Here is a 95,491-nt window from a genome sequence, read left to right on the forward strand (position 1 = left end):
CGCCGCTTTCGAGTCACCCTGGTAAGTGCCGAACGGCAGGTCCACCACGACGAGCGCGCGCTGCGCTCCCTTAACGACGCCGCTGGCGTGGTAAATCATCTGGTCGAGCGTGATGGGGACGGTGGTCTCGTTGCCCGCCATCACGTTGGAGGCGGAATCGCCGACGAGGATGACGTCCACCCCGGCGCCATCGACCAGCCGCGCCAGCGAATAATCGTAGGCGGTCAGCATCGCGATTTTCTCGCCATCCTGCTTCATCGCCTGCAGCGTGTTGGTGGTAATACGGCGGGCGTCGCTGGCGGGTGCCATGTCTGCCCCCCACCCCGGGGATTTATTACGGTTCGCTGCCGCCGCTCCCGAACGTTTTTTATACTGTTGCTGCACGGGGGCGCCGTGCTCGGTCACGACTATATCCCAATCGGGATTTTCGCGGTCATTGCGCTCACGTTCCCGCTGCTGAATTTCTTCATCGGACGGTTCTTCCGGCCCGATTACGGGAACCCGTTGAAGCGCTCGACTTACGAGTGTGGTGAAACGCCGGTCGGCGAGGCGCACATCCAGTTCCACTTCCAGTACTACATGTTCGCCATCCTCTTCGTGGTCTTCGACCTCGTCGTGGTTTTCCTGATGCTGTGGGTGCTGGTCTACACCAGCCTCGATACCAGCGCCAAGCTGGTTATGTTCCTCTTCGTCGGGATGACTCTGCTTGCGCTCTACTACGCGCTGAAGAAGGAGGAGGTTATCTGGATATGAGCCGGCAACAGGCGCGTGGCAACCCCCGCATGCGCAAGGGCCTCGGCTCACGCACCAGCGACCCCGCCACGATGATGGAGGACCCCCCGTCAGGCGACTGGCTGACGCTGCGCTCCGACCAGTTCCTGAACTGGGTCGACGACGCGGTCTACAACATCGCCGAACAGACCGGCATCCGCGACGTCGTCAACCGTGTCACGCGCCCGATTTTCAACTGGGGGCTGCGCTACTCTCCCTGGCCGCTCCATTTCGGTATCATGTGCTGCGCGCTCGAGATGGGCGCTGCGGGCGGGCCGGACCACGATTCCGAGCGCATGGGAGTGGTCTACCGCTCCTCGCCGCGGCAGTGCGATATCCTGATTGTAAACGGCCCGGTCTGCGAGAAATTGCGCCCCAAACTGAAGACGCTCTACGAGCAAATGGCCGACCCGAAGTGGGTCATCGCGATGGGCGAGTGTGCCATTGGCGGCGGCCCCTACTGGGACTCCTATTCGGTCGTCGCGGGCGCTGATACCTTCATTCCCGTGGATGTCTACATTCCCGGCTGCCCCGTCCGGCCCGAGGCGCTGATGCACGGCTTCCTGACGCTGCAGAAGAAGATTCGCGAGCAGGAGCCGGGATATTTCCTGAGGCGCTGAAATGGAAACCGGGCAACTCGTTCAGACTCTGGGAAAGCGTGAAGGTGCCAGTGACGGTTCTGTACTGCGCTCCCGCGTCGGCCGCATCTCAATAACGCGCGAGGCGAGCCAGACATTTTTCAGCGCGCTGAAAAATGACTTCGGCTTTGACCACTGCTCGCTGATTTCGGCGGTCGATAACCAGACCAGCTTCGAACTGGTCTACCACTTCTCGAAAGTTGACGCGACCGGGCAGATGCTTGAAGTCCACGTTGATTTGCCGCGCGACACGCCGACTATCGGCTCCATCACCCATCTCTGGGGCGGGGCGGACTGGCACGAGCGCGAGGCGTACGACCTGATGGGCATCTACTTCATCGGGCATCCCGACCTGAAGCGGGTGCTGCTGCCCGATGGCTTTGCAGGGCATCCACTGCGCAAGGACTACGTCTACGAAATCCACGAGGAGGAGTGGTAATGGCGGAGATGTGGATTCACATGGGCCCGCAACACCCGATGACCCACGGGTTGTGGAATTTGCGCATCAAGGTCAACGGCGAGACCATCACTGATGCCGAGCCCGAACTGGGTTACCTGCACCGCTCTGTCGAGAAAATTGGCGAGCGCCGCAAGTACTTCATGAACACGACGCTCACCGACCGGCTCTGCTACGCCAGCGCGATGACCTGGACCCATTGCTACTGCCTCACGGCCGAGGAGCTTATGGGGATCGAGGCACCGCCCCGCGCGCAATACATCCGCACGGTCGTGCTCGAGCTACAGCGCATCGCCAGCCACCTGATGTGGCTCGGTGCCTACCTGCCCGACCTGGGGCTGATTACCGGTTTCCTCTACGGCATGCGCGACCGCGAGATGTTCCTGAACCTGCTCGAAATCCCGAGCGGTGGGCGGCTGCTCTACAACTACGTCAGGATTGGCGGCGTCAAGCGTGACCTGCCGCCCGGCTTCGAAGCCAAGGCGGAGCGCGTTATGCAGACGCTCGAGCGGCGGCTGAAGGAATACGAAAACCTGTACGACAACTCGAAAATCTTCCGCATGCGCAACGACGGCGTCGGCGTCTACAGCGCCAGCGACGCCATCAACTGGGGCATTACCGGCCCCAACCTGCGCAGTGCCGGGGTCCCATTTGACCTGCGGCAGGCCGACTCCTATGATGCCTATCCTGAGCTGGACTTCGAGCCAGTCACCAACACGGCCGCTGGCGGTGGTAGTGACTGCTTCAGTCGCTACCGGCAGCGCGTCGACGAGATGCACCAGTCGATGGACCTCGTGCGCCAGACACTGGCGAAGATGCCGGAAGGCAAGGTGATGGCCGACAGCGTCCCCCTGCGCGCCAGCGGCGAGGCGTTCCGGCGCACCGAGGATTCGCGGGGTGAGGCGCTGATGTACCTCGTTGGGGACGGCAGCGACCGCCCCTATCGCTGGAAGATTCGCAGCCCCATGTTCACCACCGTTTCGGCGGCGCCACATTTCCTGAAAGGCTACAAGGTAGCTGACGTGCCAGCCATCATGGGCAGCATTGACATGTGCATCGGGGAGACTGACAAATGACCTCGCTCTACGACTGGAGCTACTGGTTCTGCGAGGCGTGGCTGGTGCCGCTGATAACGCCGCTGCTCTACTTCCAGGAACACATTATGCCGCCCTTCAGCAACCCTGCTGGTGACATGGCGCGCTGGATGGAATCCGACCCCGGCCTGAACGTCCTGGCGTGGAGCATCGTGGTTAACGTGGCGCTGATGATTGGTTTCACCAACGTCATTATCGTGGTCTACCTCGAGCGCAAGATTGCGGGACGCATCATGGACCGGCGGGGGCCGATGCTAGCCTTCAATTCACTGAAGGAGATTGCGAGTGACCTGGCCGGCTACGCTCCTGAATACAACTGGAAGACCACGACCTACGCCGGCATCGGAATCCTGCAGAATGTTGCCGACGGCATCAAGTTCTTCTGCAAGGAAATTATCGTCCCCGACAAGGCCGACCGCCTGCTCTATACTATCGGGCCGGTGATTTTCATCTCCTCGAGCATCCTGTTGCTGGTGATGGTTCCCTTCTCGCCTCGCATTGCTGCCTCATCGGCGCCACTGGGGCTGCTGGTGGTGATGGCCGCCTTCTCGATTGCCCCCATCGGAGTGCTGACGACCGGCTGGGCCTGCAACAACAAGTACACGCTCATCGGCGGGATGCGCTCGGCGGCGCAGCTGATGGCGTACGAAATCCCGCTGCTGTTATCGATGGCGGGCGTCTTCCTCATCGCCGGCTCGTATAATCCGATGGATATCGTGGCGCAGCAGGAGGGGTTGTGGAACGTCGTTCCTCAGTTCCTCGGCTTTATCGTATTCATCGTCTGCATGCTGGCCGAAGTCGAGCGTGTGCCGTTCGACCTGCCCGAGGCGGAAGCGGAGCTGGTCGAGGGGTGGACCACCGAAATCGGCGGCCTGCGGCTGGGCCTTGTTTTCGCGGCGGAATACATTCGCGGTTTCGTGGGAGCCATGATTGCAACCATCCTGTTCCTGGGCGGCTGGGCCGGGCCGTTTCTGCCCGGCGAAATCTGGTTCCTGCTCAAGGTGTACGGTATCCTGATGTTCTTCATTATCCTGCGCTGGACCGTGCCACGCATCCGCACCGACCAGATTCTGCTGCTGGGCTGGAAGCGCTTGCTGCCACTCTCGCTGATTAACCTCGCCCTTGCCATTCTCTACGTGGAGGTCTTCTAATGCCCGAAGCAACGAAGACACCTGGCCTGATTCAGTTAATTTTCAGCCCCTTCATCGTCACCCTCAAGCAAATGTTGAAGGCCACTTTCGGACGGCCGCAGACGACCATGTACCCGCTCGAGCGACGCGAGCTGCCGCCCACTTACCGCGGGATGAACGCCGTCATCTGGGACCTCTGCATCGGCTGCGGTATTTGCGCCGAAGTCTGTCCGAATCGCTGCCTCAAGATGAAGCCCGAGACGCTCGATGACGAAGAGCAGGCACGCGCCTGGTACGGCTCGCACCTCGCCAAGCGCAAGTCCAAGCCGGAACGGCCGGCCATCAACTTCGGTCACTGCATGTTCTGCGGCTTCTGCGAGGCTTACTGCCCTACGGGGGCGATGACTATGACCGACTTCTACGAGATGGCCGATACGACGCGCGAGGGGCTCATCTACCCCGCGCGGTCACTCAAGGTAGATATGGAGTCGCTGCCGCAACTCCCACTCACTAACTACATGATGGAGTCGCCCGTGCTCTTCGCCGATACCTGCATCGGCTGCCGCAAGTGCGTCGACAACTGCCCCACAAACTGCATCATCATGGATACCGGTCCCAAGGAGCGGGAGAAGCGCGACGGTTCCAAGCACAACATCCCGGTTCCCTACTTCGACTACACCATCTGCATCGGCTGCTCGACCTGCGTCAAGGTCTGCCCGGTCGACTGCCTGCACATGGAACCGATTGCCGACTCCACCTCGAGTGGACTCCAGCCGGCGGAGGCAGCCTGAATGGACCTGGCGCTGATTGTCTTCTGGCTTCTCGCAGCAAGTATTCTTGCGGCAGCCTGGGCGGTCGTGACTGGCAGCGACATCGTCCATTCGGTGGTCTGGCTGGCGACAGTCTTCCTGCTTACCGCCGGCATTTTCATTCTCGCTGGCGCCGAGTTTCTGGCGGTCATCCAGGTACTGGTCTACGTCGGTGCCGTTTCGGTTGTAATCCTGTTCGGTATCATGCTCACGCGGCGTACGCTGCCGGGAGGCGAAAATGGCTGATTCCTGGCTGCGCGACGGGCTGCTCTGGGCGCTGGTGCTCTACGTCGTTGCGACGGTGATGCTGGCACCGTGGGGCGACCTTAACTCCCCACATAGCACTGGCAACGACCCCCAACCGCTGGAGCCAGCCGATGGCTATCAGCACCACAATACAACGGTCCGCTTCACCTGGTCCAGTCTGGCGGTCAATTATGAACTGCAAGTTATCAACTCAACTGGTGCCGTAGTTGCCAGCCAGAACCTGACCGGCGAGTCGAGTTACCAGACTCGGCGGCTGATGCCTGACGATTACACATGGGTTGCCTGGTACCTGCCAATTGACGGCGCACCAGCCGAAATAGTGGCGACCGGAATATTCAGCCTTGATTCATCCGCAAAGCAGCTGCTCGAGTGGGATGCTGTTGGTGTCAGCTACGATTTCCGGCTGCTGCCGGCGCCGGGGGCTGAGCCGGTTCGTGAACTGGCCGGCACGCCCGTACTCAAGGCGGACGTGGAGGGGCTCGATGAAGGGACGGAATACTGGTGGCAGGTGCGGGCACAGGACTCGAACGGCCACGCGACAGACTGGAGCTTGCCGCGCTCCATCGAGGTCGGCACGACACAGTTCCTCGCCTTCGAAGTCTTCAGCGAGTGGGCTCTGGCGCTGTTGCTGGTGGGTATGATTCTGGTGGTCGCTTTGCAGGCGGGCGTCTTCCTGGCGCGGGAGGAGCGCAAATGATTCCGTTAATACACTACGTCCTCTTCAGTTCTGCGCTGCTACTGATTGGCGGCTACGGTGTCGTGCGCAACCGCAACGCGATTGTGGTGCTGATGTCGATTGAGATTATGCTGACGGCGGCCAACATCAATTTCGTCGCCTTCGCCGAATTCTGGAACGACCTTACGGGACAGGTCTTCGCGCTGTTCGTGATTGCGATAGCTGCCGCCGAAGTGGCGATTGGCCTCGCCATCCTTCTAAGTCTGTACAAGCAGCGCAACACCATCGAGCTGGATATGCTTGACCTGTTGAGGTGGTAAATTGCTCGAACAGGCGTGGCTGATTCCAGTCTTCCCGATTGCTGCGTTTTTACTAATCATAATTGGCGGACGTTTCGAGACGTTTCGCTACAGCTTTGTTGCCTCCGGCAGTTGGCTGGCCCTCATCGGGGTCGGCGGCTCGAGCGCGCTTTCGCTGCTGGTGGCGTGGGAAGTCTTCACGGGCGGTCACGGCCCCTACGAAGAGACGTGGACCTGGTTCAAAGGAGCGACGTTCGCCTTCGAAGGCGGCATTTATCTCGACGGGCTGGCGGCGCTGCTGCTGGTCGTGGTCGGGATTGTATCGTTCCTGGTCGTCATGTTTTCCGTGGGTTACATGGCTGACGAAGGCGAGCGACGCATTCGCTACTACGCCGAAATCTGCCTCTTTGTGGGGGTGATGCAGGGGCTCGTGATTGCCAACAGCTTCCTGCTGCTATTCATCTTCTGGGAGCTTGTTGGCCTCTGCTCCTATTTGCTGATTGGTTTCTGGTACGAAAAACCGTCGGCCGCCTCGGCCGCCAAGAAGGCGTTCCTCGTCACGCGTGTCGGCGACGTCTTCCTGCTTTTCGGGCTGGTAATCCTGTTCAACACCTTCGGGACGCTGCGCTACAGCGAGCTCTTTGCAGACCCGGCGCTGCTGGCGGAGCACGCGACCGAACTGAAGTGGGCTACGCTCTGCCTTTTCGGTGGCGCGGTCGGCAAGAGCGCGCAGTTCCCGCTGCACTTCTGGCTGCCCGACGCGATGGAAGGCCCGTCGACGGTCAGCGCGCTGATTCACGCCGCGACGATGGTCAAGGCGGGCGTATTCCTCGTCGCGCGAGCATATCCTCTGATTGTCCACTCGCCCGACACGGCGCTCTACATCGCGATTACGGGCGGCTTCACGGCCTTCATCGCCGCCAGTATGGCGCTGGTGATGTATGACATCAAGCGCGTGCTCGCCTATTCGACCATCTCGCAGCTGGGCTACATGTTCCTCGCGCTGGGTGCTGGGGCGTGGGCGTTCGCGCACGCCGGGGGTGACGCGTACGCCGAAGCACACGGCTACACGGCAGGGATGTTCCACCTCCTGAATCACGCTTTCTTCAAAGCGCTACTTTTCCTCGGCGCCGGTGCGGTCATTCACGCAGTGCACACGCAGGACATGCGCGAGATGGGCGGTTTGCGCAAGGCGATGCCACTCACCTCGACCGCGATGGGACTCGCCGTCCTGTCGATAGCGGGCGTGCCGTTCTTCTCCGGGTTCTGGTCCAAGGACGAAATCCTCGCTGCGGTGCGCCATAACGGCGAAGCGGAGCCGATTTTCGCGCTGCTCTGGATGATGGCGCTCGCGACGGCGGCGATGACTGCCTTCTACATGACCCGTTTATGGATGATGACTTTTACCGGCCCCCCGAATGAAAAGGCGCACGAAGCGCCGGCGGTGATGACGATACCGCTCTGCATCCTCGGGGCGTTCGCCGTACTTTCGGGCTTCGCTATATTCCTCGGCGATGGTTTCGCCAGCTATGTCCACTACGGCCACCACGCACTCCAGGATGACTGGGCGCTGCTCGACCACGTGTTGTCCGCCAGCGGAACGCACCTGTCGGTCGCGGCTGCGCTGGGCGGCATCGCGTTGGCTACCTTGCTCTACTACCGCTCGCCCACGCAGGTTGAGCGGCCCGAGCGCGCGCGCTTCATCCTCGATAACCAGCCAACGGCATGGCTGCACCACTTCCTGACCGAGCGGCTCTACATTTCGCGCTTCTTCGACTGGTTCGGCCTTCGCTGCTGGGATGTCTGCGCAGCGGCGTGTAATCGCTTCGACCTTTCCGTGATTGATGGTGTGGTGAACGGCATCGCCGCCGGGGCAATCCGCAGTGGCGAGCGATTGCGGCGGCTGCACACCGGCTTCACGGGCCATTACGCTTCCTACTCGCTTGGCGGCCTCGGCGCGCTGGCGATACTGCTACGGGTGGTACTGCCACTGGTGGGTTGGTCACCGTGAAGCGCATTCTCAGCCTACTGCTTTTGCTGGTGCTGCTGCCGGCTGCAGCGGCCGAGACGCAGACTATCCTGGTGACGCAATCGGCCGACGGCAGTTCATACTACTTCGAGCCAGCGGTACTACAAGTCGCAGTCAACGACACCGTGGTATTTGTCTGGGACAACGGCTCGCACAATGTTGCGCAAGTTTCCGATGCCGAAGCCACGCTTTACGAGTCGGGCTTCCGCTCAGGAGATCCTGTAGTAGGAGGCGACTGGACGCTACCGGCTGAATACACCGCGACTGACGGCACACTGGAATACGTGTGTGAGCCGCACGTGTCTATGGACATGCGCGGCACTATAATCGTCGGCAGCGGCGCCGCGCCGGTGCCGGAGATGGCCCTGAGCTTCGGAGAGTTCCCGTGGCTCAGCTACCTGTTGTTACTGCCGCTGATTGGCACGCTCTGGTGCTGGGGCTTCCGTAACAATCCGGGAGCGCCGCGCTTCATCGCACTCGGCACGACCTTGGCAACCTTTCTGCTCTCGCTCATTATTTTTACAAAGACGGGCTCTGGCAGCGGCTACCGGCTGATGGAAGAGTATGTCTGGTCTTCCCGATTCGGCGTTTCGCTGTTACTGGGAGTAGACGGCCTTAGCGCACCGATGGTGCTGCTGACCGGCATCCTGGGGCCGCTCACAGTGCTCTTTGCGTGGGAAGAACGGAAGCAGCCGGCGCTGTTCTTCGGGCTGCTGCTGCTGTTGCAGACCGCGATGCTAGGCGTTTTCGTGACGCTGGACTACTTTGTCTTCTACCTCTTCTGGGAAGTCGTACTGATACCGATGTTCTTCCTAATTGCCATTTGGGGCGGCCCTGAGCGGCGCTACGCTGCCTACAAGTTCTTCATCTACACCTTCACCGCTTCGCTGGTGATGCTGGTGGGTTTCATGGCGCTCTACTTCGAGAGCGGCGCGCAAAGCTTTTCGATGATTGAAATCGCGAAGCATTCCGGCAGCTTCGCCCCCGCTTTCCAGAAGTGGGTCTTTGCAGCTCTTTTCGTGGGTTTCGCGGTCAAGATGCCGATGGTCCCGTTCCACACTTGGCTCCCCGATGCGCATGTCGAAGCGCCGACGGCCGGCTCAATCGTGCTGGCTGGTATCATGCTGAAGCTCGGCCTTTACGGACTGATGCGCGCTGCGCTGGCGCCACTTCCGCTCGGTGCGGAATATTTCGTGCCGGTGATGGTCGTGCTGGCGATTGTTTCCATAATCTACGGGGCAGTCCTCTCCCTCGCGCAGACCGACTTGAAAAAGCTGGTTGCCTATTCCAGCATCTCGCACATGGGCGTCGCGCTGCTGGGCGTCGCGACGCTTACCGAACTGGGGATGGCGGGCGCGGTCTTCATGATGTTCGCGCACGGCCTGCTCAGTCCCGCGATGTTCATGGTTGCCGGAATGCTGCTGCACCAAGTCGGAACGCGCGACATTCCGAAACTGGGTGGGCTGGCACAGAAACAGCCCTTTACTGCGACGCTGGTCGTCATAATTTTCCTCGGGAGCCTTGGATTGCCAGGAATGGCTACCTTCGTGGCGGAACTTGCAGTATTTATAGCGTTTTTCGAGAGCCACGGCTATCTGTTGCTGCTCCCGATTTTTGGAATGGTTCTCACTGCAGGTTACCATCTCTGGGCGTTGCAGCGCTCGATTTTCGGTCCACTCACCGAGCAGGTAGATGTCACGAAGGTGCACGAAGCGCCATGGTATGAGCAGTGGCCGATGTTCACCATTGTTGCACTGGCGGTGCTCTTCGGCGTGCTGCCGCAGCTGCTGATGGAGCCGGTGACGGTAGCGTGCTACGACATCCTGCGACTGATGGGGGTAGCGTGATGGCGGGCGTCGAGCTGCTCTTTCCCGAATTCCTGCTCGCCGCTACAGCGCTGCTCCTGCCGGGAACGTACCTGCTCCACCGTAACGCGCAGCTTTGCGGCCGGCTTGCTGTCACGACGCTGGCGGTTGCGCTGGGCGCCACATGGTTGCAATGGTTCGGCTCCGGTGCAGTTGCGTCTGAGACTTATTTCGGCCACCTTGAGATAGACCTCTTTTCGCAACTGTTCAAGTTCGCCTTTCTGGCAATCGCCCTCGGCTCGGGAATTGTCAGCCTCGCCTACCTCGGAGATTTGCCGCACCGGCCCGAGTTTTTCACGCTGCTACTGACTGCCACGCTTGGAATGCTCATCGTCGCCTCGGCGACTGACCTGCTGACGCTCTTTATCGGCCTCGAGCTGGCGGCGTTCAGCAGTTACGCACTGGTCGCATTCCAGAAGCACGACGATGGCTCGAGCGAAGCGGGCGCCAAGTATCTGCTCATCGGTTCGTTCTCATCGGCGCTGACGCTCTACGGCATCTCGCTGCTCTATGGCCTGACGGGGACGCTGGAGCTAGCTGCCATCGCCGCCCACGACTGGGGCGCCAGCTTCTCCGGGGTGCTCTTTGTCGCCATCCTGTTCATTACTGGCGGCCTTGGCTTCAAGGTCGCGGCGGTACCGTTCCATGCCTGGGCGCCTGACGTTTACCAAGGCGCGCCGACGCCGGTGACGGCATTCCTCGCTGCCGGGAGCAAGGCGATGGGTTTTGTGGCTTTGCTACGCATTTTCGTCACCGCCCTCGGCCCCGCGCTGGCTGAGTGGCAACTGCTGCTCGCCGTAATCGCGGTGGTGACGATGACCGTCGGTAACCTGGCGGCGCTGCGCCAACAGGACATCGGCCGTATGCTAGCCTATTCCTCGGTTGCACAGGCAGGTTACATCCTGGCGGCGTTTCCGGCGATGACCGAACTAGCGCTGGGCGGTGCGATTTTCCACACGCTGGTGCACGCCGTGATGAAGGGCGGCGCGTTCGTAATTGTGGCAGCGGTCGGGATGGCGGGGCTGGGCTACTCAATCGAGAGTTACCGCGGGCTGGCACGGCGGTCGCAACTGCTGGCGCTGGCGATGACGGTCTGCCTGCTGGCGCTGGTCGGCATCCCGCCTTTCGGCGGATTCTTCAGTAAGTTCTGGCTCTTCTACGGGATATTCCAGGCGTCGATGGCAGGGCCGCAATGGCTGCTCTGGCTAGTCGTTGCGGGCGTCCTGAACTCGGCACTGTCGCTGTTTTACTATCTGCGCGTCATTCGCAACGTCTATGCCGAAGACCCGCAAGACTACGCGCGGCCGTTTAGGGCACACACGCAGTATATCGCGCTGGCGGTACTGCTGATGCTCACACTGCTGATTCCGCTGCAGTATGGCTCTATCCTAACACTTTGCCGTGATGCGGCGGCATCACTGTTATGAGTAGTGCTGAGAAGAAACGTCAGTTCGAACGGCTCTGGAAAGGCGAAACACCCAAAGGCACAAACCCGCAGAAGCGCAACGCGTTTCGCTCGCGGATGAAGGCTGATTGCCAGCAACTCGGCCTGCGCTTCAGTAAGATTAACTCGCGCCGCATCTACCTCGGCGAGCTGGCGGAAGATGACGCTGACGTCACCCGCGTAGGCGAAGTTCGCGTGCGCCATCCCGAGCGCCGGCACCTGCGCGGTGTCTAGCCGCCGTCGGCCCTGAGCAGTTCGTCGGCGAATGCTCCGGGCACCGTTTCCAGCAGTTCGCGATAGGGTGTATCCGGGAGTTCCTGCAGGTATCCCAGTGCACGCTCCTGCCACGGCGCGAGCAGCTCCTCGCAGACTCGCTGTGCGTCCTCTGGCCGACCGTTGGCAATCAGCGGCCCCGCGTCCTTCTCCAGCAGGAACGCCTGCACCCAGGGCTGGTAGCCGGGCAGCCGCTCGAGCCGCGTCAGCGGTAGCGTCGGGATACCGAGCGACAGGTCACCGACCGGCGTGCTGGTGAGCAATGAATTGAGCAGGTCCACGAAATCATCCGCCAGCTGGTAGATGATGCCGACGCATTCGCCATAGTGGTAGAATAGCGGAGCCAGGTCGGTGCGCGGCGAAACCAGCGCCCCCAGTTCGGCGGCGGTACCATAGAGTGACGCGGTCTTGCGCTTGATACGCTTCAGGTAGACTGCTTCGGTAAAGCTGGCGTGGTCGGTAAAATCTGCGATTGCGCCTTTGGACAGGCTGCGGATGCAGCGCGCCAGCGAACGTGATGTCGCTTCCGAAATGGCGCCGTGCAGAGAACCGGTCGCAATCATCAGGTCCGCCACCAGCACGGCGGTGCGCGGCCCCAGTTCCTGCCATAAAGCAGGAGCGTCGCGGCGGAATTCGTCGCCGTCAATCCAGTCGTCGTGAATCAGCGCTCCGCTGTGAATCAACTCCAGCGCGACACCGCACTCGAATGCTAGGTGCGCGTCGCCTTCAAGCGCGTCGGAAGCCAACCGGCACAGGACAGGGCGCAGCCGTTTGCCGCCGCTGGTGCCGCGCTCGAGCATCGGCACGATGTCCTGCGCTTCGGCTGCGAGAGCGGAAGCCAGATGTTCCTCGAATTCCTGCCGCACCTGTTCGCTGTAATTAGAGAGAGGTTCGCTGGTCGTGAGCGAAAGGCTGAGACTGCCTGAGTTGCGCATTTCAGTAATGGATTCCACCGATGAGCAGCACCCCCGTCATGAACTGGATGCCAATGGTCAACCAGCAGCTCAGCGCCAGCTCGCGCTGGTCGAAATGGGTGATGACGCGCCAGCTGGTGTAGAGCGCCAATGGCAGTACCAGCAGCGCAGCCAGGCTGTTGTAGACCATGATTCCACTTTCAACCAGCCACCAGATGGCCCCGAAAGCAGCGACGGCCAGCAGCAAGTAGCCATAGCTCGCCCGCTCCAGGCCAAGCGTCGCCACCAGGTGCAGCTTGCCGGCGGCGATATCGCTCGGCATATCGGGGAACTGGTTGACCCACAGGATGTTGGTCGTCAGCAATCCCAGCGGCAGGCCTAGCAGTAGTGCCTCGGTCGAGTGGACGCTAGTCAGGGCGTGAACCGTCCCCGCCGTCATCAGCGGGCCGAAGCAAAGCCCGATTGCCAGCTCGCCCAGCCCGCGGCGGGCGGCGAGCCGTACTGGGCCGGCGGTGTAGAACAGCGCACAGCACGCGCCGGCGACGCCGTACCAGAGCAGCCCGAAGTCGCTGCTGGTGAACATCAGCGCGACCCCGCAGGCGGTTGAGAGCAGCAGGAAGCTGGTCGCGAGCTGTAGCAGCCCTCGCTCGCTGATGAGTCCCAGCTCAATCGCGCGGCTGCCGCCTGAGAGCTGCAGGAAGTAGTCATTGTTCAACTGGTCAGTACCGCTGGTCCAGTCGAAGTAGTCGTTGAACGTATTGGCCGCCAGATGCATCAGCGATGCACCCAGGAAAATCAGTCCGAAACTCGAAGTCTCAAACTCGAGCAACCCTGCCTGAATAGCCCAAGCCGTCGCCAGGACTACCGGCAGCCAGGTCGCGGTCAGGAATGGTAGGCGCGTGATAGCGACGACCCGGATAATGCGGGTCGCGAGCGCGATAGAGGGCAACGTTTCAGCTGGGTCTACATCGGGCAGCTCGACGCTCCGGCCGCAGTAGCCAATCTGGGAGCCATCGTGGAAAGTGGGCGTAATCCGGATTTCGGCCGCCAGCTGCGAACCATCCTTGCGGACGAAGGTGGTGCGGGTACGGTGCTCGCCATTTTCGGTAGCCGATTTGAGCCAGTCGGCAACATGCCCCAGCACTACCATCCCGGGCGAGAATAATGATACCCTTTTCTTACCGACAACTTCGTCGGCACGATAGCCGAAAATCTGTTCGGCGCCTTCGTTGAAGGTCTCGATGCGCCCCTCCATATCGCAGGTAATGATGCTGACTGGTTGCTCATCCATATCCCGCATTGGAAAGCGGCAGTTAAAATGGCTCCGCGGCTTCCCGACGGGAAAAAGCGGGTCAGGCGGGACTCTGGCCTAACGGCTGCACATCGCCCTCATTTGGCTCCGCCATCGCCTCTACTGCGGCGCGGGCGCCGGTGATGGTGGTGATAAACGGGATGCCCAGCTCGACCGCCAGCCGCCGCATCTGCGCGCCGTCTGTCTGCGCCCGCCGGCCGGTGGGGAGATTGACAATAAGGTCCACGTCACCGCTGCGCATAAAGCCCAGGATATCGGGCTGCCGCCCTTCGGAAATGCGCCAGACGGTTTTGACCTCGAGTCCCGCCTGCCGCAGGTGGACTGCGGTACCGCGAGTCGCGACCAGCCGGAAGCCGAGCCCCGCAAGGCCCTGCGCCACGTCCTGAAAATCGACCTTGAGCCGATTGGAGATTGACAGGAACACAGTCCCGCTGCGCGGTAGCGAACGGCTGCCGCCCGCCAGCGCCCGCCGGTAGGCGGTGCCGAAGTTCGTACCGTGCCCCATTGCCTCGCCGGTCGATTTCATCTCCGGCCCCAGCACCGTGTCAAGCCCGGGTAGCTTGAGCCAGGAGAAGGTCGGCACTTTGACTGCGACATCGTCTGTCGGCAGCGGACTTGGCAGCTTCGGTAGCGGCTGCCCCAGCATCGCCTGCACGGCGAGCCGCGCCAGCGGTACGCCGGTAGCCTTGGAGACGAACGGCAGCGTGCGGCTGGCGCGGGGGTTGGCCTCGAGCAGGAACAGCTCGCCGCGGTGCACCGCAACCTGCAGATTGGCGGCGCCGACGACGCCTAGCGCACGGGTGACCTGCGTCGAGAGTTTGACGACTTCCCGCAGCAGCTTCGCGGAGAGCGATTGTGGCGGGATGACGCAGGCGCTGTCGCCCGAGTGGACGCCGGCCATCTCGATTTGTTCCATGATAGCGCCTACCAGCACCCGCTTGCCGTCGGAAACCAGGTCGACGTCCAGCTCGAGCGCCCCTTCCAGGAAGCGGTCGACCAGCACCGGCCGTGCGGGTGACGCGTGCGTCTCAAGCCTCAGGTAGGTTTCGAGCTGTTGGCGGTTGTGGATAATTTCCATTCCCCGGCCGCCAAGCACGAACGACGGTCGCACCAGCACCGGGTAGCCGATGCGCTCGGCGCACTCGACTACCTCGTCAGCCGAAGTCGCGGCGGCCCATTCGGGCATGCGCACGTCGATGCGTTCCATCAGCGCACCGCATTTCTGGCGGTCCTCGGCGTCAGCCATGCTGGCGACCGGAGTGCCGAGAATCTGCGTTTCCAGCCCGCTGCTGGCGATATGTTCGGCGACCGCGTCGGCCAGGTTGACGGCGGTCTGCCCGCCCAGTTGCAGGATTACACCTTCCGGTTTTTCGGCGTCCAGAATATCGCAGACCGCCTCAACATCAAGCGGCTCGAAGTAGAGTCGGTCCGACGCGTCAAAATCGGTCGAGACGGTTTCGGGGTTATTGTTGACGACCACCGCCTCAAGGCCGGCATCGCGCACCGCCTGCACGCCGTGGACCGTTGAATAGTCAAACTCGATTCCCTGCCCGATGCGAATCGGGCCCGACCCCAGGATTACCACCGAACGGCCACGCTCGATTTTCTCGCCCGCGTCGCCGCAGGTCGAGTAGAAGTAGGGCGTCCGCGCGGCAAACTCCCCAGCGCAGGTGTCGACCATCAGGTAGCTGCTGCGCAGCCCCGCTGCGCGGCGCGCCTCGCGCACTTCCGCCTCCGGCAGGCCGCAGGCGTGCGCGATGTGCGCGTCGCCGAAGCCCGCTTCCTTGGCGCGCGCCAGTAGCTCCGGCGTCAGCCCGCTTTTGGCCAGCTCTGCCTCGAGTGCGACCAGCGTCGCGATACGGCTGGTAAAGAAGGCGTGGAAGCCGCTCTGCTCTGCCACCGCTTCCGCGCTAAGGCCCTGCCGCAGCGTTTCCCAAATCGCTTCCAGCCGGCGGTCTGTGGGCTGGCGCAGTAATTCCTCCAGCGCTGGGCCGCGTTCGGCGACGCCCTCGGGAAAGCCGCGCCCCTGCCCGAGCGAGCGCCAGCCCTTCAGCAGCGATTCCTCGAACGAGCGGCCGATGGCCATGGTTTCGCCGGTCGATTTCATCTGCGTCCCGATGTCGCGCTCGGCGAGTTTGAACTTGTCGAAGGGCCAGCGCGGAATCTTCAGCACGACGTAGTCCAGCGCCGGCTCGAAAGCGGCGCTGGTGTTGCCGGTGACGCGATTCGACAGCTCGTGCAGCCGCCGCCCCAGCGCCAGTAGCGTCGCGATGCGTGCTATCGGGACGCCGGTCGCCTTGGAAGCGAGCGCCGACGAGCGCGAGACGCGCGGGTTGACCTCGATGACCACGTAGTCGGTGCTGACGGGGTCGAACGCGAACTGGACGTTGCAGCCGCCGACGATGCCGAGCCCGCGCACGACCTTCAGCGCCGACGAGCGCAGCCGCTGGTAATGTACATCTGGTAGTGTCAGCGCTGGCGCAACGACAATAGACTCTCCGGTATGGACTCCCATAGCGTCCAAGTTCTCCATCGAGCAAATGATGACGGCGTCATCACCACAGTCGCGCAACACCTCGAACTCGAACTCCTGCCAGCCCAGTACCGACTCTTCGATGAGCACTTGTGTTGTTGGCGAGAGCGCTAGCCCACGCCCGGCGATAACCTCCAGCTCCTTGCGTGAGTGGGCAATGCCACCACCGGTCCCCCCAAGCGTGTAGGCTGGGCGAACAACGGCTGGATATCCGAGTTGTTTTCCAAGTGAAATTGCCTCTTCAAGTGTCTCCGCCACGTCGCTCTGCGGCACGGGTTCACCAAGTTCGACCATGTGCTGGCGAAACTTCTCGCGGTCTTCCGCCATTGCAATGCTATCAAGCGAAGTACCGAGTGGCTGCACTCCATATTTTTCCAGCACGCCTGCTTCTGCTAGCTCAGTAGTCAGGTTCAGCCCGGTCTGCCCTCCCATTCCCGGCATGATAGCATCTGGTCGCTCTTTTTCAATAATGCGTTCCAACGTCGCGACGTTTAATGGCTCAATGTAGACAGTGTCGGCTGTCTCCGGGTCAGTCTGGATGGTAGCGGGGTTGCTATTGACCAGCACTACAGAGTGCCCTTCCTCGCGTAGTGCGGCGCAGCATTGCGAGCCGGAGTAGTCGAATTCGGCCGCTTGCCCGATGATAATCGGTCCTGAGCCGGCGACCAGCACCTTCAGTGCCGGCCCGTGGGCAGTTTCACCCATTGACCATCTCCCGCACTCGCTCGAAGAGCACGTTGGCGTCGAGCGGCCCCGGCGACGCCTCGGGGTGGAACTGGACCGACCAGCAGCCGGGCCCGCGAATCCCTTCGCAGGTGCTGTCGTTCAAGTTGGTAAATACCTCTGCTATGCCATCAGGCATTTCACCAAGAGCAAAGCCATGGTTCTGCGACGTAATGAACACCCGGTCGGCGTCGGTGTCATGCACCGGCTGGTTGGAACCGCGGTGGCCGAAACGCAGTTTGTAAGTGCTGCCCCCTAGCGCCAGCCCAAGAATCTGGTGACCGAGGCAGATGCCTACGACCGGCCAGCGCTCGAGCGCCTGCTGCACCGTCGTGACCACCGGCGCCATCTCCGGATGGGCGGGGTCGCCCGGGCCGTTGGACATGAAAATCAGGTCGGGCTTCGTTTTCTCAAGCCCCGCAACATCGGTGTCCCACGGCACGACCGTGACGCGGCAGTCCTGCGCCAGATTGGTGACGATGGACTGCTTGACGCCCCAGTCGAAGAGTGTCACCCGCGGGCCGCTTCGTCCGCGCCGGTATTTCTTTGGCGTCGAGACTCCGGCGACCTGGTTCGAGTCCGAAGGCCACGCCATCGCCGCGGCGCGGGCGACGCCCTCTTCTGGCGAGAGCGAGCCGTCAGTACAGACGACGGCGCGTAGCGTTCCCGCTTCGCGCGTCTGGACCGTCAGCGTGCGCGTATCAATGCCTTCCAGCCCCGGGATGCCTTCACTGCGCAGCCACTCATCGAGCGTTTGTTGCCCCTGATGCGGCTCCCGGCAGCATTCGCGCACGATGCAACCGCGTACCTGTGCACCAGAAGACTCCATCCAGTCCGGCTGGCAGCCATAATTCCCAATTTGCGGGAAAGTGAACATCAGCAACTGGCCGGCGTAACTAGGGTCCGTAAGAGCTTCCTGATAACCCGTCATCGACGTGTTGAAAACCAGCTCACCCTCGACAATTCCGGTAGCGCCAAACGGGCGCCCCCGGGCAATCGTGCCGTCCTCTAGCGCAAGCCACCCCTGCATCTAGGGCGCGGCAGTCGGCTGGGGGATAAAACGCTGCCTATTCCTGAAGCGCGGCCAGGGCCTCTTCCTCGACGAAGTGCAGTTCGCCCGGAATCACAATGGAGTGCGGCACCTCTCCTATCTTTGCCTGCGCCATTTCCCCCAGCGTGCCGCACCAGAGCTGCTGGTCGCTGCGGCCGACGCGAGCCGCCGCGCACGCCTGCGCTCCGGTCCCGACGCCGCCCTCGAGCAGCAGCAGCGCCCCTTCGGCAGCAGTCATCAGCCGCGGCTCGGCGGCGGGGTCATCGGCACGGATGTCGAGCAGTACCAGCGAGTGGAATTCCGCCTCGATATTCTGCAGTACACGCTCCACCGGCGAGAGCGGCCGGTAGTCGCCCTCCGGCAGCACCAGCGTCGCGACCGGGCCGAAGCGGTAGTGCTGTAGCCCCAGCTCGCCCGCAATCGCCGTCAGCACCGACGCGTTGTGCACGACGTGGCACGCGATGCCCACCTCGCGGCACTGCAACCGCAGGCTGACGTGCGTTGTGGCAGCGAGGGGGTCGCCGCCGACCAGCAGCACCGTCGCGTCATCGCGCGCTGCCGCCAGCAGCGTTTCGGGCTGCTCAACCTCTTCGCGCGATAGCAGCCTCACCTTGCCGGCTTCCTGCTCGACCCACGCCAGCGTTTCCGGCAGCAGCGGCGAAGTGTAGCCTTCGGCGAAGACTGCGTTGGCCTCGCGGATGGCGGCGATTCCCGCCTGCGTCAGCGATTCCGGACCGCCGAGCCCAAGGCCGACCAGCGTGAGCATGCGCTCTTAATGCGTGGAGCGGATAAGGCATCCGATGCGACGACGGACGCTGGCCGTGCAGACCGAGCCCTACGCGTTCCACGACATCACCCGCGAAGTGCAGGGCGCCGTCGCCGACGCGGGTGTCAGCGACGGCGTCTGCCATTTGTTTATCCGCCATACCAGCGCCAGCCTGCTACTCCAGGAGAACTACGATCCTTCGGTAAGGCAGGACCTCGCGCAATTCATGTCACGTATTGTGCCCGAGGATGGCAGCTATGTACATGGCATGGAGGGCAGCGACGACATGCCTGCGCATATTCGGAGCGCACTCACCTCAGTTTCAGAGAGTATCCCAGTTTCCGAAAGCAAGTTGCTCCTAGGACGCTGGCAAGGAATCTACCTCTGGGAACATCGTGCGCATGGACATCGGCGCGAGGTTATCATCACAGTCACAGGTGACTAATGCAGGATGCAGCCGGGCTGCAGCCCTAAAAACAGCACCACTATTGCCTCCTGATGCAAGCGCTCCACTTCGAAGCTCACGGCGAGCTGGACGTGCTGCAGTTCGGCGATGTCCCCGACCCCGAAGTTCCCGTGGGCTGGGCGCTGCTGAAGGTCGAAGCGTGCGCGCTGAACCACCTCGACATCTGGGTGCGGCGTGGGTGGCCCGGGCTGCGCCTCGAGATGCCGCACATCGGCGGCAGTGACGTCGCCGGCACGCTCGTGGCGGACGCTGGCGACTGGAAGGCGGGCGACGCCGTCGTGGTCGATCCGGGCATCTCGACGCGGCAGGATGAATGGACCGCGCGCGGCGATGATTCCATGTCGCCCGGCTACTGCATCCTCGGCGAGCACCTGCGCGGCGGCTGCGCCGAGTTCGTGGCGGTGCCGCTCGAGAACCTGCACCCGCGGCCGGCCGACCTCTCGGCAGCGCAGGCGGCCGCGCCGCTGCTGGCGGGGCTGACTACCTGGCGCATGCTGGTCAACCGCGCGCAACTGCAAGCTGACGAGCGGCTGCTGGTCGTCGGCGCGGGTGGCGGCGTCAACTCGACCACCATCCAGCTCGGCTGCCACCTCGGCGCTGAAGTGCATGTCGTCGCTGGCGGCGCCGCGAAGGCGCAGCGCGCTGAAGAGCTGGGCGCGGCGCTGGTCGTCGACTACAAGACTGACGCGGCGTGGCACAGGCAACTGCTCGCCGCCACCGACCGCCGCGGCTACGACGTCATCGTTGATAATGTCGGTCGCGCGACATGGAAGCAGTCGCTGCGGCTGGCGGGCATCGGCGGCCGCATCGTCACCGTCGGCAACACCAGCGGCCCGCTGGCGGAGACCGATATCCGTTTCATCTTCTCGCGACAGCTCTCAATCCTCGGCTCGACTATGGGCTCGCACTCCGATTTCGCCGCGGTGCTGGAGCTGCTTGTGCAGGGCGCGCTGAAGCCGCTCATCCATTGCGAGCTGCCGCTCTCCGAAGGACGGCGCGGGCACGAAATCCTCGAGCGCGGCGAGATGTTCGGCAAAGTCGTGCTGCGGCCTTAGGCCGCTTCGAGCCGGATGGCGAGATGCGCCGTCGCGGGGCCGTAGTTCTTCACTCGCGCCACCCGCGCAACGCGCAGCCCCGGCGCCGCTCGCTCCAGCTCGCGGCGCAATTGTCCGGGCACGGCGTCCCATTCACCGCTGCGCTGTACGCCGTAGTCGGCGCGCCGGAAGGCGTCGTGCAGGATGATTGTGCCATCTCTGCCGGCACGCATTTGCAAGGCCGCGTGCGGCAGGAAGTGGGCGGTATCGCCGATGTAGCCCAGATGCACGATGTCGGCTTCGCGCTCCACGTCGCGGCAGTCGGCCTCGATGATTTCGACGTTGTCGAGCCCGTTGAGTGCCACGTTCTGCCGCAGGTATTCCGCCGCGACCGGGTTCTTCTCGACCGCGATGACTTGCGTCGCGGGCCAGTGGCGCGCGAACTGCAACGCGAAATAGCCGACGCCGGCAAAGCAGTCCAGCACGACTCGCGGGCCGGGATGTGCGTAGAGCGCCGCGACCGCTGCCGGCCCGCGCGGGCCGGCGCGCCAGCCGACGTTGCCGGGCGCCCACATCACGCACTGCAGGTCGAGCCGGTAGCGCAGCCCGTGCTCGCGCACTTCGGTCTCCGCCGAGCTTCCGAACAGGAGCTGCGGCAGCCGTGGCTGCCGCAGCTCGCCTGCGATGCGTGGCCGGCGCATGACTGCCTCGACACCCGGCAGCGTCGCGTAAGCAGCCGCGACCGCTTGCGCTTCCGCCTCCAGCTCGGGCGGCAGCCGCAGCAGCAATACGCACCCCAGCTGGACCCATTTGCGTGGCAGGTGCTGTTGCATCCATTCAGGCAGCCGGGCGGCAACCTGTTCGAAGGGCGTTTCGCGCTGGAGCAGGGATACCGCGGCGGGGCTCATCGCCCAGCCAGCTCGCGCAGCCGGGCGATTTCCGGCTTCCAGCGTTCAGGGCCGCCGGGCGTCTCGAGATAGCCGGCAACTGCCTCGAGCCGCGAATCCTGCATGATGCTGGCGAAAACGGCTTCGCCCAGCTTCCCTTCGCCGTGGTTGGCGTGGCGGTCAACGCGTGAGCCGCGGTCGCTGAGCGAGTCGTTCAGGTGCATCCCGACCAGCCGTTCGCGGTCAATCTGCGAGTCGAACTCGTCCCACACGCCGTCGTAGTCGCCCGCCCAGTCGTAGCCCGCAGCCCAGGCGTGTTGCGTGTCGATGCAGACGCCCATGCGTGACGGGTCATCGACCCGCTCCAGGATATGCGCCAGTTCGCCGAAGGTGATACCGACATTGGTCCCCTGTCCCGCGGCGTTCTCGAGCACCAGCAGGGATTCGAATCCTTCGGTCTTGGCGAGCGTGGTGTTGATGTGGCTCGCAATTCGCTCGAGCGCCGCGTCGCGCGTCGCGCGGTCGTCGCGCATCGCCTTGCGGGGATGCGTGTGCGAGCCGGGATGGAAATTCAGGTAAGGCACGCCGAGCGCTTCGCAGCGGCGATATTCTTCGAGAAAGGCGTGCTGCGCCCGTTTTCCTTTCGCTTCGTCAGGCGAACCCATGTTAATCAGGTATGAGTCGTGAATCATCACCGGCCCCAGCCCGCTCTGCGCCAGCGCAGTGCGGAACTGGTCGAGTTGCTCGTCGGTGAGCGGCTTCGCAATCCACTGCCGCTGGTTCTTGCTGAACATCTGGAATGTGTCTGCGCCGATGCTAAGTGCTTCACTGACGCCGTTATGCAGACCGCCGGCGACCGAGACGTGCGCGCCTAGCTTCATGGGGCGCCAGCAGGTGCCATTACAAATCGCCTGCGGGCTTATTAGCACCCCATTTCTGCGGCGATGTGAAGCTCGCGCTGGTCGCCAATCCGTACCATCCGCAGGCAGCGGAGAAGCTGGAAGCGCTGCTCGAACTAGTCGGCGACGCCGAGCTGGAAGAAGCGACGGCGCAGCTGCTCGGCCGTGAGGGGACGCCGCTGGCGGAGCTCTCGGGCGATTTGCTACTGGCGCTTGGCGGCGACGGAACGCTGCTCTACGCGCTATCGCACCTTGACCTGCCGGTCTTTGGCATCAACATCGGGCAGGTCGGATTCCTGACCGAGGCGGAGTTCGGCGACACACTCGAGGCCAATCTGGCGCGGCTCGAAGCGGGCGATTACGAAGTCGAGGAATTGCAACGTATCGAGGTACGGCTCAATGGCCAGATGGTGGGTCGGGCGCTGAACGAGGCGGTCATCCATACCGCGCGCGTCGCCAAAATCCAGAAATTCCGCATCACGCTCGACGGCCAGGTGGCGGACGAGTTCCGCGGTGACGGGCTGATAATCGCCACTCCCACCGGTTCGACCAGCTACGCCATGTCGGCCGGCTCGCCCATCCTGCACCCTGCCGTTGGCGCACATGTGCTGGTGCCGATTGCACCTTACCGCATCGGCTCACGGCCGCTGGTGATTCCCGACTCCGTTGAGCTGAGGATCCAGCTCCTTAATCCGCGCCCGTCGGTCGTCGTACTGGACGGGGGCGATGAACTGGCCCTTGGGCCAGATGACGAAATCACCATCACGAAATCGGCTGTCCCGGCTCGTTTTGCGCGATTCGGCGATACCTTCTTCGAGCGAGTGCAGCGGAAGCTGAGGATGCAGTAATCGTGGCGAAACGACGCAGGGCGCGGCTCAGGGGCACCCGCACGGCAACGCGCAGTGAGCAGCGCAAGCTGCTTGAGCGAGTGGCACAGCTCAAGGAAAAGCCACAGTTTCTGCTCCCCAAGTGCCGCCACCCTGCTGGCGAATGCCCCTATCCCAGCGTGCGCGAGCAACTCGAGCGCGCGGTGGAGCCCGAAGAGCGCGGCTTTCTCGGCAGGTTGTTCGGCCGCCGGCTGAAGGACCCGCTGGCGCTCGCCCTGCGTGCCAGTCTGAGCCTGCTCGACGCCGGCAAGGCGCCGGTGATGGCGGTCGCGCGCTACCCGGCGGGAGATGTGGGCTACGTCCTGCGCGGGCAGTCGATTCCCAAGGAGCGGCTGATTGGCGTGCAGAATTTCCACCATCGCACCTGGCGCGCGCTGGCGCATCTGGCCTATGTGCGCAAGAACGATATCTGGCTTTATTCGCTGCCGAAGCGGCTGGTCTGCACCGGTCGCTCAGCTTCTTTGCCGTCTGAACTGTGGGATGAGCTGCGCGCTGCACTGCCGCGCGGCTGGCGTGATTCCGACGGCGAAGGGTTGCTTCTGCGCTGCCTGTCGCTCGACCGCGCAGTGCGGTTGCCGGCCGCGGGCTGGCGTCGCTCGAGCCGCAATTCGCTCATAAATGTGCTCGAGCATCAGCATGCTGGCGATGCGGCGGCTGACTGGGAAGTTGAGGTTGTGACGCCGCTCGACGCGCTGGCGCCGGCCACGGAGTGCCCGGCGCTCGACGAATACCGCGAAGGAAAGTTGACCGACGCCGAGCTCTGGACCCGGCTCGGTGACTGGCAGCGCGAGCGCGCCGCTGAGGGCGGCGCGCATGGAGTCATCCACGGCAGCGAAATGCTCGCGCCCGATGATTTCGTCGCACGGCTTTCGCTCTCCGGCCACGACGCCCGGATTGCGCGCGAGCTTCTGGAGCGGCACGATGGCGCCGTCGCGTTAGAGGCGCTCACGCTGGGCGCGGTCGCTGGCGCCACCTGGAAACCGCACGGCCAGCGGCTACTAGCCGAGTGGGATGGCACAGCTGACGAGCGCGAGCCGCTGGAACAACTGCGTGACGCGCTGTCGCGCGCCGGGATGCAGGAAGCGTTAGCAGCGCTCCCCGAGCTCGAAGGCCTGCCGCCGCTCCCGGCACTGGCCGACCGCGCGGTGCGTTTGCTGCGCACCGGCCGCAACGTGGACCTACAGCGCGAGCTGGCGGCCGCAGCCGAGGCGAGCCATGGCGAACAGGCGCTGGCGTGGGCCATCCTGCAACATACCGGCAGCGCGGGCGGCCGCGAATGGCAGTTCGCTCGCGAGGTGCGCGAATTCGCCGAGGAGCTACAGCCCGCCTTCGAAACGCTGACTACGGCCGAGGGCGACAGCTATGCTGAGGCTCTGCAACGGCTCGCGCAGCTGGCCGGCGCAGAATTTTAACCACCCTCCTTCGTCCGCACGCGGGGGCCCGTGGTCTAGGGGTTATGACGTCGCCTTGACATGGCGAAGATCGGCGGTTCAAATCCGCCCGGGCCCACCACACCCGCAACAGGAAAACGGATGAAACCGAAACACACTCTGCCGACCGCCTGCATCGCCCTGTTATTCCTGCTGCCGGCACTGGCCGGTTGCCTGGCGCCAGAGGACAAGCGCACCTACGAGCCGGAACCGGGGCCGTTTGACTTCGACGCGCCGATTCCGGTAACGACATGGTACCACTACCCCGGGAGTGTAAGCAGCCCGCAGGCAATTGATGCGACAAATCCGGCAGCGGTCGCGGCGGCGAATATTACCGCCAACCTGACGGGCGACAGCACGCCCTTTTTCACGAACGCAACCTACTACGGCACTGGCTTCGACACCTTCGAGCCGACCATCGGGATTACATCCTCAGGAGCCATTTTCTTCACCAGCTGGAACGGAGCGGGCGACGGCACGCACATCATCCGCTCGCTCGACCAAGGACAAACCTGGGAGGACGTTGGACCTTTCCTGGGTGGAGGTGATGATGGTCCGGGACAAACGGCAAACTCCAATGACCCCTATATCTATGTTGATAAGTTCACTGACAAACTTGTCAAATTCGACATGCATGCGCTTACCGTAATCAACGTTGAATATTCAACTAATGACGGTCAGACATGGAGTACGCCTTTCCCAACTCATGGATATGCTGTCCCTCAAGACCATCAGAGTATTGCCTCGATGCCACACTCCAATGCAATTTCAGGAGAGGTAGTCTACGTTTACTGCATTAATACTGGATCACCTGCAGCTGGGCCTCAATGTTCCCGTTCTATAGATGGTGGACACACATGGGATGCGCAGAGAATAGGTTATCCGTTAGGGACCTCTCAGTGTTCTGGCCTCCATGGTCATGTTGCAGGCGGGGCTGATGGAGCAGTTTACCGGGGCAACCCTTCCTGCGCAGGCCCTGCAGTCTACCGCTCGCTGGATGGCGGGTCCATATGGAGCGAGCACACCATCACAGAGGATGTTGGGATGCAGGATGGATGGCACGCTCACGAAGTTGCCACAGCTGTAGACGACGAGGGGAATGTTCACGCTACATGGATTGGTAATGACTTGTTTCCATGGTACGCTTATTCCCGGGATCAGGGAGGTACATGGAGCGACCCGATGATGGTTGCAGCCCCGGGTGTCAAAGAAACTGGTTTTCCGACAATATTCGCAGGTTCTGAAGGGCGTGTAGTCGTCGGTTATATTGGTGAAATTAACGACATTGAGACCAATGCCTCGAACAGCGGTTGGTCTGGTTATATGGCAATTATGACTGACGCCTTCGCCGAGCACCCTCTAATCACGAGTGTAGCTGTGAACCACCCTGATGATCCTCTGGACATAACCTCTGACTGCGGCAACGTTCGCTGTGGTGGTTTCGGAGATTTCATTGATGTCGAGATTGATGACGAAGGGCGACCATGGATTGCCCTTGCGCATAATGCCGCGGGTTTCGAGGAAGCTGTTATTGGGACTCTAATGGAAGGCCCAACCCTTTACGGCGATGAAATCACCGACCTGCCTGTCTTGCCGGTAGGCGGCAGTTCAACCCTCAAAATGGGATAGGGGTCACCTGATATCAATTAGCATAAAAACATCCATGCAAAGCACGTTGTGAAACCTTAAAGCCCCGGAACTCTCATACACCAGCATGCAGCAGAAGGCCGTCGCCGTAGTGTTCCTGTTCGTCTTCTCTAGCTTGGCGGGCTGCCTTGGTCCAGAGGACAACAGGACCAAAATAGATGAACAACTACCTTTTGGTTTTGCTTCACCTGTTCCAGGTACAACTTTCTATCATTTTGATGGCGCACGCAATGCTACTGATTTCTATGAGATAAATGGTACGTTAGTTCTTTACGGAAACAACATTCCCATTTTCAGTGAAGGAACTTATTATGCAATCGGAACAACTACTTTCGAGCCTACAATAGGTGTTACACAGGCTGGGAATGTATATATGACCAGTTGGGGAACAGGAGATGGTGGTTCTACGGCCATAATCAAGTGCGAAGGGATGCTTGAAATGAATTCCATCACTGAATATTCCTGCGCAGACAGTGGTCCCGGTGTTGTACCGAACAGCAATGACCCGTACCTGTACGTTGATTTGTGGAATGACAGATTGATGAAGTTCGATATGCATGCTCTTGCTGTTATGACAGTTCAGTATTCGGATAATGAGGCTGCAACTTGGTCTCCCCCCACAGAAGCAACTTCTCCTTATGCCATTCAGGATCACCAGACGATAGCATCTTCTCCTTACCAGGATTCTCTTTTGTCAATCCATGATACAACCTTTGTCTACTGCGTTAACACTCAATTTCCTCACCCACTCTGCTCAACGAGTTTTGATGGTGGTAATCTGTGGACGCCAGAAGTCTCAGGTGCTCCAACAGATTGTGATAGTGGTGGACTAACAGGTCATATAATTGGATCCAACAACGGTAATTTTTATAGAGGGAATAGAGGCTGTAATGGTGGTGAAGGATATTCAATATACAGGAGCACAGATGGAGGTATGTCCTGGACGGAACATCCACTTCCAACAGAAACTACTGGAACTGCAGAAACTTGGAATTTTGAGGAAGCTCAAGTAGCAGCCGATTCTGAAGACAACGTCCATGCTATGTGGATGGGGTTTGACAATATGCCATATTATTCATATTCTCACGATGAAGGAGGAACGTGGAGCAACCCAATTATGGTTGCACCCCCTGGTGTCAATGGGACTGGATTTCCTGCAATCGCGGCCGGTTCCGAAGGAAGGGTGGCAATGGGTTACATCGGCACAACTAACGGTGGATTGACTTGGAATGGATATATGACTGTAATAACAGATTCATTCAATGAAAATCCGTTGCTGACCACAGTAGTTGTAAACCTACCCGACGACCCGCTCGAGAACGCCAAGGAAGACTGCGGATACGACCGCTGCGGCGGCTTTGGAGATTTTATAGACATCGTCGTGGGTTCGGATGGCCGTCCGTGGCTCGGACTAGCACATAATCCTGCCGGTGAAATAGGTATTTTCGGGACGTTCGCGGAAGGGCCGTCGCTGCGCGGCGATACGGCAGCGGCGCTGACAACGCTGCCGCTGGGCGGGCCGGGAACGTTGTAATGATTGTTAATAATTTATTCCAATATTTCCCAACCATAAACCGTAGCTTGTTGATGGACGGGATGAATTAAATCAGTAACAGTTTTTGAAAATTTCTCACTTAGTCTAATCTCAAGTTCTTCCGAAGCTATTAGCTCAAATGAATCAAAGAGGATTGACAAGTCAAATCTGGGTTCGGAATGTTCATATGTAAACACAACCACTCCCTTTCTTTCCGAAAAATCTGAATTTAGTAGGCTTATGCAATCCCCCAGCACACTAACATTTCCCGCATAGGGATGCATCATATTTTCCGACCAGTGTTCAGCAGGTTTGCCGTTATCGCCAAATGGCCTGACAATCTTGAATTCTAGTGCCCATTTTTCAGGGATTAACAAGTCCGGATGTCTCTTCGTCTTTGCTCCGGCAAAATAATCAATATAATGCTCTTTCAGGTATTGAAGGGATTTAATCACCAGCTGAGTTTCTGCGTAAGGCCCCACTCCCGGTTTGTAATTCTTAAATGGAATTCCAGAACGGTCAATATGTCTCAGTGCTTCAGCAAAATAATTAACTAATTTATCCATATATTCTAGGGCGTCAGCCGGTTCCGGTCCCGCGGGAAGAGCACGCACTCGCGCACGTTCTGCGCGCCGCTGAAGACCATCGCCAGACGGTCGAGGCCCAGCCCCCAGCCGCCGTGCGGCGGCATCCCGTAGCGGAACGGCTCGAGGTAATGCCCAAACTCGGCGGGGTCGAGCCCCTGCTCGCGCAGGCGCTGCTCGAGCTGCGCGACGTCGTGGACGCGTTGGCCGCCGGAGGTCATCTCGACCTCGCGGAACATGAAATCGAACCCCTTGCTGTGCTTCTCGCCTTCAGACTGGATGTAGAACGGCTTTAGCGCGAGCGGCCACTTGGTGATGAAGTAGAAACCGCCATATTGCTCGGCGATGACGCGCGTCGCTTCCATCGAAAGGTCATCACCCCAGGCGATATCGGCCTTCACGCTCGCGATATCTATCGCCTCGTCGTAAGTGATGCGCGGGAGCGGAAGTTCGACCGCGAGCGGAGCCATTTCCAGCGCGGCGAGCGCCTCTGCTTCCTGCGCCACCGCTTCAGCACAGCTGGCGACCAGCCGTTCCATAACTCCCATCACGTCATCGTCGTCGGCCCACGACATTTCGATATCAATCGAGATAAACTCGTTCAGGTGGCGCGGAGTGTTGTGCTCCTCGGCGCGGAACGCGGGACCGATCTCGTAAACCCGGTCGAGCCCGCCCGACATCAACACTTGCTTGTAGAGCTGCGGCGATTGCGCCAAGTACGCTTTGCGGTCGAAATACTGCACCGGGAAGAGCGCGGTGCCGCCCTCAGTGGCCGAGGCGATAATCTTTGGCGTCTGCACCTCCAGGAAGCCTTCGCGCCGCAGGTGGTCGTGCACAGCGCCCAAGATGGCGGCGCGGATGCGGAAGAATGCCGCGACTTCAGGCCGCCGCAGATCCAGGTAGCGTGCGTTGAGCCGCGTCTCAATTTCACTCTCGATGCGGTCCACTACGCCGAGAGGTAGTGGGGTCGCGGCAGCGTTGAGCACCTCCAGTTCTGTGGGCACCAGTTCGAGGCCGTTCGGGGCTTCCTGATTAGCCTTTACTGTGCCAGTAACGCGCAGTGTTGATTCACGCGCGATGGCAGTCCACACCTTGAAATTGTCCTCGCCCACTTTCTTCTTCGGTAATGTCAACTGTGTTATACCTGTGGAGTCACGCAACTGCAGGAAGGCGATGCCGCCCAGGTTGCGCGTCTCCTGTAGCCAGCCGCAGAGCGTCTGCTCGCTGCCGTCGTCCGCTTCGGACAATTCACCACAACGTCGTGTCTGTAACATCAGTTAAGAGGATACCTCAGGATTGCAGCCAGCCCACCAAAGGCGTTGCGCAGGCCTGCCCCCTCCTCGGTGTCGGTGGATATGAGGTTCACGGTGCTGCGCGAATTCTCGGCAAGCTCTACCATTTCCCTCACTAGCCCCTTTTCGCGGTCGGTCTCAAGTTCTTCGGAAATTAACAGCTGGTCGACTGCTCCGCGCTTGAGCGCATCGCGCACTTGTGTTTCTCCGTAGGTCGCCAGTCCACCCCGGGAAGTCATGACTTCCTTCATGAATCGCTCCATCAACACCTTTTCCTGAACCAGTTGTACTTCCTGCAATCGTCCGGAAGCATTGGTAACCAGTTCGCGCAGCCCTGCCTCTTCTGTATAGCCCGTGTCAAAGCTGTCCAGGATTTTATCTCGCAATTCATAGTGGAGATATTCTTTTGTAATGAAAAAATCCTTGGTCGCGCCCGGCCCACCAATCAGCAATGCCTCAATTCCGTGGGGGTCAAAACAATCTTCGGCGCTGCCAGCCACACGCTTATACCACTCATGAGCCGCCTCTTCGATAAGCCGCTCAAAACGACGGCGTGACTGCCCTCCCTTGCCATGCTTGGAAGGCACCTGGGAAAACATGTGCTTCAGCACCTTGATACGCGAGCCGCGCAGCATTCCCAGCGTCGCCTCGGAACGGTCAATCACCAGCAATGCATACTGTTCCTTGATTTCCTGTAGCTGCTCCAGCGGCTCCAGAAAGAAGCGGTTATCGCAGCGGTAGAGGAACGCTCCCACAGGTTCGGGAGGTATGACAACCTCCTGAGTCATTTCGGTCTGGTTAGCGCCCTTGGAAATATGTCCCACGAAGAATATCATGCCGTTTTCGGGTGGTGTCTTGAACGCTTTCAGCCGCGACATGATCGATTCAATCGCAGCACTGACGTTCTTGCGCGTTGATTTGGACTTGATGTTGGCCGATTGCGAAGCTTCATTGCGCAGGTAAGCCATGACTTCGTGAATCTTGCGTTCGGGAGGAATGTAGAGCGATATTAGTTCTGTAGCGCGTCCGCTGAACTGCCCGAGTCGCTCAAGCTGCTGGCTGAATTCATAACGCGCGAGGCTGTCACCTGCCATCGGCCGCGCAAAGAAGGCTCGTTAAAAGCGAAGTCCCGCAATCAGAGAATCTGTTCGAGGAACAGCTTGGTGCGTTTGTGCTGCGGATTGTTGAAAAACTTCTCCGGAGTCGCAGCCTCGACCAGTTCTCCCTCGTCGAACAGGATGGCCCGGTCGGCCACTTCCTTGGCGAAGCCCATTTCATGGGTCACGACAATCATGGTTATGTCGCGCTTCGCGAGGTCAATCATCACGTCCAGCACTTCCTTGATCATTTCGGGGTCGAGCGCAGATGTGGGCTCGTCGAACAGCATGATCTTCGGGTCCATCGCCAGCGCGCGCGCAATCGCGACACGCTGCTGTTGACCGCCCGAAAGCGCCGAAGGATACTTGTGCGCCTGCTCAGGGATACCGACCCGTTCGAGCAGCTTCAGGGCGCCTGCTTCGGCTTCCTGCTTTGATTCTGCCTTGACTTTCATCGGGGCCATGGTGATGTTTTCCATGATAGTCAGGTGCGGGAACAGATTGAACTGCTGGAAGACGAACCCTATTTCTGAACGGATATATTTCAGGTCAGCCACGCTGGTCTCGTCATCGATTGTGATGCCATCGACCGTAACTGTTCCGGCGCTGTGCGGCTGCAGCCGGTTCAGTGTGCGGATAAATGTGGATTTTCCGGAGCCGGAAGGCCCCATGATAACCACGATTTCACCCCTTCCTATTTCCATCGTAATTCCTTTGAGGGCCCAGAAATCTCCGAAGTTGACTTTCACGCCCTCAGTCCTGATGATTTTTTCCTTGTTTTGTTCACTCATGTAGCCTCACCTCCGCCTTCCTTGACAAGTCCGAGTTTCGCCTCGATACGACGCGAAATCCGGGACATGTAGAATGCAAAGACCCAGAAAATAAAGCCAGCAAAGAACAGCGGCTCCCTGTAATCGCCCAGGAATTCCTTGTCGGTACTGGCAAGGACCTTGGCCACATTGAAAAAGTCGAGGACGCCCACGAGGTATACTAGTGTAGTATCCTTCCAGAGGCCGATAAAAATACTGACGATGGCAGGTAGGGTTGTCCGTATTGCGCTGGGTAGTTCGACATACAGTTTTGTTTGCATCGGGCTCAAGCCCAGTGCAATGGCTGCCTCTATCTGGCCGTGTGGGACTGCCTGAAGCCCACCACGCAGTACTTCGGCCATATAGCATCCACCAAACAGCGAGATAATTATGATAGTTCGCATAACCGAATCGGCCTCATAAATTGGGCGAATTATATCTGGAACCAGGAAGAAAGCGATGAACAGCCACGCCACTAGTGGACCAGACCTTACGATCTCGATAATTCCCACGGAAGGCCATTTGAAGAATGGGAGCTCACTTCGCCTCCCAAAGGCGAGCAAGACCGCAATCCCGGAACCGATTACGCAAGCTGCGACAGAGAATATCAGGTTGATAAACAGCCCACCCCATTCGAGGGGGGCAACTCCTTCTTCCGCCACAAAATGGTGGCCAAAAAGGTTGAAATCAATCAATCCTGCCTCGACTAGCCGGTCCGGTGGGTCAAGCAGGACCATAGTGAGGACAAACGTCAGCACGGAGGCAATAGCCACCCAGGAATTAATCCGGTTGACAAGGTATTCCTCAGCAGTTAGGCTGTAATAGTAAACCGCTCCGAACGATATGTAGGCACAGGCAAGTGCTCCGCCGAATAGCAACAGCGTGGCTCCGGGGTTGTAATTGATGTGGTTCGGGTTCCAGATAGCAAACAGGCAAATCAGGGAAAACAGGCTGAATGGTATCAGGAACTTGCCGGCTCTTTCCTTGATTGTTCCGTAAGTGGCCCCAATCAGGATTGCAACCAGATAGATAGTGGGCCACAACCTCCAGGTCTCGTTGGCTATGTGTGGTTGCGTAACGCCACTGGTGAAGAAGGGGCCGATGGCAAGGTTGACACGGTTGGCCCATACGACGTCCCAGTTAGCCTCAATAAGTATGAAACCTCCGAATTTTTTTACGATACTTAGAATCAATAGTGATGAAATAATGCTCAGGATTGCGGTCGTAGGATTTTTCTTGAAGGTCGCCTGCAGGAGTACGGTCGAAATGACCCAGGTTGCGAATAGGGCAGCTAGTGCTACGAGGACAGTATAGAGTATAATTCGTGCAAAACCTGCACCTGAGCTTCCAGTTTCACCGAGTACATCCACAAAAGTAAAAACTCCAAGGATAATTGCAAGTGCTAGTGAACTGCGGGATGCTCCTGACTTCCATTCGGGTGTCACCCAGTCTGCTGGTTTTCCAGTGATATTCTCATTAAAATTACGAAGGTCTGCAAACATTTTGCTTGTCCATGCCCAGTTCATATCTTCACCTGCGTTACGCGGCTATTGTAGAAGTTCATGATACTTGAGATTAACAGGCTCCCGACCTGATAGGTAACCAGCAGAAGCAGGAAGCTCGGAACGGCCTTACCGACCTTGTTCACGATCACCAGATTTACATAGAAAAAATCGTTGTAGGCCACGATGAGTGCCAAACTCGAATTTTTCCAAACATTCATGTACTGGTTGTTCAGCGAAGGAATCATGCTCCGGAGAGCTTGGGGGATTATCACCAATCGCAGTCGCTGGACAGGATTCAGCCCGAGGGCAATTGCAGCTTCAACCTGCCCATACGGAAGTGACTGGATGCTCCCCCGCACTATCTCGGCTACGTGTGAGCTAGTGTATAGAGTAAGCCCGGCCACTATAGCAATGAATGCGGGCGATATCTCGAAGCCCCCCTCCATCCGCCAGCTTCCCGGCTGATCGGATGGTTTCAGGTAGCTGGGATAGTCAATACCGCTCGAAACCGCGACAGCAACAGCCACGACGATAGCCAGGAACCAGAGGATAATTCGTCGCCTGACACCTTTCTCGGAATCGTCAACTCCATTCCAGTCTTCATAACGAGTATAGAGCCATGTACCAATCAGCACTGCAATCGCCCACGTGAAGTTTGAAAGCTGGACTACGGGAACCCAGATACCCTGATTACTGACAAAAATAATATCCATAATATCCATCTCTTCCCTGAATTGCGGTAATGATTGTCCCATCACGCTGCTGATGACGAAGAGCAGGACTGCGAATGGAAAGTTGCGGAATATCTCGACATATACCGTTGCAAGGCCTGAAGCCAGCTTGTTGCTGGAGAGTCGCGTAACGCCTACTATGAATCCCAGGATGGTACAGAGCAACACGCTTGCCAGCACAGCCCTTACAGCATTCACGATGCCTGCGCGATAGAATTCCCATCGGCTTGCATTAGCGATATCAATCTGGTCAGGCCAGTTACTGATGTTGAAGCCCGCCTTGGCCTGCATGAATTCTAGGGTAATATCCCAGGACTGGTCTGTCTTGAGCAGTACCATCAATCTCAGGACTAGGTAGAGGATTAGTGGAATTGCCAGGAGGAAGGCCATAGCGGCCGCCCTCTTGGCGGCGACAGCCGGCTTTGCCATCTCCAACGCCATCAGTTTCCACCAGACCAGAACTATCACCAGCATGGTTGCAGATAGCACAGTGGGGAAATTCTGGGTTAGGTCCGGAAGGAATACGGCGTTGAGGAATATGAAAAGGAATATGCCAATTGCAACCATGGTTGCGATTACCGATTTCCAGGCTTTCTTCCAGATATCTACTGCATCTCCGGGATTGCGTGCTGTCTTTACGATGGTTATAATCAAGGTCTTGAGCTCATTCTGTAACAGCAGGAATCCTGTAAGTATCGAACCACCAATCATCAGGAAAGGAATCTGGGACCGGGGTGACAAGTCTGCAGAAGCAGACCATAATAGGATGATATAAAACACCACGATTCCAACGAGGGTAGTGATATAATTCTCCCAGTTGCACCATGCACGATACCATGACTGGCATGCGTCCCACCAAGCGTTTGCCACGTTCACTAAGTACCCGGATTGTGCGGTTAAAGCCATTCCGAACGCAGATAGTGCCGTTCCATAGCCAAGATATTCGACCAGTACGCTCTGTGCCAGTAGTGCGTCGTATAGCGCTAGCACCGCGCAAATCCCGTAGCTGGCTTGTGGCAGGTTAATAGCTTTTAACGTATCGGCCAGCAGACTGAAGAATTTCTCCAGATTCAGGATATGCTTTATTTCGTTCTGGATCAGGATGAAAGCTATCAGTATTGTACCGCCGATATATTTTACGGTGGTTTCCAGAGGATAATAGGCTTCATTGGATTCCAGCCCGCTCGGAAGCTTGATAGAGCGAGCTATCTGGATTACCATTTCGGTAGTAGGTTCGAGGAAAAACAGGATGTAATTCCAGAGAAGCACTGCCGCCAGAGCCGTTAATGCAAGACCTTTCAGGTCATTCAGGGTCGGTAGCCGCAACTGCCGCAGTAACCACCCAGTGCCGCGGCTGCCAAACGCCTTCAGCTCCATACTAAGGCTTGCACGTCAAACCCTGCTTTAAACTCGGGGGGCCCCCTGAGGATAGTACCCCAGAGGGCGTATTCCATCGTGCCTGTTCCCGAGCTAACGCATCGGGGGCGCGAACTGCAGGCCACCGTTGGCGGCGAGGTCGTTTGCAGTTCCAGCGCGGTCAATCAGACAGTTGTTCATTCCACCGTCGCCGTCACAGAATGACCGGTCGTACGCTTCGCCGTAGTTACCTACAGCGCCGAGTACAGCTTGCATCCAGGTGTCAGCTAGTGGGTTGGTGGAGGTTCCAAGGCCGAGGTTCTGGTTCAGCAGCCTGTTGATACCGGGGTCGCCACCGTCGGCGGCGGCCGTGGTAGCCTCAGCTGCGTAGTTGGCGTTGGTAATGCCGAATTCCTCGGCAGTGATCATGCCGTACCATACCCATGCGACTACGTCATTCCAGTCGTCGTCGTTGTCACGGGTTGCGGCGCCGAGGGGCTCCTTGGAGAGCAGTTCCTTGGCTATCCAAGTTCCAGCGTAAAGAGCATCCCCTTCAACATACGTGTCCTGGTCGAGAATCCACTTGCGTGCAACCATGGCTGACATGTCGCCGGTGAAGGCGTCACATTCGCCAGCGACGAATTTCTCCGTTGCTTGTTCAGCGTTCTCGACATTTATGGCCTCGAATGTAATGCCGTTGAATGTGAAGTAGTCTGCCAGGTTCCCCTCAGTCGTAGTACCAGTTCCGACACAGATTTTTGCTCCGCCAAGGCCAGAAACTGAGTTGCTGGCGTTTGCTGCAGCGAATGAGTTCTCGCTAATCAGGATACCCTGACCGTCGTAGAAGTTCATTCCGGCGAAGTCCGCGTTCAGGCCCGCATCACGGCTGGTGGTCCAGGTCGTGGTACGAATCAGGACATCGATTTCCTCTGATGCTAGTTTCTCGAAGCGGTCCGAGGAACTGGCGGGGACATACGTGATGTCGGTGTCCGGATTGAGTCCGATTGCGGCTGCTACAGCCCGGCAGTACTCGACATCGAGACCGGACCTCACACCGTCTTCAGACAGGTAACCCATTCCGAACTGGGATTCCTTCACTCCACATTTCATGGATCCGCGTGCGAGGATTGTGTCAAGCGTGCTGACTGGTGCTGTGTCAGCGACGCCCTTCGCATATCCTTCGTCGTAAGCGGCGTCGACGTCTTCCTGCGTAAGGCCGGAATCGTCGTCACCGCCCAGGCAACCCGAGAGGGCCACAGTCGTCAACACCATCATGAGTGTTGCTGCGTAGGCTTGGCGCATATTTACCCGCACGAGGCGGGTTGTATATAACTGTAACTTATAAGGAAAAGGATGACATTCGAAGATATATTAGTGCCAGTACAGCAAACCCGTGTTCTTAGGAGGTGATCCATCCGCAGGTTCCCCTACGGATACCTTGTTACGACTTAACCCTCCTCGCTGAACCCAGATTCGAGCGCGCCAGAAGGCGAGCCCTCGTCCAGACCCAACTAAGGTGGTTTGACGGGCGGTGTGTGCAAGGAGCAGGGGCATATTCACCGCGGGATGTTGACCCGCGATTACTACGGATTCCAGCTTCATGAGGGCGAATTGCAGCCCTCAATCCGAAGTACGAGCAGGTTTCGGGATTGCCTCCGCCTTTCGGCGTCGAAGCCCATTGTCCTGCCCTTTGTAGCGCGCGTGTAGCCCGGGAGATTCGGGGCATACTGACCTACCGTTGCCCCCTCCTTCCTCCACTTCAGCAGTGGCGGTATCGCCATAGTGCAACCCTTCCTGAGAAGAGCCTAGCAAATGGCAATGAGGGTCTCGTTCGTTATCTGACTTAACAGAACGCCTTACGGTACGAACTGACGGCGGCCATGCACCACCTCTCGAAAAATCAGGCAAGGTCATCAGCCTGGCCTTCATGTAATCGTCGCCCCCGGTGAGTTTTCCGGCGTTGAATCCAATTAAACCGCACGCTCCACCCGTTGCAGTGCTCCCCCGCCAATTCCTTTAAGTTTCAGTCTTGCGACCGTACTCCCCAGGCGGCTGACTCAATACCTTCGTGCCGGCACTGGACGCCCTCGCAGGGCCCCCAACACCAAGTCAGCAGCGTTTACGCCCTGGACTACCGGGGTATCTAATCCCGTTTGCGCCCCAGGGTTTCGTCCCTCACCGTCAGAGCCGTTTTGATCAGATGCCTTCGCCATTGGTGGTCCCTGCGGGATTACAACATTTCACCGCTCCCCCGCAAGTACCTCTGATCTCCCCCGGTCTCAAGCCTGGCAGTGTCCCCGGAATCCGCACCGTTGAGCGGTACGATTTACCCAGGAATTAACCAAGCCGGCTACGAACGCTTTAGGCCCAATAATAGTGGCTACCACTTGAGGTGCCGGTGTTACCGCGGCGGCTGGCACCGGTCTTTCCCACCCCTTACTCTACCAGCTTTTTAGGCTGGCAAACAGTCCATGCAATGCATGGACACTTGGAGTTCCCTCGTCACAGTTTCCTGCATTGCGAAGTTTTCGCGCCTGCTGCGCCCCGTAGGGCCTGGACTCGTGTCTCAGAGTCCATCTCCGGGCGACCTCTCTCAAGGCCCGTACCCGTCGCTGGCTAGTCAGGTCTTGACCCTGACTACTACCTGATAGGCCGCAGACTCATCCTCGGGCGCCGGAGCTTTGGGCACAGATGCATTCCAGCCTCCTGTGCCTATGGGGTATTAGCCTCACTTTCGCGAGTTTATTCCCCACCCGAGGGCAGATTGTCCACGTGTTACTGAGCATTCCGCCGGTGACCGAAGTCCCCTTGACTCGCATGGCTTAATCGAACTCCAATAGCAGTAGCCTTCGGCAGGATCAACCGAAGTTTTACACACTTTTCTAGAAATTTTTGGGTTTACTGCACTGGTTTCACCATATCTTCGAATGTCAGACGACAGCTCCCGCAGGAGTTATTGCCATCTCCACAGATTTATGCAACAGCGGAAGACATCCATCATTGGAGAATCAGGATTCAGCCGAAACTGCTGCCACCGCAAAAAGCGGCTGCCCGGTGACGGCAGGGCCGGTCGGGCTCGCGTCCACCCAAGGTGGTGTATTTAAGCCGAATGGCTCACTCGTCGAGCTGCAATCTGGTCGCACAACCGGTGCAATTTACTATCAACGGACGTTGTGAGCTGGTCACTTTCAGCATAGTACTGCACTTGGGGCACTGCAGAGTTATGGCCGCCATGGCTGCGGCGGGACTGGCTGCTGGTGGAAGAATTGCATCCTGCGAACGCTGGTAGACGAACCAGGTTACACCCAGGCCGCCAACGAGCACCAGCCCCACCAACACCAGTATCAGCAGCGGGCTGCCCGTATCGCTGCTGCCGCCCGGAGCGACCGCGGCGCTGCTGGCCGCAACGTCAAAGCGCAGGCTGCCACCATTATCGAGTAGCGCTGCCGGACCACCCGCCTCCGCCGGCTGGATGTTGGCCAGCTGCACCTCGATAGTCACGTCGCCCGACATACTTCCCGGCACGTTCCACACCAGTTCAGGATACGCCTCACCGTTGGCCACGATATCGAATGTTCCGATGATATCAGAGTGGCCACCATAGACCACACGCACCTGTCCAGTGGCATCAGTGCCACCGTCATTGTAGATTGCCATCGAGATTGTGGCAACTTCGCCCGCCGTTGGCTTGGCAGGAGATATTGTGAGGCTGCTCTCATCAAGCAGCAATTCAGGTGGCTCAGCCACCGTCACGGTCGTGGATTCGTCGATGAACTCCAGCGCTTCGGGGTCCCATAGCCCTTGCTCTTCCTCGTTTACGGAATTGATGTTGAAGACGCGCGCCTGCAGGGTCCAGTCGCCGTAGAGCAGCTGCCCCATTCCTCCTTGCGATTCTGTGAAACGGACCTGAAATTCGAACAGCCGCTGGCCGTTTCCGAGGAATTCCTGGCCAGCCCAGTATGTCGGGTCGGCGGTGATGACCCGGGTGCCCTTGACCAGTTTGACTTCGACGCTCGTCAGGACATCGAACGAACCGACATTCTGTAGAGTCATGCTGAAATCAACCAGCGAACCGTCCGAAATCTGGTCCGGAGTCCAGCTCACCTCGAGCATGGCGAAGCGTGCCAGTATCTGCACGTCAAGGTCCAGAAAACGCTCGTCGAGCGTCTTGCCAGTTTCGTTGTCGAGCAGCAGCAGATATAGCCTGTCAATTTCTTTCACAACCCAGTCAGCACTCCACTTTTTGGGAGTATCTACATCAATCTCGAAGCCCAGGTGTTGCATAATGAGCGGGCCATTGGAATCTGACTCGCGCACCCACAGGTCTACCAGTCCGCTCCGCTCGCCGCGATTGTCTATTTCGACCGAAACCACATTCGAAATCAGTTCAATAGGCGTAGTCACAAGATAGAAACCATCATTGACAATGTAGATGTCGGGATTGGTTGCCGGGATGTCGACATTCACCTCACGATACCAGACACTGGCGCTGGCGGTCGAATCACCGGGGAAGGTTTCGATGACCTGCACTATGATGGTGTGCTGTCCCTTCGGGATATCGTACCAGGTTGCCTTAGCTGTCCAGTCATCTCCGTCGGCGTAGACGTTGGTCGAGAAGTTGGCGATGCGATGCTCGAGGTCCTTGACGTCGTACCAGAACGCGACTTGTACGCGGGCGTTCGCGGCGCCGGTATTGCGCAATTTGGCTGTGATTTCGAGGTCTTCGCCCTGGCGCGGATTGGAGGGTACCAAATGCAGGCTGCGCAGTTCGACATCGCACTCCTCAGTCTCGATGGCGAGGTTATTCACCAACACGCGTCCCTGCGTCTGCGAACTGACGTAGAGCGTCGCGATTGCCACCTCATCTCCCCGGTTCTGCGCGTTGGTAACGCGTTTGTTGAGCTGGTCGATCAGGTTTTGATTCGTGATGGTGAGCGTGACCTCATATTCCACTTCCATGTTTGAAAGCCAGATAACACCCTTACTGTCACTGCTCACGGTAATTGGTATCCGGGCCATCTCAACTCCGTATTCATCAACAAACGTGTCCGCATTGGCTAAAGCATCAACAAGGGATGCACGGAATGATTTTCCAGCAGCCCCAGGAGATGAGTCGGAATCCCATCGGACGGGTGAATTATTATTGTTAAATTCACCTGCCCACTGCCATTCGTACTGCCCACTGGAGCCTATATCGATTTTGGGGTTAAGAGGATAGTCACTGCCTTTGGTAGTTCTGACGAAAATATCGCTGTCATCCTTACCTGCACCATCAATATCTCCATTATCGCGGAAGGCAAGGTACGTTCGTTCACCTATTGCCAGTGCTGGAGCCTCGTTACCGAATGTGAGTTCGCCCTCTTCATTATCCGAGACGTGCACGAAATCTGACCAGTTCTGCCCCTGATCCATCGAAAATCGCATGTACATATCGAATGTAGTGGCTATGTATCCGCCAAATAGAACCATCTTTTCGGCTGTGACATCATATGTCATGTCATGATAGTAACGGGCAATAGGGGTGGTATTAGTCTCAAGAAGAGCCCAAGAACCAGTTGTTCCATCAAGCACCCAAGTATCATCAGAATAGTATGGGGCACTAAGTTTGTATCCTCCAAAAACAACAATCAAATCATTTTCACGATCATGTTTCATTGCGTGGTATCGCAGGGATTCTGGATGGGTAGTAGATTCCACCATGGTCCAGTTGCCCTCCCGGTACCGCCAAGTGCTTTCATCGTAACCAACTACGTCGATATATCCACCAAACATCATAATATTACCACTGTGATCACCAGCCATTTTGTGATAACTTCGCTTGCCTGGGTTTATTGTAGTGTTAATTTCGTTCCATTTCTGAGTTTGAATGTTGAAGGCCCAAGTATCATTGAAACGCTGATAATAGCCTGTTTCGTTCATGCCGTAGCCACCATACAGTATGACATCACCCGTAATATTGTCAAAAGCCATGGCGTGCTGGTAACGAGGTGCAGGGCCTCCCGCATCTGGAATCTCTAACCAGAGGTCCCTATCAGCATAGTAAATCCAGGTGTCATTGCGATAAGCGTAAAATCCTGTGTCATTAAGGCCGTACCCACCAAACATTACAATCTGATCGCTATTCCAGTCGTTGGCCATTGCATGGAAATAACGTGCACTGGGGGTATCCTCACTAAAACTTTCCATCCAATTATTGTTGTTGTAGTAGTAAATCCAGGTCTTGTTGGTATAACCTGTGTTAGTTGACCCCCCAAACATCACTGAACTGGTAAAACCAGAAAGTGACACGCCAGTGGCCATTGTGTGATAATAAGTTGGTTCGGGATGGTTGCTTGGTGTGCGCTCAGTCCAGTTTTGTTCATCAAAATCAAAACCCCACGTATCATCGATACGTCCTGATGCCGGTCTTTCCATCCAGAGCGCATAGAGCAATCCGTTTCCAGCCTTGAGACTGGCATAGGTCTGGGCGTTAGACATGTATGGGTCATCATCATCACTTATAACTACGGTAGATTCCCAGGTCGTACCATGGTCCAGAGAGGCAATCATTACCAGGTCGTAGTCAGCAGTGCCGTCCTTGTCAAAATCACCATAATCTCGCCATGCTACAAAGACACCGGAAGCATCGGCAGCGAGACAGGGATACATGGAGGATTCTGCAGTTGAATTGGTGATTCTGATGGGCTCGTCCCAATCGTTACCTTGGTTACTGGAACGTGTATAGTGGATTTCATAATCAAAACGTTCCCCATCATTATAATATGATTCCCAGGCAATATGAACTTTACCTCCACCTATATCGATTGATGGGCGATAATTACTATCACCATCAGTTATCCTTTCACCGTAGCCCCAATTTACCCCATAATCGCGTGAAGTACGGACCATTATCTCTGTCCCTTCCCGGTATGCAACGTGAACTCGTGCTCCTTCAGCAGCGATTACCGGATCATAAGAAAAAGTATCCTCGCGAGTTACTGCTATGGGCTCGCTCCATGACCCCCCCTGGTCGCTGGAATGTGCGAAAGCGATGTACCAACCGCCGCCCGTGTCGATCGTACTTGGCACGCTCGCAATCCATATTACATACAGGTGATTACCGGTAGCGACCATTCTTGGCTGATACTGAAAATTTCCGTGAGGGTTATAGATTATCTGGTCTCCTTCTTCTGAAATAACACTCGGGTCGCTCCAGGAAGCACCGTTATCATCCGAACGGCGATAAAATATATCTCCATCGTCATTGTGAGCATTGTTGCCGTTATCACCTATTTCTCCACCATCCCAATAGATAAGATGCAGATAGTTTTCCGTAGCAGCCAGAGCAGGCATGCTTGATTCAATTGATTCATAGTATTGTTCTGAAAGATAGACTGGTTGCGACCAACTTTGTCCCCTATCGCTGCTCTGCGATACAGAAATATCCATATCTCCACCGGTTCCAGAGGCCGGTTCCCGGTCCCCCCAGGCCATTACCACATCATCACCATCAATGTCTATGCTGGGCCAGTCCCTGGCGACAGAAGCTGCACCAGAGTTTGCCTCAACAGGCTCCCCAAAAGAACCTCCACTATTTGTTGATCTTACAACCATAATTCCTGGATCGCCGTCATTCTGTGTCCTTGCCCAAACGAGAATCACCTCGCCCTCCGAATCTGCTCTAATCTCGAGTGGATTGTAAGGAAAGGCGTAGAATCCATCATCATTTTCATCCGAAATCAGGTTTATTGCTCCAAAAGTAAGGCCCCCATTGGATGAACTGCGCATCTGGACTTCATAAGTTCCCCTATTATTAGTGAAATATTCGTACCATCCTACATGAACATAATTACTGGCACCCACAGTTGCAACGGCAACCATGGGTCGATAGCCACTATTCTCAGTCCCTGCTTCGTGCATCTGGTAAGGGATGGACCATAATTGGCCATTGTTAGTAGAACGGCTGTAGGATGTAATGTAACGAGCCAATCCGTCGCTTGTGAAATTATATTCAGTCCATACTGCATGAAGGTTTTCCCCATTTGCTGCGAAACGGCATTGGTATGATGTACTGGAACTCGAGGGGGAATTGACTTGCACTGGGTCACTCCAGCTGACACCGCCATCACTGGTGTATCGGTGATAAATATCATAGTCAAAACCTGAACCAGACATATTGCCACTATCACTCCACAATAGGTGTAGATTATCACCTTCTTTTACAAGATCATAATCGTATATGTAATTTCCTCCATTGGCACGAATAGACTTGAAACTGGACCATGATTCCCCACCATTTACTGAGGTGATCCAGGTCAACTTGTTGGGATATGCGTTGTCTATCCAGCTGAGGTAGAGCGTACCATCGTCCTCGAATATCCAGGGCATCAGATAGGCTGTTGTAGTACGGCTGAGAAGCTTTGCATTATTCCAGCTTCCATCCGTATAGCTCCTGAAGATAATGCTGTCATACGTTGTGCTTCGGGTTTCAAGGTCTCCATCATCAAGCCATGCAACAAATATGTCACCGTCTGAATTCCGGGCTACAGCCGGTGTCTGCGATATGGAGCCGCCATTAGTTTCTGTAGAGGCGAGTTTGTAAGGGTTGAGCTCCCCGGTGCCGTAAGCGTAACCTGTAATGTTCAGGGTGGCTTCGTGTATAGTTGCGTTGGCAGGAATCAGTATCCCGGCATTGACCTCGTCAGCAGTATGGAACACCGTCGCCTTGCCGGGGCCGCCACTGTCAAAGGTCTGCTGCATCCCGAGCGCGCCGTATCCCTGCCCGGAATAGCGCCACCTCTCATTACGGACCTGCACCTCGATGTCGGAGGGATACGCCCCGTCAAGCGCTTCACCGGTCACTTGCAGCGAGGCAGAGGTGACGGTCGAAGCAGGGAATTCCAGCGTCACCGAGCCGTTGCGGTCCGCTTCGCTGAAGTCGTAAACGACCGAGTCCAGCTTCTGTTCATACTGAGTGAATTCGCTGGTGGTTTCAGCTCCAGCCAGCAGGGCGAGGTCGGCCCCCAGCAGGCAGAGCACGACGAAGACGGGCAGCAGGCGCATGGGCTGCCGAAAGTAGGCTGCTATAAATGAGTACGGATAATCACTCCAGCTTCAGATGGGTCTGGCAGCCCGGACACGCCACGGTCAGCGGCCGACGCGTGTCTGCAATTTTCAGCTGCGTCTGGCAGCCGGGGCACTGGATGGTTACTGCGGCGGCCGCGGCTGGCGCTACCGGGGCGGCTTGAGGCGCAGGTTGGGGAGCCGCCGGTGCGGCCGGAGGTGGTGGGGGCGCGGAGGCGACGGGCGGCGCTGCCGGAGCGGGCTCGCCGAGCGCATCTTCCTCGTCAGCAGGCTGGTCGCCCCCCGTGCGCTGGAAGTAGAAGAAAATTCCGCCCAGCCCAACCAGTAGCATGGCGAAAACCAGCAGGAAAAACGTCAGATTGCCGAGGTCACCCTCGCCTTCGCTGCCACCACCGGGCTGGGTCACCTTGCCTTTGATGTCGAGCGTGGTGGAAGCGCTGTTATCCTCGGTGCTGGCGCCCTCCATTTCAGCCGGTGTGATTGATACCAGTTCGGCCTCGAACGGTGTTTCGCCGTCGATATTCGGGCCGACAATCCATTCAATCGTAACATCAGTATCGGCAAAGTCGCCCGCAACGCTGAACGGAGCGGACTCGATGATGGTGCCGGAGCGAACGAGGTTCACGACGCCGCTTGCGGGCGAATCTCCGCTATTGAGCACCGTGATGGTGAAGGTGACGGTATCGCCAAAGCTGGGTGTGGAAGGCGAAGCGGTGAATGAGTTAATCGAGAGGTCAGGCGGCTCCGCGACGTTCAGCGTGTAGCTGGTGTCGATGAAGTGCATTTCTTCCGGGTCCCAGAGGCCTTCGTCAGTGCTATGCTCGGGGCGAACTTCCTTAACGTTCACCTCCAGCGTCCACTGGCCGGTAAAACCAGAATATTTCGAGGCGTCAAACTCGAAGAGCGGCAGGTTGCCATCCTGCGTCAGGAGCTGGCTCTGCCCGGCGGGGAAAAGCACGTTGGGGAAATAATTCGGTGCAACATCCTCCAGCCGGTTGTTGCCGCGCGTCAACGAAATCTCGATGTCGGCCCTGGCATCAAAAGAGCCGCTGTTCTGGATCATAATCTGCGCATATGCCTCCACACCGTCGGTAAAGATGGTGATCAGGTTCTCGTCGGCGTCCTGCCACTCCACAGAGATGACGTTGAAGTCTACCAGTGTCTGCACCGAGGGAATCATAAACTCCCGCACATACACGGTGCCGTCGTCGTGGTCAACAACCAGTAACAGTAACTCCTCAACGTCCTTGTCAGCGACCCAGTCAGCACTGCGCTGCTTGGTCTCGTCCTCATTAATCTGCACGCCCAGCTCGGAAAGAACGGCAAAGCCGTCCTCATCATCCTCGTATACGTAGATGTCGACTGTCCCGTACCGGTCGCCGCTATTGTAGAGCTCGACAAGCAGTTCGGTCTCCTCGCCATCAATGGCAGTATCATCAAGCCGGAACGTTTCGACATCGAATGCCGGAGAAGTTGCCTGGAATTCGTAGTACTGCCGCCAGGTGTTGCCGGCCGTGTCGCTGTCGTCTGGCACCGAGTCGACGATGCTGACAATCAGCTCGTGGCTGCCGGCGGGCGGGTCCTGCCAGATGGCTGAGACCTGAACATTGCCGCCGGACGGCACGGTTACCGACGACACGTTTCCGAGCTGATTAGACAGAGAAACCTCATCATACCAGAAAGCAATCTGGGCAGATACATCTCCGTCCCCATCATTCGAAATAGTCGCGGTAATCGTCAAATCATGGCCTTGGCGCGGAGGGTCGTCACTAAGTTGGACCGAATCGATTTCAAGTTCAGCATTGGTCGTTCGGAGATTGAGCTCCTTCAGGACTACGCGCCCCTGCGTGCCGGCGGTTACCGAGATAGCGGTCTCAACAGTCTCGTCATCCTCGTCAGCATTATTGACCAGTGAGTTGAGCCGGCTCAACAGGGTGGCGCTGCCGAAGACGAGGTCGACGTCGTATTCCACCGAGAGCGAGTTGAGCCGTACTACTCCTTCGCCATCACTGTGCAACTGTAGCTCAAGCCGTGCCATTTCGACTCCGTACTGGTCCACTTCCGTCTCAGCTTCTGCCAGAGCGTCGTTAAGTGCGTCCACGAGCGATTTCTGGGCGCCAGGTGAACCACTGTCGCTCCATGTCACTGGCGAATTGTCATCATTCAGCTCACCACCCCATTGCCAGTCATTACTTCCGTCGCCATCCATATCAATTGAGGGATTGTCGGGATACTCCTCACCCAGAGTTGTGCGCAGGAAAATGTCTGAATCATCTGCCCCGGCGCTCGCAATATTTCTTCCATCGGCCCACGCGAAATAGGCACGATTTCCTATCGCTGTGGCAGGCGCCATGTAGTTGTAGCTGGACTGGCTGTCACCATTGTATTCTGAAATGGGGAGTATATCCGACCAACTCTCTCCGTCATCCTGAGTAAAACGGAAAAAGTGCTGCCACTCGGTAGTACTGCCATCGGTCAGGTCCTGCCACGCGACATAAGTGATTCCGTTGCCTGTGACAAGGGCGGGAAAGGTGTAGTAGAAATAGGCGGTGGAATCATCACTGACAACAAATGCTTTGTCCCAGGTTACGCCACCATCCTTGGAATGCTTGACAATCACATCGTAATCAGCTACGGCATCACCATCGTAGTCACCATACTCGCGCCAAGCCACGAACAAACTGTCGTCCTGGCCGCTAACAGAAGGTGAAAGTGATGTAGTGGACGACTCCTCTGTGTCGATTGTCTGGGGCTCGCTCCAGGTCGCACCATTATCGTCACTGTTACTGTAAAGAATAGTGTACTGGTTAGTGTTAGTCCAAACCAGCTGGATTTTTCCTCCAGCAAGCGCCATCCAAGGCTGGTCATCCCAGTCCCCATTATCCGCAGGAACGACTATGTCATCCCAGTTTTGGCCGTAATCGGCAGAATGCCGGAAGGCGATATCATAATCATTCCCACTGCTGTCAACATTCCCGTCTTCAACCCAAGCTATGTAGACGTGCGCGCCCTCCGAAAGAACAAACGGAGCAAACGACCAGTCGTCAGAGCCATGATCGGATATGATGAATGGCGTACCCCAGTTTGATCCCCTGTCACTGGATACGGACATCAGGATGTCATAGTCAAGGAGGCTATCCTCGTCGTATAATCCATAATCTACCCAGGCGACATAGACATAGTCCCCACTAGCGGATATCGAAGGGCGATAATCTGTCTGCTCAACGCTGTTACCATTAGTATCTGCATCTCCATCAAAATGTGAGATTACAATGGGGCTGCTCCAACTCTCACCATCATCGCTGGAATGGCGAAAAAATATATCGCCATCATCACCATGGGCATCATTACCGTTGCTATCGGATTGCTGATTAAGGTCACCTCCATCCCAGTATGCGAGGTACAACGAATCTCCTGAAGTAGCGAGCGCGGGCATCCACGAATCCGCTTCATAGTAATGTTCGGAAATCTGATTTACGACTGACCATGAACTGCCTCCATCGCCAGAAGTGGCATAGTGGATGTCCTGCTCACTCGAGGCTCCACCGCTGCTGTCACGGTCCGACCAGACCACAGCAATGTCCGAGCCCTCGGCAGTGACCCAAGGTGAGGCGCGGAAGTCAACCTCTACATCGTTATCAATTGTCTCGGGGTCGCTCCAGGTCGTGCCGCCATTGGAGGAGTCGCTGATAACAATCCGGTAGGGCTGGTCTGCATCCACCGTTGTACGACGCCATGTACTGTAGAACCCCCCGTCGCCATCAGCCGCGACGGAGACGAACGCAACATTGTTGTCATCGGAAGTTGAGAGGGTACTCTCAGTACCGAAACTGGTTCCCCCGTTCGAGGAAGCTCTTGCCTTGACGGAAGGCTGGGCGCCAGTCTCGGCGTTGGAATCTATCCATATCACGACCACGCGATTTCCGTCATCGACATCGATGTTGCAATCATTGACGGTACGGTCGACCGAACTCAGCTGCTGTTGCGTGCCGAAGGTAGTGCCGCGGTTACTGGATTGACGGTACTGGACTGTGTAGTATGCGTTGTCACTGTCATACTCCATCCACACCACGTAAACATTACTGCCGCTTACAGCCACTGCAGGGTAGAGGCTGCTCTGATCGCTCGACGAAGACACGAGGGTCGGTGTGCTCCAGCTATCGCCACCATCATCGGAGGAAACGACATAGATGTCGGGGTCTGTGCCCTGATTACTCATATTATTGTCATCGGCATAAACCACGTAGACATACCCGTCGGTAGCAGCCATGGCAAGACCATAGGTTAGGTTACTCTCATCAAGATCAACTTTCTTGGTCTCGGACCAGCTGCTGCCGCTATTGGTAGATACACGCAAATGAATCTCATCGCCTTTCACGGTCAATAAGCCATATGATTCCCAAGCCGCGTAGAGGGTTGAGCCATCGCGTGCCAGAGTCTGGTAGTCCAGTATGGGTGAGCTACTGGTGCCGCTACTGGCGAGTACGACAGCATCATTCCAATTACTGCTGGTGTAGCTACGGAAGAGGATATTCTCGTAGTTCACATCGCTCAGGTTCCCATAATCCTGCCAGATTACGAATAGGTCATCGCCATTATTGACAACTTTCGGGGCATAACTGACAGAACCACCATTAGTATCGATTGAGGATAATCTGAAATCATCTAACTCACCCGAACCATAGGGCAATCCGCTAATGTCGACCGTGGCGTCCGTCACGGTTGCATTGGCCGGAATAAGCATCTCAATCGTATCATCACCGGCGGAGGGGAAGCTGGCGCTGGCACTGTTGCCGCCGCTGACGAAGAGCTGCTGCCGTCCCAGTTCGCCATAGCCCTTGCCACTGTACCTCCAGGTGCTGCTGCTCACCGCGACTTCGATGTCGCTGGCGTAATCGCCGTCGTCATCGGCGCCGCCGCTGATGGTGATTGCTGCCTCGAGCACCTCCGCCCGCGGGAAGAGCAGGCTGGTCAGCGCATCCTCCTCGCCGCTGGTGAGGTCGAGGCTGACGCTGTCGGTGTACGCGTCGTCACGGTAATACTGCGTGACGGTCTCGCCCATGGCCGGGATGTTCAGCACCAGCAGTGCGGCGAGCAAAAGCGAAAACAGGCGTTGGGAGTACATGCGTGGCCTCGACCCCTCCTGCTCCAACGCCATTTTAAACTTCACGCGCTGGCACGACCGTGACTGAGCAACTGCACATGGCCTCGTTCGAGGGCACCTACACACGCCAGTTCTCGGCGACGGTCGAGGCGGTCCACCCGGGAATCGTCGAGCTGGACCGCACGGCGTTCTACCCGTTCGGCGGCGGGCAGCCGGCCGATACAGGCCGGCTCGAATGGGAGGGCGGCACAGCGAGCGTCGAGGACGTACGCAAGCGCAACCGCCTGCGGCACATGGTTGCGGGCGACCTGCCGGAGGTCGGCACGACGGTCGAGGGCGCCCTCAACTGGGAGCGGCGCTACGCGCACATGAAGATGCACTCCTCACAGCACCTCGTCTCGGCGGTCGTCGACCAGCTCCACGGTGCGCGCACCGTCGGCAACCAGCTTTACGCCGACAAAGCGCGCATCGATTTCCAGCCGCTGCGGCTCTCCCCCGCGCAGCTATCCGAGGTCGAGGCCGAAGCGAACCGCTACCTTGCGAGGGACTTGCCGGTCACCATCACCGAGGGCGAGCGCAGCGAGCTGGAGCAGGACCCGCTGGTGCGCTCGAACCTCGCGCTGCTCCCGCCATCAATCAAACGCCTGCGCGTCATAAGCATCGGCAACCTGGATACCTGTCCCTGCGCCGGCACGCATGTCCGCTCCCTCGGGGAAATCGGCGAAATCGAGTTCACGAAGCGCGATAACAAAGGCAGCGGCAAGCAGCGGCTGACGTATGCGCTGCGCGACCCCACCCCTTAAAACCGGCTCGAGGTCGCGCCGCCACCAATGGTTCTCGACAGCCTCGGCTCCGCCCTTCGCGCTACGATGCGCAAGATAGCGGGCGCGAGCCATATCTCGCCGGAGCTGGTGAAAGAGCTGGTCCGCGACATCCAGCGGGCGCTGCTGCAGGCGGACGTCAACGTCAAGCTGGCGCTGGAACTGAGCAAGCGCATCGAAAGCCGCGCGCTGGAGGAGAAAGCGCCGGCGGGGATGACCGCGCGCGAGCACGTCGTGCGCATTGTGCACAGCGAGATGGTCGGCGCGCTGGGGGTACCGCGCGAGCTGAAGCCGGGAGCGCAGAAAATCATGCTCGTCGGGCTTTACGGGCAGGGCAAGACGACCACCGCCGGGAAGCTGGCGAAATGGTTCCAGCGCAAAGGACTCTCCGTCGGCCTTACGGGGGCGGATGTGCACCGGCCGGCGGCGTTCGAGCAGCTTTCGCAGCTGGCGGCGCAGCTGAACGTGCCGGTGGCTGGCGGCAGCAGCGACGCGGTCGCGGCCGCCAGTGCCGGGCTCGAGGCGCATTCCGAGCTGGAAGTGCAGATTTACGATACCGCCGGACGGCACGCGCTCGATGGCGACCTGATTGCCGAGATGAAGGCGGTTGCCAAGGTTATCAAGCCGGACGAAATCCTGCTGGTGCTCGACGCCACCGTCGGCCAGCAGGCGGGGCCGCAGGCGGCGGCGTTCCACGAAGCGGTCGGCGTTACCGGCGTGGTGCTGACCAAGCTGGACAGCTCCGCGAAGGGCGGCGGCGCGCTCTCGGCCGTGGCCGCGACCGACGCGCCGGTGATGTTCGTCGGGACTGGCGAGATGCTCGATGCGCTGGAGCGGCTCGAGCCGGACAGGTTCATCTCGCGGCTGCTCGGGATGGGCGACCTGCAATCACTGCTCGAGCGCGCCGAGGAAGTCATGGACGCCGACAAGGCCGAAGAGACGGCAAAGCGGCTGCTCTCGGGCAAGTTCAGCCTGGTCGAGATGCGAGAGCAGATGGAGGCGCTGGCGCAGATGGGGCCATTGGGCAAGGTGATGGAGATGATTCCCGGCATGTCGGCGATGATGAAGGGTAACCAGGCCGACGTAACGCAAAAAAAGCTGGAGCGATTCAAGGTGTTGATGAACTCGATGACGCAGCAGGAAATGGAAAATCCGAAGCTCATCAAACGTTCCCGGCTCCAGCGTATCGCCGCCGGTGCGGGCGCCGATGTGCAGGAAGTGCGCGAGCTGCTCGCCTACTACAACAAGAGCCGAAAGATGATGTCGTCGCTCGGCGGCAACCGTCGCATGCAGAAGCAGCTGATGCGGCAGATGGAGCGCGGCGAGCTGAATCTCTGAAGGCAAACAGCCTTTTACCGCGCCGAACCTCGCCTGCTGATGGTCCTTGGACTGCAGCACCTCGGCGAGCTGACCGAACTGCTCGAGCGCATGAACGAAACAATGCGTTCGCTCGACGGCCGGCTCGAGTCGTTTGACGCGACTGCGGGCAGCCTCGACGAGCATCTCGTCGGGCTTTCGGCCTCGATGGAATCCATCGTCGGCTCGTTCGAGTCGGTGGCGCGCTCGCTCGAGAAGCTGGCTGCAACGCTCAGTTACCTCGACACCCCGCTGAAGCTGGCGACTACTCCGCTGCGGCCGGTGCAGTCAGTGCTGGATGTCGTCGTCAACGAGATCACCTCCGTCCGCGACCTCTACCAGCAGGTTGTCGAAGAGGCGCGCAAGACGCTGGCAGAGGATTAAAGCACAAATACCCCCTCCCGGTCGCGGGAAGATGCGTAGCTACGAGGTGAAACGCGGGCACGGCAAGACGCTCGAAAAAGGCGGCCTGCGGAAGAGGCTGGCTGAGGTTTTCGACGGCGTCAGCGACAAGGGCGACTGGCATGTCGCCTCATACGGCGCGCTGCAGCAGGTAACGGTAAGGATGGTCAGCAAGTCCGAGATTGAGCTGGATTCGCAGCTCGACACTACCGCCTCGCTCGAAGTGGCGACCGACACCCACCAGCGCTTCAACAAGTTTCTCGAGACTGTGACCGGTTTCAGCGCCAAACAGCGCAAGGACCGCGCCAAGGCCAAGGCGAAAGCCGAGGCGAAGGCGGCCGCCGCGCAGGAAAGCGGCGATTGAGCCCGCTGGCTCTTACAGGAACCCCGGGAACCGGTAAGACCACGCTGGCGCGACTGCTCAACCACCCGCGGCTGGAGCTCTCCGACTACTACGAAACGTCCAGCGACGGCCGCGACGACGGTGGTGAATGGCTGGTTGACCTTGAGCAAATGGCGACCGCGGTCGCGCGCGACACAAAACCGGAGGCGGTCATCGAGGGGCACCTGTCGCACCGGTTGGGGCTGTGCGAGACCGCTGTCGTCCTGCGCTGCCACCCCGACGAGCTGCGGCAGCGGCTCGCCGCCCGCGGCTACGCGGAGGCGAAGCTGCGCGAGAACCTCGAGGCGGAGGCGCTGGGCATCATCACCGCCGAGGCGCTGGAAACGGGAGCGGAGGTGCATGAGCTCGACACCACTGGGCAACCACTGGCCGCCAGCGCGGCGGCGCTGGCGGCCATCATGGCGGGCGCGAAGAGTTATCAGCCGGGGCGAATTGACTTCAGCGAAGCCATACTGGGATGGTACTGAATGGTCGCCGACAACTTCCGCGAAATTGGCACGCGCCTGCTGACACCGCTGGCGCGCAGCTTCCCGCTCGACCCGATGGGCATCAGCCTGCTCTCACTCGCGACCGCTATCGGCGCCGGCTACTGCTTCTCGCAGGCGAACGCCGGTGAGGTATGGCTGCTCTACGCGGCGGGACTGGTGTTCCTCACCGCCCTCCTGGACGCGCTCGATGGTATCGTCGCCCGCATCCGCAACCTCGCCTCGAAGCGGGGCGACCTCGTCGACCACACGCTTGACCGCGTCGCCGACGTAATCATCCTCGGCGGCATCGCGCTGGGGCCGCTGGTCAATGAACGCGCCGGATTTGCAGCCCTTCTCGGCGTGCTGCTGCTCTCCTACATGGGGACGCAGGCGCAGGCCGTGGGAGCCGGCCGCGTCTACAGCGGGCTGCTGGGCCGCGCCGACCGGCTGGTGCTGCTGATGACGGTACCGGTCATCCAGTTCTTTTTCGACGTGCCGATTGAGGGCGAATATCTGATTACATGGATGGCGTACACCTTCGCGGTCGTCTGCTCCGGGTCGGCGCTGCTACGCTTCTGGTTGGTCTGGAAATTTCTGGAAAAATAGGAACTATATGGGTTTTATTAACAGACGTATGAGTCTGGCAATGGTGGCCTTGAAGGACATCACTAGTGACGAGAAGGAAATTGAAAGGATTCAGTCCTACTTTGTAGATGATGACGAAGAAGAAAATATCGCAGGAGACAAATAAATGATAAAAGAAAAGACAGTGGGTGAGATGGTTGTTAATGATGGACGTGTAGCAACAGTTTTCAATAAATTTGGATTGGATTTTTGTTGCAATGGTCACCAGACTCTTGAAGCAGCTTGTGCGTCAAAAGGCATCAATCTCCAAGAGATTGTAGATGATATCGAGCTGTTAATGAAAAACGATAGCAATCCTGATAGATCATTTAACGATATGTCTTTGGACAAGCTAATTGAACATATTTATGACAAACATCACCAATATATTTACAAAAATTGTCCAGCAATCTCTAAATTCATCAACAAGGTAGCAAATGTTCATGGCAAAAATCATCCAGAGACTGTTGAAATTGCAAAAATGTTTGATGAATTACAATTAGAACTTGAACAACATTTGTTCAAAGAAGAACATATTCTGTTTCCATATGTAAAAGGTATGGTTTTGGAAGATAAATGCCCGGGTTCTTTTGTAAATGGCCCTATATCTGTAATGATGGAAGAACATGATAATGCTGGAAGAATTCTTGAGGTATTAAGAAGGATAAGTAATAACTACAAGCCACCAAAAGACGCTTGTAATACATTCAGGGCAGCATATGTCAATTTACAAGCCCTAGAAGAAGATCTTCACATGCATATTCACTTGGAAAATAACATTCTTTTTCCTAAAGCAATAGAACTAGAAAATAGCTTATTGGAAAACGTCTGAAAGCGAAATCCTGTGGAAGAATCACTATATGTGGGAGTCTGAGGGGCTTGGATCTGCCCTGCATATCTTGGTTGGAGACTCCAGAAAGCGATTGATGGCAATCTCGGCTATATTGGAACCATATTCACCTATCCAGGCGATATTCCAGCCAATCGACCGGATACTGGAGGCAAGGGTAGGATGAAAATCGGCTGTCAGCTTGAATAATATAGAAGTAAAGGCCGCTTCCTCTTCCTTCAGGATACCGCGGCGGATGATCGCTTCATTGGCAAGTCCTATGTCACGGTTGATAAGTGAGGAGAGTGCCATCTCCAGAGACTCCATGACTGTGTGCCCCATTTCGATTCCCATTGAAGAAGAATATACCGTTGATTTTTTTGCAGATAAAGCGGGTGAATTCACATACCGTAGTACTGGGCTGTGCAAAGTCGAGATTGCTGGAGGCAATGAAGTAATCGTAGACTGCTCCATATTTTGTGGTGAGATAGGTAATGCACGTACGGGAACAATTGTGATTGAGTCAAATCCTTCTGGTTAGTCCTATTCAGTCAAAGATTCAGGAGCCGGATGAGGAAGCCTGAGCCATAAGGTGCTGTTATAGGATCTATAGTAGACCCCTCCCCTCATTTCTTTCGCAGTATAGTTTTTATAGATGTATAGTATAGAAAGTCATGAGCAAAGCCGAAGTTAATGCTGCAAATTTAGAATTCTACGCCGCCTTAAATAAAATATTATCTGGCCAACTTGCCCCGATGGAGGCCGTTTGGTCTCATGCTGACGATATCACTTATATGGGGCCTGCAGCCGGGGACTACAAGGTGGGCTGGGAGGCGGTACGAAAAGACTGGGAAGGACAGCTGGGTTTGCGGGGCACCGTGGAACCGGTGGAGGTGCAGATCACGTCTGGCCCCCTCATTGCGACGGTCAGCAATATCGAGAGTATAAGAATGGAAATCCAAGGAGAGCTTAAAGACATAAGTATCCGCGCTACAAATATTTTCCGCAAGGAGGATGGACATTGGAAAATGATTGGCCATCATGTGGATCCTCTCCCATCTTTTCCTTCGCAGTAAAAGCAATACCTCTGGCAGGATTTATTGTGGGGCAATATATCTCTCCAAAGAAGAGGAACATTACAAACACGTAGATAAGAATTGTCTAATCTTTTCTGCACTGAATATTGTTCTCGGTTTCATAATGATAGCTGCAATATTAGGAAGTCTGTGAAGCCGGATGAGGAAGCCTTAGAATTAATCGTCTTCCGGCTTAGTTAACGCCATTATTATGCAGGCAACTACGAACACAATGCCTCCCCAACAACTCAGTGCCCATAAACGCCCAGATGCGATGATACTGAACAGGAGGAAAACAAGTAGTAAGATTAACCCAACAGAGAAGTATAATGCGTTGTTTTCCATAGGATACTATTCTATCACAAATTTATAAGCTTTTCAATATGAACAACCACAGTATTTTAATCTCAGGAGGCGTCAGGGGGGTGTGAAGGATAAACTCGCAAACATTGTGATTTGGATTGTGTTACTTGGTGCGGAAGTCCTAAATACTAACTGATTCGGTCGCAGTCAAGCTAGGATGAGTACACACGCTGACGCACTTGGAAGAAGGGCATTGATTATTGCCTTCATTATAAATTTGATAATGATGTCAGTAGATTTATGGTACGGTTTAATGATGAAATCAGCTTCATTGTTAGGTGATGCTGCTAACAATTCAGGAGACGTGTTTATCCTTGGATCGAGCATCCTCGTGCTATCGTCAACCACAGCCGTCAAGAACAGACTGGCATTGTTCAAAGGAATAATAATGACCGTATTTGGTCTGTGGGCATTCTATCATGTATATCTGGGTCTGATAGAGGAATCGGATTTGTTGACTGGAGGTACTATTTCTATTATTGGAGTAATGTCACTGGCTGGCAACGCGAGCGTTGCATTCATGATGTACAAGCACCAGCACAAAGACATAAACTTCATGAGTGCATTTATCTGCTGCAGGAATGACGCCTTTGCTTCAGCTGGAATTATCCTTGCCGGTCTATTGGTATGGTATTTTGATGCTTCCTGGCCCGACATCATAATCGGGGCCGCCATAGCAGCCATCGTTTGCCATGGGGGAATCCAGGTTATCAGAATGAGTCTCGACCCTGCTTCTCAGGAAGAGGATTGCGAGTGCTGCTAGGGTCTTAATTTAAAAAGGGATAGAAATGGGAGACTCTCCTGTAGTATCGCTTAATCGGTAAGTTACCCATGCACCAACTAGCCAACCAAGAGCTAGTATCATTACTCCCAACATCATAAACGCATCCCCACCATTTGGACCAATACCGGAATTACCAATAAATATCACAACAAAACCGAAAAGCCACACCCAAATAGGCAGAAGATTTTTGTCCATATCGGTGCGATACGCATCTAGATATGACTTTAACTGGAAAAATAGTTTCTGGAAAGATTAGAAGCCTGCGCGCTGGTGGGAGCGCTGGGATTTGAACCCAGATCGGCGGGTCTCACCTATGGTGGCGTGCAGGTCAGCGCTCCAGTCATTCATCACTGTTCAGCAGACCTATTGCCATCATTCCTGCATAACTGGAGCCCGCAATGATGCCGAGTTACACCACACTCCCTGTTACGCGCAGGCGAGGGCGCATTGTGTGCCGCTCTTAAAGTTCACGGCCACGGAGCGTTTATTTACGGGCAGCCGTCGCGGGCCGCGTGGCGAGCGCCAAACCGCAGCCTGCAGCCAGTCCCGATGAGCGGGAGCCGGTTCAGGTTGTGCCTGAACCGGCTCCTGAAGAGGCGGACGCCGGCACCGACGCAGAGGGCGCGGCCGAAGTGGTGGACGGCGAGGAAGAGGAACGGCCGGAGCACGAGCCGTGCCATCCGCTCGACAAAATCTGGCTGCCGACTTACGCTGATGAGAACACGCAGAATGCGAAGCATGACTGGTGCCTGAATACAGGCATCATCCGCAACCAGAGCGGCGAAGAGGCGCGGCCGCGCGGGTTCTGGGTGGCGGCGCTGCGCAAGCTCCAGCGGAGGCTGGCGAAGGAAGCGGACAAGACCCACATGACTGGGCAGCTGACCGACGCACAGGAGCGCATCATCCTCCACGAGCTTGACGCGCTCGAGGGTTTCTACGACCGCTGGTGGCGCACTGAGTCGTCGCAGGTCCACAAGTTTGTGCAGGTGGTCCAGAAATGGCGGCCGGATATTTCGGAGCGCGTCATCGTCGACACCATAACCCGGATGTGGTAGCGTGGCGGTCGTCGCCCCCTCGATGCTGGGCGCCGACTTCGGGCGACTGCGCGAGCTGGCAGAGCTTATCGCGCCGCACAGCGGCTACCTGCACATGGACGTCATGGACGGCCATTTCGTGCCGAACCTGACCATGGGCCCCGATACGGTCGCGGCGCTACGCGGCATCGCACCGCTCGACGTGCACCTGATGGTCACAGACCCGCTGGACTTCATTGAGGCGTTTGCCGACGCGGGGGCTGATATCATCACAGTCCACGCCAAGGCGAACGGGACGGCAGCCGCCATCGACGCCATCCATGCGCGCGGGCTGAAGGCGGGCGTCGCGATTCGGCCTTCGACACCGCTCGAAGCGCTTGACCCGTGGCTCGGAGTGGTGGAACTGCTGCTGCCGATGTCAGTCGAGCCCGGATTCTGCGGACAGGAATTTGACGAAGGCACTTACGACCGCATCCGCGCGCTGCGCGAGGCGGCACCCGAGGCGCTCATCGAGGTTGACGGCGGCGTCACCTGCGAGAATGCCGCAGCACTGCGCGAAGCGGGTGCGGACATCCTGGTTTCGGGCAGCGCCATCTTCGGGACCGAAGACCCGGTCGCCGCCGCACGCACGATTGCGGGTCTCGAATAACTTTTATATGGTTCACGGTACCCGAGTCAGCGTGCGCGCTGTCCTACTCGCCTGCCTTCTCGCTTGTTTCACGATGCTGCTGCTGCCGGGAAGCGAGGCGGAGCTGCCAGTAGAGGACTTTACCCACGCAGTTATCGGCGAGGAGTTCACCGCCACCTGGTGTGTCTATTGTCCAAGCGCTGCAGATAATCTGAACAAAGTCTGGCAACCCAAGTCAGAATACCCGGATGACCCTTACTACCACGACCAGTTCTTTTTCGTGGCGCTGATTACCGACAAAAACGATAAGGCGGATGACCGCACCGGTGACTATCCCGACTTCGCCGGCTACCCCACCGTCTATTTTGACGGTGGCGACGAGAAGGTCGAAGGAGGCCAGTCAGACACTTCCAACTATGAAGAAGCCATTGACAGCAGCGGCGGCCGCAGTGACACCGACATCTCGCTGCGCATCGCAATGCAGCACCTGGGTGATGACCGGATAGGGGTACAGGCGTATATCACCTGGAACGAGGACGCCGGCTTCGGCAATCCTACTTTCAATGGCTACATCAGGGCGTACATTGTCGAACCAGTCTCGCGCTACGACAACTACGACGGCAACCCGTACCATTTTGGCTTCCTCGACTACGCCTTTGACCAACAGGTGGAGCTGGACCCTCACGAGGAAGTTGTACTCGAAACTATCTGGATCGGGGGGAATCACAGCGATTCCGACGGGAACGACTTCTCTGATATCAGCTATAATAATTTGAACATTTTCGTTTCCTTCTTTAACGATGAGTCCGCCTCTACTGATGACTATGCGTTACAGAGCGCTTTCGCCATCCCGCCACAAACCAGCTTCGAGTTCCCGACAGGAAACCTGAGCGACACCGTCAGTCTGCCGGGCAGCGCCAGCCAGCCCCGAAGTGCAATTGCCGCGGTAGAGTACAGCGTCGACGGCGGCGAGTGGCAGCTCGCCGACGGCACGGACGAATTCGACCTGATGCTTGATACGACCGCTTACGGAAACGGGCAGCACGAACTGGTGCTGCGCATCACTGACACAGCCGGCACCACGCTCGAGCTGGCGGGAAACCTTGAAATCCTGAACGACAGCGAGCCCCCGGTCGTGACGTGGCTGGAACCAGCTGCGGACAGTGAGGTCACGGAACTTGTGGCCCTTGCCGCCAGCGCATCGGACAATAGTGTAATCGCGAAAGTCGAATACCGCGTTGATGAAGGCAGCTGGCGCCAAATGGCCTCAGTCGGCGATAACCGCTGGGAGGCGGAGTGGAACAGCGAGGAGACCGGAATTGACAACGGCCTCCACACGCTGGAAGTGAGCGCCACCGACACCTACGGCAACGAAGCGATGGCGAGCCTCGAGCTGGATGTCCAGAACGAGGGCGACATTACCTACCCGGTGCTAGAAGTCAACGGCGTGCCCGGGGCGCTCTTCGCGGGACCGCTCGACGTTACGATAACTGCCTCCGACCCGGACGGGGTTGCCAGTGTTGAATACCAGATTAATGGCGGCGTGTGGCACAGCGTGGACGAAAACGGTTTCCGGATCATCACCGCAGCCCTGCCCGACGGGGTGCATACCCTGCTGGTGCGTGCTGTTGACGGGCTGGACTATGCCACCGAAGTTTCCACGCAGTTCGAGTGCGACAACACCGCTCCCGTCATCCTGCTGGATGCGTTTCCCGACCCGGTGACAGCCGAGGTGACCATCAGCTTCGCGATCGACGATTACGCCGGTGTGGGCAGCATCGTCCTGCAATACCGGGTTGGCGGCAGCGACTGGACCAGCCTGCCGGCACCGCACGCCGGCGCGACCGAATTCACTTGGGATTCGACCCTCGCCAGCGACGGGGGCTGGCTGCTTGAAATCGAAGCCAGCGACCGGCTTGGCAACCACGATACCACCTACCGCACGCTGAACGTCAAGAACGCCGGACGCGTCGCGCTCCTGCCGGTGGCGGACGCGCAGGCGGGCAGCCCGGTCGAGATTCGCGCTTTCGTGGACTACCCTGACCCGCAGGCGGTCTACCTGCTGGTCGCTGGCCAGCGGCTCCCGATGCTGGAAAGCCCGTCCGGATGGAGTGCCGAGGTAACGCTGGCCGAAGCTGGCAGCTACGGCTACCGCGTCGAAGTTGATACAGGCCACGGTAGCTTCCAGAGCGATGAACAGACGCTTACGGTCGGCGCAGCGGCGCCGCTCCCTGACGGAAATCTGGAGCCGTTGCCGGCGCCTTCACTGCTGGCCAGCGCGGCCCTGTTCGCCGGCATTGCGCTGCGCCGACGCCGTTAGCCGAGCATGTCTCGCATTACCAGTGGCACCTGCGCCGCAACTTCGGTCGCCATGAAACCGGCACCGTGCGCTTCAGCGGCGCGTTCGCCAGCGGTGCCGAGCAGCCACGCCGCAACGCGTGCAGCCTGGAATCCCGTCAGGCCACGCGCCATAGCGGCGGCACACATCCCTGCCAGTATGTCGCCGGTGCCGCCTACTGCCAGCCGCGGATGGCCGGTGCGGTTGCGCCGGATGCGGGTGCCGTCGGTGATGATATCTTCCGGCCCCTTGGCGAGCACCGTAGCGCCGTAAGCGCACGCGACCGCTGTAACCATGGCTTTGCGTCCGTTAGCGTCGATGCCAGCCGCCTGCGCCAGCCGTGCCAGTTCACCCGCGTGCGGGGTCAGCAGCGCATTTTGCGCTGCTGAAGGCTGAAGGCTGAACAGGCCGTCGGCGTCAATCACGCGCGGCTTGCGCCACGCACGGAGCAACTTATCGACCGCCGCGACCGTTTCAGGGTCGCGACCCAGCCCGGGGCCGACCAGCAGCACGTCCGCCTTCGCCTCCGCCTCGAGCACGGTCGCAACGTGCTCTGGCGCGAAGTGGTCGCCCGGGAGCGGATGGACTATCAATTCAGGGGCGTGCTTCGCGACGATGCTGGCAGCGCTCTCGGGCACGAACATCGGCACCAGATCGGCACCCATGCGGTACGCCCCGATGGCGGCCAGCGACGGCGCGCCGGTGTAGGGGCCGCCGCCGACGAAGGCGACGATGCCGTTCTGCCCCTTGCGCGCGCTGGCGTCGGCGGGCGGCAGCAGCTGTAGCTCCCCCGGTCCCGTATAGCGCTCCGCCTCCGGGGGGAAGCCGATATCGGCGACAATGATTTCGCCGCAACTGGCTGCATCCATGCCCTCCTTCAGCGCGTGGAACGTCACGGTCAGCTTTGGCACGACCGCCTCCGGCAGCCCCAGCCCGGACGGCACGTCCATCGCCACGACCGGCGGGCCTGCGTTGAGCACGGCGACCATTTCAGCATACGGCTTGCGCAGTTCGCCGCGCAGCCCCGAGCCGAGCAGCGCGTCGACCACCACGTCCGCTTCCGCGAGCAGCTTCGCCAATGCCCGGGGTGCATGCACTTCGCCCTCCCAGCGGTCGCGCGCCCGTTGCGAGATGGCGGAGCGCGGCTCGCCCGCCAGCACGACCGTGACCTCGAGCCCCGCATCCGCCAGCAGCCGCGCCGTGACGAAACCGTCGCCACCGTTGTTGCCGCTGCCACACGCCACGACGACGCGCTGCGCTCGCGGGAACCGCTCGCGCAGCGCGTCGGCGACCACCTTTCCGGCAGTTTCCATCAGCTCACCCAGGTCGGTGCCGAGCGCGACGGCGTTGTGGTCCAGCACGCGAAACTCGGCCAGCGGGAGCATGGCCTGGCAGGCTCGCCCGGCTAAAGAGCCTCTGCCGGGAATTGGATTACAGCAGCTCGAACAGGAACAGCAGGAAGAAGCCAGCCAGGATTGCGCCCGCAGCGCGCCCCAACGGCAGTCGCACCAGCCCCATCGCGGCGAGCGTCGCCAGCAGCAGCAGCGGTAGGGTGACCGAGACGACAAAGTCGCCAACCGGGACCGGCGACACCAGCGCCAGCAGTCCCAGCACCAGCCCGATGTTGGCAATGTTCGAGCCGATGACGTTAGCGACCGCGATGTCATGGAACCCCTTGCGCGCCGCCGTAAGGGAACCGGCCAGCTCCGGCAGCGAAGTGCCGACCGCGACTACCGTCAGGCCAATTACCAGCTCGGAAATGCCGGCCCACTCCGCAATCGCGACCGCCCCCTCGATAGTCAGGTGCGCCCCGAGCAGCAGCCCGGCCACGCCGAGCGCCAGCTGCGGCAGGCTTCCGTCGCCCTCCGGGCTTCCGCCAGCAGGTGCTGGGCGGCGGAGCAACCAGCCCACGTACGCCAGATAGAGCAGCAGCAGGAACACGCCTTCGACGCGTGAGACGCTGCCGTCGAGCGCAACGCCGTAGAGCAGGAATGCGAACGCCAGCATCACCTGCCCGTCAGTGACGGCACCGGCCGCCGGCAGGATGCAATGGCCGTAGCGATACCAGCAGAGCAGGCAGGCACAGGCGAGCACTAGCCCCAGGTTGGACATATTGGAGCCGATAATATTGCCGAGCGCCAGCGCATCATGTCCCCGCGTCCCGGCCAGCAGCGAAACCAGCACTTCCGGCAGGCTGGTGGCAAAGGCGACCAGCGTTACGCCGATGACGTGCGTCGAGACCCCCCACTCACGCGCCAACCCAACCGCATTCTCGATGAACGCGTCGGCACCGCGCATCAACAGCAATAGCCCCACCGCCAGGAACACCAGCGCTTCGAGCATCAGGTCGCCCCTGCCACGGGCGCTACGCGTTTACCACGTAGCTGCCGCATGTGCGCCACCCTCTGCGCGAGCAGTGGCGGCGTGGCGATGTCGTGCCGTACGTGCAGCCCGCGGCCGCTGACGGCAGCCAGTCCAGCCTCGCACTGCGCTTCCGCCGCAGCGAGCGTGGCGCCGCTGCCGACGACCGCGACTGCGCGCGAGCTGGTCGTCTCGAGCGCGCCACCGGGCGGCTGGTTGACCGCCGCGTAGAATAGCGAAACGCCGCTGGCGGCGAGCCGTTCGTCGTCGATGACGAGCGTGCAGTCGCGCCGCGGCTGCGCGCCGTAACCCTCGGGGACGACGTACTTGCAGACGGTCGCCTCGGGACGGAAAGTGACTTCGCATTCGGCGAGCGTGCCGGTCGCCATGCCCTCGCAGATTGGCAGAAAATCGCTTTGCAGGATTTCCAGCACGTTGAGCGCCTCCGGGTCGCCCAGCCGGGCGTTGTATTCGATAAGTTTCGAGCCGCCAGCGGTAGCGATGAATCCGCCGTACAGGAAACCGCGATAAGGCTCGTCGCATTCTGCCTTGAGCGCGGCCGCGGTAGCCTCGTTAATCGCCTGCGCAGCACTTATATCTTCGTCGTCGAGAAAAGCCAGACTGTGATTGGCGTCGCAGTAGGAGCCCATCCCGCCAGTATTGGGGCCGCGGTCGCCCTCCAGCGCGCGCTTGTGGTCCTGCACCGCCGGCATGTGCCGCAGCGTCTCACCGTCGCAAAAGCTCATCAGTGAAAACTCCTCGCCGACCAGCTTTTCCTCGACCACGAAACGGCCGCCGCACGCGACAAGTTCGCGGCAGTAAGCGAGCGCCTCGGCGTGGGAGTGGAGATGGTCGCCCGCGACCTTGACGCCCTTGCCACCGGCAAGGCCATCATACTTGACGACGTAGCTGTCGCCCAGTTCCGCCAGCCAGCCGGCGACCCCCGCGAGCGCATCGAAGGTGCGGTAGCGCGGGCAGCCGGGAATCCCGTGCCGCATCAGCAGGTCGCGCGCGAACGCCTTGGAAGTCTCGATTTGCGCCAGCTCGCGGCTGGGGCCGACGGTAGGGATGCCAGCAGCGCGCAGCGCGTCGGCCACACCTGCGGCGAGCGGCGCCTCGGGGCCGATGACCGCTAGCTCCGCTAACTGCTGCGCGGCGAAAGCGACTACCGCTTCCGGCGCATCCAGCTCGCCCAGCTCGAATCCAGCGGCGAGTGCCATGATGCCGGGGTTCAGGTTGGATGCGAAGCAGCTGACACTGCCGCCGGAGTTGCAGAGTGCACGGGTAATGGCGTGCTCGCGTGCGCCGGAGCCGACGAGCAGGACGCGAGTCATCACTCTTCCCGCAACAGGCTCCCGATACGCACCAGCGGCAACAGCTCGATGCCGACCGCACGCAGCGCCTCATTGGCACCCTCTTCGCGGTCGACCACCACGATAGCGCACTCGACAGTGCTACCAGCACGGCGAAGCACCTCGACAGCGTCAACCAGCGAGCCGCCGCTGGTAGCGACATCCTCAACCACGGTTACGTTCCCCAGCAGTTCGCCCTCGATGCGGCTGCCAGTGCCGTGGACCCGCTCGCCCTTGCGTATCATGACGTAGGGCAGCCCCGTCTTCAGCGAAAGCGCGACCGCCAGCGGCACCGCACCTAGCTCCATCCCGGCGATGACTTCCGCCCCATCAGGAAGCAGCTGCTCCATCTCGCTCGCAATCTGCTCCAGCATTTGCGGCCGGGTTGCGGCCAGCTTCAGGTTGACGTAGTATTTCGACCTGCGGCCCGAAGTAAGGCGAAAGTCGCCGAACTGCACCGCGCCGCACTCCTGCAGCATTCCTGCGAGGTCCATCGGGCCGCCACTGCAGGGGCTGACAAATATGGCTACCCCTGCCCCCGCATGCACATGGCGCGAGACGAGCCGGAGCTGGAGCGGGACGTGCAGCGCCACTCGACGCGTCTGTTGCCGCCCTACCGCTACCTCCCGGGGCTGCACCCACACCCGCAGGCAAACCCGCACGGCCACAGTTACGGCGCCGACGACGAGCCGCACCCGCCGTGGCGCCCGGGAGAGTGGCGCACACTCGACGGCTGGCGCCACGGTGTGGACCTCTGCAACGCGCATTATTACTGGGAATCGCACGAAGCGTGGGAAGCACTCTGGCTGGCCGCGCCGCGCCGCGCCGCAGCACACCACACCGATTCCTGCAGGGGCTCATCAAAGTCTCGGCAGCGCTGCTGAAGGTGCGGCTGGCGATGGTTACCGGGAAGGACATCGCCGACGCGCAGTCGCTCGCGCCGGCCGGGCTGGAGCTGCTCGCGTCGGTCGGTCGCGAGCGCTACATGGGACTCGCACTAGCCGAGCACATCGCGGCGTTGCGCGCATACTTCGCGCCGCTCGAGCGCGACGAGCTGCCCAACATCCACGCCAGCCCGCTAATCCTGCTCGACGACTAATTTCAGCGCTCCCGGCACCACCTGCACATCCAGCCGCCGCACCCCGTCGCCGGGGAGGCAATAGAATTCGCCGTCGGCCTGGATGCAGAGGTCGCTCTCGCTCGCCAGCGCCAGCCGCGTGGTCGAGACGAGCCGTACCGCCGGGCTGGCGAGATGCGTGCCGGTGAGCACCTGCGGCAGCAGCCCCAGCATCTGCAACCGGTCGACCTGACCAGCAATCAGGAAATCGAGGATACCATCATCCATCTGCGAGTCGGGCGTCGTCAGGAAGCCGCCCCCTTCGCGCGGGCCGTTGCCGACCACCAGCATCATCACACGATAAGCCGCGCGACCACCTTCCCAGCGCAGCGCCATGCGGGGCGCCGCGAAGTAGTAGAGAATCGTCCACAGCGTCGCAATCAGGTATTTCGGGAAGTCGCGCAGCAGCACGTAGCGGCTCTGCATATTGACGGTCGCGTCAAAGCCGATTCCCGCTGTGTTGCAGATATACTCATCGCGCCCCGCGCCGCGCAAGTGCGCCAGGTCGAAACGCTTGCGCGCGCTGCCGCGTAGCGCCGTCAGTGCGCGCTCGGCGCTCGGGGGTGCGCGTGAGCCGAAAACGAAATCGTTGCCGGTGCCGCTCGGAATGACCGCCAGCGCCGGCCGGCTGGCGGCGGGGTGCCGCATCAGGCCATTGACGACTTCGTGCACCGTGCCGTCGCCACCGACCGCTACTACGATTTCGCAGCCGGTAGCGGCCGCCGCCAGCTCGGTGGCGTGGCCCGGCGCGTTGGTAACGAGCCACTCGCCGTCAAGGTCGGCCGCCTGCTGCCGCAAGTCTTCCAGCCGGCGACCAGTCTGGCCCATGCCGGAAGCGGGATTGACTATGAAGCAAATCGCAGCCATCGGGCAGGCACCAGCCTGAAGCTTTATAATCAGGGGGCGGTCGGCGCGATGCGGGAATGTGGCTCCGGCTGAACCCGTGAAGCGAGGATATCGCGATGTCGAAATCAGTATACTCCTACATTGGGGACGCGTGGAACCGCCCGGGGGATTCCATCAAGGCCATGCAGCGTGAGCGGCTGCTCACGTTCCGCCGCGAGCGAGCCGTCGAGCGCATCGAGCGACCGACCCGGCTCGACCGGGCGCGCAAGCTGGGCTTCCGCGCCAAGCAGGGCTTCGTGATGGCACGCGCACGCATCCGCCGCGGGAGCATGCGTAAGCCCGCCATCAAGGGCGGCCGCCGTGCCAAGCGCACCGGCATCACCAAGATTACCGTTTCCAAGTCGCTACAGTCGATTGCTGAGGAGCGGACTGCGCGCAAGTTCCCCAACCTTGAAGTGCTCAACTCCTACTGGGTGGTCGAGGACGGCCGCTACAAGTGGTTCGAGATTATCATGGTCGACCCGCACCATCCGGTCATCATGGCCGACCCCAAGATTAACTGGATTTGCGGTCGAGCGCACAAGGGCCGCGTCCATCGCAGCCTGACGTCCGCCGGCAAGAAGAGCCGCGGGCTGCGCCGCAAGGGCAAGGGTGCCGAGAAAGTGCGCCCCAGCCGCAAGAAGGCGCACGCACGCCGCAAGGCAAGCAGCACGCCGCACCCGCCACACAAGAGCTGAAGATGGAATACGGTCGCAAGAACCCGTTCCCCGCGACGATCAAGGAAGCCTGCACGCTAGCGCGCGACGACGTCAAGGAAACCAACCACTACGTCATCGACATTGCTGGCAGTGGGCTCGAATACAAGGCGGGCGATTCGCTCGGACTATTCCCACGCAACGACCCGGCACTAGTCGATGCACTGCTCGCGAAACTGGGCGCCAGCGGCGACGAGGTGGTCGAGCTGAAACGTAAAGGTGAATTTGCGTTTCGCGAAGCCCTGGAAAGCCATTTGACGATCCACCGCGCCAACCGCAAGTTCCTGAAGCCGCTGATGGCCAAGCTCCCGGCAGGCGACCAGCAGGGGCTCGAGCAGCTACTGGCGGACCGCACCGCGCTGGACCAGTACCTGAACGTCCGCGACTACATCGATATTCTCAACGAATATCCGGGCGTGAGCTTCAGCGCACAGGAATTCGCCCACTCTGTGGGCGGCATCACTCCGCGACTCTACTCTATCGCTTCCGCTCCCGGCGCCCACCCGGGCGAGGTGCACCTGACCGTGGCTGTCGTGCGCTACCACAATTTCGAGCGCGACCGCGCCGGCCTTGCTACCGGCTACATCGCTGACCGCATCACCGTCGGCGAAACCGAAGTGCCGGTCTTCATCCAGCCGACGCGCGAGTTCGTCATCCCCGAGGACGCAAGCCGCGACGTCATCATGGTCGGCCCCGGCACCGGCATCGCGCCCTTCCGCGCCTTCCTTGAGCAGCGCGAACTCGACGGCGCGACCGGCCGCAACTGGCTCATCTTCGGCGAGTGGTTCGAGAAAACGACCTTCTTCTACGAAGAGGAGTTCCGTGCCTGGCAGGAATCGGGCTTGTTAGCGCGGCTCGATACTGCCTTCTCGCGCGACCAGTCCGAGAAGATTTATGTCCAGCACCGTCTCCAGCAGGCGGGCGGCGAAATCTGGAAATGGCTCGAGGGCGGCGCGTACTTCTACGTCTGCGGCGACAAGGACTACATGGCCAAGGACGTCCATCAGGCGCTCATCGATATCGCACAGGAACATGGTGGCCTCTCCGAAGAAGAGGCGGAGCACTACGTCAACCGCACGCTAATGAAGGACGAGAAGCGCTACCTGCGCGACGTTTACTAATCCTTCTTTTTCTCGCCGATGACCTCGCCAGTCGTGGCGTCATAGGTTATGCCCGACTCCGCGTCGTAGCGGAACGTGGTTGCGCCCGGCTCCTGTCCCGGCGCGCTGCCCCCGGACTGGCGTCCGCGAGTGCCGGGGAGGAAATCGTCATCGCCGCGCAAACGGTAGTAGGCGAACATGCCTGCGCCAATAATAGCCAGCGTCGCCAGCGGCACCCATACAATGGGTTGCGTAATGAATGAGTCATCCTGGATTACCGGCGGAGTCGTCGGCGTGAATTCCTCGTTGGTGACGTTGATGACGCCCGTCGCGAAGTTGTCGTCCTCATCGGGCTCGTCATGGATGTTATCAGGGTCAATCCGCGCCTCGATAACATAGGGCCCGGTGCCGTTAGGAGTGCAGAAGAACTCGAGGTTATCCTCACCAGTAGCGCGCTCCAGTTCGCGCGTGCGCTGGAGGCCCGGCTCGCACTGCGTGCCGCTGCCGGTTACCACCACTTCAGCCCCCTCGAAGAGAATTTCCGGGCCAAAATTGAAGGCGTTAACGATGACGCGTACGGTCTCGTTCAGCTTGATTTTTTCGGGTAGCGGCTCTATCTCGAGCGAAAGCTGGTAGAAGATCTGCTTGAGGTAGAAACTGGTCGTATTGCGATTGTCGCTCAGGTTCAGGTCGGGGTAGGTACTGTCCACAACCTCGACCTCGACGCTCAGATTGTGCCAGCCGAAACCGACGGTACTGTACCACCAGATTGAGACGACACGCGATTCATTGTAGGCCAGGTTAAATCCTTCGACGTAATAGAGTTCCTGCACCTGATTCGGGTCCTGGTATTCGGGTGCGGTGGCATTGTCGACAAAGAGCGAAAGGCGATAGTGCGGCACTTCCCCCAGCAGATTCTGTAGCTCAACCGTCAGCTCGACCCACTGTCCTTCGAAAGCTTCGCCAGAGTGGCTGATTGCACCCACTTGCACGTCATGCTGCGGGGCGGCAATCTCGACCCAGATGGAGTGGTAGTTGTTCGACTCATCAAGTTCCTCAACTGCTTTCTCTGGGTCGGCGTAGCCCATCACGGTTGGGTTGTGTTCGGACCATACGTAATCGTACTCCAAATCTCGCAATTCTCCCTCCGTCAAAGTAATGTTCCAGCCGTTGACCAGCTCCCCGTCAACGCGCAATTCCACATAGGCACCGGAGACCGTCTCCGCTCCTACGTTGATGACAGAAACAGTGATTATTGAAGGAATCCCGCGCACAGGCTCACCGGCGACCGCGACCGCCGTGACCTCTAGGTCGGGCTGTGGCTCATGAACAATCACGTTGAAGAAGCGGCGATTGTCATCCTCATTCCATTCCCCGATGGCGTTCAGCGGGTCAACCTCGACGATAATGGTGTGGTTGCCCAAGATTGAAGTGCCGCTGTCAAGGTCCCAGGTAATCCACGCCAGTGCCTCACCAGGGACGTAGACGACACCTTGCCTAGTGCCATTCTCGAGATTCCCGATTATGAAATCAGCAATTTCGCTGGCACTGCCGCCCTCGGGTTGATCCCAGAAACGGACCCTTACGTCCGAGGCGGGCTCGACACTGTCATTGTTGTAGACCAGAACCGAGAGATTAATTGCGTGGTTCTGGAACGGCAGCTCCAGCCATTCATCCAGTGGGTCGGCTACCAGTCCCCGATTGACGCTGACCGTAAGCTCGGGTGTATGGGGATGAACAAAAATAAATTCGTCAAAGACGTTGTTATCCTCGTTGGTCTCCTCAATATCATCATCTGAATCCAGAGTAATGCGAAGTGTGTGGTCGCCCTCTGCACCGGGTTGCCAAGTAATATTGACCTGCGCCGCACTACCATCCCGAACATTGCGTACTTCCAGTGTTTCTATTTCGGTTATATTACCATCAAGAATATCTTGGAAGAGGACATAGAACAAAGGTGCTGAAGCACGCCCTGAATTCTGGAACAGGACGACCACATCGGCAATGTCTCCAACGGCAGGATCTGGAGGTGAAAGAATTACGGTTGTACCCTCAATAAATTCCAAATCCGCTGTAGGCTCACCAAATACATGGAACTCGTAGTAAAGCACGTTGTTATTCTCGTCAGTCTCATCAATATCATCCATGTAGTCAATAAGCACAGAGAAAATCCGGTCCCCCTCAGCGTGGTCTGTCCAATCAAATTCAATCAACACGGCCTTGTCTGCACCAATTGCACCTATCGTCACATCGTGGACTACATCACACTGCATGTCACCCGGCGCACACTCGTCTGTATGATTCATTACCAGGACTGTGACATCGACAGCAGCTTCAAGGCCATTATTGCGCACCTCGAATGAACCCTGGAAGCCCTCATGCGCCACCGGGTCCTCGGGGTCGAGGTTCATGTTGAGGGGCTCGACATCAACGTCGAGCGCCGTCACCGGCGACGCCAGCAGGAGCAGCGCCAGCGCCGAAAGCAGCAGGCCAGCCAAGGTCTGGAGCAGAATTCTTCGCATACGCCCGCACCCTCCATGCCGGGGTGATAAAGGTTTCTGATGAGCGGAGGCCTTTAAGAAGCGCAGCAGTGCGCCCGCGTGGACCCCACCTGCGTACTCGACTACCGCTACGGGCGCGACGCGATGCGCGCCATCTTCGGCGCCGACGCATACCTGCGAGCATTGCTCGAGGTCGAAGCAACCCTCGCTGAGGAGCAGGAAGCGCTGGGGCTGATTCCAGAAAGGCATGGAGCGGAAATCCGCAAGGCGATTCCCAAAGTCAGTCGCGACCGCGTCGAAGCTATCGAGGCGGAAATCCGGCACGACATCATGGCAGTCGCGAAAGCCCTCGCAGAGCAAGCGGGCGACGCAGGCAGGTCGGTGCACTTCGGCGTGACCAGTTACGACATCGTCGATACGGCCCGCGCGTTGCAGCATCGCGACGCGCTGGCACTAGTCGCTGACGGAGTTGACGCGCTCATCGCCGCGCTGGCGGGACAGGCGCGCGAGCACCGCGATCTGGTGATGCTGGGGCGGACCCACGGCCAGTGGGCGACGCCGGTCACCTTCGGGCTGAAGATGGCGGTCTTCACCGCCGAGGCGGCCCGGCAGCGCGAGCGACTGGCCGAGCTACGACCGCGGCTCGAGACCGGAAAGCTGCTCGGCGCGACCGGCAGCGGCGCCGCACTGCACCCGCACACACTCGAGCTGCAGGACCGAGTTATGGCGCGGCTCTCACTCAACACGCCGCTGGCGACAACGCAAATCCTGGGGCGCGACCGGCTGGCGGAGCTGGTGCAGTGGGGCGGCAACCTGGCGACCAGTATCGAGAAATTCACGCTTGAAATCCGGAACCTGCAGCGCAGCGACATTGGCGAAGCGGCCGAGGCGTTCGACGCCGCGAAGCAAGTCGGCTCGTCAACCATGGCGCAGAAGCAGAATCCGATTGCGAGCGAAAATCTGGGCGGGCTGGCGCGGATGGTGCGGTCTTTCGCGGCGCCGGCGCTGGAGAACAACTTGCAGTGGCACGAGCGCGACCTGGCCAACTCGAGCAGCGAGCGAATGCTGCTGCCCCATTTTTATATACTTATCGACGAGATGCTCTGTAAGGCAGTGGAGGTCTTCCACAACGTGCAGCCCAACCCGGAGCGCATCGCCGCCAACCTTGCCGCCGCGGGCGGGCTGCCGCTGGCCGAGGCGGTGCTTCTGGCGCTGACCCGCAAGGGGATGGACCGGCAGGCAGCGCACGAACTGGTGCGGCAAGTTTCCATGCAGGCCGCGACTGGCAAGGCCAGCTTCCGCGACCTGCTGCTGGCCGAAGGCAAAATCGCGAAGCTCATGACTGCTGCTGAAATCGACGCGGCGCTCAACCCCGTCAACTACGTGGGCCACGCTGGCGAGATTGTTGACCGCGTGCTCGCTTCGCTGGCGTGAGCCTGTTCCTGCTGCGCTACGGCGAGCTGGGGCTCAAGGCGCCCGGAACGCGCCGGCGCTATGAGCAGAAGCTGGCTGACAACCTGCTCCAGCGGCTGGCGCTGGCCGGCATTGAGGCGCGCATCGAGCGCATGCGCGGACGCTTTTTCGCGCACATCGCCGAGGGCGGCGCAGCGCCTGTTGGGGCCGCGACTGCGGCATCGCCTGACGGGGATTCTGTAGCCGGCGTGCTGGCGCGCACCTTCGGGATTGTCTCGCTCTCACCGGTGGAAGAGCTACCGGCCGAGCTGGAGCTGCTCGGGGAGGCGGCGGCCGAATGGGGCGCTGCGTTGCCAGAAGGCAGCAGCTTCGCGATTCGCCCGCGGCGCACCGGCTCACACTCGTTCACGTCGCAGCAGTTGGGCGCCGACCTTGGCGCGGCGGTGCTGGCAGTGCGGCCCGACCTGAGGGTCAACCTTTCGAAGCCCGAGCATGCGCTGCACGCCGAGGTGCGCGACAAGCGCGCGTTCCTGTTCCGCAAGGTGCTGCCGGCCATCGGCGGATTGCCGCTGCACACGCAGGGCAAGGTGCTGGTCCACGCCGAAAACTGGCGCGACCTGGTTGCAGGCTGGCTGCTCGCCAAACGCGGCTGCACGCTCGAACTGGTTGAGCAAGCCCCATTGCCGCAGCCGGAGCGAACGGCGCTGGAGCGCTGGCATCCGCGATTGCGCAGCCATCCCGCCACGGCACTGGAGGAGCTGCCGCAACTGGCGCAGCGCCGCAAGGCGCTCGGTATCGTCGTCGGCTGGGACGCGCAGCGCATGGTCGCACCACCGGCCGGAATGACCTGGCATGCGCCGCTGCTGGCACTGCCGTCGGAGCGCGTGGCAGTGCTGCGCGAAATCCTGCTCGAGCAGCGCGACCCGGAAGGCCCGTCAGGCAAGGCGCCGGCATGAAGACAGCCTTGCTCGGCGCCGGCGCGCTCGGCTCGGTGCTGGCGGCGCGGTTGGCGCAGGGCGGCAGCGAGGTCGTGCTCATCGCAGAAGGCGCCCGCGCCGAGCGGCTGCGCCGCGGGCTGCGAGTGGAGGGGTTGACGCGGTTCCACGCGACGCTGTCGGTGCAGCCGACACCCGAAGGCTGCGACTGGCTGCTGCTCTGCACCAAGTCGTGGCAACTGGAGCCGCTGCTGCCCCGGCTGGCAGAGTGGGGCGTCCCGGTGGTCGCGTGCCAGAACGGGCTGCTCGCCGTGGAAATGCTGGCCGATGCCCTGGGCGCCGAAAACGTGGCGGGGTTCGTGACCGGACTCGGCGCTGCGCGGCAGCCCGACGGCAGCGTGATGCATGCTGGCGACGGCTACGCGGTGCTGGGCGCAACGGTCGGCGCGCCGACCGCTGCGCTACGGCAGTTGCACGACGCCTTCAGCGCGGGCGGGATTGAGGCTACCCTGACGAGCGATTTGCCGGGCGAACTGTGGCTCAAGGCCATAGCGAACAACGCCATCAATCCGGTCGCCGCGCTGGCGGGCGTCCCGAACGGCGCGCTCCGCGAGGGCGCACTTCGCGAGCAGGCGCGGGCAGCCTGCCGCGAAGGGGCAGCTGTCGCCGCAACACTCGAAATCACGTTGCCGGGCGACGCATGGGCACGCGCGCTGGAAATCATGGAGCGCACCGCTGCGAACAGGTGCAGCATGCTGCAGGACCTGGAGGCGGGGCGTCGCACCGAAATCGAGGCGATTACCGGTGCCATCGTGCAGCGCGGCCGCCGGGCGGGCATCGCGACGCCCGTCAGCGAAGCGTTGCTGCACGCCGTCCGCGAGCGCGAAGTGTACTTCTGAAACGGGCGACCGCAAACTACTTTTATGACTCACCCGAGCGGGGGCATGGTCAAGCAGATAGTGCGCGAGCCAGGGCGCACCTTCAGCGAATTTTCACTACTGACCGGACTGACGCCGGCTGACTGCACGCTGCCCAATATCTCGCTGGCAACCGAACTCGGCGGGCTCGCGTTGCGGCTGCCGCTGCTCAGCGCCGCGATGACTTCCGTCACGAGCTACGAAATGGCACTTGCCCTGGGCAAGGAGGGCGGGCTGGGGGTGCTACCGGTGCGACTGCCCGTTGCCGAGCAGGCGGCCATCGTCGAGCGCATCAAGGGCTACGAGATGGGCTTCGTCGAGGATTCGGTCTGTATCGAACGCGAAACTACGATTGACGAAGCGGTGCGGCTGGTTGAGCGGCACGGCCACTCCAAACTGCCGGTCACCGACCGCAACAACATCTTTCTCGGGCTTTTCAGCTTCGACCGCTATCTGGAACTGGACGCGCCGCCGGGTGACCCGGTCGGGAGCGTAATGCTCATGCCCGAAGATATGGAATGCTGCCGCGACCCCGCACTGACCGTCGAGCAGGCGAAACAGCTGCTGGGCGAGGGGCGCTACCTGGTCGTGCTCGACGAGCTGGACCGGCTGGTGAAGCTGGCGTTCCGCAAGGACGTCGAGAAAATCCCGGTCGCCGCCGCCATCTCGACCCACAAGGGATGGCAGGAGCGGGTCGAGGCCAATATAGCAGCGGGCGTTGACATGATTGTCATCGACACATCAGACGCCCACAGCGAGTTCGTCGGCGAAGTGCTGGCCGCATACCGCGCGATGAAAACCGGCGTCCCGATTTGCGCCGGCAACGTCATCACCGCCGACGGCGCCCAGTACCTGATGGAGCAGGGCGCCGACGTCGTCAAAATCGGGATGTCGTCCGGCTCAATCTGCACCACCCAGCGTCAGAAGGCGACCGGCCGCGCGCCACTGACGGCACTCATCGCGGCCGACCGCGCGCGACAGGAGTTCTGCGACGAGGGCGGACGCTACGTGCCACTGGTTGTCGACGGCGGCGTCGGGTCGGCAGGCGACATGATTATCGCGCTGACGCTGGCGGACGCTGTGATGATGGGGGGCTACTTCAACCACTTTCTGGAGGCGGCCGGGGAAAAGCTGGACGAGAACCTGCGGCTCACCAGCCATGAGCCGGAGATGCGCTGGGTTGCCACCTGGGGCGAGGGCTCCGCCCGCGCGCGCAATCTGGACCGCTACGGCCACGCCACGGCGAAGAGCTTCTTCACCGAAGGCGAGGAAGGCACCGTTGCCTTTCAGGGCCGCCTGAAGCCGCGGTTGAAGGAGGATATGCGCAAGGTCAAGGCTGCGCTCGCCAATACCGGCTGCCGCACGCTGGCGGAGTTTCGCGAGCAGGCGGTCATCGAGCTGATGTCGCCCCGCACCCGCGACGTGGTGGGCGACACACACTCCATCCGGGTCGGCGGCGGCTGATGCTGCCGCATTACCAGCACTCCCAGAATCCCTGGTGGGTGGCGCTGGTCGCGCTCTTCCTGATGGGGGTGGCAACCTACCTGTTCCGGGAGCTTGACTGGCAAGCCGCACTCCTGCTCGGCTCGTTCGGCTTGCTGCTGGGGCTGCTCTTCTACCGGCTGCGCGTCGCCGTGGACGACTCGCATCTGCATCTCGTGTTCGGCGTCGGGCTGGTCCGGCGCAGCATTGCCCGCGCCGATATCGTCGGCGCCGCGGCAATGCGCAACCGGTTCTGGTATGGCTGGGGCATCCGGCGCACCCCGCACGGCTGGATGTGGAATATTTCGGGGCTGGACGCGGTCGAAATCACGTACGCCAGCGGCAAGAAATTCCGCATCGGCACCGACGAGCCGGGACGGCTGCTGCAGGCGCTCGGCTACTGAGACCTGAGCAGCTCGACGAAATGGTCATACTCTTCGCCGAGGTGGACATAGCAACGGCGCCACGGCTTGAGCTGACCGTCACGCGCCGGGACGAAGCGCCAGGCGTGGCCGGCGCCGACGAGGTCTTCGGCGAGCAGGATGTCGCCGGCACCAATCGTGGCGCGGGTCGTCTCGTCAAAGCTTTCGACATCGCAGCTGCGGAACTCGAGGCAGCCGCCCAGCGTCAGCACCAGCTGCTTACGCGGCGCGGTGTGCGCCAGTTGCGGCCCCTCGCCCGCGCCGCCCTCCGGCAGCGGCGTGACGGCGAATTGCAGCCGCAAGTCGCCGGCGTTGTCGAGGATGTTCTCGTTGACGAACAGTTCCGAGAAGAGGCCGACCGACCCGAGGCCAGTCTTCCGAGCCAGCGGCAGCACGGTCCACACAAAACGGGTCTTCCCGCCGGGGCCGGTGTACATGCGCAGGATTGGCAGCCCCGTTGCGTCAGCCATCCTAGCCGCTACCGTGCGCCGCAGCGATGGCGGCGTCAGTCTGCGCGACGCTCGCGCGCCAGTCCGCTTCGCTGCCGGTCAGCGCGCGGATGGCGTCGACGTTTTCCGGGACGACGTCGCTCTCCTGGTGGATAGCCTGAAAATAGTAGAGTCGGTCGCCCTGCAATGAAACGCCGTCTTCCCAGACGAAGATTTCGTGCAGGTCGCCCCAGCGGCGGCCGATGTCGCGCGCCATCTCCATCACTTCGGCCGTCGTCGTAATCCGGCTGTCGCCGCCATGCATCACGATGACGCGTGGCTGCGCGCGGAACAGCTCGACAACCGACTCGGTCGTCAGCCCGTGGCCTGACGGGAGCGTCGCGACGATGGCGTGAACGTGCATGATGGTGGTCGGCACCGCGACCGCCAGCGAGTTGATGCTGATTTCGGGGCGCACGGTCATCAGATCGGGACCGTGGTGGCTCGGCACCTTGAGCACAGGTTTGATAGCGTTTATCGGCCCCTTGCCGGAATCGCCGGGGTCTGCCGCACGGCGAATCATGGTGCACTCGACCGCCAGCGAGCCGTACTGCTCCCAGAGCGGCACCAGCGTGCGCGAGAGCCCGGTGGTGTTGCAGCTCACGACACGTGTCGCGTCGGCGCCAAGGTTGGCGTCATGGTTAGCGCTCGAACTGTAGGAAAGGCCGGTAAGCGCGTGCGGCTCACCGCCCTGAAAAACCGCCTTCACGCCCGCCTTGCGGTATTTCGCGAGATTCTCCGCGCCCATCTTGCCGGGCGAGCAGTCCACGACGACATCCGCCGCCGCGAGCAAGTCGGAGAGCGGGCCGGCGCACTCGTAGCCGCCTGCGTCGAAGGCGGCTACGCGGTCGGCATCGTCCGAAGTGCAGTAGAGCGGAAAGCCGCGGCGTACCGCCAGCTCGCAGCCAAAGCTGGGGCCGGTCTTGGTGACCCCTGCAATTTCCATGTCAGCCTGCGCTGCAATCGCGTCGGCAACGCGCTTACCAATGGTGCCGAAACCGTTGATGGCGACCTGTGTGGCCATGCGCGCCCATTCGGCCGGTTTTTAAAGTCAGTCGTCGGTTTCTTTCTGCTCGACTATTTTCTTCAGGTCCTGTATGGAAATCGTGCGCGATTCCGGTTTCCGAGTAGATTCTTCCTCGTCGGGAGCTTCTGGTTCCGGCTCCGCTTCCACTTCGGGCTCTGTCTCTTCCGCTTCTGCATCCGCCCCGGAATCGCCATCCCCGCACGAGCCGACCGCGTAATCGCCCTCGCCCGCCGAGCCGACCGCGTAATCGCCCTCGCCCGCCGAGCCGGTCGCCACGGCCGCATCCCCGGCCAGCGCCCCTTCCAGCTCCGCATGGCGTTCCTCCGCCTCTTCCCCGGCAGATTCCTCGAGTTCCTCTTCGGACGACAGCTCTTCGTCTTCAGCATCCTGCTTTTCGGCAATCAGCTCCGATGGAATGACGGGCGGTTCGACCGGCTCGTCTGGCAGCGGCACCAGCGGTTCGACAGGCCTGGGCAGAACAGCGCCCGGTGTCGCAATCGCCTCGTAGTATTCCCACGCCCGCTTCTCGGCGGCCAGCGCAACCGCGTCGGCATCGCCGTCGTCGAGCGCCTGCCAGATGGCGGCGAGCCGGTCGACAATGAAGGCGAAATAGCGGGGCGCTGCATCGTACGCCTGCTCGGTCCAGGTGAACGGAATCCACGCCAGCACCTGCCGGTTGCGGGAGTCGCAACTGAATCGAAGCTGCGGCCCGGGGTAGATGATGCCACCGCACGGAATGCGATAGTTATTCATGAACGCCAGCACCTTGTAGATATCCTGCTGGCGCGGTTGCTGGCGCAGGCCATACTGGCATTCGAAATAGATATTGACGCCGCGGTAGTTCAGGAAAATCTCCGGCTGCCCGGAGCCGGTCGCTGGCGCGGCGGGCTCATCCTCCGGGAACAGTGCGCCCATGATTGAATCGCCCCATCCCTCGCGCACCGCGCCCGGGGCGTCGTAGCGCAGGACGCTCTCCTTACGGGGCGAGCGGAACTCGCGCAAGCTCTTTGAGTGGGCGCGCAGGCCGAGGCCGTTGGCCATCTCGCACACTATCCAGAGCGCGTAGACGTCAGCCATGCGCTGAGTTTCGACGAGCACGGTATCTTCGTAGTAGGATCGGTAGTCATGCAGGAACTCCTGCCAGAGCGGAGGCAGCTCACGGTAGGCACGGTTCTTGAGGCGACGGATTTCCTGCTCTGCCTCGCGGTTGATTTCGCGCGCCTCCTTACGGATGTGCCGCGCGACGCCCAGCAAATCCTTGAGCTTCCCGCCCAGTAGCATCTGCTTGTGCAGCTGGCATACTACGTCCAGCTTCTCCAACTGCTCCCGGACTTCGTCCGACGCCGCGTCTGGTTCCTGACCGTAGATGGCCGCCCACGCCTTACGCTCGCGCTCACGGCGGTCCATCTCGTCACGGAAAAATACCGCCTCGGTGAAGAGTTCGATATGGAATTTTACCAGCAACAGGTTCGACGGCGTGTGCCATTTCCGCTTGCGGATATCGGTGACGTGGACGGTCGCATATTCGACCCCTTTCTGCGCGCGTGCCAGCGCGGTTTTCTCCCAGCGCACCGCGCCGCGAATCGTCGATTTCATGTGCTTGCGCTGCTTCTCGATGAGATACGAGTAGGCGCCCCGCTGGATGCGGCGCGTCAGCTTCAGCAACCTCTCCGAAAAATCGAGCAGCTGGGAGATGTTGAGCAGGATCTGCTCCTCCTCAATGGAAGCGGTCGCGCCGGGATAGGCGGCACCGCTCTGGTCATCCGCCCCCGCCGCCTGCACCAGCGCCGGGATGTGCTGCTCGCGCAATTGCTGGAAATGGTCGTAATCGAACATTCCGGGCGATATTACGACCTCGAGCCTGTTCGAGACGCAACCGCCGCCGTCGTGCAGTTCGAGCCGGTTGGCGCCAATGTAGTCAGGCACCCGAAACCGCAACGAATGGGTCTGGTTGGACGGCAGCGCCGGCAATTTCTCGAGCGTGATATTCCCCAGCCGGAGGCTGGGCGCCTCAAGCGGCTTCAATGCATGCACCAGCAGCGTCAGCGTCTCGCCCTCGAGCAGGTGCTTGCACCCCTCGGGCAGTTCCAGTTCGAGGGTCGCGCGCGGCGCAGCCATCAGCCGAAGATACTCATTCCGGGTGAATCAACCATCTTCTCGAGCGTGTGGGTGATTTCAGCCTCCTCGCCCAGCACCGCCTGCGACTTGAGCAGCAGGCAGCGCAGCTCGTTGCGCTCAAGTCCTTCGAGCGACGGCATGATGTTGGCGCGAATAACGTCCTGCAACGCCTTTTCGAGATTGTACTGTCCGCGTGAGTTAAAGAGCGTCAGCATCGAGTCAATCACCATTGCCGGCCCGATACGGCGGAATGTGCGCACGCCGCGCGGAACCTCCTCATCACGCTGCTGCGGAAGCTCCTCCTCCTCGAGGAAATCCATGAGCAGGTTATAGGCGTCGAACATCGAGCCATCGTCGTCATAGAAATCAAATTTCTCCGCGGCAAACCAGTCATCTTCCTCCTCCGGCCGGTTGGGGGCGATGCCCAGTTTTTCGAGTTTGTTGAAGACGAATTCCGGCATGCGCCGGAATTCGTCCTCGCGGTCGGGCAGCCCGATTTCGACAAACGCGAAACGGCGCATCAGCGCGTGACCGACGTTGAAGAGCGTATTCTTGTCCTGCGTGTTCATGGTGCCGATGATGCGGAACTCGGGCGGCATCATGAATGGCGCTCCGCCAGTCTCCTTGGCAGTCAGCAGCGGCTGCTTGTCGCGGTACTCGAATACGGTAAAGAGCTTCCCGAACGCCTCGTCGATATTAGCGCGGTTGAATTCATCAATCACCAGATAGTGCGGTTTACCTGTATCCTGTATCGATTTCTCGCAGGCACGTGCCGCCTCGGAAATATATCCGTCCTTGAAGTAGTAGCCACCTTTGTCATCGGGCGAAATGCCACCGATAACCTCGAAGTTGGACCATTCGGCATTCGCGGTGACGATAGTGTAGTTAGGGTCGTCACCATCCACCCCACAGAGTTGCATCAGCAGGAGGTTAGCCAGCGCAGTCTTACCGGTTCCGGGCTCGCCATAAAGCATGATATTACGGCCCGATTTCAGGTGGGTGATGACCTGGTTGACTGTCGCGGGTGTCGTCGAGTAAAAGCGCGAGAGTTCCTCGAAATCGACTTCATAGGGAACCTTGCGTGCCTTGCGTACTTCCGCCTTGAGGTCGATGTCGTCGAGCATCTCCTCGACTTCGTCCCAGTCCATGATGAATCCGCTCGAGTCTTCAGCCGTTGGCTTGATGTCAATCGTCGCGTCCGGGAATTCCTGCAAAAGCCGGTCCATTGCGGCATCGAGTGAAATTTCGGTCTGCGCCGGATCCTCCGGCGGCACATAGGTTGAATCGAACGGGTCCTGCCGGGGAGCCTCGAGCGGAGCGAGTTCAGCCATCCTGTCGCGCAGTTTATGCGCGCCGAAGCGGATACCATACCAAAGGCCGGTCACGGCCAGAAGAAGCGGGACCACCAGCAGCACCCATTCCGAAGTCGTAGTGGGGGCTGCAAAGTCCTTCTCCGAGAGCAGGACCGGGATGACGCTGAAACCGAAAAGGGTCCCGACCCCGGCTACGAAAATACCGAAGTAGGCAAGCCCCTCCATTGATTCTTCGAGCTTGCGCTTGCGGTAGAAGAGCCAGACGCCGAGGAAGGTGATGAAACCTGCCATCGCAGTCAGGACGATATCGACCTGCTCCATCTTGATATTGGACTGGTTGCGGAGTGCGTTGAAGAGCAATACCAGGTACTGTAGCAACAGACCGGCCATAATCATCGCAAAGAACTTCGCCTCCTCCAGGTCCTTCAGCCGCACGCTGGTGATGATGAACGAACCGATGCCGACGAGTAACACCGCCAGGCCGAGCAGTATCAGCACCATTTCGGGCGGCTGCAAGTCAAGCAGGTACATCCGGACCGACCCATCAGAGGCCTTCGCAGCCCACGGCCCCCGCACGTAATTGTAGTGGACCGCACCCAGCACCGCCATGCCAGCCAGCAGGAACATGTAGGTGCTGGTTGCGAGCCGTTCGCCAACGTCGCGTCCGGTCACGGCAAAGAGGAAGAAGGAATAGGTGAGCACCACCATCGCCAGTACCGCGACGAAACCAGTGGTGGAGTAAATTGGCGAAAGCAGAGCTTCGTTGCGACCCTGAACCAGATAGACGGCGATAATCAGTACTAGGCAGAAGTAGAACGGAGCCATCGCCCCGGGCGAAGCGCTGCGCCACGAATGCGCCAGCGTCATCAGCGCCAGCAGGAGCGTGAGTCCGAGGACAATCTGGTACTGGCTCTCAAAAATCGACGGGCTGCCACCCGGGCTTAACAGGAACACCGGACAGCCATTCTGGTTTTTGGGGTCTGACCAGCCGGGCGGGCATTCGAGTGGCTCGCCGATACCGGTGTAACCTTCGAGGTCGGGCGTATCTGGCGTGGGGATGTTGCCGGTGGTTACGAACAGGATATAGCCCAGCAGCGCCACCGCCAGCAGGAACTGGAGCGCTGGCAAGTAGAAGCTTGGCCGTAGCGTCCCGGGCGTAGCTGCGGGCGGGGCATCGGCTGCCTCGACAGCCTCCCGAGTAGTTTTCGTCGCCGGTGGCGGTTCCTCTTTAGACCGGGGTTCGAAATTTGTCCCACAAACTTTACAGTAGTCCTCGGTCTCGTCGGCGGGCGAAGAACAGACCGGGCACTTGGGCATGCTGCTCCAGTATGGGGTAGGTTAAACAGTATTGCGGGGAAGTTTTTCTTTAGCCCGCGGCAGTTGCGCGTCAATGAGTCCGGATGAACTCACCCTGCGGGACCTCCGTGTGCAGGTGCTGGCAGAACGTCGTGACGGGCGACTTGTGAAGCTGCCTGCTCACTTCCATGGGCGGCTGGCGCGGCTCGAGCAGGGGCTGGAGCAGGCGCGCGATGCGGCACGCGAGGACGAGCAGCGGTTCCAGCGCGCCAATAGCGATATCAGCAAACTTTCCGACCTGAAGCTGGAGCTGCACAAGCATCGCGAGCGCAAGCTGACGCGGCTGGCGCGCGAAAAGGTCAACGGCCAGCAGCCGTCACTGGAAGCGGTCACCGAGCAGGAACGAGAGTTCCTTGAGAGCATCGCCAGCGTCATTGGGCAGCACCGGCAGAAATTGCTGGTGCGACGGGCGGCGCCCGTCGCGAAACCCGAGCCAAAGGCGAAGCCGGCACCGAAACCCGCTGTGCCAGAGCCGGAACCAGACACCACTGCTCCTGCAGATATTGACGACTCTGAAGCGCTGCTGGTGCGCGTCCTCGAAGATTTACCGACATTTACGGGACTTGACGCGCGCAACTATTCGCTCAGGGCCAACGACGTGGCGCATATCCCGCTCTACAACGCGCGCATGCTGCTCGAAGCGGGCAAGGTGGAACGGCTGGAGGAAGAAGCCTGAAACTGCGGGAGGGCGAGCTGCTGCTGCCGGCCGGTAAACTCGCGACGGCGCTACGGGGACGGCAGCGCGTTGGCCGCACTGCCACCGACGGCATTGCGCTGCATCCGGTCGAAGCGCTCTGGTGCCACTCCAGCGGGGCACTCGAGCTCGACGCGGAACTACAGGTGCAGCTGGCTGCGCTAGCGGGCGAACTGCTGCCGGCCGCCTACGGTGACTTGCGGCTGCGCGGCATCGTGCCGGCTATCGAAGGCGCTGCGCTGCGTTTCCGGGCGCGCGATGGCGGCGCAGACGTGCGGCTGCACGTCGCCAGCAGTGACGCGCCGGCCACTCTGGCTTTGCTGGCGCAGGGCGACTGGCTGGCGCTGGTCGATGAAGCGCTAGAAATAATCTACTACGCAGCCACGGCTCCCGGCTGGGGCGTGCTTCCGGCGGGTCCGCTGCCGGAAGCGCTGGCGGCGGCGGGATTGCAGGTCGCTTCAGGAATGAAGTTCGGCACCCGCTACCGGGTCTACCGCGACAGCGAATCCCACGCAGCCTGGCTGCTGCACCTGCTGCGCGACGGCGACAGCTGGCTTGACATCGTGCGCGCAGTGCGGGTGGCGCACGGCGTCCGCAAGCAACTGGTCGCCAGCGACGGCGAGCGCTGTCTGGCGCTGGAATGGGTGAAACCCTGAAGGTCGGCCTGGACCTGCACAACTTCGGGCTATTACATCGCGTCGTCGCGGCACTGGAAAGCGACGAATTCAGGCTGCTGCCACTCGACGCAGTGCCCGCCACGTCGGACGAAGTCGAAGTCGTCGTCAGCGACGCCGCGCAGCTGCCAGCGACCCGCCTGCCGGTCATCGCGCTCGGCGACGTCGCGCTGCTGCCATTGCAACTGCGGCACGTCCGCGCCGGCCGACCGCCGCTGGTCATCGGCGTTGACCCCGGCGGCACCACTGGCGTCGCGGTGCTAGCGCAGCGCCGGCTGCTCCACAGTGCCGAATGCGCCACGCCCGTCGAAGCGGCGGAGCTGGTGCGACAGGTGGCGCACTGCTCGCTCGACTGCACCGTGCGCATCGGCAGCGGCGCCCCCGAGGCGGGCGCGCGTATCGCCGCCGAATTACGCCACCTGCGGGTCGAGCTGGTCGATGAAAGGCGCTCGGGGAGCGGCTCGCACACCGTTGCGGCGCGGGCTATCGCACTCAAGCGCGGTGAACGAGTGCGCGAGCTGGATTACCGCCCCACCGCCGGCGAAGTGGCGCGCTTGCAGGCGGAGTCGCGAATTGCATCGGGCAGCCGCCGCACGATTTCGCGCGTTCGGGCGCGGCAGGTATTGCTGGGAGAACTGACGCTGGAAGAAGCGCTGCGCGACTAGCCGCGCAGCGCTCCGCAATTGCCGCATTGCGTTTCGTCGCCCTCGAACGGGGTGTTGCACGCCTCGCACAGGTTGCTACGCTCCTCGGCGATGCGCGACAGCGTGAGCGTTCCCTGACTGAAAGGAGCGGAGCCATCGCCGGTGATTCCTGCACGAGCTATATTTAGCTTAAGCGAAGCTCTGGCTTTCGCGCTGCATCGCCCCGGCGGAGCCGCCCAGCGTGCGCTGCGTCTCTTCTAGCGCGTCGGCAAAGGTATCGGCTTCTGCGGCGGTGTTATACATGTAGAAACTGGCGCGTGCCGAGCCCTTGATTCCGCGCGAGTTGAACCATGAATGGACGCAGTGCATCCCGCTGCGGATGGCGATATTGGCGCTCTCGTCAAGGTCCATCGCGATTTCATGCCCATCCAGCCCCGCCAGGTTGAACGAGAAAATCCCGCCGCGCCCCTCAGCTTCGGGCGGGCCGAGCAGCGAAAGCCCCTCCATCCCCGCCAGGCGCTGCGTCAGCCGCTCGTTCAGCGCCACCTCGTGCGCGTGGATTTCGTCGCGGCCGACTCCGGTAACGTAGTCGGCCGCGGCGCCGGCGCCAATCATCCCGCCGTAGTTCTGCAAACCCGCTTCGAAGCAGGATGGCGGCGGCAGGAATTCGCAGCCATCGTAGGTGGAGTTACGGACGGTCGAGCCGCCGGTGAAAGTCGGCTTCAGCGCCGCCAGCGCGTCAGCCTTGCCGTAGAGCAGGCCGGTACCGCTGGGGCCACAAAACTTGTGCGCGCTGGCAGCCAGGAAATCGACGTCGAGCTTTTGCACGTCAACCTCGGCGTGCGCCGCTGACTGCGCCGCATCGAGCAGCACCTGCACGCCGGCGTCGTGGCAGATTTCGGCGATTTCGCGCGCCGGCAACGTGTAGCCGTCCAGATTGGAAGTGTGGACGAAGCTCGCCAGCTTGACGTCGGGCGTCAGCGCCTCCTTTAGCGCCTCAAGGTCGAAATAACAGTCGTCGCGCGACGGGACAACCGCGTAGCGCACGCCGCTCCGCTCGCGGAGTACGTGCCACGGGATTACGTTGGAGTTGTGCTCACGGTCGCTCGTCAGCACGGTGTCGCCGCGCTTCAGGTCCATGCCCCACGCGACGATGTTAATGGCTTCGGTCGTGTTGCGCGTGAAGACGATTTCGCTCGCGTCAGCCGCGCCGACGAACCGCTGCAACTGCCCGCGCGCGGTCTCGTAATGTTCGGTGACGTCGAAAGCCAGCTTGTGGAGCGAGCGGCCGCCACAAGTCGGGAAGTTGCGGTAGTAGTTGTCCATCGCCCTGAGAACGGGCTCGGGCTTCATCGGCATGCAGGCGTTGTCGAGATAGACCGGAGGGTCGTCGCCCGCCAGCACCGGGAAATCCTGTCGCAGCTTCTGCGGGTCCACACAGCTCGAATCTAGCCGCAGTTAAGAGGTTGCGCTCCTGCGCCAGAGGAAAACGGCCGCACCAGACAGGGTGACCATCAGGAGACCACCTGCCAGTAATAGCAGCAGCAGCCCATCATCAAGTTCACCATCCGGCAGCGGCTCTGCGAGATGGATAGTTATGCCAATCGGTGCACTGACGCCCTCGGGGCCAGCAAGCCTCACCCAGAGTGTATGATTACCTGGCTGAAGACCACTATTTGCTAGCGGAATATTGAAAACGCCATTATTGACACTCAGTGTGTGCCAACTATCGTAGATTAGAACATTACGCCATTCGATAGCGGTCGCGTTGCCAGGTCCGCCTTTCATGAAGTGCAGAGCGCCATCCTGACGTGCAAACCAGCGAGTAATATTGACCTCAGTAGTTCTGGTTCCGTTCTCGGTTTCCTCTTCATAGATCTCGCGATGAGTCACCTCTGGCGTATTAGGATCAAGTGAAAGGTTGATGCTCGGATCAATCTGCTCTGCCTTTGCCATCGCAGCATCAGCCTCAACAAAACCCCAACCGTAGTCGTTGTTGGGTCGCACAGGATGTGAGAACCATCGAAATTCAGCAGTGGATTCAAGAATCGCACGAACCATCAAGGGACTGAGATCCGGGTTAGCCTCGTTAATCAGGGCAACCATGCCTGCTACCATCGGTGTTGCCATACTCGTGCCGGAATATGCTATGTAGGTTGCCTCACCAGAGGCGGTATGGCTGTTCTCCACGGACATTACCGCGGATCCGATGGCAACAAGATTAGGCTTGATGTAACCTTCGTGTGTCGGCCCCTTGCTGGAGTAAGGTGCTAGCTCGCGGTCGTCATCGGTCGCACCGACCGTGATTACATCGCGCGCAGCGCCAGGGGTACCAATAGTGCCATAAAAGAGAGAATTACCAGCAGCAATCGCCAAGGCAATACCAGCTGCCACCATCATGTTAGCGACATGCGTAACACGCTCTTCTTGCTCCTGAGTCAGTTCAGCAACCCATGCCCCACCAAGCGACATCGACGCAGTACGAATATTGTACTTCTCCTGATTGTCAATAGTCCACTCCATACCACGCATTACCTCCTCGAAGCTACCGCTACCGCTGCCGCTCAGCACCTTAACGCCAACCAGCTGAGCTCCAGGGGCGACGCCACGGTAGAGCGCGTTGTAGATTTCCTGCGAGCCTTCACCTGTACCGGCCGAGATTCCAGCGCAATGTGAACCGTGGCCATGGTCGTCATAGGGTGTCGTCTCGCCGGAGCCGTCGTCGTCGCTGCCGTCCAGAGCATCGTAAAAAGCGACAATTTTCTTCTGACAGGGTGGATTTGGTACACCCTGAATAGTGGCGGCAGTGCACTCTGCATCGTCGTCCATGTCGTTTAGGCTCAGGTGGTCAGGATCGATACCTGTGTCAATAATCGCCACTGTAATTCCGTTACCGTCGAAGCCCAAATCCCAAACCTGATCCACGTGGTGCTCCGGAATTGAGCCATCCAGGAGCAACTTAACCGGACTGTCATGCGTCAGGAATACCACTCCGGGAAGTACAATGAGCTCATCCAGACGTTCAACTGCGACAGAGCCAGCAATAATCGGTATGAGGTGGAAACGCCAGGTGGCTTCAAAACCGGCACCCTGCGCAAGCAGCTCTTCATCGGCGGCGGTCGGCATATGGTCAAAATCGACCAGTACCTCGATACGGCCGTTGATGACAAACTGCTCCTCGAGCAGCGCCAAGTCAAGCGCGTCGTGCATGCGGTTGCGGTCACGATCCATCGCAGTCCACTCCCACCAGCGCGTCTCGAGCGAGCCGGGCAGTGGCTCGCCCGCTGCGGCAGGCGCAATTTCCTCGGGAAGACCGAACGGCCCGACGCTGGAGAGAAGCAACAGCGCTGCGACAAGCAGGATACGCATACCGCCCCTGCACTCGGGCGGGACTTAAGGGTGCTGCGGTAGCGCCGCGCCAACCTGCTCCGGCTCCACAACCGGCTCCCGGCAGGCGAAATTGTGGCAGACGTAGAGCGCAGGCCGGCCATCAACCAGCGGCTTGCCAACCAGCGCCGGGAAAGGCGGCTGGTCGCCCGTGGAAAAAACGTGCCGCGCGAGCATGCGGCGCGGCAGGAAGTGCGCCGCCAGTGCCGCGTCGAACCCGGGCGTGGGGCCGTCGCCGACCAGCACCAGCTCGACCGGCGGCTGCCGCAACATCTGTGCCGCCTCCATGAGCGAAGTGCAGCCCCACGGGTGCTCCCGCAAGTGGCTCGCCTCGGCCGCCACAATCGCCTCTGCCGCCTGCCGCAGGTCGTCGCGCGCGAAGTGCCATCCCAAGCGCACCAATGCCTGCGCCGCCACCCCGCTAGGCGACGGCGTAGCGCCATCGAGTGGCTCGCGGTGGCGGAAGTAAAGCAATTCCTGGTCGCTGCCGCTGGCCCACAGCCCACCATCCTCGGCACCGAAAAGCGCAAGCAATTCCTCGCCGAGCGCGAGTGCCCATTCCAGGTGCCATGCGGTGCCGTTCGCCTCGTAGAGCGCCAGCATGCCCTCCGCAAGGCAGGCATAGTCGTCCAGAAACGCAGTCGGCCCCGCACGGCCATCGCGCCACGACCGCAGCAGCCGGCCCGAATCAGCAACAAGGTTGTTCTGCAGGAAGGTTGCGGCCTTGCTGGCGGCCTTTAAATATCGGTCGTCCTGAAAAATCCGGTAGCCTTCGGCCAGTGCAGAGATGGCAAGGCCGTTCCACGCCGTTAGCACCTTGTCGTCACGGCTAGGCGGTTCGCGTTGCCGGCGGGCGGCGAGCAATTTGCTGCGCGCTGCAGCGAGAGAAACCGCCAGTTCCGCTTCAGCCAGCCCCAGCGTCTGCGCCACTTCCTGCATCGGCAGCGGCGTGTGCAGTACGCTCTGCCCCTCCCAGTTGCCTTGCGGGGTCACGCCGTAAAAAGCGCAGAACGCCCGCGCCTCATCGGGCGCGAGCAGTGTCCGCATTTCGGCGTCACGCCAGACGTAGTATTTGCCTTCGACGCCTTCGGAATCGGCGTCCAGCGCCGACGCGAACCCGCCCTGCGGCAGCGCCATCTGCGCCAGCAGCCAGTCCAGCGTCTCACGCGCCACTTCGCTGAAGACGGGGGCGCCCGTGACCTGAAACGCCTCGATGTAGCAACGCGCCAGTTGCGCGTTGTCGTAGAGCATCTTCTCGAAGTGCGGCACCAGCCATTGCGCATCGACCGAGTAACGCGCGAAGCCGCCCGCCAAATGGTCGCGGATGCCGCCGGCGGCCATTCCACGCAACGTCGCCAACGCCATTTCGAGCGAGTGCGCGTCACCGCTGTCGTGGTGGTGGCGCAATAGCGTCGCGATGGTACCGGGGCTGGGGAACTTGGGCGCGCCACCGAAGCCGCCCAAGACCGTATCGAAGCTGGCGCGCCAGTGCGCGACGGCGGACGCGACCGCCTCATCGGCGGGAGCGTCCGCCTGCCCGCCTTCGGTAGCCTGCCCGCGCTGCAACGCCTCGGTCAGCGATTCAGCGCATTGCAGCAACTGCTCACGGTCATTTTCCCACGCCGCGGCGATGCGCCGCAGCAGGGTCGGGAAACCCGGCCTTCCATAGGCGTCGCGCGGCGGGAAGTATGTTCCGGCAAAGAACGGCTTCCTGTCAGGCGACAGGAAGACAGTCATTGGCCAGCCGCCGCTGCCACTCATTGCCTGCGTTGCAGCCATGTAGGCTGCATCGACATCGGGGCGCTCTTCGCGGTCGACCTTGATGTTGACAAAATGCTCGTTCATCAGCGCCGCCGTCGCCTCGTTCGCGAAGCTCTCGTGCTCCATGACGTGGCACCAGTGGCAGGCGGAGTAGCCGACCGAGAGCAGTAGCGGCTTTTCTTCAGCGCGGGCGTGTGCGAACGCCTCCTCGCCCCACGGGTACCAGTCAACCGGGTTCTGCGCATGCTGCAGCAGGTAGGGGCTGCTCTCCTGCGCCAGCCGGTTTGCCATCGAGGGCGAAAACTGCAGTCGTTATATACCGCCATGGCAAGCCGGCGCCATGCCTAGCTGCCTCGACAGCCTGCCCAACAACCTCGAACTTAGCTACGGCTGCGCCACGGAAATCGTGTCGACCGGGCCGATTGCAGCGCTGCTGATACTCATCATCGGAGTCCCGCTCATCAAAATCGCCAAGGCGTACCTGCGGCGATTCTTCGACCGCACCGAAATTGACGAAGGCATCGAGAACTTCATCTTCCGCATTGCGGGAGTGGCAATGTGGGCGATTGTGCTGCTGACCGCCGCCAGCGAGCTGGGAATCAATGTAACGGGAATCGTCGCAGCGCTCGGCATCGTCGGACTGGCGGTCGCCTTCGCGTCGCAGGATACCATGGAGAACATTATCGCTGGCATCTTCATCATCGTCGACCGGCCGTTCCGCGAAGGGGAACGCATCCTGCTGCCCAAGAAAATCGGCGGCCTTTACAGCAGCTGGGGCGACGTGCAGGAAATCGGCCTGCGCACCACTACCGTCCGCTCGACCGACGGAGTGATGCTGACTATCCCCAATAAGTTGCTGACCAAGGACGCGGTCGCCAACTTCAGCCACCGCCGCGACATGCAACTGCGCGTGCGCATCCGGCTGGGACTGACACCGACGTGGAGCAATGTTACGAAAGCCGAAGAAATCGTCAAGGATATTGCAGCAAACCACCCGGACATCTGTCAGGACAAACCGAAGCCGCCGGAAGCAGTCCTGCGCGACTTCGGCGACCAGGACGTAATCATGGAAATCCGCTACTACGTCGAGAACGCCAAGCGGATGCGCCCTTCGAAGTCTTTCTTCGTCACCGAAATCCTGCGCCGCTTCGAAGCAGAGAAGGTCACGCTGGCGTTCCCGGTGCGCATCAACATGAACAGCGACGTAGAACTAAGCGACTTCGGTTTTTGAAGACAGGTTTAAATCGCACGGCAGGCTCGCCCGCCGGAGATAGAATGAGCTTTGAAGTCCCCGACCTGCCCTACGCTTTCGACGCGCTCGAGCCGCATATCGACGCGCGCACGATGGAAATCCACCACGACAAGCACCACGCCGCCTATGTCAACATGCTTAACGCCGCGGTCGAAGCCGCCGGCGACGCCTGCGCCGGCAAGTCAGTCGAAGAACTGATTTGCAACCTTGACGCGGTGCCGGAAGCGCAGCGCGGCGCGGTGCGCAACCATGGCGGTGGCCACTTCAACCACTCACTTTTCTGGAGCGTCATGGCCGCCGACGGCGGGTCGCCTGGCGGGGAACTGGCTGCGGCCATCGACGCAGCCTTCGGGTCGCTGGACGGCCTCAGGGAAGCGCTGCACAAGGCGGGCATGACCCGCTTCGGCTCCGGCTGGGCATGGCTCTGCTCCGACGGGGGCAAGCTCAGTACCTGCTCGACCGCCAATCAGGACAACCCGCTGATGGGGCCGGCGCACGGCGGGCACGACTGTGGCACCCCCATCCTGGGAGTGGACGTCTGGGAGCACGCCTACTACCTGCGCTACCAGAACCTGCGCGGCGACTACCTCAATGCCTGTTGCAAAGTCCTAAACTGGGCTGAAGTCAACCGGCGCTACGCCGAAACGCTCTGAAACGACTTACACAGATTCCCGTCGGGGCGCCAGCTCCGCAACCAGGTTGCCGAGCAGCAGCGCACCACCGCCGAGCAGCAGCCAGCCATTGGCGGTCACCATCCCGTAAGTAATGGCGAGCAGCGTCGCCCAGACCGGCTCGAGCGCGTAGAGAATCGCTGCCCGGACCGGGTCGAGCAGCTTCTGGCAGCGGTTCACCAGCAGCAGCGCGACGAACGTCCCGAAGAAGGCTGAGAGCAGCAGTGGCTCCAGGAAGGCAGGGTCACCCAGCAGCCCGCCCAGCAAGGCGGGCTGCGCCAGCATTTGCAGGTCGAGCAGCAGCAGTCCCAGCAGCGCGGCCAGCGTGATTGAGCTGAACGTTACCCCAAGCGGCGAAACACGCCGCGTAACAACGTCGGTCGCGATGATGTGGCCCGCGAAGAGCAGCGCGCTGAGTACGGTGAGCCACTCGGGCCAGTTGAAGTGCAATTGCGGCGGCCCCTGAATCCAGCCGGCACCGAAAGTCGCCAGCACCGCGCCAGCGAGCAGCGTCGTCGACTGCAAGCGTCCGCGCCAGCCCGCGAGCAGCAGCGCGGTGAAGACCACGTAAAGGCTGGTCAGGAACGCCGAGACGGCGGGCGAAAGTTGCGCAATGGCGACCATCTGGAACAGGAAACCGCCGAACATGAAGCCCGCCAGCAAGCCCCCGTCGCGCCACACCGCGCGGTCCCGTATGGCGCTGCGCACGCCGGGGAGCAGCGGCAGCAGCACGCCGCCGAGCGCGAAGCGCAGCGTCACGAACAGCGTCGCGCCCAGAGCAGCGGCACCGTGGGTGTCGGCGGCAGTCATGGCGCGCTTGAGCCAGACGAAGGTCCAGCCCCAGATCAGCGTAACGGCCAGGAGCGCGAGCGTCGCCTGCCGGGGGTTCAAACCACGCCCTGGTCGAGCATGGCATTGGCCACTTTCAGGAAACCGGCAATATTGGCGCCAACGACAAGGTCACCCGCATGGCCATATTTTTCGGCCGCTTCCGCACATTGGGCGTGGATGCCAGTCATGATGGTGTCCAGCCGGCTGTCAACCTCCTCACGACTCCACTCGCTGAAGTAGGCGTTCTGCGCCATCTCCAGCGCCGATACGGCAACGCCACCAGCGTTAGCTGCCTTGGCTGGGCCGAAGGCGATTTTCGCCGCCTGGAATATTTCGACCGCCTCTGGCGTCGTGGGCATGTTGGCACCCTCACATACTGCGATGGTGCCGCCCTTTGCCAAAGCTTTCGCACCAGCCTTCTCGATTTCGTTCTGCGTCGCGCACGGCAGCGCAATGTCGCACTTGACCGACCACGGCCGCTTGCCAGCGTGGTAGCTGGCCGACTTGGACTTCTTGGCGTATTCACTAATACGGCCACGACGGTTGTTCTTCAGCTCCATGACCCACGCCAGCTTCTTGGCGTCGATACCATCGGGGTCGTGCACAAATCCCCCGGAATCGGACATCGTCAGCACCTTACCGCCATACGAAATCACCTTCTCGGCACAGAACTGCGCCACGTTGCCGCTGCCGGAAATCGTGCATGTCTTCCCGTCAATATCCTCACCGCGTGCCTTGAGCATCTCGCGCAGGAAGTAGACCTGCCCATAGCCGGTCGCCTCGGGCCGAATCAGCGAGCCGCCCCAGCCATGCCCCTTGCCGGTCAGCACCCCTTCCCAGCGGCGCGTCAGCCGCTTGTACTGCCCGAACAGGTAGCCGATTTCGCGCCCGCCAACGCCGATATCCCCGGCCGGGACGTCAATATTGGCGCCGATGTGCCGGAACAGTTCGGTCATGAACGACTGGCAGAAGCGCATCACCTCGTTGTCGGACTTGCCCTTGGGGTCGAAATCGGAACCGCCCTTGCCGCCACCAATCGGGCGGGTCGTCAGCGCGTTCTTGAATATCTGCTCGAAGCCCAGGAACTTGATTATGCCAAGGTTGACGCTGGGGTGGAAGCGCAGCCCTCCCTTGTAGGGGCCGATGGCGGAGTTGAACTCGACGCGCATTCCCCGATTAACCTGCACCCGCCCCCGGTCGTCGGCCCACGGCACGCGGAAGGTAATCATGCGCTCCGGCTCGACCAGCCGCTCCAGCACGCGATACTCGCGGTACTCCGTATGCAGCTCCAGCACCGGCGCCAGCGATTCCAGCACTTCCCAGACCGCCTGATGGAACTCGGGCTGGTCCGGGTCGCGGCGCTTGACCTGCTCGAAAACTTCGTCGACGTAGCTCATGATTGCTCACCCGGTTAAGTGCCCGGATAATAGGCGACCCGAATGCTCGTTAAAACACTATTCTTTCTTACTCCGGGTAAGCAGTTATATAGACTAATAGTAAGTTGGACGCTATGAATAAAATAGCTATAGCAGTCATGGTTGTTGGCGTCCTGCTCGTTATCGGTGGTGTAGCTATATGGCTTAGATCTGGAGATGCAGTGGAAGATCTTGAAAGCTCGTCAGGTGAGGAATATCTCCTGTATAGGGGTGCGGATTCCGAGATGGAACTCGAAGGTTGGAACAAATATGACAATTACCTAGTCGTTGTTATGGAAGGTGAATATGCGAATGGAAAATCTGCAATTGCCGAAGGCCGTAGTGCAAACCTCACGACTGCGGATTGTGAACTGGTGCGTAATTTTACTTTGGAGAACACCAATGGGACAAATTTTTTCGGCACTGAATGTGTGTTCGACGATGACACCGAGGAAGATGGAAAGATACATATAGGATACATCTGCAAGGAAGGTTGTCCGGACGGTACATACACATGGAACACTAATGGTACTAAAATAGAAGTTTATGACGTGGAAGGAATTATAGATGATTTCTTTGCTGCGATAATTGGCTTCATAGCCTCATTTGGAGTCTGCTGCTGTGGTAGCATTGTGTTGCTGGTTGGCATAATCATGGCATTCACTATGCAGGAAGAAGACCCAAACCAATGGGCAACGGCGCCTGGCGAGGATGTTAGTACACCCGAACCCGGAACCAGCTGGGATGACAAAGAAAGCGCTTGGTCTGAGAAAAAAGATTATATCAGAAACGACGAGAAAGATGGTCAAAACCCATGACGAGAGTGCTAGAACTGAATCAATATATGATTCGGGAGAAATTCTGGAGAATATTTGGTAACAAATTCTGGTTTGAGGATGTAAATCAAAAACGATATGGTTACTGCGAACAAAAACGTTTCAAAATAAAGGAAGATATTCGAATATATTCGGATCCATCGAAAAGTCATGAATGGTTAAAGATCAAACAAAAACAATTGGTTGATGCCTGGGGCGGCTATGACGTAATTGACTCCGGAACTGGTGAGGTTTTAGGTACGGTAAGGCGCAAATTCTGGGCATCCGTACTCAGAACCAGATGGCACCTTCTAGATGCTACAGGCAAGGAATTTGGAATCTTGATTGAGGATAGCATGGGGCAGGCCCTGGCCAGACGATTACTATTAGGATTAATCTTGCCAAAGAAATTTCACATTCAGATTAAAGACAGTACCGAACCTGTGACAATGAGACAGAAGTTCAATCCTTTCATCAAGAAGCTGGTGGTTAATATTCCACCCAACCACCCTCTTGATAGAAGATTTATTGCTGGTCTGGCTATAGTAATAGCTGCTATAGATGGGCGAGGAAAAAAATAGAATTATTCGCAAGCCACGCAGATTATTATTAACTCACTGAGGTAAAACAGGATTAGTTTAAATAGTCCTAATAATTAGTTGGCCGTGGAAAACAACCCGCTATATGCATCTGTTGTATCAATCTTGCTTGTTTTCCTCCTATTCTTCATCATCATAGGGAATTTGTGGACTATAGAGGCTAAATATTATTCCATGTCGAATCCGCATGAAGGGTATTTGGATAACCAATACGTTGCTAGTGAAGGTAAGATTGATGAAAAAATAGTGACTACATATGGAACCAGCCAAATTAACACTCAATATTGGAATTACAACTATGATACACAGTCATACGAAATTGCAGGTTATAGAGAAATAAGAACCCCAAGAGACATATACGTAGATTCCGAAAATCTGACGGAACCAGTGTACATCCTTAATCAAGACGTGAATGCAATAGAGGATTTAGTTGTATATGTAGATCATGAAATACTATCATACACCCCGTCAACACCTTCCTATAGTCTAATGGATGTTAACACTAGATTAAGTGAAGACTTAGAGATCGACAATACCACGATTCGTGTGGACTCGACAGAATATTTCCTAGTCCAGAGCGAGCAGGAAGACAAGCTCACGTTTACGATAGGAAATGAAAAAGTGGACTGCGAAACGAAAAACGAAATCGAATTCACGAATTGCAAGAGGGGTATAGATTCAACTGCACCCAGTACTCACCTGGAAAATTCATTGGTAACACAAGCCGGAAAAAGGAAATTAAGC

Annotated in this window: 82 protein-coding genes, 2 tRNA genes and 1 rRNA gene; 49 read left to right on the forward strand and 36 right to left on the reverse strand. The window is 59.6% G+C overall.

Annotated features, from left to right (window positions below; genetic code table 11):
- A partial coding sequence (locus QGG57_03430) for a 3-methyl-2-oxobutanoate hydroxymethyltransferase (GenBank protein ID MDP7007224.1) occupies positions 1-309 on the reverse strand: 309 nt, incomplete at its 3' end.
- Between the two features lie 84 nt (positions 310-393).
- Here QGG57_03430 and ndhC point away from each other — a divergent pair.
- From ndhC to QGG57_03495, 13 genes are all read left to right on the forward strand, one after another.
- A complete protein-coding gene (ndhC, locus tag QGG57_03435) occupies positions 394-753 on the forward strand; it encodes an NADH-quinone oxidoreductase subunit A (protein MDP7007225.1) in 360 nt (119 codons plus the stop codon).
- A 74-nt stretch (positions 754-827) separates the two neighbouring features.
- Positions 828-1,391 carry an NADH-quinone oxidoreductase subunit NuoB gene (gene nuoB, locus QGG57_03440; GenBank protein MDP7007226.1) on the forward strand — a complete coding sequence of 188 codons (564 nt, stop codon included), beginning with the start codon at positions 828-830 and terminating at the stop codon, positions 1,389-1,391.
- A gap of 1 nt (position 1,392) precedes the next feature.
- Positions 1,393-1,848, forward strand: a complete 456-nt coding sequence (locus QGG57_03445) for an NADH-quinone oxidoreductase subunit C (GenBank protein MDP7007227.1) — start codon at positions 1,393-1,395, stop codon at positions 1,846-1,848.
- A 20-nt stretch (positions 1,849-1,868) separates the two neighbouring features.
- Complete coding sequence (locus QGG57_03450; protein MDP7007228.1) at positions 1,869-2,942, forward strand: NADH-quinone oxidoreductase subunit NuoD; 1,074 nt, start codon at positions 1,869-1,871, stop codon at positions 2,940-2,942.
- Positions 2,939-4,111, forward strand: a complete 1,173-nt coding sequence (locus tag QGG57_03455; protein ID MDP7007229.1) for an NADH-quinone oxidoreductase subunit H — start codon at positions 2,939-2,941, stop codon at positions 4,109-4,111. Before QGG57_03450 ends, QGG57_03455 begins: the two co-directional genes overlap by 4 nt.
- Positions 4,111-4,881: a 4Fe-4S binding protein gene (locus QGG57_03460; protein ID MDP7007230.1), complete on the forward strand. Its 771-nt coding sequence runs from the start codon at positions 4,111-4,113 to the stop codon at positions 4,879-4,881. Before QGG57_03455 ends, QGG57_03460 begins: the two co-directional genes overlap by 1 nt.
- Positions 4,882-5,145: an NADH-quinone oxidoreductase subunit J gene (locus QGG57_03465; GenBank protein ID MDP7007231.1), complete on the forward strand. Its 264-nt coding sequence runs from the start codon at positions 4,882-4,884 to the stop codon at positions 5,143-5,145.
- The gene (locus tag QGG57_03470) at positions 5,138-5,863 is read left to right on the forward strand and encodes a hypothetical protein (protein MDP7007232.1); all 726 of its coding nucleotides are present in this window, start codon (positions 5,138-5,140) and stop codon (positions 5,861-5,863) included. Before QGG57_03465 ends, QGG57_03470 begins: the two co-directional genes overlap by 8 nt.
- Positions 5,860-6,162 (forward strand): NADH-quinone oxidoreductase subunit NuoK, encoded by a 303-nt coding sequence (gene nuoK, locus QGG57_03475; protein MDP7007233.1) that lies wholly within the window; start codon positions 5,860-5,862, stop codon positions 6,160-6,162. Before QGG57_03470 ends, nuoK begins: the two co-directional genes overlap by 4 nt.
- Before the next feature lies 1 nt (position 6,163).
- Positions 6,164-8,152: an NADH-quinone oxidoreductase subunit L gene (locus QGG57_03480; protein MDP7007234.1), complete on the forward strand. Its 1,989-nt coding sequence runs from the start codon at positions 6,164-6,166 to the stop codon at positions 8,150-8,152.
- The gene (locus QGG57_03485) at positions 8,149-10,017 is read left to right on the forward strand and encodes an NADH-quinone oxidoreductase subunit M (GenBank protein ID MDP7007235.1); all 1,869 of its coding nucleotides are present in this window, start codon (positions 8,149-8,151) and stop codon (positions 10,015-10,017) included. Before QGG57_03480 ends, QGG57_03485 begins: the two co-directional genes overlap by 4 nt.
- The gene (locus QGG57_03490; GenBank protein ID MDP7007236.1) at positions 10,017-11,462 is read left to right on the forward strand and encodes an NADH-quinone oxidoreductase subunit N; all 1,446 of its coding nucleotides are present in this window, start codon (positions 10,017-10,019) and stop codon (positions 11,460-11,462) included. Before QGG57_03485 ends, QGG57_03490 begins: the two co-directional genes overlap by 1 nt.
- Positions 11,459-11,713 carry a hypothetical protein gene (locus tag QGG57_03495; protein ID MDP7007237.1) on the forward strand — a complete coding sequence of 85 codons (255 nt, stop codon included), beginning with the start codon at positions 11,459-11,461 and terminating at the stop codon, positions 11,711-11,713. Before QGG57_03490 ends, QGG57_03495 begins: the two co-directional genes overlap by 4 nt.
- Here the strand turns inward: QGG57_03495 and QGG57_03500 are convergent.
- The 5 genes from QGG57_03500 to dph5 all read right to left on the reverse strand — a co-directional run bounded on the left by QGG57_03500 (position 11,710) and on the right by dph5 (position 19,051).
- Complete coding sequence (locus tag QGG57_03500) at positions 11,710-12,705, reverse strand: polyprenyl synthetase family protein (protein ID MDP7007238.1); 996 nt, start codon at positions 12,703-12,705, stop codon at positions 11,710-11,712. The two genes, QGG57_03495 and QGG57_03500, sit on opposite strands and share 4 nt — an antisense overlap.
- The gene (locus QGG57_03505; protein ID MDP7007239.1) at positions 12,689-13,957 is read right to left on the reverse strand and encodes a UbiA family prenyltransferase; all 1,269 of its coding nucleotides are present in this window, start codon (positions 13,955-13,957) and stop codon (positions 12,689-12,691) included. The genes QGG57_03500 and QGG57_03505 overlap by 17 nt, the downstream gene beginning before the upstream one ends.
- A 61-nt stretch (positions 13,958-14,018) precedes the next feature.
- Positions 14,019-17,216 carry a carbamoyl-phosphate synthase large subunit gene (gene carB, locus QGG57_03510; protein MDP7007240.1) on the reverse strand — a complete coding sequence of 1,066 codons (3,198 nt, stop codon included), beginning with the start codon at positions 17,214-17,216 and terminating at the stop codon, positions 14,019-14,021.
- Positions 17,209-18,264 (reverse strand): glutamine-hydrolyzing carbamoyl-phosphate synthase small subunit, encoded by a 1,056-nt coding sequence (gene carA / locus QGG57_03515; protein MDP7007241.1) that lies wholly within the window; start codon positions 18,262-18,264, stop codon positions 17,209-17,211. Before carA ends, carB begins: the two co-directional genes overlap by 8 nt.
- 37 nt (positions 18,265-18,301) lie before the next feature.
- Positions 18,302-19,051: a diphthine synthase gene (gene dph5, locus QGG57_03520; GenBank protein ID MDP7007242.1), complete on the reverse strand. Its 750-nt coding sequence runs from the start codon at positions 19,049-19,051 to the stop codon at positions 18,302-18,304.
- 34 nt (positions 19,052-19,085) lie between these two features.
- Here dph5 and QGG57_03525 point away from each other — a divergent pair, with 34 nt between their 5' ends.
- Both QGG57_03525 and QGG57_03530 read left to right on the forward strand, forming a co-directional pair.
- Positions 19,086-19,496: a secondary thiamine-phosphate synthase enzyme YjbQ gene (locus QGG57_03525; GenBank protein MDP7007243.1), complete on the forward strand. Its 411-nt coding sequence runs from the start codon at positions 19,086-19,088 to the stop codon at positions 19,494-19,496.
- Between the two features lie 53 nt (positions 19,497-19,549).
- Positions 19,550-20,572 (forward strand): zinc-binding dehydrogenase, encoded by a 1,023-nt coding sequence (locus QGG57_03530; GenBank protein ID MDP7007244.1) that lies wholly within the window; start codon positions 19,550-19,552, stop codon positions 20,570-20,572.
- Here QGG57_03530 and QGG57_03535 read toward each other — a convergent pair.
- Complete coding sequence (locus QGG57_03535) at positions 20,569-21,459, reverse strand: methyltransferase domain-containing protein (protein ID MDP7007245.1); 891 nt, start codon at positions 21,457-21,459, stop codon at positions 20,569-20,571. The genes QGG57_03530 and QGG57_03535 overlap by 4 nt on opposite strands.
- A complete protein-coding gene (locus tag QGG57_03540) occupies positions 21,456-22,319 on the reverse strand; it encodes a deoxyribonuclease IV (protein MDP7007246.1) in 864 nt (287 codons plus the stop codon). The genes QGG57_03535 and QGG57_03540 overlap by 4 nt, the downstream gene beginning before the upstream one ends.
- 65 nt (positions 22,320-22,384) lie before the next feature.
- Here QGG57_03540 and QGG57_03545 point away from each other — a divergent pair, with 65 nt between their 5' ends.
- The 5 genes from QGG57_03545 to QGG57_03565 all read left to right on the forward strand — a co-directional run bounded on the left by QGG57_03545 (position 22,385) and on the right by QGG57_03565 (position 27,835).
- On the forward strand, positions 22,385-23,185 hold the full coding sequence (locus QGG57_03545) for an NAD(+)/NADH kinase (protein ID MDP7007247.1): 801 nt from the start codon (positions 22,385-22,387) through the stop codon (positions 23,183-23,185).
- A 2-nt stretch (positions 23,186-23,187) separates the two neighbouring features.
- The gene (locus QGG57_03550) at positions 23,188-24,636 is read left to right on the forward strand and encodes a hypothetical protein (GenBank protein MDP7007248.1); all 1,449 of its coding nucleotides are present in this window, start codon (positions 23,188-23,190) and stop codon (positions 24,634-24,636) included.
- Positions 24,637-24,660: 24 nt separating this feature from the next.
- Positions 24,661-24,736, forward strand: a tRNA-Val gene (locus tag QGG57_03555).
- Positions 24,737-24,756: 20 nt separating this feature from the next.
- Positions 24,757-26,283, forward strand: coding sequence for a sialidase family protein (locus QGG57_03560; GenBank protein MDP7007249.1), 1,527 nt, complete (start codon positions 24,757-24,759; stop codon positions 26,281-26,283).
- Positions 26,284-26,368: 85 nt separating this feature from the next.
- Positions 26,369-27,835, forward strand: coding sequence for a sialidase family protein (locus QGG57_03565; protein ID MDP7007250.1), 1,467 nt, complete (start codon positions 26,369-26,371; stop codon positions 27,833-27,835).
- Between the two features lie 14 nt (positions 27,836-27,849).
- Here QGG57_03565 and QGG57_03570 read toward each other — a convergent pair whose 3' ends face one another.
- The 10 genes from QGG57_03570 to QGG57_03615 form a co-directional block, all read right to left on the reverse strand.
- Positions 27,850-28,401, reverse strand: a complete 552-nt coding sequence (locus tag QGG57_03570) for a hypothetical protein (protein ID MDP7007251.1) — start codon at positions 28,399-28,401, stop codon at positions 27,850-27,852.
- Between the two features lie 5 nt (positions 28,402-28,406).
- On the reverse strand, positions 28,407-29,693 hold the full coding sequence (gene aspS, locus QGG57_03575) for an aspartate--tRNA(Asn) ligase (protein ID MDP7007252.1): 1,287 nt from the start codon (positions 29,691-29,693) through the stop codon (positions 28,407-28,409).
- Positions 29,693-30,805, reverse strand: a complete 1,113-nt coding sequence (prf1, locus tag QGG57_03580) for a peptide chain release factor aRF-1 (GenBank protein MDP7007253.1) — start codon at positions 30,803-30,805, stop codon at positions 29,693-29,695. Before prf1 ends, aspS begins: the two co-directional genes overlap by 1 nt.
- 41 nt (positions 30,806-30,846) lie before the next feature.
- Complete coding sequence (locus tag QGG57_03585; GenBank protein ID MDP7007254.1) at positions 30,847-31,599, reverse strand: amino acid ABC transporter ATP-binding protein; 753 nt, start codon at positions 31,597-31,599, stop codon at positions 30,847-30,849.
- Complete coding sequence (locus tag QGG57_03590) at positions 31,596-33,143, reverse strand: amino acid ABC transporter permease (GenBank protein MDP7007255.1); 1,548 nt, start codon at positions 33,141-33,143, stop codon at positions 31,596-31,598. The genes QGG57_03585 and QGG57_03590 overlap by 4 nt, the downstream gene beginning before the upstream one ends.
- Entirely contained in the window at positions 33,140-35,230 is a 2,091-nt protein-coding gene (locus QGG57_03595; GenBank protein ID MDP7007256.1) for an ABC transporter permease subunit, read from the reverse strand. The genes QGG57_03590 and QGG57_03595 overlap by 4 nt, the downstream gene beginning before the upstream one ends.
- A gap of 93 nt (positions 35,231-35,323) precedes the next feature.
- Positions 35,324-36,466, reverse strand: coding sequence for a transporter substrate-binding domain-containing protein (locus QGG57_03600; protein ID MDP7007257.1), 1,143 nt, complete (start codon positions 36,464-36,466; stop codon positions 35,324-35,326).
- A 144-nt stretch (positions 36,467-36,610) separates the two neighbouring features.
- A 16S ribosomal RNA gene (locus QGG57_03605) occupies positions 36,611-38,078 on the reverse strand.
- Positions 38,079-38,323: 245 nt separating this feature from the next.
- Entirely contained in the window at positions 38,324-44,251 is a 5,928-nt protein-coding gene (locus QGG57_03610; protein ID MDP7007258.1) for an exo-alpha-sialidase, read from the reverse strand.
- Positions 44,252-44,291: 40 nt separating this feature from the next.
- On the reverse strand, positions 44,292-49,397 hold the full coding sequence (locus QGG57_03615) for a hypothetical protein (protein ID MDP7007259.1): 5,106 nt from the start codon (positions 49,395-49,397) through the stop codon (positions 44,292-44,294).
- 59 nt (positions 49,398-49,456) lie between these two features.
- On the opposite strand from QGG57_03615, the gene QGG57_03620 reads away from it, so the two are divergent.
- From QGG57_03620 to ric, 7 genes are all read left to right on the forward strand, one after another.
- Entirely contained in the window at positions 49,457-50,179 is a 723-nt protein-coding gene (locus QGG57_03620) for an alanyl-tRNA editing protein (GenBank protein MDP7007260.1), read from the forward strand.
- A 27-nt stretch (positions 50,180-50,206) separates the two neighbouring features.
- Positions 50,207-51,535, forward strand: coding sequence for a signal recognition particle protein Srp54 (locus QGG57_03625; GenBank protein ID MDP7007261.1), 1,329 nt, complete (start codon positions 50,207-50,209; stop codon positions 51,533-51,535).
- 39 nt (positions 51,536-51,574) lie between these two features.
- Positions 51,575-51,937: a hypothetical protein gene (locus QGG57_03630; GenBank protein MDP7007262.1), complete on the forward strand. Its 363-nt coding sequence runs from the start codon at positions 51,575-51,577 to the stop codon at positions 51,935-51,937.
- Between the two features lie 31 nt (positions 51,938-51,968).
- On the forward strand, positions 51,969-52,319 hold the full coding sequence (locus QGG57_03635) for a DUF5611 family protein (protein MDP7007263.1): 351 nt from the start codon (positions 51,969-51,971) through the stop codon (positions 52,317-52,319).
- Entirely contained in the window at positions 52,316-52,825 is a 510-nt protein-coding gene (locus QGG57_03640) for an AAA family ATPase (GenBank protein MDP7007264.1), read from the forward strand. The genes QGG57_03635 and QGG57_03640 overlap by 4 nt, the downstream gene beginning before the upstream one ends.
- Positions 52,826-53,431 carry a CDP-alcohol phosphatidyltransferase family protein gene (locus QGG57_03645; protein MDP7007265.1) on the forward strand — a complete coding sequence of 202 codons (606 nt, stop codon included), beginning with the start codon at positions 52,826-52,828 and terminating at the stop codon, positions 53,429-53,431.
- A 145-nt stretch (positions 53,432-53,576) separates the two neighbouring features.
- Positions 53,577-54,281, forward strand: coding sequence for an iron-sulfur cluster repair di-iron protein (ric, locus tag QGG57_03650; protein ID MDP7007266.1), 705 nt, complete (start codon positions 53,577-53,579; stop codon positions 54,279-54,281).
- A gap of 24 nt (positions 54,282-54,305) precedes the next feature.
- Here the strand turns inward: ric and QGG57_03655 are convergent, their stop codons facing one another.
- Entirely contained in the window at positions 54,306-54,632 is a 327-nt protein-coding gene (locus QGG57_03655) for a PhoU domain-containing protein (protein MDP7007267.1), read from the reverse strand.
- A 320-nt stretch (positions 54,633-54,952) separates the two neighbouring features.
- Here QGG57_03655 and QGG57_03660 point away from each other — a divergent pair, with 320 nt between their 5' ends.
- Positions 54,953-55,354 carry a nuclear transport factor 2 family protein gene (locus QGG57_03660; protein MDP7007268.1) on the forward strand — a complete coding sequence of 134 codons (402 nt, stop codon included), beginning with the start codon at positions 54,953-54,955 and terminating at the stop codon, positions 55,352-55,354.
- A gap of 520 nt (positions 55,355-55,874) precedes the next feature.
- Entirely contained in the window at positions 55,875-56,480 is a 606-nt protein-coding gene (locus QGG57_03665) for a cation transporter (GenBank protein ID MDP7007269.1), read from the forward strand.
- 9 nt (positions 56,481-56,489) lie between these two features.
- Here the strand turns inward: QGG57_03665 and QGG57_03670 are convergent, their stop codons facing one another.
- The gene (locus QGG57_03670) at positions 56,490-56,696 is read right to left on the reverse strand and encodes a hypothetical protein (GenBank protein MDP7007270.1); all 207 of its coding nucleotides are present in this window, start codon (positions 56,694-56,696) and stop codon (positions 56,490-56,492) included.
- A gap of 73 nt (positions 56,697-56,769) precedes the next feature.
- Positions 56,770-56,925, reverse strand: a tRNA-Trp gene (locus QGG57_03675).
- Between the two features lie 88 nt (positions 56,926-57,013).
- On the opposite strand from QGG57_03675, the gene QGG57_03680 reads away from it, so the two are divergent.
- From QGG57_03680 to QGG57_03690, 3 genes are read left to right on the forward strand one after another with little or no spacing between them, the layout of a single operon-like run.
- The gene (locus QGG57_03680) at positions 57,014-57,556 is read left to right on the forward strand and encodes a hypothetical protein (protein ID MDP7007271.1); all 543 of its coding nucleotides are present in this window, start codon (positions 57,014-57,016) and stop codon (positions 57,554-57,556) included.
- A 1-nt stretch (position 57,557) separates the two neighbouring features.
- The gene (rpe, locus tag QGG57_03685) at positions 57,558-58,184 is read left to right on the forward strand and encodes a ribulose-phosphate 3-epimerase (GenBank protein ID MDP7007272.1); all 627 of its coding nucleotides are present in this window, start codon (positions 57,558-57,560) and stop codon (positions 58,182-58,184) included.
- Positions 58,185-58,215: 31 nt separating this feature from the next.
- Positions 58,216-60,483 carry an Ig-like domain-containing protein gene (locus QGG57_03690; GenBank protein ID MDP7007273.1) on the forward strand — a complete coding sequence of 756 codons (2,268 nt, stop codon included), beginning with the start codon at positions 58,216-58,218 and terminating at the stop codon, positions 60,481-60,483.
- Here the strand turns inward: QGG57_03690 and QGG57_03695 are convergent.
- Genes QGG57_03695 through pyrE form a run of 4 tightly spaced genes read right to left on the reverse strand, consistent with a single transcriptional unit; the run spans position 60,480 to position 64,708 of the window.
- Positions 60,480-61,886: an NAD(P)H-hydrate dehydratase gene (locus QGG57_03695; protein ID MDP7007274.1), complete on the reverse strand. Its 1,407-nt coding sequence runs from the start codon at positions 61,884-61,886 to the stop codon at positions 60,480-60,482. The two genes, QGG57_03690 and QGG57_03695, sit on opposite strands and share 4 nt — an antisense overlap.
- A 46-nt stretch (positions 61,887-61,932) precedes the next feature.
- Positions 61,933-62,844, reverse strand: coding sequence for a sodium:calcium antiporter (locus QGG57_03700; protein MDP7007275.1), 912 nt, complete (start codon positions 62,842-62,844; stop codon positions 61,933-61,935).
- Positions 62,844-64,196 (reverse strand): phosphoribosylamine--glycine ligase, encoded by a 1,353-nt coding sequence (purD, locus tag QGG57_03705; protein MDP7007276.1) that lies wholly within the window; start codon positions 64,194-64,196, stop codon positions 62,844-62,846. The genes QGG57_03700 and purD overlap by 1 nt, the downstream gene beginning before the upstream one ends.
- Positions 64,196-64,708: an orotate phosphoribosyltransferase gene (gene pyrE, locus QGG57_03710; GenBank protein ID MDP7007277.1), complete on the reverse strand. Its 513-nt coding sequence runs from the start codon at positions 64,706-64,708 to the stop codon at positions 64,196-64,198. The genes purD and pyrE overlap by 1 nt, the downstream gene beginning before the upstream one ends.
- Positions 64,709-64,756: 48 nt before the next feature.
- Between pyrE and QGG57_03715 the strand changes: the two genes are divergently transcribed.
- Together QGG57_03715 and QGG57_03720 are read left to right on the forward strand one after the other, a co-directional pair.
- A complete protein-coding gene (locus QGG57_03715) occupies positions 64,757-65,098 on the forward strand; it encodes a DUF309 domain-containing protein (GenBank protein ID MDP7007278.1) in 342 nt (113 codons plus the stop codon).
- 14 nt (positions 65,099-65,112) lie between these two features.
- The gene (locus QGG57_03720) at positions 65,113-65,313 is read left to right on the forward strand and encodes a hypothetical protein (GenBank protein ID MDP7007279.1); all 201 of its coding nucleotides are present in this window, start codon (positions 65,113-65,115) and stop codon (positions 65,311-65,313) included.
- On the opposite strand, the gene QGG57_03725 is transcribed toward QGG57_03720, so the two are convergent.
- The gene (locus tag QGG57_03725; GenBank protein MDP7007280.1) at positions 65,293-66,198 is read right to left on the reverse strand and encodes a diacylglycerol kinase family protein; all 906 of its coding nucleotides are present in this window, start codon (positions 66,196-66,198) and stop codon (positions 65,293-65,295) included. The two genes, QGG57_03720 and QGG57_03725, sit on opposite strands and share 21 nt — an antisense overlap.
- A gap of 95 nt (positions 66,199-66,293) precedes the next feature.
- Between QGG57_03725 and QGG57_03730 the strand changes: the two genes are divergently transcribed.
- Both QGG57_03730 and QGG57_03735 read left to right on the forward strand, forming a co-directional pair.
- Entirely contained in the window at positions 66,294-66,914 is a 621-nt protein-coding gene (locus tag QGG57_03730; protein ID MDP7007281.1) for a 50S ribosomal protein L15e, read from the forward strand.
- A gap of 2 nt (positions 66,915-66,916) precedes the next feature.
- Positions 66,917-68,053 carry a sulfite reductase subunit alpha gene (locus QGG57_03735; protein MDP7007282.1) on the forward strand — a complete coding sequence of 379 codons (1,137 nt, stop codon included), beginning with the start codon at positions 66,917-66,919 and terminating at the stop codon, positions 68,051-68,053.
- Here QGG57_03735 and QGG57_03740 read toward each other — a convergent pair.
- On the reverse strand, positions 68,050-70,554 hold the full coding sequence (locus tag QGG57_03740) for a CARDB domain-containing protein (GenBank protein ID MDP7007283.1): 2,505 nt from the start codon (positions 70,552-70,554) through the stop codon (positions 68,050-68,052). The genes QGG57_03735 and QGG57_03740 overlap by 4 nt on opposite strands.
- Before the next feature lie 78 nt (positions 70,555-70,632).
- Between QGG57_03740 and purB the strand changes: the two genes are divergently transcribed.
- From purB to QGG57_03765, 5 genes are read left to right on the forward strand one after another with little or no spacing between them, the layout of a single operon-like run.
- On the forward strand, positions 70,633-71,967 hold the full coding sequence (gene purB / locus QGG57_03745) for an adenylosuccinate lyase (protein ID MDP7007284.1): 1,335 nt from the start codon (positions 70,633-70,635) through the stop codon (positions 71,965-71,967).
- Entirely contained in the window at positions 71,964-72,902 is a 939-nt protein-coding gene (locus QGG57_03750; protein ID MDP7007285.1) for a THUMP domain-containing protein, read from the forward strand. Before purB ends, QGG57_03750 begins: the two co-directional genes overlap by 4 nt.
- Positions 72,899-73,780 (forward strand): 2-dehydropantoate 2-reductase, encoded by an 882-nt coding sequence (locus tag QGG57_03755; GenBank protein ID MDP7007286.1) that lies wholly within the window; start codon positions 72,899-72,901, stop codon positions 73,778-73,780. Before QGG57_03750 ends, QGG57_03755 begins: the two co-directional genes overlap by 4 nt.
- 45 nt (positions 73,781-73,825) lie before the next feature.
- Positions 73,826-75,262, forward strand: coding sequence for an IMP dehydrogenase (locus QGG57_03760; protein ID MDP7007287.1), 1,437 nt, complete (start codon positions 73,826-73,828; stop codon positions 75,260-75,262).
- Complete coding sequence (locus QGG57_03765; GenBank protein ID MDP7007288.1) at positions 75,262-75,684, forward strand: hypothetical protein; 423 nt, start codon at positions 75,262-75,264, stop codon at positions 75,682-75,684. The genes QGG57_03760 and QGG57_03765 overlap by 1 nt, the downstream gene beginning before the upstream one ends.
- Here QGG57_03765 and QGG57_03770 read toward each other — a convergent pair.
- The 4 genes from QGG57_03770 to QGG57_03785 are packed head-to-tail and all read right to left on the reverse strand — an operon-like array spanning position 75,678 to position 81,965.
- Entirely contained in the window at positions 75,678-76,172 is a 495-nt protein-coding gene (locus tag QGG57_03770; GenBank protein ID MDP7007289.1) for a hypothetical protein, read from the reverse strand. The two genes, QGG57_03765 and QGG57_03770, sit on opposite strands and share 7 nt — an antisense overlap.
- A gap of 1 nt (position 76,173) precedes the next feature.
- Positions 76,174-77,214 (reverse strand): type II glyceraldehyde-3-phosphate dehydrogenase, encoded by a 1,041-nt coding sequence (locus QGG57_03775; GenBank protein ID MDP7007290.1) that lies wholly within the window; start codon positions 77,212-77,214, stop codon positions 76,174-76,176.
- A 27-nt stretch (positions 77,215-77,241) separates the two neighbouring features.
- Positions 77,242-79,335, reverse strand: coding sequence for a hypothetical protein (locus QGG57_03780; protein ID MDP7007291.1), 2,094 nt, complete (start codon positions 79,333-79,335; stop codon positions 77,242-77,244).
- Entirely contained in the window at positions 79,335-81,965 is a 2,631-nt protein-coding gene (locus QGG57_03785) for an AAA family ATPase (GenBank protein MDP7007292.1), read from the reverse strand. The genes QGG57_03780 and QGG57_03785 overlap by 1 nt, the downstream gene beginning before the upstream one ends.
- Before the next feature lie 73 nt (positions 81,966-82,038).
- Between QGG57_03785 and QGG57_03790 the strand changes: the two genes are divergently transcribed.
- The 3 genes from QGG57_03790 to QGG57_03800 all read left to right on the forward strand — a co-directional run bounded on the left by QGG57_03790 (position 82,039) and on the right by QGG57_03800 (position 84,037).
- Positions 82,039-82,680 (forward strand): hypothetical protein, encoded by a 642-nt coding sequence (locus QGG57_03790; protein MDP7007293.1) that lies wholly within the window; start codon positions 82,039-82,041, stop codon positions 82,678-82,680.
- A 164-nt stretch (positions 82,681-82,844) separates the two neighbouring features.
- On the forward strand, positions 82,845-83,354 hold the full coding sequence (locus QGG57_03795) for a hypothetical protein (protein MDP7007294.1): 510 nt from the start codon (positions 82,845-82,847) through the stop codon (positions 83,352-83,354).
- Entirely contained in the window at positions 83,339-84,037 is a 699-nt protein-coding gene (locus tag QGG57_03800) for a hypothetical protein (GenBank protein MDP7007295.1), read from the forward strand. Before QGG57_03795 ends, QGG57_03800 begins: the two co-directional genes overlap by 16 nt.
- Before the next feature lie 168 nt (positions 84,038-84,205).
- Here the strand turns inward: QGG57_03800 and QGG57_03805 are convergent, their stop codons facing one another.
- From QGG57_03805 to QGG57_03815, 3 genes are read right to left on the reverse strand one after another with little or no spacing between them, the layout of a single operon-like run.
- Entirely contained in the window at positions 84,206-85,453 is a 1,248-nt protein-coding gene (locus QGG57_03805) for a cysteine desulfurase (protein MDP7007296.1), read from the reverse strand.
- Positions 85,454-85,474: 21 nt separating this feature from the next.
- Positions 85,475-87,385 carry a S8 family serine peptidase gene (locus QGG57_03810; GenBank protein ID MDP7007297.1) on the reverse strand — a complete coding sequence of 637 codons (1,911 nt, stop codon included), beginning with the start codon at positions 87,383-87,385 and terminating at the stop codon, positions 85,475-85,477.
- Between the two features lie 24 nt (positions 87,386-87,409).
- Positions 87,410-89,455 carry a thioredoxin domain-containing protein gene (locus QGG57_03815; GenBank protein MDP7007298.1) on the reverse strand — a complete coding sequence of 682 codons (2,046 nt, stop codon included), beginning with the start codon at positions 89,453-89,455 and terminating at the stop codon, positions 87,410-87,412.
- Positions 89,456-89,504: 49 nt separating this feature from the next.
- Between QGG57_03815 and QGG57_03820 the strand changes: the two genes are divergently transcribed.
- Both QGG57_03820 and QGG57_03825 read left to right on the forward strand, forming a co-directional pair.
- On the forward strand, positions 89,505-90,395 hold the full coding sequence (locus QGG57_03820) for a mechanosensitive ion channel family protein (GenBank protein MDP7007299.1): 891 nt from the start codon (positions 89,505-89,507) through the stop codon (positions 90,393-90,395).
- A 44-nt stretch (positions 90,396-90,439) separates the two neighbouring features.
- Positions 90,440-91,069, forward strand: coding sequence for a superoxide dismutase (locus QGG57_03825; GenBank protein ID MDP7007300.1), 630 nt, complete (start codon positions 90,440-90,442; stop codon positions 91,067-91,069).
- A 6-nt stretch (positions 91,070-91,075) separates the two neighbouring features.
- On the opposite strand, the gene QGG57_03830 is transcribed toward QGG57_03825, so the two are convergent.
- Both QGG57_03830 and gdhA read right to left on the reverse strand, forming a co-directional pair.
- Complete coding sequence (locus QGG57_03830) at positions 91,076-91,978, reverse strand: DMT family transporter (GenBank protein MDP7007301.1); 903 nt, start codon at positions 91,976-91,978, stop codon at positions 91,076-91,078.
- Positions 91,975-93,315 carry an NADP-specific glutamate dehydrogenase gene (gene gdhA, locus QGG57_03835; GenBank protein ID MDP7007302.1) on the reverse strand — a complete coding sequence of 447 codons (1,341 nt, stop codon included), beginning with the start codon at positions 93,313-93,315 and terminating at the stop codon, positions 91,975-91,977. Before gdhA ends, QGG57_03830 begins: the two co-directional genes overlap by 4 nt.
- A gap of 113 nt (positions 93,316-93,428) precedes the next feature.
- On the opposite strand from gdhA, the gene QGG57_03840 reads away from it, so the two are divergent.
- The 3 genes from QGG57_03840 to QGG57_03850 all read left to right on the forward strand — a co-directional run.
- The gene (locus QGG57_03840) at positions 93,429-94,151 is read left to right on the forward strand and encodes a hypothetical protein (GenBank protein MDP7007303.1); all 723 of its coding nucleotides are present in this window, start codon (positions 93,429-93,431) and stop codon (positions 94,149-94,151) included.
- A 26-nt stretch (positions 94,152-94,177) separates the two neighbouring features.
- Positions 94,178-94,729: a hypothetical protein gene (locus QGG57_03845; GenBank protein MDP7007304.1), complete on the forward strand. Its 552-nt coding sequence runs from the start codon at positions 94,178-94,180 to the stop codon at positions 94,727-94,729.
- An 84-nt stretch (positions 94,730-94,813) separates the two neighbouring features.
- A partial coding sequence (locus QGG57_03850; protein MDP7007305.1) for a hypothetical protein occupies positions 94,814-95,491 on the forward strand: 678 nt, incomplete at its 3' end.

It is taken from the genome of Candidatus Poseidoniia archaeon (assembly GCA_030748895.1).
GTDB lineage: Archaea > Thermoplasmatota > Poseidoniia > MGIII > CG-Epi1 > UBA8886.

Excerpts from the sequence above, each read along its gene's own strand:
- nuoB (MDP7007226.1), top strand. The coding sequence starts at position 828 with ATGGAGGACCCCCCGTCAGGCGACTGGCTGACGCTGCGCTCCGACCAG.
- QGG57_03445 (MDP7007227.1), top strand. The coding sequence starts at position 1,393 with ATGGAAACCGGGCAACTCGTTCAGACTCTGGGAAAGCGTGAAGGTGCC.
- QGG57_03450 (MDP7007228.1), top strand. The coding sequence starts at position 1,869 with ATGGGCCCGCAACACCCGATGACCCACGGGTTGTGGAATTTGCGCATC.
- QGG57_03455 (MDP7007229.1), top strand. The coding sequence starts at position 2,939 with ATGACCTCGCTCTACGACTGGAGCTACTGGTTCTGCGAGGCGTGGCTG.
- QGG57_03460 (MDP7007230.1), top strand. The coding sequence starts at position 4,111 with ATGCCCGAAGCAACGAAGACACCTGGCCTGATTCAGTTAATTTTCAGC.
- QGG57_03465 (MDP7007231.1), top strand. The coding sequence starts at position 4,882 with ATGGACCTGGCGCTGATTGTCTTCTGGCTTCTCGCAGCAAGTATTCTT.
- QGG57_03470 (MDP7007232.1), top strand. The coding sequence starts at position 5,138 with ATGGCTGATTCCTGGCTGCGCGACGGGCTGCTCTGGGCGCTGGTGCTC.
- nuoK (MDP7007233.1), top strand. The coding sequence starts at position 5,860 with ATGATTCCGTTAATACACTACGTCCTCTTCAGTTCTGCGCTGCTACTG.
- QGG57_03490 (MDP7007236.1), top strand. The coding sequence starts at position 10,017 with ATGGCGGGCGTCGAGCTGCTCTTTCCCGAATTCCTGCTCGCCGCTACA.
- QGG57_03495 (MDP7007237.1), top strand. The coding sequence starts at position 11,459 with ATGAGTAGTGCTGAGAAGAAACGTCAGTTCGAACGGCTCTGGAAAGGC.
- QGG57_03505 (MDP7007239.1), bottom strand. The coding sequence starts at position 13,957 with ATGGATGAGCAACCAGTCAGCATCATTACCTGCGATATGGAGGGGCGC.
- carB (MDP7007240.1), bottom strand. The coding sequence starts at position 17,216 with ATGGGTGAAACTGCCCACGGGCCGGCACTGAAGGTGCTGGTCGCCGGC.
- carA (MDP7007241.1), bottom strand. The coding sequence starts at position 18,264 with ATGCAGGGGTGGCTTGCGCTAGAGGACGGCACGATTGCCCGGGGGCGC.
- dph5 (MDP7007242.1), bottom strand. The coding sequence starts at position 19,051 with ATGCTCACGCTGGTCGGCCTTGGGCTCGGCGGTCCGGAATCGCTGACG.
- QGG57_03525 (MDP7007243.1), top strand. The coding sequence starts at position 19,086 with ATGCGACGACGGACGCTGGCCGTGCAGACCGAGCCCTACGCGTTCCAC.
- QGG57_03530 (MDP7007244.1), top strand. The coding sequence starts at position 19,550 with ATGCAAGCGCTCCACTTCGAAGCTCACGGCGAGCTGGACGTGCTGCAG.
- QGG57_03535 (MDP7007245.1), bottom strand. The coding sequence starts at position 21,459 with ATGAGCCCCGCCGCGGTATCCCTGCTCCAGCGCGAAACGCCCTTCGAA.
- QGG57_03540 (MDP7007246.1), bottom strand. The coding sequence starts at position 22,319 with ATGAAGCTAGGCGCGCACGTCTCGGTCGCCGGCGGTCTGCATAACGGC.
- QGG57_03560 (MDP7007249.1), top strand. The coding sequence starts at position 24,757 with ATGAAACCGAAACACACTCTGCCGACCGCCTGCATCGCCCTGTTATTC.
- QGG57_03565 (MDP7007250.1), top strand. The coding sequence starts at position 26,369 with ATGCAGCAGAAGGCCGTCGCCGTAGTGTTCCTGTTCGTCTTCTCTAGC.
- QGG57_03570 (MDP7007251.1), bottom strand. The coding sequence starts at position 28,401 with ATGGATAAATTAGTTAATTATTTTGCTGAAGCACTGAGACATATTGAC.
- aspS (MDP7007252.1), bottom strand. The coding sequence starts at position 29,693 with ATGTTACAGACACGACGTTGTGGTGAATTGTCCGAAGCGGACGACGGC.
- prf1 (MDP7007253.1), bottom strand. The coding sequence starts at position 30,805 with ATGGCAGGTGACAGCCTCGCGCGTTATGAATTCAGCCAGCAGCTTGAG.
- QGG57_03585 (MDP7007254.1), bottom strand. The coding sequence starts at position 31,599 with ATGAGTGAACAAAACAAGGAAAAAATCATCAGGACTGAGGGCGTGAAA.
- QGG57_03590 (MDP7007255.1), bottom strand. The coding sequence starts at position 33,143 with ATGAACTGGGCATGGACAAGCAAAATGTTTGCAGACCTTCGTAATTTT.
- QGG57_03595 (MDP7007256.1), bottom strand. The coding sequence starts at position 35,230 with ATGGAGCTGAAGGCGTTTGGCAGCCGCGGCACTGGGTGGTTACTGCGG.
- QGG57_03610 (MDP7007258.1), bottom strand. The coding sequence starts at position 44,251 with ATGCGCCTGCTGCCCGTCTTCGTCGTGCTCTGCCTGCTGGGGGCCGAC.
- QGG57_03615 (MDP7007259.1), bottom strand. The coding sequence starts at position 49,397 with ATGTACTCCCAACGCCTGTTTTCGCTTTTGCTCGCCGCACTGCTGGTG.
- QGG57_03625 (MDP7007261.1), top strand. The coding sequence starts at position 50,207 with ATGGTTCTCGACAGCCTCGGCTCCGCCCTTCGCGCTACGATGCGCAAG.
- QGG57_03630 (MDP7007262.1), top strand. The coding sequence starts at position 51,575 with ATGGTCCTTGGACTGCAGCACCTCGGCGAGCTGACCGAACTGCTCGAG.
- QGG57_03635 (MDP7007263.1), top strand. The coding sequence starts at position 51,969 with ATGCGTAGCTACGAGGTGAAACGCGGGCACGGCAAGACGCTCGAAAAA.
- QGG57_03645 (MDP7007265.1), top strand. The coding sequence starts at position 52,826 with ATGGTCGCCGACAACTTCCGCGAAATTGGCACGCGCCTGCTGACACCG.
- ric (MDP7007266.1), top strand. The coding sequence starts at position 53,577 with ATGATAAAAGAAAAGACAGTGGGTGAGATGGTTGTTAATGATGGACGT.
- QGG57_03655 (MDP7007267.1), bottom strand. The coding sequence starts at position 54,632 with ATGGGAATCGAAATGGGGCACACAGTCATGGAGTCTCTGGAGATGGCA.
- QGG57_03660 (MDP7007268.1), top strand. The coding sequence starts at position 54,953 with ATGAGCAAAGCCGAAGTTAATGCTGCAAATTTAGAATTCTACGCCGCC.
- QGG57_03665 (MDP7007269.1), top strand. The coding sequence starts at position 55,875 with ATGAGTACACACGCTGACGCACTTGGAAGAAGGGCATTGATTATTGCC.
- QGG57_03670 (MDP7007270.1), bottom strand. The coding sequence starts at position 56,696 with ATGGACAAAAATCTTCTGCCTATTTGGGTGTGGCTTTTCGGTTTTGTT.
- QGG57_03695 (MDP7007274.1), bottom strand. The coding sequence starts at position 61,886 with ATGCTCCCGCTGGCCGAGTTTCGCGTGCTGGACCACAACGCCGTCGCG.
- QGG57_03700 (MDP7007275.1), bottom strand. The coding sequence starts at position 62,844 with ATGCTCGAAGCGCTGGTGTTCCTGGCGGTGGGGCTATTGCTGTTGATG.
- purD (MDP7007276.1), bottom strand. The coding sequence starts at position 64,196 with ATGACTCGCGTCCTGCTCGTCGGCTCCGGCGCACGCGAGCACGCCATT.
- pyrE (MDP7007277.1), bottom strand. The coding sequence starts at position 64,708 with ATGGACCTCGCAGGAATGCTGCAGGAGTGCGGCGCGGTGCAGTTCGGC.
- QGG57_03715 (MDP7007278.1), top strand. The coding sequence starts at position 64,757 with ATGCACATGGCGCGAGACGAGCCGGAGCTGGAGCGGGACGTGCAGCGC.
- QGG57_03720 (MDP7007279.1), top strand. The coding sequence starts at position 65,113 with ATGGTTACCGGGAAGGACATCGCCGACGCGCAGTCGCTCGCGCCGGCC.
- QGG57_03725 (MDP7007280.1), bottom strand. The coding sequence starts at position 66,198 with ATGGCTGCGATTTGCTTCATAGTCAATCCCGCTTCCGGCATGGGCCAG.
- QGG57_03730 (MDP7007281.1), top strand. The coding sequence starts at position 66,294 with ATGTCGAAATCAGTATACTCCTACATTGGGGACGCGTGGAACCGCCCG.
- QGG57_03735 (MDP7007282.1), top strand. The coding sequence starts at position 66,917 with ATGGAATACGGTCGCAAGAACCCGTTCCCCGCGACGATCAAGGAAGCC.
- QGG57_03740 (MDP7007283.1), bottom strand. The coding sequence starts at position 70,554 with ATGCGAAGAATTCTGCTCCAGACCTTGGCTGGCCTGCTGCTTTCGGCG.
- QGG57_03755 (MDP7007286.1), top strand. The coding sequence starts at position 72,899 with ATGAAGACAGCCTTGCTCGGCGCCGGCGCGCTCGGCTCGGTGCTGGCG.
- QGG57_03760 (MDP7007287.1), top strand. The coding sequence starts at position 73,826 with ATGGTCAAGCAGATAGTGCGCGAGCCAGGGCGCACCTTCAGCGAATTT.
- QGG57_03765 (MDP7007288.1), top strand. The coding sequence starts at position 75,262 with ATGCTGCCGCATTACCAGCACTCCCAGAATCCCTGGTGGGTGGCGCTG.
- QGG57_03770 (MDP7007289.1), bottom strand. The coding sequence starts at position 76,172 with ATGGCTGACGCAACGGGGCTGCCAATCCTGCGCATGTACACCGGCCCC.
- QGG57_03775 (MDP7007290.1), bottom strand. The coding sequence starts at position 77,214 with ATGGCCACACAGGTCGCCATCAACGGTTTCGGCACCATTGGTAAGCGC.
- QGG57_03780 (MDP7007291.1), bottom strand. The coding sequence starts at position 79,335 with ATGGCTGCGCCGCGCGCGACCCTCGAACTGGAACTGCCCGAGGGGTGC.
- QGG57_03785 (MDP7007292.1), bottom strand. The coding sequence starts at position 81,965 with ATGCCCAAGTGCCCGGTCTGTTCTTCGCCCGCCGACGAGACCGAGGAC.
- QGG57_03790 (MDP7007293.1), top strand. The coding sequence starts at position 82,039 with ATGAGTCCGGATGAACTCACCCTGCGGGACCTCCGTGTGCAGGTGCTG.
- QGG57_03800 (MDP7007295.1), top strand. The coding sequence starts at position 83,339 with ATGGGTGAAACCCTGAAGGTCGGCCTGGACCTGCACAACTTCGGGCTA.
- QGG57_03810 (MDP7007297.1), bottom strand. The coding sequence starts at position 87,385 with ATGCGTATCCTGCTTGTCGCAGCGCTGTTGCTTCTCTCCAGCGTCGGG.
- QGG57_03815 (MDP7007298.1), bottom strand. The coding sequence starts at position 89,455 with ATGGCAAACCGGCTGGCGCAGGAGAGCAGCCCCTACCTGCTGCAGCAT.
- QGG57_03820 (MDP7007299.1), top strand. The coding sequence starts at position 89,505 with ATGCCTAGCTGCCTCGACAGCCTGCCCAACAACCTCGAACTTAGCTAC.
- QGG57_03825 (MDP7007300.1), top strand. The coding sequence starts at position 90,440 with ATGAGCTTTGAAGTCCCCGACCTGCCCTACGCTTTCGACGCGCTCGAG.
- gdhA (MDP7007302.1), bottom strand. The coding sequence starts at position 93,315 with ATGAGCTACGTCGACGAAGTTTTCGAGCAGGTCAAGCGCCGCGACCCG.
- QGG57_03840 (MDP7007303.1), top strand. The coding sequence starts at position 93,429 with ATGAATAAAATAGCTATAGCAGTCATGGTTGTTGGCGTCCTGCTCGTT.
- QGG57_03845 (MDP7007304.1), top strand. The coding sequence starts at position 94,178 with ATGATTCGGGAGAAATTCTGGAGAATATTTGGTAACAAATTCTGGTTT.